This is a genomic window from Nocardia rhizosphaerae (genome assembly GCF_042650365.1).
Classification (GTDB): domain Bacteria; phylum Actinomycetota; class Actinomycetes; order Mycobacteriales; family Mycobacteriaceae; genus Nocardia; species Nocardia rhizosphaerae.
Map to the genome: position 1 here is coordinate 1,143,392 of NZ_JBHSBA010000003.1, position 115,343 is coordinate 1,258,734.

The 115,343-nt window shown below is 69.8% G+C and carries 78 protein-coding genes (2 of these 78 running past the window's edge); 58 read left to right on the forward strand and 20 right to left on the reverse strand.

All coding sequences use genetic code 11. The annotated features are described in order from the left end of the window. From ACFOW8_RS06930 to ACFOW8_RS06945, 4 genes are all read left to right on the forward strand, one after another. Window positions 1-1,984: the 3' end of an amino acid adenylation domain-containing protein gene (locus tag ACFOW8_RS06930; protein ID WP_449289755.1), read on the forward strand. The gene continues 5,369 nt to the left of window position 1, outside the view; only the last 1,984 of its 7,353 coding nucleotides appear in the window; its start codon lies beyond the left edge, outside the window; it ends in the stop codon at window positions 1,982-1,984. A gap of 72 nt (window positions 1,985-2,056) precedes the next feature. Further along, window positions 2,057-18,952, forward strand: a complete 16,896-nt coding sequence (locus tag ACFOW8_RS06935; RefSeq protein ID WP_378547100.1) for an amino acid adenylation domain-containing protein — start codon at window positions 2,057-2,059, stop codon at window positions 18,950-18,952. Between the two features lie 172 nt (window positions 18,953-19,124). Further along, window positions 19,125-20,147, forward strand: a complete 1,023-nt coding sequence (locus ACFOW8_RS06940) for an alpha/beta hydrolase (protein ID WP_378548553.1) — start codon at window positions 19,125-19,127, stop codon at window positions 20,145-20,147. 173 nt (window positions 20,148-20,320) lie between these two features. Then, entirely contained in the window at window positions 20,321-21,553 is a 1,233-nt protein-coding gene (locus tag ACFOW8_RS06945) for a TetR/AcrR family transcriptional regulator (protein WP_378547103.1), read from the forward strand. Window positions 21,554-21,660: 107 nt separating this feature from the next. Here the strand turns inward: ACFOW8_RS06945 and ACFOW8_RS06950 are convergent, their stop codons facing one another. Continuing rightward, entirely contained in the window at window positions 21,661-23,160 is a 1,500-nt protein-coding gene (locus ACFOW8_RS06950; RefSeq protein WP_378547106.1) for an aldehyde dehydrogenase family protein, read from the reverse strand. Window positions 23,161-23,464: 304 nt separating this feature from the next. Between ACFOW8_RS06950 and ACFOW8_RS06955 the strand changes: the two genes are divergently transcribed. The 3 genes from ACFOW8_RS06955 to ACFOW8_RS06965 are packed head-to-tail and all read left to right on the forward strand — an operon-like array spanning window position 23,465 to window position 26,126. Further along, window positions 23,465-24,466: an ATP-binding cassette domain-containing protein gene (locus ACFOW8_RS06955; RefSeq protein ID WP_378547109.1), complete on the forward strand. Its 1,002-nt coding sequence runs from the start codon at window positions 23,465-23,467 to the stop codon at window positions 24,464-24,466. Then, window positions 24,463-25,272 carry an ABC transporter permease gene (locus ACFOW8_RS06960; protein ID WP_378547112.1) on the forward strand — a complete coding sequence of 270 codons (810 nt, stop codon included), beginning with the start codon at window positions 24,463-24,465 and terminating at the stop codon, window positions 25,270-25,272. The genes ACFOW8_RS06955 and ACFOW8_RS06960 overlap by 4 nt, the downstream gene beginning before the upstream one ends. Next, window positions 25,269-26,126 carry an ABC transporter permease gene (locus tag ACFOW8_RS06965; RefSeq protein WP_378547115.1) on the forward strand — a complete coding sequence of 286 codons (858 nt, stop codon included), beginning with the start codon at window positions 25,269-25,271 and terminating at the stop codon, window positions 26,124-26,126. The genes ACFOW8_RS06960 and ACFOW8_RS06965 overlap by 4 nt, the downstream gene beginning before the upstream one ends. Before the next feature lie 30 nt (window positions 26,127-26,156). On the opposite strand, the gene ACFOW8_RS06970 is transcribed toward ACFOW8_RS06965, so the two are convergent. The 4 genes from ACFOW8_RS06970 to ACFOW8_RS06985 form a co-directional block, all read right to left on the reverse strand. Further along, entirely contained in the window at window positions 26,157-27,335 is a 1,179-nt protein-coding gene (locus ACFOW8_RS06970) for a lycopene cyclase family protein (protein WP_378547118.1), read from the reverse strand. Window positions 27,336-27,413: 78 nt separating this feature from the next. Then, the gene (locus tag ACFOW8_RS06975) at window positions 27,414-28,628 is read right to left on the reverse strand and encodes an ABC transporter permease (RefSeq protein ID WP_378547121.1); all 1,215 of its coding nucleotides are present in this window, start codon (window positions 28,626-28,628) and stop codon (window positions 27,414-27,416) included. Next, window positions 28,625-29,503 carry an ABC transporter ATP-binding protein gene (locus tag ACFOW8_RS06980; RefSeq protein ID WP_378547124.1) on the reverse strand — a complete coding sequence of 293 codons (879 nt, stop codon included), beginning with the start codon at window positions 29,501-29,503 and terminating at the stop codon, window positions 28,625-28,627. The genes ACFOW8_RS06975 and ACFOW8_RS06980 overlap by 4 nt, the downstream gene beginning before the upstream one ends. Before the next feature lie 39 nt (window positions 29,504-29,542). After that, a complete protein-coding gene (locus ACFOW8_RS06985; RefSeq protein ID WP_378547127.1) occupies window positions 29,543-30,019 on the reverse strand; it encodes a hotdog fold domain-containing protein in 477 nt (158 codons plus the stop codon). 536 nt (window positions 30,020-30,555) lie between these two features. Between ACFOW8_RS06985 and rpsJ the strand changes: the two genes are divergently transcribed. From rpsJ to ACFOW8_RS07045, 12 genes are all read left to right on the forward strand, one after another. Beyond that, complete coding sequence (gene rpsJ / locus ACFOW8_RS06990) at window positions 30,556-30,861, forward strand: 30S ribosomal protein S10 (protein WP_003938093.1); 306 nt, start codon at window positions 30,556-30,558, stop codon at window positions 30,859-30,861. Window positions 30,862-30,875: 14 nt separating this feature from the next. Next, window positions 30,876-31,541: a 50S ribosomal protein L3 gene (gene rplC, locus ACFOW8_RS06995; RefSeq protein WP_378547132.1), complete on the forward strand. Its 666-nt coding sequence runs from the start codon at window positions 30,876-30,878 to the stop codon at window positions 31,539-31,541. Continuing rightward, window positions 31,538-32,209 carry a 50S ribosomal protein L4 gene (gene rplD, locus ACFOW8_RS07000; protein ID WP_378547135.1) on the forward strand — a complete coding sequence of 224 codons (672 nt, stop codon included), beginning with the start codon at window positions 31,538-31,540 and terminating at the stop codon, window positions 32,207-32,209. Before rplC ends, rplD begins: the two co-directional genes overlap by 4 nt. After that, window positions 32,206-32,511: a 50S ribosomal protein L23 gene (gene rplW, locus ACFOW8_RS07005; RefSeq protein WP_019045018.1), complete on the forward strand. Its 306-nt coding sequence runs from the start codon at window positions 32,206-32,208 to the stop codon at window positions 32,509-32,511. The genes rplD and rplW overlap by 4 nt, the downstream gene beginning before the upstream one ends. 33 nt (window positions 32,512-32,544) lie before the next feature. Then, window positions 32,545-33,381, forward strand: a complete 837-nt coding sequence (rplB, locus tag ACFOW8_RS07010) for a 50S ribosomal protein L2 (protein ID WP_378547139.1) — start codon at window positions 32,545-32,547, stop codon at window positions 33,379-33,381. A gap of 14 nt (window positions 33,382-33,395) precedes the next feature. After that, on the forward strand, window positions 33,396-33,677 hold the full coding sequence (gene rpsS, locus ACFOW8_RS07015) for a 30S ribosomal protein S19 (RefSeq protein WP_019045020.1): 282 nt from the start codon (window positions 33,396-33,398) through the stop codon (window positions 33,675-33,677). After that, window positions 33,674-34,087 carry a 50S ribosomal protein L22 gene (gene rplV, locus ACFOW8_RS07020; RefSeq protein ID WP_378547142.1) on the forward strand — a complete coding sequence of 138 codons (414 nt, stop codon included), beginning with the start codon at window positions 33,674-33,676 and terminating at the stop codon, window positions 34,085-34,087. Before rpsS ends, rplV begins: the two co-directional genes overlap by 4 nt. Beyond that, entirely contained in the window at window positions 34,088-34,882 is a 795-nt protein-coding gene (gene rpsC, locus ACFOW8_RS07025) for a 30S ribosomal protein S3 (RefSeq protein WP_378547145.1), read from the forward strand. A gap of 3 nt (window positions 34,883-34,885) precedes the next feature. Continuing rightward, on the forward strand, window positions 34,886-35,302 hold the full coding sequence (rplP, locus tag ACFOW8_RS07030; RefSeq protein ID WP_378547149.1) for a 50S ribosomal protein L16: 417 nt from the start codon (window positions 34,886-34,888) through the stop codon (window positions 35,300-35,302). Continuing rightward, window positions 35,302-35,541 carry a 50S ribosomal protein L29 gene (gene rpmC / locus ACFOW8_RS07035; RefSeq protein WP_019045024.1) on the forward strand — a complete coding sequence of 80 codons (240 nt, stop codon included), beginning with the start codon at window positions 35,302-35,304 and terminating at the stop codon, window positions 35,539-35,541. Before rplP ends, rpmC begins: the two co-directional genes overlap by 1 nt. Further along, window positions 35,538-35,807, forward strand: coding sequence for a 30S ribosomal protein S17 (gene rpsQ, locus ACFOW8_RS07040; protein WP_278264580.1), 270 nt, complete (start codon window positions 35,538-35,540; stop codon window positions 35,805-35,807). The genes rpmC and rpsQ overlap by 4 nt, the downstream gene beginning before the upstream one ends. Before the next feature lie 286 nt (window positions 35,808-36,093). Continuing rightward, window positions 36,094-36,246 (forward strand): hypothetical protein, encoded by a 153-nt coding sequence (locus tag ACFOW8_RS07045; protein ID WP_378547152.1) that lies wholly within the window; start codon window positions 36,094-36,096, stop codon window positions 36,244-36,246. 65 nt (window positions 36,247-36,311) lie between these two features. Here the strand turns inward: ACFOW8_RS07045 and ACFOW8_RS07050 are convergent, their stop codons facing one another. Next, window positions 36,312-38,528, reverse strand: coding sequence for a helix-turn-helix domain-containing protein (locus tag ACFOW8_RS07050; RefSeq protein ID WP_378547155.1), 2,217 nt, complete (start codon window positions 38,526-38,528; stop codon window positions 36,312-36,314). Between the two features lie 225 nt (window positions 38,529-38,753). After that, the gene (locus ACFOW8_RS07055; protein WP_378547158.1) at window positions 38,754-39,590 is read right to left on the reverse strand and encodes an SDR family oxidoreductase; all 837 of its coding nucleotides are present in this window, start codon (window positions 39,588-39,590) and stop codon (window positions 38,754-38,756) included. Window positions 39,591-39,683: 93 nt separating this feature from the next. On the opposite strand from ACFOW8_RS07055, the gene ACFOW8_RS07060 reads away from it, so the two are divergent. Beyond that, window positions 39,684-40,337 carry a TetR/AcrR family transcriptional regulator gene (locus ACFOW8_RS07060; RefSeq protein WP_378547161.1) on the forward strand — a complete coding sequence of 218 codons (654 nt, stop codon included), beginning with the start codon at window positions 39,684-39,686 and terminating at the stop codon, window positions 40,335-40,337. Between the two features lie 28 nt (window positions 40,338-40,365). Here ACFOW8_RS07060 and ACFOW8_RS07065 read toward each other — a convergent pair whose 3' ends face one another. Next, window positions 40,366-41,124, reverse strand: coding sequence for a hypothetical protein (locus ACFOW8_RS07065; protein WP_378547164.1), 759 nt, complete (start codon window positions 41,122-41,124; stop codon window positions 40,366-40,368). 91 nt (window positions 41,125-41,215) lie between these two features. Between ACFOW8_RS07065 and ACFOW8_RS07070 the strand changes: the two genes are divergently transcribed. Continuing rightward, a complete protein-coding gene (locus tag ACFOW8_RS07070) occupies window positions 41,216-41,782 on the forward strand; it encodes a TetR/AcrR family transcriptional regulator (RefSeq protein ID WP_378547167.1) in 567 nt (188 codons plus the stop codon). Window position 41,783: 1 nt separating this feature from the next. On the opposite strand, the gene ACFOW8_RS07075 is transcribed toward ACFOW8_RS07070, so the two are convergent. The 3 genes from ACFOW8_RS07075 to ACFOW8_RS07085 form a co-directional block, all read right to left on the reverse strand. Beyond that, window positions 41,784-42,515, reverse strand: coding sequence for a CPBP family intramembrane glutamic endopeptidase (locus ACFOW8_RS07075; protein ID WP_378547170.1), 732 nt, complete (start codon window positions 42,513-42,515; stop codon window positions 41,784-41,786). Window positions 42,516-42,623: 108 nt separating this feature from the next. Beyond that, window positions 42,624-43,583, reverse strand: a complete 960-nt coding sequence (locus tag ACFOW8_RS07080) for an RluA family pseudouridine synthase (protein ID WP_378547174.1) — start codon at window positions 43,581-43,583, stop codon at window positions 42,624-42,626. Window positions 43,584-43,661: 78 nt separating this feature from the next. Further along, window positions 43,662-43,853 (reverse strand): hypothetical protein, encoded by a 192-nt coding sequence (locus ACFOW8_RS07085; RefSeq protein WP_378547177.1) that lies wholly within the window; start codon window positions 43,851-43,853, stop codon window positions 43,662-43,664. A gap of 172 nt (window positions 43,854-44,025) precedes the next feature. Here ACFOW8_RS07085 and ACFOW8_RS07090 point away from each other — a divergent pair, with 172 nt between their 5' ends. Both ACFOW8_RS07090 and ACFOW8_RS07095 read left to right on the forward strand, forming a co-directional pair. Then, on the forward strand, window positions 44,026-45,864 hold the full coding sequence (locus ACFOW8_RS07090; protein WP_378547180.1) for an ABC transporter ATP-binding protein: 1,839 nt from the start codon (window positions 44,026-44,028) through the stop codon (window positions 45,862-45,864). After that, window positions 45,861-47,597 (forward strand): ABC transporter ATP-binding protein, encoded by a 1,737-nt coding sequence (locus ACFOW8_RS07095; RefSeq protein ID WP_378547183.1) that lies wholly within the window; start codon window positions 45,861-45,863, stop codon window positions 47,595-47,597. Before ACFOW8_RS07090 ends, ACFOW8_RS07095 begins: the two co-directional genes overlap by 4 nt. A 164-nt stretch (window positions 47,598-47,761) precedes the next feature. Here ACFOW8_RS07095 and ACFOW8_RS07100 read toward each other — a convergent pair whose 3' ends face one another. After that, the gene (locus ACFOW8_RS07100) at window positions 47,762-48,469 is read right to left on the reverse strand and encodes a siderophore-interacting protein (RefSeq protein WP_378547186.1); all 708 of its coding nucleotides are present in this window, start codon (window positions 48,467-48,469) and stop codon (window positions 47,762-47,764) included. Window positions 48,470-48,538: 69 nt separating this feature from the next. On the opposite strand from ACFOW8_RS07100, the gene ACFOW8_RS07105 reads away from it, so the two are divergent. Further along, complete coding sequence (locus tag ACFOW8_RS07105; RefSeq protein WP_378547189.1) at window positions 48,539-49,888, forward strand: SidA/IucD/PvdA family monooxygenase; 1,350 nt, start codon at window positions 48,539-48,541, stop codon at window positions 49,886-49,888. 128 nt (window positions 49,889-50,016) lie between these two features. On the opposite strand, the gene ACFOW8_RS07110 is transcribed toward ACFOW8_RS07105, so the two are convergent. Beyond that, window positions 50,017-50,718 (reverse strand): GNAT family N-acetyltransferase, encoded by a 702-nt coding sequence (locus tag ACFOW8_RS07110; RefSeq protein WP_378547193.1) that lies wholly within the window; start codon window positions 50,716-50,718, stop codon window positions 50,017-50,019. Window positions 50,719-50,908: 190 nt separating this feature from the next. On the opposite strand from ACFOW8_RS07110, the gene ACFOW8_RS07115 reads away from it, so the two are divergent. The 6 genes from ACFOW8_RS07115 (at window position 50,909) to ACFOW8_RS07140 (ending at window position 67,709) form a co-directional block, all read left to right on the forward strand. Further along, window positions 50,909-51,661, forward strand: a complete 753-nt coding sequence (locus tag ACFOW8_RS07115) for a thioesterase II family protein (protein ID WP_378547196.1) — start codon at window positions 50,909-50,911, stop codon at window positions 51,659-51,661. After that, entirely contained in the window at window positions 51,658-52,965 is a 1,308-nt protein-coding gene (locus tag ACFOW8_RS07120; protein WP_378547199.1) for a beta-ketoacyl [acyl carrier protein] synthase domain-containing protein, read from the forward strand. The genes ACFOW8_RS07115 and ACFOW8_RS07120 overlap by 4 nt, the downstream gene beginning before the upstream one ends. Beyond that, window positions 52,958-56,212 carry a nocobactin polyketide synthase NbtC gene (nbtC, locus tag ACFOW8_RS07125; protein ID WP_378547202.1) on the forward strand — a complete coding sequence of 1,085 codons (3,255 nt, stop codon included), beginning with the start codon at window positions 52,958-52,960 and terminating at the stop codon, window positions 56,210-56,212. The genes ACFOW8_RS07120 and nbtC overlap by 8 nt, the downstream gene beginning before the upstream one ends. Window positions 56,213-56,226: 14 nt before the next feature. Continuing rightward, window positions 56,227-61,542 carry an amino acid adenylation domain-containing protein gene (locus ACFOW8_RS07130; protein WP_378547205.1) on the forward strand — a complete coding sequence of 1,772 codons (5,316 nt, stop codon included), beginning with the start codon at window positions 56,227-56,229 and terminating at the stop codon, window positions 61,540-61,542. Between the two features lie 37 nt (window positions 61,543-61,579). Beyond that, on the forward strand, window positions 61,580-66,196 hold the full coding sequence (locus ACFOW8_RS07135; RefSeq protein WP_378547208.1) for an amino acid adenylation domain-containing protein: 4,617 nt from the start codon (window positions 61,580-61,582) through the stop codon (window positions 66,194-66,196). Window positions 66,197-66,497: 301 nt separating this feature from the next. Then, a complete protein-coding gene (locus tag ACFOW8_RS07140) occupies window positions 66,498-67,709 on the forward strand; it encodes an esterase/lipase family protein (protein WP_378547211.1) in 1,212 nt (403 codons plus the stop codon). 114 nt (window positions 67,710-67,823) lie between these two features. Here ACFOW8_RS07140 and ACFOW8_RS07145 read toward each other — a convergent pair whose 3' ends face one another. Together ACFOW8_RS07145 and ACFOW8_RS07150 are read right to left on the reverse strand one after the other, a co-directional pair. Then, on the reverse strand, window positions 67,824-69,173 hold the full coding sequence (locus ACFOW8_RS07145) for a SagB family peptide dehydrogenase (protein WP_378547214.1): 1,350 nt from the start codon (window positions 69,171-69,173) through the stop codon (window positions 67,824-67,826). A gap of 39 nt (window positions 69,174-69,212) precedes the next feature. Further along, on the reverse strand, window positions 69,213-70,187 hold the full coding sequence (locus ACFOW8_RS07150) for an ABC transporter substrate-binding protein (RefSeq protein ID WP_378547217.1): 975 nt from the start codon (window positions 70,185-70,187) through the stop codon (window positions 69,213-69,215). 201 nt (window positions 70,188-70,388) lie between these two features. Between ACFOW8_RS07150 and ACFOW8_RS07155 the strand changes: the two genes are divergently transcribed. Beyond that, the gene (locus ACFOW8_RS07155; protein WP_378547220.1) at window positions 70,389-72,287 is read left to right on the forward strand and encodes an ABC transporter ATP-binding protein/permease; all 1,899 of its coding nucleotides are present in this window, start codon (window positions 70,389-70,391) and stop codon (window positions 72,285-72,287) included. A 78-nt stretch (window positions 72,288-72,365) separates the two neighbouring features. On the opposite strand, the gene ACFOW8_RS07160 is transcribed toward ACFOW8_RS07155, so the two are convergent. Then, complete coding sequence (locus ACFOW8_RS07160; RefSeq protein WP_378547223.1) at window positions 72,366-72,809, reverse strand: hypothetical protein; 444 nt, start codon at window positions 72,807-72,809, stop codon at window positions 72,366-72,368. Window positions 72,810-73,111: 302 nt separating this feature from the next. Here ACFOW8_RS07160 and rplN point away from each other — a divergent pair, with 302 nt between their 5' ends. The 5 genes from rplN to ACFOW8_RS07185 all read left to right on the forward strand — a co-directional run bounded on the left by rplN (window position 73,112) and on the right by ACFOW8_RS07185 (window position 74,993). After that, window positions 73,112-73,480, forward strand: coding sequence for a 50S ribosomal protein L14 (gene rplN / locus ACFOW8_RS07165; RefSeq protein WP_043647623.1), 369 nt, complete (start codon window positions 73,112-73,114; stop codon window positions 73,478-73,480). 1 nt (window position 73,481) lies between these two features. Beyond that, window positions 73,482-73,799 (forward strand): 50S ribosomal protein L24, encoded by a 318-nt coding sequence (gene rplX, locus ACFOW8_RS07170; RefSeq protein WP_378547226.1) that lies wholly within the window; start codon window positions 73,482-73,484, stop codon window positions 73,797-73,799. 1 nt (window position 73,800) lies between these two features. Next, window positions 73,801-74,364, forward strand: a complete 564-nt coding sequence (rplE, locus tag ACFOW8_RS07175; protein WP_150404096.1) for a 50S ribosomal protein L5 — start codon at window positions 73,801-73,803, stop codon at window positions 74,362-74,364. A 4-nt stretch (window positions 74,365-74,368) separates the two neighbouring features. Continuing rightward, on the forward strand, window positions 74,369-74,554 hold the full coding sequence (locus tag ACFOW8_RS07180; RefSeq protein ID WP_014981705.1) for a type Z 30S ribosomal protein S14: 186 nt from the start codon (window positions 74,369-74,371) through the stop codon (window positions 74,552-74,554). A 178-nt stretch (window positions 74,555-74,732) separates the two neighbouring features. Continuing rightward, a complete protein-coding gene (locus ACFOW8_RS07185; protein ID WP_378547232.1) occupies window positions 74,733-74,993 on the forward strand; it encodes a hypothetical protein in 261 nt (86 codons plus the stop codon). Between the two features lie 33 nt (window positions 74,994-75,026). Here the strand turns inward: ACFOW8_RS07185 and ACFOW8_RS07190 are convergent, their stop codons facing one another. After that, window positions 75,027-76,598 (reverse strand): alpha/beta hydrolase, encoded by a 1,572-nt coding sequence (locus ACFOW8_RS07190; protein WP_378547235.1) that lies wholly within the window; start codon window positions 76,596-76,598, stop codon window positions 75,027-75,029. A 144-nt stretch (window positions 76,599-76,742) separates the two neighbouring features. Further along, the gene (locus tag ACFOW8_RS07195; protein WP_378547237.1) at window positions 76,743-77,396 is read right to left on the reverse strand and encodes a Uma2 family endonuclease; all 654 of its coding nucleotides are present in this window, start codon (window positions 77,394-77,396) and stop codon (window positions 76,743-76,745) included. Between the two features lie 259 nt (window positions 77,397-77,655). Here ACFOW8_RS07195 and rpsH point away from each other — a divergent pair, with 259 nt between their 5' ends. The 10 genes from rpsH (at window position 77,656) to ACFOW8_RS07245 (ending at window position 83,438) form a co-directional block, all read left to right on the forward strand. Then, window positions 77,656-78,054 carry a 30S ribosomal protein S8 gene (rpsH, locus tag ACFOW8_RS07200; RefSeq protein WP_067491077.1) on the forward strand — a complete coding sequence of 133 codons (399 nt, stop codon included), beginning with the start codon at window positions 77,656-77,658 and terminating at the stop codon, window positions 78,052-78,054. 15 nt (window positions 78,055-78,069) lie between these two features. After that, window positions 78,070-78,609 carry a 50S ribosomal protein L6 gene (rplF, locus tag ACFOW8_RS07205; protein WP_378547240.1) on the forward strand — a complete coding sequence of 180 codons (540 nt, stop codon included), beginning with the start codon at window positions 78,070-78,072 and terminating at the stop codon, window positions 78,607-78,609. A 2-nt stretch (window positions 78,610-78,611) separates the two neighbouring features. Continuing rightward, window positions 78,612-79,019 (forward strand): 50S ribosomal protein L18, encoded by a 408-nt coding sequence (gene rplR / locus ACFOW8_RS07210; protein WP_378547243.1) that lies wholly within the window; start codon window positions 78,612-78,614, stop codon window positions 79,017-79,019. A gap of 31 nt (window positions 79,020-79,050) precedes the next feature. Continuing rightward, a complete protein-coding gene (rpsE, locus tag ACFOW8_RS07215; protein WP_378547246.1) occupies window positions 79,051-79,701 on the forward strand; it encodes a 30S ribosomal protein S5 in 651 nt (216 codons plus the stop codon). Between the two features lie 2 nt (window positions 79,702-79,703). Next, on the forward strand, window positions 79,704-79,883 hold the full coding sequence (rpmD, locus tag ACFOW8_RS07220) for a 50S ribosomal protein L30 (RefSeq protein WP_019045070.1): 180 nt from the start codon (window positions 79,704-79,706) through the stop codon (window positions 79,881-79,883). Window position 79,884: 1 nt separating this feature from the next. Next, window positions 79,885-80,328, forward strand: a complete 444-nt coding sequence (gene rplO, locus ACFOW8_RS07225; protein WP_358152465.1) for a 50S ribosomal protein L15 — start codon at window positions 79,885-79,887, stop codon at window positions 80,326-80,328. 160 nt (window positions 80,329-80,488) lie between these two features. Then, window positions 80,489-81,811, forward strand: coding sequence for a preprotein translocase subunit SecY (secY, locus tag ACFOW8_RS07230; RefSeq protein WP_378547251.1), 1,323 nt, complete (start codon window positions 80,489-80,491; stop codon window positions 81,809-81,811). After that, on the forward strand, window positions 81,808-82,353 hold the full coding sequence (locus ACFOW8_RS07235; RefSeq protein WP_378547254.1) for an adenylate kinase: 546 nt from the start codon (window positions 81,808-81,810) through the stop codon (window positions 82,351-82,353). The genes secY and ACFOW8_RS07235 overlap by 4 nt, the downstream gene beginning before the upstream one ends. Next, the gene (gene map, locus ACFOW8_RS07240) at window positions 82,353-83,150 is read left to right on the forward strand and encodes a type I methionyl aminopeptidase (RefSeq protein WP_378547257.1); all 798 of its coding nucleotides are present in this window, start codon (window positions 82,353-82,355) and stop codon (window positions 83,148-83,150) included. Before ACFOW8_RS07235 ends, map begins: the two co-directional genes overlap by 1 nt. Window positions 83,151-83,204: 54 nt before the next feature. Next, complete coding sequence (locus ACFOW8_RS07245; RefSeq protein WP_378547260.1) at window positions 83,205-83,438, forward strand: ribbon-helix-helix protein, CopG family; 234 nt, start codon at window positions 83,205-83,207, stop codon at window positions 83,436-83,438. Here ACFOW8_RS07245 and dtd read toward each other — a convergent pair. Both dtd and ACFOW8_RS07255 read right to left on the reverse strand, forming a co-directional pair. After that, entirely contained in the window at window positions 83,416-83,859 is a 444-nt protein-coding gene (gene dtd / locus ACFOW8_RS07250; RefSeq protein ID WP_378547263.1) for a D-aminoacyl-tRNA deacylase, read from the reverse strand. The genes ACFOW8_RS07245 and dtd overlap by 23 nt on opposite strands. Window positions 83,860-83,894: 35 nt before the next feature. Continuing rightward, a complete protein-coding gene (locus ACFOW8_RS07255; RefSeq protein WP_378547265.1) occupies window positions 83,895-85,394 on the reverse strand; it encodes a hypothetical protein in 1,500 nt (499 codons plus the stop codon). Between the two features lie 254 nt (window positions 85,395-85,648). On the opposite strand from ACFOW8_RS07255, the gene ACFOW8_RS07260 reads away from it, so the two are divergent. From ACFOW8_RS07260 to ACFOW8_RS07315, 12 genes are all read left to right on the forward strand, one after another. Then, complete coding sequence (locus tag ACFOW8_RS07260) at window positions 85,649-87,532, forward strand: hypothetical protein (protein ID WP_378547267.1); 1,884 nt, start codon at window positions 85,649-85,651, stop codon at window positions 87,530-87,532. Beyond that, the gene (locus tag ACFOW8_RS07265; protein ID WP_378547270.1) at window positions 87,529-88,323 is read left to right on the forward strand and encodes an ESX secretion-associated protein EspG; all 795 of its coding nucleotides are present in this window, start codon (window positions 87,529-87,531) and stop codon (window positions 88,321-88,323) included. Before ACFOW8_RS07260 ends, ACFOW8_RS07265 begins: the two co-directional genes overlap by 4 nt. A gap of 131 nt (window positions 88,324-88,454) precedes the next feature. Continuing rightward, window positions 88,455-88,775, forward strand: a complete 321-nt coding sequence (locus tag ACFOW8_RS07270; protein ID WP_378547273.1) for a hypothetical protein — start codon at window positions 88,455-88,457, stop codon at window positions 88,773-88,775. Between the two features lie 18 nt (window positions 88,776-88,793). Next, window positions 88,794-89,273 carry a YbaB/EbfC family nucleoid-associated protein gene (locus ACFOW8_RS07275; protein ID WP_378547276.1) on the forward strand — a complete coding sequence of 160 codons (480 nt, stop codon included), beginning with the start codon at window positions 88,794-88,796 and terminating at the stop codon, window positions 89,271-89,273. 13 nt (window positions 89,274-89,286) lie between these two features. Next, window positions 89,287-109,050, forward strand: coding sequence for a WXG100-like domain-containing protein (locus tag ACFOW8_RS07280; RefSeq protein ID WP_378547279.1), 19,764 nt, complete (start codon window positions 89,287-89,289; stop codon window positions 109,048-109,050). Window positions 109,051-109,068: 18 nt separating this feature from the next. Next, window positions 109,069-109,350 carry a hypothetical protein gene (locus tag ACFOW8_RS07285; RefSeq protein ID WP_378547282.1) on the forward strand — a complete coding sequence of 94 codons (282 nt, stop codon included), beginning with the start codon at window positions 109,069-109,071 and terminating at the stop codon, window positions 109,348-109,350. After that, window positions 109,347-109,838: a DUF6301 family protein gene (locus ACFOW8_RS07290; RefSeq protein ID WP_378547284.1), complete on the forward strand. Its 492-nt coding sequence runs from the start codon at window positions 109,347-109,349 to the stop codon at window positions 109,836-109,838. Before ACFOW8_RS07285 ends, ACFOW8_RS07290 begins: the two co-directional genes overlap by 4 nt. Continuing rightward, window positions 109,835-110,275, forward strand: coding sequence for a TY-Chap domain-containing protein (locus ACFOW8_RS07295; RefSeq protein ID WP_378547286.1), 441 nt, complete (start codon window positions 109,835-109,837; stop codon window positions 110,273-110,275). Before ACFOW8_RS07290 ends, ACFOW8_RS07295 begins: the two co-directional genes overlap by 4 nt. A 23-nt stretch (window positions 110,276-110,298) precedes the next feature. Beyond that, complete coding sequence (locus ACFOW8_RS07300; RefSeq protein WP_378547288.1) at window positions 110,299-111,942, forward strand: hypothetical protein; 1,644 nt, start codon at window positions 110,299-110,301, stop codon at window positions 111,940-111,942. Further along, window positions 111,935-113,062, forward strand: coding sequence for a hypothetical protein (locus tag ACFOW8_RS07305; protein WP_378547290.1), 1,128 nt, complete (start codon window positions 111,935-111,937; stop codon window positions 113,060-113,062). Before ACFOW8_RS07300 ends, ACFOW8_RS07305 begins: the two co-directional genes overlap by 8 nt. Next, window positions 113,059-113,826, forward strand: a complete 768-nt coding sequence (locus tag ACFOW8_RS07310) for a toxin-antitoxin system YwqK family antitoxin (protein ID WP_378547292.1) — start codon at window positions 113,059-113,061, stop codon at window positions 113,824-113,826. The genes ACFOW8_RS07305 and ACFOW8_RS07310 overlap by 4 nt, the downstream gene beginning before the upstream one ends. A 165-nt stretch (window positions 113,827-113,991) precedes the next feature. After that, window positions 113,992-115,343: the 5' portion of a hypothetical protein gene (locus ACFOW8_RS07315; protein WP_378547294.1), read on the forward strand. 457 nt of this gene lie beyond the right edge of the window; only the first 1,352 of its 1,809 coding nucleotides appear in the window; the start codon lies at window positions 113,992-113,994; the stop codon falls past the right edge of the window.

The window sequence follows — 115,343 nt, forward strand, 5'->3', positions numbered from 1 at the left end:
GGAGATCATGCCGGTCAGCGCGGTCCTGCCGACCGGGCTGCCGATGGAGGAGTGCGACGATCCGCACGACCGGGTGATGTGGCTGCTCGCGGGCGGTTTCGATGTCGCGGAACGGGTTCCGTTGCGCGCGGGGCTGTTCACCGTGCCCGACACCGACCCGCTGGCCGAGGAGGAGCATGTGCTCGCCGTGGTGGTGCAGCACATCATCGCCGACGGCGCCTCGCTCGCGCCGCTGGCCCGCGACCTGGTGATCGCCTATCGCGCCAGGGTGGAGGGCCGCTCGCCCAGCTGGGCGCCGCTGCCGGTGCAGTACGCCGACTACGCGCTGTGGCAGCGCACGGTCCTCGGCGACGAAGCGGACGAGAACTCCACCGCCGCAAGGCAACTGGACTATTGGCGGCGCACGTTGGCCGGCTACGCCGGCACTGTCGACCTGCCGCACGATCATCCGCGACCGCCGCACGCCTCGCTGCGCGGCGCCGACGTGCGGGCCACCTTGCCCGCCGACGTACACGCCAGGCTCGTCGAGCTGGCCCGCGCGCAGAACGCTTCGCTGTTCATGGTCGTGCACGCGGCGCTGGCCGTGCTGCTGGCGAGGGTCTCCGGCAGCACCGACATCGTCATCGGCACCCCGATCGCCGGACGGGGCGAACCGGAGCTCGACGATCTGGTCGGCATGTTCGTGAATACGCTGGCGCTGCGCACCGAGGTGGCGCCGACCCGCGGTTTCGCCGAGCTGGTCACGCTGGCTCGCGAGGTCGACCTGGCCGCCTTCGCCAATGCCGACCTGCCGTTCGAGCGGATCGTCGACGAGGTCGCGCCGAGCGGGACGGTCTCGCACAATCCGCTGTTCCAGGTGGTGCTGTCGTTCCACAACAACGAGACACCGGTGCTGCGGCTGCCCGGCCTCACCATCGAGGCGATGGATCTGGCCGCGCGGCCTGCCAAGTTCGACCTGCAGGTGAATGTGGAGCCGCGGCACAGCGCCACCGGCGAACCCGACGAGCTCGGCATCGTGTTCACCTACGCCACCGACCTGTTCGACGAGCACACGGTCGCGGCGTTCGCCCGCGGGCTCGGCGAGATCGTCGCGGCGGTCGCGGCCGACCCGGACGTGCGCGTCGGCGACATCGACCTGCGCGACGCGGGGGAACGCGAACGCGAACTCACCGCGGCGGCGTACGCACCCGCCCCGTCGGCCAACGGTGCCGCGCTGGCTCAAGAGCTGGCTGCCGCCGTGGAGGAGGACCCGGAAGCGCCCGCGGTCGACCTCGGTGACTCCGCGCTCACCTATCACGAGTTCGATGCCGCCTCATCGCGATTGGCCCGTTCGCTGATCGCCCGTGGTGCCGGGCCGGGAACCGGTGTCGCGATCCGGCTCGAACGCGATCGGCACGCGGCGATCGCGACCTGGGCGGTGCTCAAAGCGGGGGCGGCCGTCGTGCCGCTGATGGCCATGGACGCGGGCCTCACCGACCGGATCGAGGTGAAACTCGGCCTCTCCGTCGACATCACCGACCCGCCGGACGGCCTGGACTGGTACGACCTGAACGACCCGGCGCTGATCGCCGAACTCGCCGCGGAATCGCCACGCCCGATCGGCTACGCGCACCGCACCAGGGCGTTGCGCGGTGACGATGTGGCGTTCATCGGTGGCGGCCGCACGCTGAGCTACGACCAGCTGGCCGGTGCCGCCGAGCGGGTGGCCCAGCGCACCGGGCTCGACTTCGAGTCGCGGACGCGGGCCGCGGGCAGGCCGGATTCGGTGGCCGGGGTGCTGGAGATCGTCGCGACCGGGATCGCGGGCGCGACGCTGGTGATGGCGCCGGACGACGGCGAGGACGAGGTGAGCCACGTGTTCACCGAGGCGGCGGTCGCGGTGGCCGCACCGGGCGATGAAACCGGTGCGACGATCGTGGCGCTGAGTGAGATGATCGGCAACGCCGGGGTGCCGCCGCAGCGGCGAACGGCGGTCGAGAAGTGATGGATAGGTGTTAGGTAGCGTGCGCATGACCGGGCAGCGGTTAGTCGGCTCTGTGGAGCGGAGGGCCACGGCGTGACCCGGATCGGCAGGGCCGCCGGTGGCCGGACCAGGCAGCGCGGGAAGTCGCTGCCGCAACTGCTGTCCGTCGCGGTGGAATCCAATCCAGGTGGGCTGGCGCTGACCTGGGACGACGGCGTCTCCGCGCCGGTGCGGCTGACCTACGCCGAGCTCGATGAACGCGCCAATCGGCTGGCCAGGCTGCTGATCGCGCGCGGGGTCGGTCCCGAGGACGTGGTCGCCGTCGGCATTCCCCGCTCGCCGGAGTCGGTGCTCGCCATGTGGGCGATCGCCAAGGCGGGTGCCGCGTTCGCGCCCGTCGACCCGAACTATCCGGCGGCGCGGATCGCCCACATGCTGTCGGACTCCGAGGCCGTGCTCGGGCTCGCGGTCGGCGCCGCGGTCGACCGGCTGCCCGGCACCGTCGACTGGGTGTGTCTCGACGACCCGGCCGTGCGCCGCGCCGCCGACGAGCAGCCCGGCGACCCGGTGACCTTCGCCGACCGGGTGCGTCCGCTGCGGCTGACTCACCCTGCCTACCTCACCTACACCTCCGGCTCCACCGGGCTGCCGAAGGGCGTGGTGGTGACCCAGGCCGGCCTGGCCGGGTACTGCGCCGAACAGCGCGCCAACTACGGCATCGAACCGTCCGCGCGGACCCTGCACTTCGCCTCGCCCTCGTTCGACGGCGCCGTGCTCGAACTGCTGATGGCGGTCGGTGCGGCGGCGACCATGGTGATCGTGCCCGCCGGGATTCTCGGCGGTGCCGAGCTGGCCGAGGTGCTACGCCGCGAGTCGGTGACGCACATGTTCATCACCACCGCGGCGCTGGCCTCGCTCGACCCGGCCGGGCTCGACGAGCTGGCCGTGGTCACCACCGGCGGCGAAGCCTGCCCGCCGGACCTGATCCGCCGGTGGGCCACCGAATTGCCAACGGGCACCCGGCGATTCCACGACTGCTACGGGCCGACCGAGACGACCATCGTCACCAATATCAGCGCGCCGCTCGTGCCAGGTGACACCATGAACTTCGGTGCGCCGCTGCGCGGCGTCACCGAGTACGTGCTCGACGAACGCCTGGTCCGGGTGCCGGACGGGATGATCGGCGAGCTGTACATCGCGGGCAGCGGGCTGGCCCGCGGCTACCACCGGCAGCCTGGGCTCACGGCCTCGCGGTTCGTCACCGACCCGTTCGCCGCGGCGCCTGATGGCGGGACAGTCGAGGACGCTGCGTGGTCACGCTCCGCCACCGCCGCCGCGTCCGCCGGCAGTCCCGCGGCGGGCGGGCGCATGTACCGCACCGGCGACCTGGTCCGCCGACGCCCCGACGGCTCGCTGGAGTTCGTCGGCCGCAACGACTTCCAGGTGAAGGTGCGTGGTTTCCGGATCGAGCTGGGCGAGATCGACACCGTGCTCACCGCACACGACAGTGTCGATTTCGCGGTCACCGTCGGTCACGAACTCGACAACGGCACCACGATTCTGGCCGCCTACGTGCATGCCGCCGCAGGCGCGCGGATCGACACCGACGAACTGCTCGCGCACGCCAAGGCGGGTCTGCCCGCGCATATGGTGCCGACCGCGCTGACCGTATTGGACGCCATTCCGCTGACGCCGGTCGGCAAGCTGGACCGCGCGGCGCTGCCAGCACCGGCATTGCGGGCCAAGCAGTTCCGCGCGCCCTCGGGCGCGATGGAGGAGCTGGTCGCGCAGATCTTCACCGAACTGCTCGCGCCGGAGCGCCCGGTCGGCGCCGACGACGACTTCTTCGCCCTCGGCGGCAACTCCCTGCTGGCCACCCAGGCCGCGGCCCGTCTCGGCGCCGAACTGTCGGCGAGGGTGCCCGCCGGGCACATTTTCGAGAGCCCAACGGTCGCCGACCTCGCCACGCTGCTGGAGCCGCTCAAGGGCGCAGGCGGGCACGCCGCGCCGACGCGCAGGGAACGACCCGAGTTCCTCCCGCTCTCGCCCGCGCAGCAGCGGATGTGGTTCCTCAACCAGTTCGATCCAGGATCGACGGCGGAGACGATCCCGTTCGCGCTGCGGCTGGCAGGCCCGTTCGACCCGCGCGCGCTGCACGCCGCCCTCACCGATCTGGTGCACCGGCACGAATCGCTGCGCACCTACTATCCGGTGTTCGATGGCGGCGGGCTCGACTCCGGCGTCGGCCACCAGGTGGTGTTGCCGATCGCCGATGCCGTACCCGATGTGCTGGTCGACAACATCACCGAGGACCAATTGCCGTTGTGGCTGGGCGAATTCGCCGCCACCGGCTTCGATGTGGCCGCGGAGGTACCGCTGCGGGTGGCGCTGGCCGAACTCGGGCCGCGTGATCATGTGCTCGCGGTGGCGCTGCACCACATCACCGCCGACGGCGCCTCCATCGCCCCGCTGTTGCGCGATCTGCTCGGCGCCTACCTGGCCAGGCGCAACCGGTCGCGGCCGAGCTGGCGGCCGCTGCCGGTGCAGTACGCCGACTACACCATCTGGCACCGGGAACTGCTCGGCGCCGAGGACGATCCCGACTCGCTCGCCGCCGCCCAGCTCGCGCATTGGCGCCGCGAGCTGGCCGGACTGCCGGATCGGCTCGACCTGCCCACCGACCGGCCGCGGCCGCCCGTGTTCACCGGGCGCGGTGCCGAATTCGGCTTCCGGATCCCGGCCGATGTGCACACCGCGCTGGCCGCGCTCGCCCAGCGCAGCGGCGGCTCGGAGTTCATGGTCGTGCACGCCGCGTTCGCGGTGCTGCTCAGCAAGCTGGCGCACACCGACGACATCGCCATCGGCACCCCGGTGGCCGGGCGCGGCGCCCGCGAACTCGACGACCTGGTCGGCATGTTCGTCAACACCCTCGTGCTGCGCAGCCGGATCGAGGAGCGGGCCGGCTTCGCCGAGCTGCTGCGCGCCACCAAGCGCACCGACCTCGCCGCGTTCGCCAATGCCGATCTGCCGTTCGAGCGGCTGGTCGAGCTGCTCGATCCAGTTCGCTCACAGGCCCATCATCCGCTGTTCCAGGTGGCGCTGTTCTTCCAGAACCTGGACTTGCCGAACCTGCGGCTGCCGGGGCTCGACGCCACACCCGTCGATTTCGGCGGCACGGTGGCCAGGTTCGATCTGCAGCTGACCATCGTGCCAGGCACCGATCCGGCCGAACCGATGGCCGCGTCGTTCACCTACGCCACCGATCTGTTCGACGCCGAGTCGATCGAGCTCATGGCCGCCCGGTTCACCCGGCTGCTCGCCGCGGTCGCCGCTGACCCGGATCGGGAGATCGCGGCGCTCGACCTGATCACCGACGAGGAGCGCGAGCAGGTCCTGGCGCGCTGGAACGACACCGCACATCCGGTATCCGCCGAGCTGATGCTGGACGCGTACCGCCGCGCGGTGCAGACCCATCCTGACGCGACCGCCCTGGTCTACGCGGACCGTGAGTTCACCTACCGGCAGTTCGACGAGCGGGTGAACGCGCTGGCCCGGTTGCTGATCCGGTCCGGTGTCGGGCCGGAAGGACTCGTCGCACTGGCGATCCGGCGTTCGCCGGAGCTGGTGATCGCGATGTACGCGGTGCTCACCGCCGGTGGCGCCTACGTGCCGCTCGACCCGGATCATCCGGCCGAGCGCATCTCCTACATCCTCGACACCGCCCGACCCGCGGCGGTGCTCGCCGCCGAGCCGATCGCGGTGCCGGACGGCACCGAGCTGCTGGTGCTCGACGAGCTCGACACCACCGGTCTGGCCGTCGATCCGGTGCGTCCGGCGGAGCTGCGCGCGCCGCTGCTGCCCGATCATCCGGCCTATGTCATCTTCACCTCCGGTTCCACCGGTAAGCCCAAGGGCGTGGCGATCTCGCATGCCGCCATCCACAACCAGCTGGTGTGGATGCTGGCCAAGTACCCGCTCGCGCTCGGCGATGTGTACCTGCAGAAGACCGCGACGACGTTCGATGTGTCGCTGTGGGGCTACTTCATGCCGCTGCGGGTCGGCGCCGAGCTGGTGCTCGCCACCCCGGACGGGCACCGTGACCCGGCCTACCTGCTCGAGCTGATCGCCCGGCACCGGGTGACCGTCACCGATTTCGTGCCGTCGATGCTCACCGTCTTCGCGGCCCAGGCGGCGGCCGAGGACGGGGCAGCGGCACTGGCGACACTGCGCGAGGTGTTCGTGATCGGCGAGGCGCTGCCGCCGGAGACGGTGGACGCGATGGCCGCGGTGTGCCCGGCCCGGTTGCACAATCTGTACGGCCCCACCGAGGCCGCCGTCTCGGTCACCTACTGGCCTGCGCGAGCGGGTGAGCGCACCGTGCCGATCGGGCTGCCACAGTGGAATACCCGTGTCTACGTGCTGGATTCGCGGCTGCGTCCGGTGCCGCCCGGTGTCGCGGGTGAGCTCTGCCTCGCGGGCGATCAGCTCGCGCGCGGGTATGTCGCCAGGCCGGGACTCACCGCCGACCGGTTCGTCGCCGACCCGTTCGCCGGGGCGCCAGGGCAGCGCATGTACCGCACCGGTGATCTCGTGGTGTGGCGCCGGGCCACCGCGGCCGCACCGCAGCGCCTGGAATATCTGGGCCGCATCGACTTCCAGGTGAAGTTCCGTGGCCAGCGCATCGAGCTCGGCGAGATCGAGACCGCCCTGCTCGCCGACGAGTCCGTGAATCAGGCCGTGGCCGCGGTGGTCGCCACCGAGCTCGGCGATCAGCTGGTCGCCTATGTCGTCCCGGCGCCGGGACACAGCGCCGATCCCGATCGGCTGCGCGCGATCGCGGCGAAAACACTGCCCGCCTATATGGTCCCGGCCGCGGTCACCGTGCTCGACGCGCTTCCGCTCAATGCCAGTGGCAAACTCGACCGCAAGGCGCTGCCCGCACCGCATTTCCGGACCGGGGTGTTCCGTGCGCCCGCGACCGGAAGCGAGCGGCTCGTCGCCGGTTTGTTCGGGGAAGTGCTCGGCCGTACCGATATCGGCGCCGACGACGACTTCTTCGCCCTCGGCGGCAACTCCCTGGTCGCCACCAAGCTCGCCGCCCGCCTCGGTGCCGCCACCGGCAGCCGGGTGGCCGTGCGCAGCCTGTTCGAGACCCCGACCGTCGCCGGGCTCGCGGCGACCCTGGACCAGGGAATCGAACCCGAGGCAGGCACCGGACTCGGCGCGATCGCCCGCCCGGACGAGCTGCCCCTCTCGCCCGCCCAGCGGCGCATGTGGTTCCTCAACCGCTTCGACCAGGGCGTGCGCACCGATGGCGCCGCCGCCTACAACCTTCCCTTCGCGCTGCGGCTGCGCGGCACGCTCGATATCCCGGCGCTCGCCGCTGCCTTGCGTGATGTGCTCGCCCGGCACGAGGTGCTGCGCACGATCTACCCGGACACCGCCACCGGCCCGGTTCAGCGGATCCTCCCGGCGGACCAGGTCGACCTGGAGCCGGCGGTCCATCGGGTCGCCGCGAACGACGCATCGGCGGGCCCCGCCGCGAGTACCGGGCGACCCGGCGCCGCGGCGGTCGGCGGCGACGCTGTGGCCGAAGCACCCGGTGGACCTGCCGACGAACTCCTTGCCCAGGTGATGGCCCTGGCCGCCACTTCGTTCGATGTGACGGCCGAAGTGCCGTTGCGGGTCCGGCTCTTCGACGTCACCGGTGACGCCCCCGACGCGCCGCCGGAGTATGTGCTCGCCGTCGTGGTGCACCACATCGCGGCGGACGCGTCCTCGATGGCGCCACTGGTCCGCGATCTGACCGTGGCCTACCTGGCGCGCTCGGCGGGACGGGCACCGCAATGGGCACCGCTACCGGTGCAGTACGCCGATTACGCGCTGTGGCAGGTCGACCGGCTCGGGTCCGAACAGGATGCCGAGTCCGTTGCCGCACAGCAGATCTCGTTCTGGCGTGCGGAACTGGCCGGTCTGCCCGACCTGCTGGAACTGCCCGCCGACCGGCCGCGCCCCTCGGTCGCCTCGCTGGCCGGTGGCCGGGTGCCGGTGCGGATCGACGCCGCAACCCATGCCGGGATCGCCGGGATCGCCAAGGACAGCGGGTCGACGGTGTTCATGGTGCTGCACACCGCCTTCGCGGTGCTGCTGGCCCGGCTGGCGAGCGCCGCCGACGTGGCGGTCGGCACGCCGGTAGCCGGGCGCGGCGCGCGCGAACTCGACGATCTGATCGGCATGTTCGTCAATACCGTCGTCCTGCGCACCCGGTACGACGGTGGCGCCACCTTCGCCGATCTCCTCGCCGCGCAGCGGGCGAGCGACCTCGCCGCCTTCGCCGCCGCCGATGTGCCGTTCGAACGTCTCGTCGAAGTGCTCGATCCGCCGCGCTCCACCGCGCGGCATCCGCTGTTCCAGGTCGGTCTGTCGTTCCAGAACGTCGAAGGCGCCGTGCTGGAGCTGCCAGGCCTGCGGATCGCGCCGGTGTCGGCCGAACTCGCTGTGTCACAGTTCGATCTGCACCTGATCGTCGGTGACGGCTACGCCGCCGACGGCACGCCGACCGGGATCGAGGGCTTCTTCACCTACGCCACCGACCTGTTCGACGAACCGACCGTGCGCGGGTTCGCGGACCGGCTCGCCCTGCTGCTCGACGCGGTGATATCCGCGCCAGGGGTTGTCGTCGGCGATATCGACCTGCGAACCTCCGCCGAACGCGCCACCGAGGTCACCGCCGGTGCCGCCGATCTCGCGCTGCCCAGCGGTACACTCGCCGACCTGCCGACGCGGGCGCGACCGGACGCCGTCGCCCTCGTCGCCGACCTGCCAGAGGGCAGGCTGGAGCTCACCTACGCCGAGTTCGAGGCCAGGGTGAATCGCCTCGCCCGGTTCCTGATCTCGATGGGTGTCGGTCCCGAGTCACTGGTGGCGCTGGCCCTGCCGCGCTCGATCGATCTGGTCGTCGCCATGTTCGCGGTCGCCAGGTCCGGTGCCGCCTACGTGCCGATCGACCCGGATCAACCCGCCGCGCGCACGGACTACATCCTCGCGAGCGCAGCGCCGATCTGCGTGCTCAGCAAGGGTTTCCGCACCGATGTCGCGCCGGTCGTCCGGGTGGATCACCCCGCCGTCGCCGCGGCCGACGCCACGCCCGTCACCGACGCGGATCGCCGTGCGCCGCTGCGCCCGGAGAACACCGCGTACGTCATCTTCACCTCCGGGTCCACCGGCCGCCCGAAGGGTGTGGCCGTGCCGCACGCGGCGGTGGTCAACCAATTGCAGTGGCTGCACGGAGAATTCGGCACCGGTCCGACCGACAGCTTCCTGCTGAAGACACCGGCCACCTTCGATCTGTCGGTGTGGGAGTTCTGGTCAGCCGCCACCTGCGGCGGCCGCCTGGTGATCGCCGCTCCCGACGGCCACCGCGATCCCGCCTATCTGCGGGCGCTCATCGCCGACGCGGGCGTCACCACGCTCACCGCCGTCCCGTCGCTGCTCGACGCGCTGGTCGGGTACTGGGAGGCCGGAGACGGCGCGCACCAGCCCGCGCGAATCCTCGCGATCGGCGAAGCGCTGCCACCGCGGCTGGCGCAGCGGCTGCTCGCCGCGCTGCCCGAGACCAGGCTCGACAATCTGTACGGCCCCACCGAGGCCGCCGTGTCGATCACCGACCACCGGGTCACCCCGGCCGACGTGCTCACCGTGCCGATCGGCACACCCGAATGGAACTGCCGCTGCTACGTGCTCGACGAGCGGTTGCGCCCGGTTCCGCCGGGTGTGCGCGGTGAGCTGTACCTGTCCGGCGTCCAGCTGGCCCGCGGCTACCTGCGCAAGGCCGCGCTCACCGCCGAACGATTCGTCGCCGATCCGTTCGAACCGGGTACTCGCATGTACCGGACCGGCGATCTGGTGTCGCGCGCCGCCGACGGTTCGCTGAACTACCTGGGCCGCACCGATTTCCAGGTGAAGATCCGTGGTTTCCGGGTGGAACCGGGCGAGGTGGAGTCGGTGCTGCTCGCACTGCCGGGCATCGGTAAGGCCGCGGTACTGGCCCGCCACGATCAGCACTTCGGCGACCGGCTGGTCGGGTATGTCGCCGGAGCGGATATCGATGTGGCGCAGCTGAAGTCGGCGCTGCGCGAACGGCTGCCCGACTACCTGGTGCCCGAGGCGTTCGTGGTGCTCGACGACCTTCCCCTGACCGTCAACGGCAAGCTCGACCGCGCCGCGCTGCCCGCCCCGGTCTTCGAGGCCACGGCTTTCCGCGCGCCGGTCACCCCCACCGAACAGCTGGTGGCCGACGTCTACGCAGAGATCCTCGGGACCGACCGGGTCGGCGCCGACGACGACTTCTTCGCACTCGGCGGCAACTCCCTGCTCGCCACCAGGGCCGCCGCCCGGATCGGCGCCGCGCTCGGCCGCGAGGTCGGCGTCCGCCTGCTCTTCGAGGTGCCGACGGTCACCGACCTGGCCGTCCGGGTCAATCGCGCCGACGCGCTCGCCGCCAAGCCGCTCGTCGCCGGACCGCGCCCCGACCCGATCCCGCTCTCGCTGGCCCAGCAGCGGATGTGGCTGCTCAACCGCCTCGACCCCGAGGCCACCGTCTACAACATCCCCGCCGCCATCCGCCTCACCGGCGAGCTCGACCTGCCCGCCCTGCGCATCGCGGTCACCGACCTGTTCGCCCGCCACGAGATCCTGCGCACGTACTATCCGGTCGGCACCGAGCGGGACACCGACCCGTGGCAGCACGTGCTCGCCCCCGGTGCGATGCCGGTCGACCTGACCCCGGTCCAGGTCAGTGCCGACGACGTGGCCGAGCAGGTGCGCAGCACGGTGGCCGAAGCCTTCGACGTGACAGCCGCGCCGCCGGTGCGGCTGCGGTTGCTGCGCCTGTCCGTCGACGAGCACGTGCTGGTGTTCGTGATCCACCACATCGCCGCCGACGGGTTCTCGATGGGCCCACTCACCCGCGATCTGGCCACCGCCTACACCGCGCGCACCGCGGGCGCCGAGCCCAGCTGGACTCCGTTGCCGCTGCAGTACGCGGATTACGCGGTGTGGCAACGTGACTCGCTCGGTGACGAGGCCGATCCCGGATCCACCGCGGCCGCCCAGCTGGCCTACTGGACCGCAGAGCTGGCCGGGCTGCCAGAGGAGATCGCGCTGCCGACCGACCGGCCACGGCCGCCGGTGCAGTCCTTCGCCGGCGCCCTGAGCACCGTCGATCTCGACGCGCCGACCCACGCCGGGCTCGCCGCGCTGGCCCGCGCGGAGGGCGTCACCGTGTTCATGGTGGTGCAGGCCGCGCTGGCGGTGCTGCTCGCCCGCGTCAGCGGCACCGACGACGTCGCCATCGGCACCCCGATCGCCGGGCGCGGCGCCCGCGAACTCGACGACCTCGTCGGCATGTTCGTCAACACCCTGGTGCTGCGCAGCCGGATCACCGCCGACGAGCCGTTCACGGCACTGCTGCGCCGGACCCGCGAGACCGACCTGGCGGCCTTCGCCCACGCAGACGTCCCGTTCGAGCGGGTGGTCGACGCGGTCCAGCCGGTGCGCTCAGCGGGCAGGCATCCGCTTTTCGGAGTGGCGCTGTCGTTCGAGAACCTCGCCCCGGTGGCGTTCGAGCTGCCCGGCCTTGCGGTGCGCGGGCTCGACGCGCGCACCGCAGAAGCCAAATTCGATCTGCTGCTCACCGTGCGCGAACTGCCCGAGCTCGGCGGTATGCAGCTCGAATTCACCTACGCCACCGATCTATTCGACGAGCACACGGTGCGGGCGCTCGGTACCCGGTTCCGCCGGGTGCTCACCGGGCTGGTCGCCGAGCCGCGGCGTCGCGTCGGTGATGTCGCCCTGCTCGACGACGCCGAATTCAGCGCCCAGACCAGCTTCGCCGGTCCAGCCGCCGAACCGGCGCGCACGCTGTCGCAGCTGATGGACGCCGCGGTGCGCGCCGATCCGTCGGGTATCGCGGTGCGCGGCGACGGCCGCGACTTCACCTACCTCGCCATCGACGCGGCGGCCAACCAGCTGGCCCGCGGGCTCATCACCCGTGGCGCCGGACCAGAAGTCGCGGTGGCCGTTGCCATCCGGCGCTCGGTCGAGTCCGTGCTCGCGGTCTGGGCGATCGCGCGCACCGGCGCGGTGATCGTGCCGATCGACCCCGGCTACCCGGCCGAGCGGATCCGCCACATGGTCGCCGATTCCGGTGCCGTCTTCGGTCTCACCCTCGCCGCCGAACTGGCCGGACTGCCGTCCCTCGACGACGGCACCTGGATCGCGCTCGACGACCCCGATTTCACCGCCGAGATCGCGGGCAACGCCTCCATCGCGCTGCGTGAGATCGAGCTGCTCGCACCGCCGCGCACCGGCACCGCCGCGTACATGATCTACACCTCCGGCTCCACCGGCCTGCCCAAGGGCGTTGTGGTGACCCATGCCGGGCTCGCCAACTTCTGCGCCGAGCAGAAGGAGCGCTATGGACTCGACCGAGGCAGCCGCGCACTGGCTTTCGCCTCACCGTCGTTCGACGCGTCCATGCTCGAACTGCTGCTCGCACTCGGCGGGCCAGGCACGCTGGTGATCGCGCCGCCGGACACGGTCGGCGGTCCCGAATTGGCCGAGCTGATCGAATCCGAGGGCATCACCCACGCGTTCCTCACCCCGTCGGTACTGGCCACCGTCGACCCGGCGCGGATGCCGGGTCTGCGCGCGCTCGTCGTGGGTGGCGAGCATGTGCCGAGCGAGCTGGTCGACCGCTGGAACACCCTGTCACTGCGCAGGTTCCACAATGGCTACGGCCCCACCGAGACCACCATCATGGCCTGTATCAGCGCGCCGCTGACTCCGGGCGGTACCACCGACATGGGTGGGCCGATTCGCGGGATGCGCGCGCTCGTCCTCGACGACCGGCTGCGGCCGGTACCCGACGGAGTCACCGGCGAGCTGTACTTGGGCGGCATCCAGCTGGCCCGCGGTTACCACCGCAGGCCCGGCCTGACCGCAGCCCGGTTCGTCGCCGACCCGTACGCGACCGATGGTGGCGCCGACGACGGCGCTCGCCTCTACCGCACCGGCGACCTCGTCCGCCGTCGTGGCGACGTGCTGGAGTTCGTCGGCCGCAACGACTTCCAGGTGAAGATCCGCGGTCTGCGGATCGAGCTCGGCGAGATCGACGCCGTCCTCGCCGCCGCCCCCGGGGTGTCCTGGGTCAGCACGCTCGGCCGCGACACCGGCACCGGTGCCACCATGCTCGTCGCCTATGTGCTCGCCGAACCCGACATCCGGCTCGATCCGGCCGAACTCACCGCGCTGGCCGCGCGCACCCTGCCGGACTACATGGTGCCCGCGGCCGTCGTCGTCCTCGACGAACTGCCGCTCACCCCCGTCGGCAAACTCGACCGGGCGGCGCTGCCAGACCCGGCGACCACACGGGTGGCGCACCGCCCGCCGAACACCACCGCCGAGCGAGTCATCGCGCGGGTGATCGGCGAGGTCGTCGGCCACGACCGGGTCGGCCTCGACGACGACTTCTTCGCGCTCGGCGGCGACAGCATCACCGCCATCCAGGTGGTCTCCCGAGCCGCGGCCGCGGGCGTGGTGCTGCGTCCGCGTGACCTGTTCGACGCCCGCACCGTCGCCGCGCTCGCAGGCCGCGCCGAGGTCACCACCGAGGCAGGCACCCAGCCCGCAGCTCTCCCGCTCACCGCCACCGCGGCCCAGCTGATCGAGGCGGGGGAGCGGGCCGTCGAACCGCGGGCCGTGCTGCTCGATGTCCCCGCCGACTGCCCCGACGACGCGGTCGGCGAGGTGGCCGCCGCGGTGATGAACCAGCATCCGATGCTGTGGGCCGTCCTCGACCGCACCGGCGCCACCCCGGCGCTGCGGATCCCGTCACACCGGGAGCGCACCGGCGACGCGTTCCGCAGGCTCGACGCCACCGACGGCGAGTCCACGCTGCCCATCGACGATGTCGTCGCCGCGGCCGCCGCCGCCCTCGACCCCGACGAGGGGCGCAATATCCACTTCGTGCTCACCGGGGACGGCGACGGCCCGGCGACCCTGGTCGTGGTCGCCAATGCCCTCGTGCTGGACGAGATGTCGCTGCGCTCGGTCGTCGACCAGCTGACCACGGCGTGGAGCAGGGGCAGGCACGCCGCGCCGTTCGCACCAGACGCGGGCCTCGGCGATCTGGTGCGCAGGCTCGCCGACTATCCGGCCTCGGCCCGTGCCGTCGCCGAACGCGAGTACTGGCATCGCGCGATCCGGTCCAGGGCCGCCGAAGCCACCGACCTCGGCCACCGCAGCCGGGTCTCGCTGAGCATCACCGGCGAGGGCACGGCGGCAGTCGGCACCGTCGCCGAGGCTTACCGCGCGAGCGTCGATGAGGTCCTGCTCACCGCCGCCGCGCTGGCCATACACACCGCGGCGGACACGGCCGTGGCACGGGCGATCGGCACCGTTGTCCGGCTGCGCGCCGACCAGCGGGTGCTCGGCAGGGCCGACGCCGAGAACGTGGTCGGCGGGTTCACCACCGACTACCCGCTGGCGCTACGCCTGGACGGCGTCGACATCGCCGACGCCCTGATCGGCGGTCCCGCCGCGGGTACCGCGCTGGCCCAGATCAAGGAACTGCGCCGGAACGTGCCCGCCCACGGTGCGGGTTTCGGCCTGCTGCGCTACCTCGACGGTGCTGCCGCGGGCAGCGTGCGCTCGCTGGACCGCGGCCGGTTCGCGGTCCGCTTCCGCGACCTGCGCCCGGCCAGGGTGCACACCGACGGCGCCGCCGACGACCTGGCCCTCGTGCTCACCGTCGACGCCACCGACGACGGCATGATCGCCCGCTTCGACTACGCCGCCGCGGTGCTGTCGGCCGACGACGTCAAGGTCTTCGCCGAACACTGGATCCGCGCGCTCGGCGGGCTCGCCGAGCACGGATTGCGGCCGGGCGCGGGCGGATTCACCCCGTCGGACTTCCCGCTCGTGCGGCTCGGGCAGGCCGAGGTCGGCCGCCTGGTCCGGCGCTACCCGCTACTCGCCGACGTATGGCCGGTGACGCCGCTGCAGTCCGGCATGCTGTTCCACGCGCTGCTCGCGGAGAACTCCGTCGATCCCTACATCACCCAGTTCGTCCTCGATCTCGACCCTGCCGTCGATCACCGGCGGCTGCACCTGGCCGCGCAGACCGTGCTCGACCGGCACGACAACCTGCGGGTCGCCTTCGCCACCGACGCGGCGGGCACACCGCTGCAGGTGGTGCTCGACGACATCGACGTCCCATGGCGAGTGATCGATGGTGACGCGACGAGCTACCAGCGGATCAGGTCCGCCGACCTGGCCACCCACTTCGACATGGCGACCGCCCCGCTGCTGCGTTTCACCCTGGTGCGCACCGCCGATACCGCGCATCTGCTCGTCACCAGCCATCACATCCTGATCGACGGCTGGTCGATGCCGCTGCTGCTGCAGGAACTGCTCATCGCCTATGCCGTCGGCGGACGTACCAGGCGGCTGCCCAAGGTGGCGCCCTACCGCACCTACCTGGCCTGGCTGGCCGATCAGGATCTCGAGGCCGCGCGGCAGGCCTGGCGCACCGCGCTCACCGGCCTCGCCGAACCGACCCCGCTGGCACCGGTCGACCCAGGCCGGGAGATCGCCACCGGCACCGGCGAAACCGGCTTCACGCTGAGCGAAGCCGATACCGCCGCGCTCGGTGAGCTGGCGGGCGGCCTCGGCGTCACGCTGAACACCGTGGTGCAGGCGGCCTGGGCACTGCTCATCGCCCGCCTGGTCGACCGCGACGACGTGGTGTTCGGCGCCACCGTCTCCGGCCGTCCCGCCGCGCTCGACGGGGTGGAACGCATGGTCGGGTTGTTCCTCAACGCGATCCCCGTCCGGGTCCGGCTGCGCCCCGGCCACACCGTCGCCGAACTGCTGCGCACCCTGCAGGACGAACAGGCCGCCCTGCTCGAATACCACTATCTCGGGCTCGGTGAGATCCAGGAGATCGCCGGGCTCGATGCCCTGTTCGACTCGCTCGTCGTCTTCGAGTCCTTCCCGGTGGATCGGGCCGGTCTCGCCGATGCCGCGTCCGGCTCCGCCGGCGTATTCGGCCTCGACGCCGCCAACGGCACCCACTACCCGATCACCGTGCAGGTCGTCGCCGACACTCAGCTGCGGGTGTCGGTGAAGTACCTGCGTGACGTGTTCGGTGAGCCGACGGCGACCGCACTGGCCCAGCGACTTTCGATGCTGCTGGCCCGGTTCATCGCCGCACCTGGGGCGCGCCTCGCCGAGATCGACGTACTGCTCGCCGAGGAACGCGCGACCCTCACCGCGCTCGATGCCACCGACGCGCCGGAGCTGCTCGACGAGTCGACCCTGCTCGACCTGTTCGACGAGCAGGTGGCGCGGACGCCCGCTGCCATCGCGCTCATCGACGGCGACACCGCGCTCACCTACGCCGAATTCGACGCGAAGGTCAGCGCGCTCGCCGCCGTGCTGCGGGCCGAGGGCGCGGGGCCGGAGACCCTGGTCGCCGTCGCCATGCGCCGCGGGATCGATCTGGTGACCGCGATCTACGCCGTCCTGCGGACCGGTGCCGCCTATGTGCCGGTCGACCCGGATCACCCGGCCGAACGCACCGAAAGGGTGTTGCGGACGGCGGCGCCGATCCGAGTGCTCACCACCACCGGCACCGGGTTCACCAGCGCCGCGGACGTGCCGGTGCTCGCGGTCGACGCGCTCGACGCCGTGCCAGCGGCGGAGTTCGCGACGTCGCGACCCGACGGCCTCGCCTACGTCATCCACACCTCCGGCTCCACCGGCAAACCCAAGGGCGTCATGCTCTCCCACCGGCAGCTGGTGGCCCAGTTCCGCTGGGCCCAGCGCACCTATCCGCACGGGCCGGGTGATGTGGTGCTGCACAAGACCCCGGTCACCTTCGACATCTCCACCTGGGAACTGCTGTGGCCCTTGCAGACCGGGGCCACCGTGGTGCTCGCCGCGCCCGACGGGCACCGCGATCCCGGCTATCTCGCCGGGGTGCTCGCCGAACGGTCGGTCACCACGGTGCATTTCGTGCCGTCCATGCTCGACGCGTTCCTCGCCGACGGCGGTACCGGTGCCTTCCCGGCCCTGCGGCGGGTATTCGCGGCCGGTGAGGCGCTGTCGGCCGCGACGGCCCGTCGGTTCGCGCAGCGGCTGCCCGGCGCCGAGCTGATCAACTGGTACGGCCCAGCCGAAGCCGCGGTCGTCACCGCGACCGTCGCCGAAGCCGATGCCGCCGTTGGCATCCCGATCGGCGCGCCGGTGGCGAACACCCGCGTGCACGTGCTCGACCGGCAGTTGTGCGCGGTCCCGCCCGGCACGGCGGGCGAGCTGTATCTGGAAGGCGTGCAGCTCGCGCGCGGCTATCTCGGCGCGCCCGCGCTCACCGCCGAACGATTCGTCGCCCATCCCGGCGGTGGCAGGCTCTACCGCACCGGCGATGTGGTTCGCGTGCTCGACGGCACCCTGGAATACCTGGGGCGCAGTGACTTCCAGGTCAAGCTGCGCGGCCAGCGGATCGAGCTCGGTGAGGTCGAGGCAGTGCTGCGGGAACATCCCGAGGTCCGGCACGCGGCCGTCGCCCTCGTCAGCGGGTCGACCGGTGATCGCCTCGTCGGCTACGTGGTCCCGGCCCGGACGCCTGGCACCGCGCCGGTGTCACCGCCGCCCGCCGCGGGCTACTCGATCGAAAGTGGCTCGGGAACAGACGAGTTCGACACCGCGGCCGTGCTGGCCGCCGCGCGGACCGCGCTGCCTTCGTACATGGTGCCTGCCGCTCTGGTCGTCCTCGCGGCGCTGCCGCTCAACGCGAGCGGCAAACTCGACCGCAATGCCCTGCCCGCGCCCGCCGCGACCACCAGGCCCTACCGGCCGCCGGTGACCCCGCTGCAACGCGCGGTCGCCGAGGTGTACGCCGAGGTGCTCGGCGCGGGCAAGGTCGGCCTCGACGACGACTTCTTCGAACTCGGCGGCAACTCGCTGATCGCCACCAAGGCCATCAGCAGGCTGCGCACCAGAGCGGGCGCCGAGGTCAGGGTGCAGTGGTTCTTCACCGACGCCACTGTCGCCGCGCTCGCCGCCCGGATCGATGCCAGCCAGTCCGGCACCGGCGACTACGACCAGGAATCCGACGACGCCCTCGGCGTGTTGCTGCCCATCCGCAACCGGGTGCCGCACGGCACCGAGGCGGCCGGACCGCTGTTCTGCGTGCACCCCATGTACGGCCTGTCCTGGTGCTACGCCGGGCTCGCCAAGTACATCCCGGCGCGGCGGCCGATCTTCGGCCTGCAATCGCCCGCGCTGAGCGAGGCCGGGTATCTGCCCGGCACCCTCGCCGAGATGGCCCGCCGCTACGTCGCCGAGATCAGGGCCGAACAGCCACACGGGCCGTACCGGCTGCTCGGCTGGTCGCTGGGCGGTGTGCTCGCGCACGCGGTCGCCACCGAGCTGCAGGCGGCGGGGGAGCGGGTCGCGCTGCTGGCCATGCTCGACTCGCATCCCGACATCGACGTCCCCGATTTCCACACCGCGGTGCGCGACGCGCTCGCCGAACTCGGGGTCGACCTGGGCGCGGCGCTGCCGAGTTCGGGCGTTCGCGAGCTCAGCGAGGACGGGCTGGCCGCCCTGCACGCGATCATCCCCGCCAACATGGCCGTGCTGACCCCGGAACGAGTGCGCCGGATCTACCGCAGCGCCGTGCGCTCGGCTGAACTCATCGCCGAGCACCGGCCGGCGGTGTACCGGGGCAGGCTCGAATACTTCAGCGCGCTCGGCCACGAGACCGCCGCCCGGAATTGGGCACCGTATGTCGACGGCGAGGTCCGTGATCGGCCGGTCCCGGTGGTGCATGATCAGATGACCTCACCGCAGGCGCTGGCCGAGATCGGCCCGCGCGTGGCCGAGCTGCTCGACGCGTCGGACCGCGAAACCGGGGCGCGATGACATCGGTGTTGCCGGTGAGGCATGATGTGACCGCGCTGTTGTAACGGTTCCTACTGTTGTATCGCCTGGGTAACCCGTAGGGTTCTCGCGTGGTGCAACCCATTCGAAACGAAGCGAAGGTGCGAAATTGATTCGTCGGCACTCCCGGCGTCGTGGCTCCCGTGCCGCGGCGATGATCGCGGCGACCGCAGTGGCCGCCGGACTGCTGTCCGGCCTCGGCGCGAGCCCGGCCTCGGCTGATCCGATCATCGATTCCAAGAGCCTGCTCGCCAATCCCGTTTCCGACAACGGCTCCAAGATCGTCAAGGCCGAGGTCAAGGATTCGCGCAGCCTGCGGCTGCACGTGTACTCCGCGTCGATGGATCACAACATCATCGTCGACGTGCAGCGCCCGGCCGACGCCTCGGTGCCGCGACCGACCCTGTACCTGCTCAACGGAGCGGGCGGTGGCGAGGACTCCGCGTCCTGGGTCGCCAAGACCGACGCGCTGGAGTTCCTCGGCGACAAGAACGTCAACGTCATCCAGCCGATCGGCGGTGCGTGGAGCTACTACACCGATTGGATCGCCGACGACCCGGTCGTCGGCCGCAACAAGTGGAAGACCTTCTTCACCGAGGAACTGCCGCCGCTGGTCGACGGCGCGCTCGGTACCAACGGGGTCAACGCCATCGCGGGGCTGTCCACCTCGGGTACCACCGTGCTCGCGCTGCCGATCGCCAAGCCCGGCCTGTACAAGGCGGCCGCCGCCTACAGCGGGTGCGCGCAGACCAGTGACCCGGTCGGCTCGGAATTCGTCAAGCTCACCGTCGAGACCTGGGGCGGCGGCGACACCATGAACATGTGGGGTCCGCAGGGCTCGGAGGAATGGGTGAAGAACGATCCGTACGTCAATGCCGAGGGGCTGCGCGGGCTGGATCTCTACATCTCCACCGGCAACGGCCTGCCCGGTCCGTACGACACCCTCAACGGTGAGTACGCCCTGCCCGGCGCCTACGGTCTGGCCAATCAGATCGTCATCGGCGGCATCATCGAGGCGGGCACCAACTACTGCACGCACAACCTGGCCAACCGGCTTGGCGAGCTGGGCATCCCGGCCACCTTCAACTTCCGGCCGAGCGGCACCCACTCGTGGGGCTACTGGAAGGACGAGCTGAAGCTGTCGTGGCCGACCCTGGCCCGCGGCCTCGGCCTGTAGGAGGTCAGCCGATCGACGTCACCGCCCCGGCCCGTCCGGGGCGGTTTCCGTTTCGCTGGACTCGCTCTCGTCGTTTGCGAATTGTGGTTAACTTAGGTTGACTGGTCCGGCGCCGCCACCCGGCGGGCGCCAGGCTCGTCGACAGCCAGGTTCGTGGAACGGAAAGTGAGTGCATGGTCGCCGATCGCAGTGAGGCCGAACGCGCCTGCGAGCCGACCAGCAGCAAGCCGCGGGTCGTGCGCCGCAGACCGAAGGACCGCAAGATGCAGATCATGCGGGCGGCCGCCCGCGCGTTCAGCGCGCGCGGCTACTATCCGGTCGGCGTCGACGAGATCGCCGCCGAAGTCGGCATCTCCGGGCCCGCGCTCTACCGCCACTTCGCCAACAAGTACGCGCTGCTCGTCGCCGCCGCCGAGGAGGGCGCGCGCGGCCTGCGCGATGTCGCGAAAGCGGCCGACGACCCGTCGCTCGACCCGGAAGCCAGGCTCGACGCGCTGCTCACCGCGGTCGCCGAGCACAATATCGACATCCGCCGCGAGGCCGGGCTCTACCGCTGGGAACGCCGCTATCTCGAGCGCGAGGACCGGGTGCGGATCCGGGCGTTCTACCGCGAACTCGAGGCGATGGTCGCCGCGCCGATCGCGGAACTGCGGCCCGAAGCGAGCCACGAAGATGTCACCCTGCTCGCGGTCGGCGCGCTGAGTTCGCTGGCGAGTATCGCCGCGCACCGCACCACCCTCGCGCACGCGCGCATGCTCGCGCTCCAGCTCGACATGGCCTGGGCGATCGTGCGCGCCGAACTGCCGCCCGCACCGGGCGAGGCCGAACCGGACCGGCAGAATCGCGGCCTACCGGTGACCTCGAAACGCGAACAGCTGCTCACCGAGGCGATCAGGATCTTCGGCCGCAACGGCTATCACGAATCCGGGATCGAGGAGATCGGCGCCGCCGTCGGCATCAACGCCTCCAGCGTGTACCGGCACTTCGATTCCAAGGCCGACCTGCTCGCCGCCGCCTTCCATCGCACCGGTGACCGGCTGGCCGTCGCGATCGGCGAGGCACTGGCCGAGGCCGAGAACCGCGCCGATGCCGCCCGCCGGATCGCCGACCGCTACGCCAGGCTCACCTTCGCCACACCCGAGATCATGCCGGTCTACTACGCGGAGTTCAGCAATCTGCCGCAGGCCGAACAGCATCGGCTGCGCGCCATCCAGCGGCAGAACGTCCAGGAATGGGCCAACCTGCTCGACGGTGACCCGGTCGAGGCCCGCTTCCGGGTGCACGCGGCGATCGGCCAGATCATCGATGTCGGCAGGTTGCTCCGCTTCGACGCCAGGGATGAGCAGCTGGCTCGGCTTGCGGCGCTGACTGGTGCGGTACTGCTGGGCGAGCCGTCTGAGGGGTGAACGGCCCCCGCCCGCGCACAACGCACACTTTTTCGCCGATCGGTCGTATACGAGACCATTCGAGCGATGTGTGCACGCTCAGCGCGGGTTCGCGGCGGCGCAGGCCGCTAACGCCCGTGCCGGAGCCGGAAGATCGCCTTCGCCGTGCGGACATGGCGCGGATGGCGGTCGAAGGTCGAGAGCCGGACCGGCGCCCGATAGCGTCTGCGCGCGATCGACATGGTGCGACTGAACTCGTGCAGACCCTGCTCACCGTGGCTGTGGCCCTGCCCGTACTCGCCGACCCCGCCGAACGGCAAGGCCGGGATGCCGGTGAAGGCCGTCGACGAATTCACCGTCACCACACCGACTCTGAGCTGCTCGGCGATGAACTCGGCGCTGGGGATATCGCGGGTGAACACCGTCACCGCGATGCCGTTGCCCGCCGCGTTCACCCTGGTCACCGCGTCGGCGAGATCGGCGACCCGATTCACCACCAGGACCGGGCCGATGCCCTCGCCGGTGATCGCGATGCTCTCCTCCGGCACCTCGGCCAGCACGATCGGCTCCACATACGGATCGCGGAACGAATCGAGCCCACCGAGCACCGCGTGGCCGCCGCGCGCGATCGCGTCACGCACCTGCCTGCGCACCACGTCGATCTGGGCGGCGTTGATCATCGGACCGTAGGCGGCGCGATTGTCGGCGCCGGGTCGCAGCCGGGCCGCGCGGTCGGCCACCCTGGCCAAGAAGTCGTCGAACACCGAGTCGGCGACATAACAACGCTGGATGCCCGAGGCGTTCTGGCCCGCGTTGGCCATCGCGCCGAAGATCGCGGCCTCGGCGGCGGCGTCGAGGACCGCGTCGACGTGCACGATCATGCTGCCCTTACCGGTGTGCTCGACCACCACCGGCGTCAGCGTCTGCGCGCACAGCGCGATCACCTCGCGCCCGCCCGCTTCCGGGCCCGCGTAGGCGATCTTGTCGACCTTGGCCCTGCACAGCGCGGTCGCGGTGCGGGCGTCGCCGGTGACCGCCTGCAGCACCGGCTGATCCGGGGCGACGGCGGCCCAGCTGCGCGCCAGCCACTCCCCGACACCGGTGGTGATCTCGTGCGGTTTGAACACCACCGCGTTGCCCGCCGCCATGGCGTAGGCGATCGACCCCATCGGGGTGAACACCGGGTTGTTCCACGCGCCGAGCACCCCGATCACACCGAGCGGCAGATAGCCGACGGTGGCGTGCTGATTGCGGGTGAACCACCCGGTGGCCAGCCGCCTGCGGCCGAGCGCGCGTTCGGCGTTGCGGGCGGCCCAGTCCAGGTTCTCCACCGCCAGCATCACCTCCATGGCGGCGTCGGCCTCCGGTTTGCCGGTCTCGGCGCGCAGCACGTCGACCAATTCACCGGTGTTCCTGGCGATCTGGCCGCGCCAATCCAGCAGCAAGCGCCGACGTTCGGTGAATCTCAGTTCCCCCCACCAGTTCTGGGTGGCGCGGGCCGTGCGTATCGCGCGGGTGACCTCGGCCTGGCCGTCGACCGGATACTGTGCGAGCTGTTCGCCGGTGCGCGGGTCGAACGACGTGAGGACGTCGGATCGCCCGGTCTGCGCGGCCGCTGACTCGGTCATCGTCACCCCTGTGGAAGAGATCGAACGCGCCCGCGCGCGGGCCGGTGAGACGAGAGTGTTTCCCCGGACGCCAGCGTATGGGCGCCAGGGCGCGCCGACAAGGTCGGCATACTGCCCTTGCACTGCCCAGGTGAGCAAAGACACACCGGTCCGGGGAGTGGGACCGGTGGCCACAGAGCCGACCAGGAAAAGCGCTCGGCCGGTAACATCGCGCCGAACGGTATGGATGACTTACCGAGAAGACAATTCCCGCGTGCGCCCTGCCCGGATGAGCGGTGCGTGCCCGGCTGATGGTGGAGAGTTGATGCCGAGTTCGATCTCAGTGGATTCGCCCGTGGGTGACGTCGCGACAGGCGGTGAACCCGCGGTGCTCGTCTCCGACGTGCGCAAGTCCTTCGGCGATGTGCACGCCCTGCAGGGCATCAGCTTCCAGGCGGAACGGGCCAGCGTGCTCGGTATCCTCGGGCCCAACGGCGCGGGCAAGACCACAACGGTCAAGATCCTGTCGACGCTGCTCGCTCCCGATTCCGGCACCGCCGTCGTCGCGGGTCACGATGTGCGCACCGACCCGGCGGGAGTGCGCCGCGCGATCATGATGACCGGCCAGTACGCCGCGCTCGACGAGAACCTGACCGGCCGCGAGAACCTCGAGCTGTTCGGCAGGCTGATGGGGCTGTCCAAGTCGGCGGCCCGCAAGCGTGCCGAGGTGCTGCTCGAGGAGTTCGACCTGGTCAGCGCGGGCAAGCGGGCCGTTCGCAACTACTCGGGCGGCATGCGAAGGCGCGTCGACATCGCCTGCGGTCTGGTGGTGCGGCCCGAGGTGGTGTTCCTCGACGAGCCGACCACCGGCCTCGACCCGCGCAGCCGCCAGGGCGTGTGGGACCTGGTCACCGCGCTCAAGAACCAGGGCATCACGGTGCTGCTCACCACGCAGTACCTCGAAGAGGCCGACGTGCTCAGCGACAACATCATCGTGATCGACAAGGGCACCGTCATCGCCGAGGGCACCGCCGACCAGCTCAAGGCCAAGACCGGCGGCAGCTTCTGCGAGATCGTCCCGCTCGACCCGAGCAAGCTGGCCGCGACCGTGCGGGCACTCGGTGATCTGGTGCCCGTGGCCGTCGCCGCCGAGATCGCCGGCGCCGACAAGCTGTCCGTGCCCGCTCCCGACGGCGCCGCGACCCTGGCCGAGGCGCTGCGCAGGCTCGACACCGCCGGCATCGACCTGGCCGATATCGCGTTGCGCAGGCCCTCTCTCGACGACGTGTTCCTGTCGATCACCGGTCATTCGGGCGGGCACCAGTGACCGCTCCGACCGTCGCGGGCACCACCCTGTTCGACGACCTACCCCCGGCGCATCCGAGCAGCTTCGCGCAGTGGCGCGCGCTGACCGGGCGCATCGTGTACACCATGGTCACCAAGGGCGAGCTGATCGTCGCGCTCCTGTTCCCGCTGGTGATCACCGTGGCCTTCTACCTGCCGCTGCGGTACGTGATGAAGGTGCAGGGCATCGACTACGCGCAGTACGTCATGCCGATCATCGTGCTGCAGACCATGGCGATGACGATGATGTCGAACGCGCAGCTGGCCGCGTTCGAAGCACTCACCGGCCTGAGTACCCGGTTGCAGACCATGCCGATCGGGTCGCTGGTGCCGCTGCTTTCGCGGATCAGTGCGGGCCTGGTGCGGTCGGTGGTCTCGCTGATCGCCACCATCGGCTACGGCTATCTGATCGGATTCCGGTTCACCGGTGGATGGGTGCAGGCGCTGGCCTTCGTCGGGTTCGCCCTCGCGGTCGGCGTGGTGCTCACGCTCGGTGCCGACGCGCTCGGCAGCCTCACCAAGAACCCCGAGTCGCTGAGCCAGGCGCTCACCCTGCCGATCCTGATCTTCGGCATGCTGTCCACCGGGTTCGTGCCCGAACAGGCCTTCCCCAGCTGGGCGCGGGCGTTCGCGCGCAACCAGCCGATCTCCCAGGCCGCCCAGACCCTCAGCGATATGGCCGCGGGCCAGCTGAGCTGGGCCGGGACCTGGGTGTCGCTGGCCTGGCTCGGCGGCCTTGCCATCTTCTTCCTCCCACTGGCGGTGTGGGCGAGTGTGAGGCGATCATGACGACGACGACATCCGAGCAGCTCCGGCTGCCCGTCGAGGAGACCGCGGCGCAGCTGCCCGTGGTGCACGCCAAGCCGGAAGGCGCGGTGTCGATGTGGGTGAGTCACAGCCTCATCCAGTGCAAGCGGCTGCTGATGGTGTGGTTGCGCGATCCGGCCACGACCATCCAGACGATCGTCTATCCGGCCGTCACCCTGCTGATGTTCCGCATCGTGCTCGGTGACTACATCACCGCGTACGGCGGCATGCCCGCGATCTACGGGCAGGCCGCGCTGCTCACCCTGGTCGCGGCCATGACCGGTGCGGTGGTCAGCGCGCTCGGCTTCAAACGGGAGAAGGCGGCCGGGCTGCTCAGCCGCTTCTACACGATGCCGCTGAACAAGGCGTCGCTGCTGACCGGCCGCCTGCTGGCCGAAGTCGTGCGCATCCTGATCACCACGGTGATCGTGCTGCTCGTGGCGGTGCCGCTCGGGTTCCTGTTCATGGAGGATCCGCTCACCAATATCGCGCTGGTCTGCGTGCCGGTGCTGTTCGGCCTCGGCTTCGCGGTGATGGTGACGGCGCTGGCGACCATCACCGAGGGCGTCATGCTGATCAGCCTGATCGGCATCGTCAACACGCTGTTGATGTTCTTCAACACCGGCTTCGTCCCGATCATCGCCTACCCGACCTGGCTGCAGACCATCGTCGCCAACCAGCCGATGAGCTGCGCGATCAACGCGATGATCGGCCTGTCCTACGGTGGTCCGGTGGCCGAGCCGCTGCTCAAGACGCTGGCCTGGACGATCGGCATGATCGCGGTGTTCGCCTACCCGGCCATCGTCGGCTACAAGCGGGCGGCGCAGACCGCGTAGGCGTAGTGCGCGGCCGGGGCCGCCGGTCCATCAGCGGATCGGGGTCTCGGCCGGGGCGAAGGGGTAGTCGAGCCAGCGGTTGCGGTTGGTCCAGCCGACCAGGTCGTAGCGCCAGCGGAACGGCCAGGTGTGCGCCACCGTGTTGAACAGCACGGCGCCGAGCGCGGTGTAGTCCTCGTGGGCCGAGAGCAGGGCCCGCTGCCCGCGCTCGGACTCGGTGAAGAACGCCTCGAACATGGCGATCGACTGATCGGTGGTCAGGCGGCCGAGCCCCCACAGTCCACGCATCCGCATCCAGTACACCGCGCGCGCCCGCCACGGCCACAGCGCCTCGATCGGGTCTTCACCCCGCTGGACCGCTGACACCGCGGTGTCGATCAGGGCGAGGGAATCGCCGACGGAGTAGCCGGTGCACGGGTGCATCATCCCGCCGCGCGACCCGAACGGCACGGCCACCGCCTCGCCCTTCTTCGGCGGCGCCTGATCCAGCGGGTAGTGCGCCGCCTCGTGCGGTTCGTCGCCGGTGAGCCGGATGCCGTGCGCGGCCAGCCTGCTCAGCGTGCGCTTGCGCAGTTCGTGCTGGGGCATACCGCCGCGCAGCCCGAGGCTGGTCTCCTCGAAGATCACCGTGCCGTCGCCGAGCGGCACCGCGTACAGGAACGACGGCGGCTCGTCGGGGCCTGCACCGTTCTCCGGCCGCCAGTCCAGCAGCAGCCCTTCGCCGTCGGCCACCATCGGCGCCGCGGTCTCCGCGGCGACGAAGATGCCGTGCGCGGAAGCGGCTCTGCGCCTGCCGAGCGTCGGCAGGCCGCGCGTGTCGAAGACCGTCGCCGACCTGAGCACCGTGCCGTCGGCGAGTTCCACCTCGTGCTGGTCCACCCGGGTGGCCCGGTCGGCGAACACCGTCGCGTCGTCGAGCGCGAGCGCCGCGTGCAGCCCGGCCTTGGACAGCACGCAATACGGCCGTTCGATCCTGAGCTCACGCTTGGTCCACACCGTCGGCGCGGCGATCCGCTGCGCGATCGCACTCTCGGGCAACCACGCGGGCAGCTCGTCCACCCAGCAGGAGAAGGTCGGCGGGAACAGCCGATCCGGTCGCGGATCCACCGCGGCCACCCGCAACCCGGCTACCGCGGCGCGATGCGCCAGCCCCCGCCCGGTCGGCCCGAGCCCGACCACGCACACATCGAATTCCCGCGCACTGTCCACGCTCGCATTCAATCCGCTGCGCACTTCGGTGCGCAACCAGCCAGGCAGTCGGCCCCTCGGCGTACCGGCCCCGCGAGCTCACTCCTCCAGCGCCAGGGCTTGGCGCATGGTGAGCCTGCCCTGGGTCTGCATGAGGGAGCGGCGGTAGATGCGTTCGGCGACGACGACGATGCCGTAGGTGGCCACCGCCATCAGCGCCAGCGAAACGAACGGTTCCCACCACGCGGCCGTGCCGTCGGCCAACCGGCTCGGCATGGCGACGATCGAGGTGATCGGGATGTAGGAGGCGATCACCCGGCCGGTCCCGGTGAGGAAGATGCCGGCGAAGAGCACGATCATGATCAGCATCGACAGCGGAGTGGCGGTGGACTGTAGGTCCTCGCTGCGGGTCGCCAGTGAGCCCGCCACCGCCCACAGGCTGGCCAGCGCGAGGAAGCCGACCAGGAAGAAGACGATGAACCAGCCCGCCGCACCGGCGATCCGGCCGAGCTGCCCACCCTGCCCGGTCGCGGCGAGCCCGGCCAGGCCAGCGCCGACGAACAGCGCAAGCTGCGCGAACGCCAGCACCGTGTTGCCCGCGACCTTGCCGATCAGCAACTGCCGCAACGGCATCGCGCTGGCCAGGATCTCCACGATGCGGTTCTGCTTCTCCTCCACCACGCTCTGCGCGATGGACATGCCGAACAGCACCGAGGCCAGATAGAAGAGGAAGGCGAACACCAGCGCCACGATCTTGGCCAGGCCGGGATCGACGGCGCTTTCGTCCAGGATCACCGGTGTCACCGCACCACCGAGCGCGAGTTCGGTCAGCGAGACGCCCGCGGCTTCGGCGTTGCGTTGCAGGGCGAGCTGCTGTGCCGCGGCGGAGATGTAGGTGGTGGCCTCGGTGTTCTCGGAACCGTTCGCGATCAGCACCCAGCCACCGGGTTGGTCCGGCGCCAGTCCGGCCTCCACCTGATCGTCGCGGACTTGCCGGACGACTTCGGCGCGGTCGGCCACGGGCCGAGCCAGGAAGTCGACGTCGGCATCGGCCGCCGCGGCCAGCTCGTTGGCCAATGCGACGACCGCGGCGCCATCGGTGCCGGTGACGACGACGTCGATCTTGTCCGTCCGGCCGCTGACGATGCCGGCGATCAGCAGCGACGCGACAATGGCAACGACGGTCACCACCGTCGAGATGACGAAGTTGCGATCGCGCAGCTTCACCACGATCTCCCTGGCCGCCACGATCCGCCACACGCCACGTGACGATGCCAGCCCGCGAGTCACCGCCTCCGGCCGCTGACCTCTCACGCCGTCACCTCCCGGTAGATCTCCGCGACCGTCGGCCGCAGTTCCGCGAATTCCCGCACCGAGCCGCGGGCCAGTGCCTCGGTGAGCACCGCGTCGGTCGTCGCCCCGGTGAGCTCGAGCACGGCGGCCGACCCGTTGGTCTGCACCACCCGCACTCCGGCGAGCTCCCGTAACCATCCTGGATCGCCGTCGCCCACCAGCCGGTAGCGCGCCGCGCCGTTCGCACGCAGTGACTCCACCGAGCCCTGGCCGACCACCCGCCCGCCCGCGAGGATCACCAGCTGATCGCACAGCCGCTCAACCAGATCCAGCTGATGCGAGGAGAACAGCACCGGGACACCCTGCCCGGCGTACTCACGCAGCAGCTCGGCCATCGAGTCGACGGCGACCGGGTCGAGCCCGGAGAACGGCTCGTCGAGGATCAGCGCGGTCGGTTCGGCGATCACCGCCGCCGCGATCTGCACCCGCTGCTGATTGCCGAGCGACAGCGACTCGAGCTTGTCCTTGCTCCGGCTCCCGAGCCTGAAGCGGTCGAGCAAGCCCGCGGCCCGCGCCTTGGCCTCGGCCGCGCCGAGCCCGCGCAGCCGGGCCAGGTAGACGAGCTGATCGAGGACCGGTTGTTTGGGATAGAGTCCGCGTTCCTCCGGCATGTAGCCGAAGGCGCGGCGATCGAGCGCGGTGGCCGGGTGCCCGTCCCACCTGACCTCGCCGCCGTGCGCGGCGAGCACACCCATGATCATCCGCATGGTGGTGGTCTTACCCGCGCCGTTGCCGCCGACGAACCCGGTCAGCGCGCCGGGCGCCACGGTGAAGGACACTGCGTCGACGGCGACCTTGTCGCCGAACCGCCGGAGGAGCTGCGCGACTTCCAACATTTCACAACCGTACCCAGTCAAGGGCTTTCGGCGCGGTTGTCAGCGCGGGGTGACCCAGGTGGTGATGTCGGCGTGCACCACCTCGACACCGTCGCGGTCGTAGATCGACACCGGCACGGTGAGGTTCACCCCCTCGGTGATGGTGGTGAAGTCGGGGACCTCGGCCAGTCTGGCGACCGCGCGCAGCCCGGTCTCGGCCTTCGCCAGGTATTGCACATTCATCGCCTTGGGAATCCAGCGGTGCGTGGTCGGCACGGTGGCCTCGCTGAGCATGCCCATCGCGACCTCGGCGAGGTTGCACGCGGCGATCGCGTGAAAGGTGCCGAGATGGTTGTGGATGCCGAACCACTTGGGCGAGGTCACCTCGCAGATCCCGGGCTCGAGCCGGACCACCTGCGGCAGCACCGTGCCGAAGTAGGGGACCCTGGCGACCATGCCGAGCGAGAACAGGGCGTGCCCGAGACGGTTGTCGGGGAGCTTCTTCCAGCCGCGGTAGGTCGCGGTCTCTTGTGCCATGCGGTTATCTTACTCAAAAGTAAGATAACCGGGAACCCTCCGCCGGTCAGTCACCGCGGCGCCCCGGCTACCATGGCTCGGCACGGCCCGGCCGACGCGCGATCCAGGTGAACATCCCTGCTCCGGGCGTGATCGATACCGCACGACCCCCGATTTGAAGACCGTCGTCGGCATGGTGCATACTGTTCGGGTTGCCTTGCACAGGATCATGCCTTCTCTCCGGGAAAGCGGATCGCGCGCAGGCGAGCAGTAGTTTGCGTCCCGCCGGTCCGCCGGTGTGGATGCGTCCGGAACCACGTTCCAGGCCAAGGTGAGTAATCGACCAGGGCTGAGGAATGAGCGCTAGGGCGACACGCCCGACCGCGTGGGCCGGAGGACCATGACAGATGAACAGCGGCGAGGATCGGGCAGACATTTCTGCGGCCCGGTCGCGGTCTCCAGACTGAGATCTTCGTGTGTTCGGGCTGTGCAAATGAGGGTGGTGCAGGAGCCAGCTCCTGTGACCACGAAGGAAAGCGGAGAAAAGGACACTTAGCGTGGCGGGACAAAAGATCCGCATCAGGCTCAAGGCCTATGACCACGAGGCGATCGACGCGTCTGCGCGCAAGATCGTGGAGACGGTGACCCGCACCGGCGCCCGCGTGGTCGGGCCTGTGCCGTTGCCCACCGAAAAGAACGTGTACTGCGTCATCCGTTCGCCGCACAAGTACAAGGACTCGCGCGAACACTTCGAGATGCGTACGCACAAGCGCCTCATCGACATCCTCGACCCGACGCCGAAGACGGTCGACGCGCTCATGCGCATCGATCTGCCGGCCAGCGTCGACGTCAACATCCAGTGACGGGGACTCGAGAAATGACTGACAACAAGAACCGGCCCGCGGCCGGCATCCTGGGCACCAAGCTCGGCATGACCCAGGTCTTCGACGAGAAGAACCGCGTCGTCCCGGTCACCGTCATCAAGGCGGGCCCGAACGTGGTCACCCAGATCCGCACCGTGGAGCGCGACGGCTACTCGGCCGTGCAGCTCGCGTTCGGCGCCATCGACCCCCGCAAGGTGAACAAGCCGACCTCCGGCCAGTTCGCCAAGGCCGGTGTCACCCCGCGCCGCCACGTCACCGAGATCCGCGTCGCGGATGCCTCCACCTTCGAGGTCGGCCAGGAGATCTCCGCCGACGTCTTCGAAGAGGGCACCTACGTCGACGTGACCGGTATCAGCAAGGGCAAGGGCTTCGCCGGCACCATGAAGCGTCACGGCTTCGCCGGTCAGGGTGCCTCGCACGGTGCGCAGGCCGTGCATCGTCGCCCGGGTTCCATCGGTGGCTGCGCCACCCCCGGCCGCGTGTTCAAGGGCATGCGCATGTCGGGTCGCATGGGTAACGAGCGCGTCACCACGCAGAACCTGTCGGTTCACAAGGTCGACGCCGAAAACGGCCTGCTCCTGGTCAAGGGTGCCATCCCGGGCCGCAAGGGCAACGTCGTGATCGTCAAGAGCGCCGTGAAGGGTGGTGCGCACGCATGACCAGCCTCGAGAAGACCAACCTGACGCTGACCGTCAAGGCCGCAGGCGGCAAGACCGAGGGCACCGTCGAACTCCCCGCGGAGATCTTCGACGTGACAGCCAACGTCGCGCTGATGCACCAGGTCGTCGTGGCCCAGCTGGCCGCCGCTCGCCAGGGCACCCACGCCACGAAGACTCGTGGCGAGGTCCGTGGTGGTGGCAAGAAGCCGTACCGGCAGAAGGGCACCGGCCGCGCCCGTCAGGGCTCGACCCGCGCGCCGCAGTTCGCCGGTGGTGGCACCGTCCACGGCCCGCAGCCGCGTGACTACAGCCAGCGGACCCCCAAGAAGATGAAGGCCGCCGCCCTGCGTGGCGCCCTGTCCGACCGGGCCCGCAACGAGCGCATCCACGTGATCACCGAGCTGGTCGCCGGTCAGACCCCGTCGACCAAGGCCGCCAAGAGCTTCCTGTCCGAGCTGTCGGACCGCAAGAAGTTCCTTGTCGTCGTCGGTCGCGAGGACGTCGCCGCGTGGAAGAGCGTGGCGAACCTGCAGAACGTGCTGCCGATCGCCCCGGATCAGCTCAACACCTACGACGTCCTCAACAGCGACGAACTGGTGTTCAGCGTCGAGGCCCTGAACGCCTTCGTTCACGGTCCCGCCGAGGCGGCCCAGGAGGAGAGCAAGTGAGCACCATCGCCGACCCCCGCGACATCCTGCTCGCACCGGTCATCTCGGAGAAGTCCTACGGACTGATCGAGGAAGGCACCTACACCTTCCTGGTGCACCCGGATTCGAACAAGACGCAGATCAAGATCGCCGTCGAGAAGGTCTTCGGCGTCAAGGTCACCAGCGTCAACACCGCCAACCGTCAGGGCAAGCGCAAGCGGACCCGCTTCGGTTACGGCAAGCGCAAGGACACCAAGCGCGCGCTCGTGACCATCTCGGCCGACAGCAAGCCCATCGAGATCTTCGGAGGCCCGGTCGCGTAAGCGGCTGGTCATCCAGAAAGCAGAGAAGAACTCATGGCAATCCGTAAGTACAAGCCGACTACGCCGGGCCGTCGTGGCTCCAGCGTCTCGGACTTCGCCGAGATCACCCGGTCGACGCCGGAGAAGTCGCTGCTGCGCCCGCTCACCAAGTCCGGTGGTCGTAACGCGCACGGTCGCATCACCACGCGTCACCGCGGTGGCGGTCACAAGCGTGCCTACCGTCTGATCGACTTCCGTCGCCTGGACAAGGACGGCATCCCGGCCAAGGTCGCGCACATCGAGTACGACCCCAACCGCACCGCCAACATCGCACTGCTGCACTACGCCGACGGCGAGAAGCGCTACATCATCGCGCCGAAGGGCATCCAGCAGGGCAGCCCGATCGAGTCCGGCCCGACGGCCGACATCAAGCCGGGCAACAACCTGCCGCTGCGCAACATCCCGACCGGTACCACGGTGCACAACGTGGAGCTGCGTCCGGGTGGCGGCGCCAAGATGGCCCGTGCCGCAGGCATGAGCATCCAGCTGCTCGGCAAGGAGGGGCCGTACGCGACCCTGCGTATGCCCTCCGGTGAAATCCGCCGTGTCGACGTGCGCTGCCGCGCCACCGTCGGCGAGGTCGGCAACGCCGAGCAGTCGAACATCAACTGGGGCAAGGCCGGCCGTATGCGCTGGAAGGGCCGTCGTCCCACCGTCCGTGGTGTCGTCATGAACCCGGTCGACCACCCGCATGGTGGTGGTGAGGGCAAGACCTCCGGTGGTCGCCACCCGGTCAGCCCGTGGGGTCAGCCTGAGGGCCGCACCCGTAAGCCCAACCGTCCGAGCGACAAGCTCATCGTCCGCCGCCGCAAGACCGGCAAGAAGCGCTAAGGAGGAGGTAAGAAATGCCACGCAGCCTCAAGAAGGGCCCGTTCGTCGACGACCACCTCCTCGCGAAGGTGGACGTGCAGAACGAGAAGGGCACGAAGCAGGTCATCAAGACCTGGTCGCGTCGCTCGACCATCATCCCCGATTTCATCGGCCACACTTTCGCCGTCCACGACGGTCGCAAGCACGTGCCGGTGTTCGTCTCGGACAACATGGTCGGCCACAAGCTCGGTGAGTTCGCGCCGACCAGGACGTTCAAGAGCCACGTCAAGGACGACCGGAAGAGCAAGCGGCGATGACTGACACCAACACCGAAACGGTGCAGAATCCGACTGCCCGCGCTACCGCCAAGCACGTGCGGGTCACCCCGATGAAGGCGCGTCGCGTCGTGGACCTGGTCCGCGGCAAGCGCGTCGACGACGCCCTGGCGATCCTGAAGTTCGCGCCGCAGGCCGCGAGCGAACCGGTCGCCAAGGTCGTGGCCAGCGCCGCGGCCAACGCCGAGAACAACCTCGGCCTCAACCCGGCCACCCTGGTCATCTCGACCGCGTTCGTCGACGAGGGTGCCACCATGAAGCGTTTCCAGCCGCGGGCCCAGGGCCGCGCGTTCCGGATCCGCAAGCGCACCAGCCACATCACCATCGAGGTCGAGAGCGTGCCCACTGCCGGCGCTGCCACTCGTAGCCGCCGGAAGGGAGGGGCAAAGTAAATGGGACAGAAAATCAACCCCCATGGCTTCCGCCTCGGTATCACCACCGACTGGAAGTCGCGTTGGTACGCGGACAAGCAGTACGCGGAATACGTGAAGGAAGACGTTCAGATCCGCAAGCTCCTCGCCACCGGCATGGAGCGGGCTGGTATCTCGAAGGTCGAGATCGAGCGCACCCGTGACCGCGTGCGGGTGGACATCCACACCGCGCGTCCCGGCATCGTGATCGGTCGCCGTGGCGCCGAAGCCGACCGCATCCGCGCCGAGCTGGAGAAGCTCACCGGCAAGCAGGTCCAGCTGAACATCCTCGAGGTCAAGAACCCCGAGTCGGATGCGCAGCTGGTTGCCCAGGGTGTGGCCGAGCAGCTGTCCAACCGTGTGGCGTTCCGTCGCGCGATGCGCAAGGCCATCCAGTCGGCCATGCGTTCGCCGAACGTCAAGGGCATCCGGGTGCAGTGCTCGGGCCGCCTCGGCGGCGCCGAAATGTCGCGCTCGGAGTTCTACCGTGAGGGTCGCGTCCCGCTGCACACGCTGCGCGCGGACATCGACTACGGCCTCTACGAGGCCAAGACCACCTTCGGTCGCATCGGCGTGAAGGTCTGGATCTACAAGGGTGACATCGTCGGTGGTCGTCGTGAGCTGACCGCCGCCGCTGCCGCGCCGGAGCGCCCGCGTCGCGAGCGTCCCAGCCGCCCGCGTCGTTCCGGTTCCGCCGGCACCACCGCGACCTCGACCGAGGTCGGTCGCGCCGGCACCGCTGTGGCCGACGCACCGGCAGAGAACCAGGAGGGCTGACGCATGCTGATGCCCCGTCGCGTCAAGCACCGCAAGCAGCACCACCCGTCCCGCTCCGGCATGTCCAAGGGCGGCACTTCGGTGGCGTTCGGTGAGTACGGCATCCAGGCTCTCGAGCCCGCCTACGTCACCAACCGTCAGATCGAGTCGGCGCGTATCGCGATGACCCGCCACATCAAGCGTGGCGGCAAGATCTGGATCAACATCTACCCCGACCGCCCGCTCACCAAGAAGCCTGCCGAGACCCGCATGGGTTCCGGTAAGGGTTCGCCGGAGTGGTGGGTCGCGAACGTGAAGCCCGGTCGGGTCATGTTCGAGATGTCTTACCCGAACGAGGAGATCGCTCGCGAGGCCCTGCGCCGCGCGATGCACAAGCTCCCGATGAAGTGCAGGATCGTGACCAGGGAGGAGCAGTTCTGATGGCTACCGGAACACCGGCCGCAGAGCTCCGCGAGCTCAACGAAGAAGAGCTCGTGGCCAAACTGCGCGAGAGCAAGGAAGAGCTCTTCAACCTGCGCTTCCAGATGGCGACGGGTCAGCTCGACAACAACCGTCGTCTGCGCGTCGTCCGCCACGAGATCGCGCGCATTTACACGGTCATGCGTGAGCGCGAGCTCGGCCTGGCCACGGCGCCCGCTGGCAAGGGAGATGCGGCATGAGCGAGAACAAGGAAGAGCGCAACAGCCGCAAGGTTCGCAGCGGCTACGTTGTGTCGGACAAGATGAACAAGACGATCGTCGTCGAGCTGGAAGACCGTCACCGGCACCCGCTCTACGGCAAGATCATTCGCACCACCTCCAAGGTGAAGGCGCATGACGAGAACGAGATCGCCGGTGTCGGCGACCGCGTTCAGCTGATGGAGACCCGCCCGCTGTCGGCCACCAAGCGCTGGCGTCTGGTCGAGGTCCTGGAGAAGGCCAAGTAAGGTCCCTCCGCGATCCATCGCGATCGTTTGTCACGAAGGCCCGTTTCCCGCAGAGGGAGGCGGGCCTTCGTCGTTGGGTGCCGTCCGGCAATACGGACTATTCCACCTTTCAGAGGTCGCGAAGCGGATGCGGATTCGGCAGGAACGTGTGTCAGCGATCGAAAGAGCGGCGGTCGCTGCGGCCGAGTTGCGAACCCTCGCGTCCTACATCGAAGCACTCGGCGGCCGAATGGAGATCATCGCGGACTTCGGCGGTGAGCGCCTTGTGGTCGGGTGATCTCGGGCCATGGCGATGGCACCGCGGCTGAACGAGGACGATGATCGACGGCTGACTGAGCGAACTGGGCAGGGCAAACAGGACCTGGCCGCAGACGCGTTCGGGTCCATGATCGACTTGATCATGGACGAGCACACCGAGCTGATGCGACGGCTTGCGTGATCTACCTCGATCTCGCCGAGGTCGTTGCGGTTGCCTGAAGCATCGGTCGGAGCGGACCCGAGCCGTCAACCAGTGAAAGCGTAGGGCTGGCGGATCTTGCGGGCGAATTCGACGATGTTGGTGACGGTGCTGCCGGAGACGCCGACTTCGGCGCCGATGCTGCGGGCCGACCAGGATTGGTCGGTCAGTTCGAGGATTTCCTCGATCTGGTCGAGGGTCAGGCGCAGGGGGCTGCGGTGGGCGATCTGGCGGGCCAGGGCGCGGACCTCGTTGTCCTCGTCGAAGTAGTCGTCGGTGGGGTCGTCCTCGGTGCGGTCGGGCTCGATCGGGTCGGGGGACGGCGCCGGGTCGGGCGCTGGTGCCGCGTCTGATGTGTCGACCGGGATGGCCCGTGTGCGCGGCTTCGGTGCGGGTCCGGCATCGGTCGGTGCGGGACGCTCGGCGGCGGCAGCTGACGGCGCATCGGTCCGTGCTGGTGGCGGCGCAACGGCCGGTTCCGCCGGGCGGGTCGGCGAATCCGAGTGCGCGGTCCGCTGATTCGTATCGGATTTCGCCGGGTCGGTGCGGACGTGCTGCGTTCGACCCGATTCGAGCTCGGTGGCCAGTGTGAGCTGTTCGGGCTCGTCGGCCTGCGGCAGTGGATCGGTGTGGATCGCTGCGGCCGGGGCCGTGGTGTCGCCGTTGCGGTCACGGGCGACGGTGTCGGCGTGCGCCGTCGCCTCGGGAACCGGGTCGGTACCGGTGGTATCACCCGCAGTCGCCTGCGCGCCCGCGGTGACCGGTATTCGGCGCAGGGTCGGCGCGGCCCCACGCGCCCGGTCGCCAGTGCGCCGGTCCTCGGCAGCGGCCTTGTGGATCAGCTCCAGCGTGCCGGGCGCGGTCGACGGCCTGCGGGTGGTCAGCGGCCCGCGATCATCGGTCACGAGCCGCGCAGTGGCGGTTGCCGGGATCGGCTTGTCTGTTCGGGTCGCTTGCGGTACAGCCTGTTCCGGTGTCGCGGTGGCCGCCGGATCCGCCGCGACAGCGGTCGCGTGGATTCGGGCAGTGGCGGCTGTGCCGGTGGCACCTGGGGAGTTCGTGGTCGCCGCGATCTCGTCGGCGGTCCTGGCTACCTCGTCGCGATACGGGATTCGGGCGGACCCGATGCCTTCCGGCCGTTCGGTCACCGGCCGGATGTCTTCGCCGACCACGACGTCAGCGGAAGCCGACGGCTCCTCGGTGGTTCCGGGCATTGCGCCGGCTCGCTCGGCGGCGGCCACCTCGGGACGGGGTGTCCCCATCGCCGCGGGATTCCGCGCGGTGGTGTCTATTGCCGCTGGACTCGGCGTACTGGTTCCCACTGTGACGGGTGCGGTGTGCTCGGCATCGACGCCGGGCTTGTCGGCGGGGGTTGCTGACAGCTGCTCGCGGACCGCCTCGGTCGGTGCGGCCATGCGGGTGTCCGGGACATGCGAGGCGTCCGGAACTCGTTCCGACATTGCGTAATTCGGGCTGGTATCGCCAGGAAGCTCCACCGACGCACTCTCGATCAGCAGCGCGTATCGCGCGGAAACCCAGGCGTGCAGCCAGATAACCACGCCCACCATCACCGGCGCGATCGAGTATTCGGCGGCGCGGCCCCAGGCGCCGGCGGCCAGATGCGGGCCCGCGTTGAGCGCGACGGTGGTGCCGAGCAGGGCAAGTTCGAAGAACAGCACCTTTCCGCGTTCGAGTTCGCGACCCCATCGGGCGGCGGTGGTGGCGGCGACCATGATGACGATGATCGGGATGGAGATCATCGCCTCGATGCCGAAACTGAGCCAGTACAGCGGATCGCTCATGTCCCCGCTGGGTACCAGGTTGTGCTGCACGTTGATCCCGGCCCACACCATGCCGAGGACGACGACTCCGATCAGCGCCCTGGACGACCACTCCGCGCGGCGGTACAGCTGGGCGAGCCTGGCGTCGGCACTGGAGACCCGGCGCCGTGCGGCCAACGCTTTACGGTGCCAGCGCGCGTCGGCCTCGTCGGTCCGGCGGATGAGCGCGCCGGTGCGCCGGTCACGTTTCTCGGCCGCGAGTTCGTCGCCGACGGCGCGCCTGCGCTGTTCGCGCCGCTGCTTGCGAATCCATTCGGCGAGTTCACGTTCGGCCCGGATCTCGGCATCGGAGAGCGCGTCGTAGAGTGCCGTGTCGTGCTGCAGCGGCAGTATGCCGCGAGCCGTCGCGACCCGCTGCGCAAGCGCCGTGATCTCGGTGTTCGGCGAGCTGACGGCATCATCGGTCGACCGATCGTCGGACATCTGGCGCCTTCCGGTCACTCGAACATATGGACTATCGAACATATGTGTGATTGCCAGAGAGCGTAAACGCCGACCGGGCGTGGGTCAACGGCAGCGGCAGCGCGCCGGCGAAATCCGCGCTGAACGCGCACTATTGCGCCGGATGGTCGAAATCGGGGTCAGTATGGCGATTTGTGGTGGTGCAGCGCGGATGGATTCCACCGGAGTCCGGCTGCGGTCCGCAACCTACGGCCGCGCATCCGGCCCAAGTGCTCGCTTCTCGTACTCGCGGCGCGACGACGAGTTGCCGACGGCGGCCACCTGATTCGGCACCGTCCGGCGTAGCACCGCGTCGCGTGCCCACTGCGGAAGCAGGCCCGCCAACCGCAGCATCGGGTCGACCTGGGCGGGGAGCACCACTTCGAAGCGTGGCCGCGCGACAACGTCGAGGACGGCGGCGGCGACGTCGGCGGGCTGGAGCAGACGCGCGGCGCCGGTGGCGGTGCCTGCCGCGAGCTCGGTGTCGACGACGCCTGGCATGATCGCCGATAGTCGCACCCCGCTGCCGCGCAGTTCCGCACGCACTCCGGTGAGGTACCCGAGTACGCCGTGTTTGGTTGCGGCGTACGTTGATTCACCGGCGGGCGAGACCTTCGCGGCGATCGAGGCGATGGTGACGATATGTCCGCGCCCCCTGGTCCGCATCGCGGGTGCGGCAAGGCGCACACCCCGGATCACCCCGTGCAGGTTCACGGCGAGCATCCGGGTCGTCGCGGTATCCGGCTCGGTGTCGAACGAGCCGACCCACATCACCCCGGCATTGTTGACCAGCACGTCGATCGGTCCGAGTAGTGCCTCGGCGGTCGCCAGGAAATCGTGGAAGGACCGCTCGTCGGTGACGTCGAGCTCGCAGCCGTGCACGGTGCCGGGCAGCTCGCGCGCGGTCGCGCGGGCCGCGGTGGCGGACAGATCGCCGATGCACACCAGGGCGCCCGCCGCGGCGAACTGCCTGGCGATCTCCCGCCCGATCCCGGCGGCGCCGCCGGTGATCGCGACCACCAGCCCGGCATGGGTCCGTCTCATCGGCGAAACCTTTCGATCCACGCTTCTGACATGTCGTCATGTCAAAATTTCGCGCCTAGTATTCCACGCAGTCGCACAGAAGGACAGACTTCGATGGCAGAGCAATCGGCCGATCCGCCCTCGGGTCGGCGATACTCCGGGCGCACCACCGCGGAGCGGATCACGCAGCGCCGCGCCGCGCTGCTCGACGCCGCCCTGGACCTGTTCGGCACCGGGGGCTACGCGGCCGGATCGGTGAAGCAGCTGTGCGGCACCGCGGGTCTCACCGAGCGCTATTTCTACGAGTCGTTCCGTGACCGAGAGGACTGCCTCGCCGCGCTCTACGACGAGGTGACCACCGGTCTGCGGGACCGGACGCTCGCCGCCCTGCGCGTGGCGGGCCCCGGCCTCGACGACACGATCGCCGCCGGTCTCGCCGCCTTCATCGGCTATCTCACCGAGGACCCGCGGCGAGCCAGGGTGGTGCTGATCGAGGTGGTCGGCGTCTCCGCGCGGATGGAGGAGCGCAGACACGCCGAGCTGCGCGCTTACGCCGAACTGGTGGCAGACCTGTGGGCGTCGGCCCGCGCCGAGCCGCTCCCCGAACATCGCCGCCTGACCTGCGTCACCGTGGTCGGCGGTGTGAACCACCTGCTCGTGGACTGGCTGATGGACAATCGCACCACCGATCCCGCCGACCTGGTCGCCGTCTGCGCCGACGTCTTCGCCGCGGTCCGCGCCACCGACCCGGTCCTCGCCGAAGGCTGACCCGGCCGGGCGGGGTGCCGTTGGTGGCTCAGGACGAGGCGACCGACCCTGGCATCCGGCGGTAGATGATGGGCTGGGCGGCGATGTCGTTGGCGGCGAAGTTCCGCAGCACGAAGCTGCGGAAGGTGGGACGGAAAAGCAGGCTGGGCAGGAAGGCGCGCAGCGTGGGCCAGCTGGCGTGATTCACGAGGGTGTAGTCGCCGGATTCGGTCGGTAGCGGCTGCATCGGGACCGAGTTCGGCAGCGCGGTCTTGCGCTGGAACCAGCCCGCGGTGTAGTGCCAGACGTCGAAGACGGTCTGGTTGTCCTGGCAGTGGAAGTAGTTGAACAGGAACCACGCGTCGGGCCGGTGGTCGACGTCGGCGATGCGGGCCGGGCTGCTCGCCGCGATGTGGTGGATGTGTTCGGCGGCGCGCTCGAGCAGGGCGAGCAGTTCTCGGTAGGCGGGGTCGGTGCGCACCGCCTCCAGGTCGCCGACGGTGGTGGTGCGGATCAGGACCACGATGTCGTAGCGGGCGGGTCGCACGCCGGCCCGGCGCAGCAGACGGGCGCCTTCGCCGGGCGGTCGCAACGCGGCGCGGAACGCCGTCGCCTCGATGACGTCGGCGCGGTCGGCCAGCCGTGCGCACAGCGGCCCGGCGGCGGCCAGTGCCCGGTCCCTGGCCCGGCTCAGCAGTGGGAACGGGCCTGCCCAACCTCCGATCTCGGCCGCGACCAGTAGGAATCCGTTGTCGGTTTGGGTGGTGAGGTGGACGGTGGCGGCCTGGTGGCCGTTGACGATCTCCATGGTCTGTCCTTCATTGGTCAACGCTTGTTGGCATCAACGGTAGGCCCGGCTGCGCAGCGATGTCAACAGACGTTGGCCTACACTTGTTGTTATGAGAAGGTCCTCGACGGAAACGAAGGCGGTCATCCTGGCCGCCGCTCGCGAACGCTTCGCCGCCGACGGCTACGACCGGGCGACCATCCGCTCGATCGCCGCCGATGCCGCCATCGATCCGGCGATGGTCATGCGCTACTTCGGCAACAAGGAACGGCTGTTCGCGGCGGCGGCCGAGTTCGATCTGGAACTACCGGAGCTGGCGGCGGTGGAGCGTGGCCGGGTCGGTACCGCGTTGGTCGCGCACTTCCTCGAGCGCTGGGAGCGGGACGAGGCGCTGCTGATCCTGTTGCGGGCCGGGGTCACCAACGAGGCGGTCGCCGAACGGATGCGCGCGATCCTCGCCGCCCAGCTGATCCCGGTGATCGCCCGGGTCAGCGACGATCCGGCCGAAGGGCCCGCGCGGGCCGCGCTGGCGGCATCGCAGATCCTGGGTATGGCGCTGTGCCGGTACGTATTGGCCTTCCCGCCATTGGTCGAGATGCCGCGTGACCAGGTCGTGGAATGGCTCGGCCCGACCGTCCAGGCCTATCTCACCGGCCCGCGCCCCGGCGCGATGGGCTGACTCAGCCCAGGGCGGTGTGCCAGACCAGCGCGGCCGCCAGCGCGCCGGCGCCGTTGAGCGACCAGTGCAGCGCGATCGGTGCCAGCAGGCTGCCGCTGCGCCTGCGCAGCCAGGTGAACACGACACCGGCCGCGGCGGTGGCGGCGACAGCGAGGGCGATCCCGGCGATCCGGCCGACCAGGCCACCGCCGACGAGGCCGGCGAGGCCGGCGTTACCGCTGGTCAGGCCCATCGAGGAGGCGATGTGCCAGAGGCCGAACAGCAGTGACCCGGCCGCGAACAAGCCGCGCACGCCGAGCACCCGATCCAGCGTTCCGTGCAGCACGCCGCGGAAGGCGAGTTCCTCGGGGATCACGGTCTGCAGCGGGATGACGATCATCGACGCGATCAGCGCGCCGGAGATGGTGGCGTACCGGTCGGCCAGGAAGAACGGGCGCGTGATCGGCAGCAGCGCGCCGACGGCCACGGCGGCAAGCACGATGCCGACCGCGCCGAGCGCATAGATCGTCCCGCGTCGCCAATGCCGGGGGGAGAGCCCGAGTTCGGCCCAGCCGAGTCCGCGCTTGCGCATCAGGGCGAGCAGTGCGAACGCCGCGATCGGCACGGTAACGATATTTGCCCACGCGGTAGTGAAATGCGCGATCAGATTGGTCCCGGCGAGCACGACGACGACCACGGCGATATCGATATAGGCGTGCAGCTTGGGCCTCGGCGCGGCGACGGGAACGGACACCCGACCGAGTGTACGGACAGATCACGAAATGGAAACGACAGGGTGAATACCGGATCGGCCGTCGAATTCGGCCCGAAACCCGGCGCCGACCGGCGGCACCACCGGCGATCAAGATCGACCGATGCCGTCCGGCTGTGATGTACCCGACCATCCGGCCGGATCGGTCCAGGCCTGGAGTTCGCGCCGGGTCTCGAACCGGCGCGGCTGCCCGCTGATCGGATCGGTGAATTCCAGCGACGCCGCGAGCAGCTGGAGGGGACGGGTGTAGTCGTCGACGGATTTGTCGGTGAGCACCGGATAGAAGTCGTCGCCGAGGATCGGCACACCGAGTCCGTTCATGTGCAGCCGCAGCTGGTGGGTTCGTCCGGTGTGTGGTCGCAGCCGGTAGCGGCCGAGCCCGGCGCGGTGGTCGAGCAGTGCCACCTCGGTCTCGGCATTGGGCTCGCCGTCCACCTCGTACGCGGCCAGCACCTGCTTCTCCTTGACGATCCGGCTGCGCACCGTGCGCGGCAGCACCAGCGCGGGATCGTGGGCCGCGATGGCCTCGTACTCCTTGCGCACCGTCCGGCGATGGAACATCGTCTGGTACGCGCCGCGCGCCGCCGGGTTCACCACGAACAGCACCAACCCCGCGGTCACCCGGTCGAGCCGGTGGGCGGGGATCAGATCGGGCAGGTCCAGCTCGCGGCGCAACCGGACCAGTGCCGTCTGCAGAATGTGCTGACCGCGGGGAATCGTCGCGAGGAAATGCGGCTTGTCCACGACCAGGATGTCGTCGTCACGATGCACGATGCCGATCTCGAACGGCACCGCTCGTTCCACCGGCAGATCCCGGTGGAACCAGACCGCGCCACCGGGGACGAACGGTGCGTCCGGGGCCAGCGGCCCGTCCAGATCGACGATCTCACCGGCCCGCAGCATCTCGTCGATCCGGGCAGGCTCGACCCTGGGCAGTCGTTCGACCAGGTGGTCGCGCACCGTCGTCCAGTGCCCGTCCTCCGGGAGCCGGAGCCGGGCCGGGTCGAGGCCGTGCCGCTTGGGCAGCGGCGGCTGCTGCCTGCGTCGCATGCCCCCCAGTGTCGTCGCAGGACCGGTGGACGCCGACTCCGGCCCCGTGCCGGCGGCCGACGGGCCGCCGGAACGCGGTCAACCGGCGCGCTGATCCAGCACCATCAGTTTGGCCTCCACGAGCGTCTGCCTTGCCCTGCGCCGCACCCGGCACAGATCGACGCTGCATTCGAGATGAATCTGCATCGCGCGGTGCGCTTGTTCGGGCGTCAGCTTTCCTGGGTCGGCATGGCAGTCCGCAATTGTCGAAATTATTGATGTGACAAACATTTTCGCTCTCCCGCCACTATGAGGTAGGGAGAAAATTACGCCCGAGGTGCCCAATTGCCGAGGGGGTCTACGGGTAGTTCACACAAGGTTCCCCGGCACGCCACGACCGATCAACTTAGGCTAACCTACCTTTGGTGCATTGCCGTGGACCAGGGCGAGAGGCGAGAACGAGATGACGGTGCAGGTAGCGCCGCCGCCGGGGGCGGAGTCGGGGAACCGGCCACCCAAGGCGGCGGCCAAGGCGCGCAAACAGCAGGAAGCGCGCGCACGCAAGGAGATTCTGGCGCCCGTGTCAGGCATGCTGACGGTGGCGAGCCTATTGGTCGCCGTCGCCTCGGTCTGCTCCGTGGTGCCGTTCCTGCTCATCGTGCAGGCCTGCCGGGAACTGCTCGAATCCCCGGTCGACACCGATCGCGTGTGGTGGCTGTTCGGCGCGGCCGTCGTCGTCCTGGTCGTACGCGCACTGCTCCAGGCGGTGGCACTGACCTGGTCGCACGCGCTGGACGCCAACTACCAGCTCACCTTGCGTCGGCTGCTGGCCGACAAGCTCACCCGGGTGCCGCTCGGCTGGTTCGGTGAACGCAGTTCCGGTGCGGTGAAGGCCTACCTGCGCGACGACGTGGAGGCCCTGCACTACCTGGTGGCGCACGCCCGGCTGGAGTTCGTCGGCGCGCTTGTTGTCCCGCTGGTGACCCTCGGCTACCTGTTCACCGTCGACTGGCGCCTCGCGCTGGTGCTGCTGATCCCGCTGATCGCCTATTTCGTGCTCTTCGGCCGGATCATGGACCGCGACGGCCGCGACCGCCTCGCGGTGTACACCCGCTGGGAGCGCCGGACCGCCGAGGCGACCATCGAATTCGTCGACGGCATCCAGGTGGTGCGTGCCTTCGGTCAGGCGGGCAAGGCGCACACCGAGTTCCAGCACGCGGTCGACGGTCAGGTGAACGCGGCGCACCGGCTGAAGATGCCGATCCTGCGGGTGCAATCGGCCTCCGACATCGTGGTCATGCCGGTGTTCGTGATGCTGATCGTGGTCGTCGGCGGCCTCGGATTCGTCGGCCTCGGCTGGGTGGATCCGCTCGACCTGTTGCCGTTCCTGCTGGTCGGTTTGGGTATCGGTAGTTCGCTGCTCGGCCTCGGCTACGGTTCGCAGGCGCTGCGGGCAGGCGGCGCCGCGGCCCTGCGGCTGCACGAACTGCAGCAGACTCCCGAACTCGAGATCGCCGCGTCGAGCACTGAGCCGACCGAGCAGACCGGCGTCGTCCGGTTCGACGGCGTCGAGTTCTCCTACCGCACCGGCCATGACGTACTGCGCGGCATCGACCTCGAACTGAACCCCGGCACCATCACCGCGCTCGTCGGACCGAGTGGTTCCGGGAAATCCACCCTGGCCAAACTGCTTCCACGCTTCTACGACGTCGGCGCGGGCCGGATCACCATCGACGGCCGCGATATCGGTGAGTTCGGCAGCGAAGAGCTCTATCGCACCGTCGGCTTCGTCTTCCAGGACGTGCGGCTGATCCGCGGTTCGATCCGGGAGAACCTGCTCATCGCCAGGCCGGACGCCGACGACGCCGCGCTGGAGCGTGCGTGCCGGGCCGCGCAGATCCACGACCGGGTGCTGGCGCTGCCGCGCGGCTACGACTCCGAGCTCGGCGTGGACGCGTCGCTGTCCGGTGGTGAGGCGCAGCGACTCTCGATCGCCCGTGCCCTGCTGGCCGACACCCCGATCCTGGTGCTCGACGAGGCCACCGCCTTCGCCGATCCCGAATCGGAGGCGGCGGTGCAGGACGCGCTGGCCGCGCTGGTCACCGGGCGCACCGTACTGGTGATCGCGCACCGGCTGCACACCATCACCGGGGTCGACCGGATTCTGGTGCTGGAGAACGGAACCCTGGTCGAACAGGGCACCCACACCGAGTTGCGCGCCGCGGGCGGGCTGTATCAGCGGCTGTGGGAGATCAACGAGGCCGCGCTCGGCACCCTCGCCCCGGTGGAGGAGACACGATGATCCGCAAGGTTTTCCGCCTCGTCCCCGACGAGTTCGCCCCGCTGATCCCGCGCCTGCTCGCCGCGATCGTGGTGCAGGCGCTGTGCCAGGCCATCGCCTACCTGCTGCTCGTTCCCCTCCTGGAGGCCCTGTTCGGCGACGATCTCGGCGCGGCCTGGCTGTGGACGGCCGCGATGGCCGCTGCCGTGCTCGGCGTGATCGTGTTCGGCTATCTGCAGGCTGTGCTCGGCCTTCGCATCGGCCTCGGCATGCAGCGCAGCCTGCAGACCGGCCTCGGTGACAAGCTCAACGCGCTGCCACTCGGCTGGTTCGAGGGCCGTGACGCCGGTCCGCTGTCGCGGGTGATGGTCGAGCAGGTGCGCGAGCTGCAGGGCCTGATCGCCTACCTGCTCACCAAGGTGCTCACCGGCATCATCGTGCCGCTCGCGGTCGCGCTCGGCATGCTGTTCATCGACTGGCGGATCGGGCTCGCCATGCTGCTCGCCGCCCCGGTGCTCTACCTGGTGAACAACCTCGCCAACCGTGCCTATACCGGCGCCGATGCCCGGCTGCACGCCGCCGCGGCCGAGGCCGATTCGCGGGTGGTCGAGTTCGCGCAGGCACAGCCGGTGCTGCGCGCGTTCGGCGCGGTCGGTGCCGGGAACAAGGCGCTCGACGGTGCCCTGGTCGCCCAGCGCTCGGCGGTGCGCAAGATGATGGTCGCGACCGTGCCAGGACTGATCGTGTTCGCGCTGTTCGTGCAGGCGGTCTTTCTGGTGCTGGCCTATCTCGCGGTGGTCCAGGTGACCGGTGGCGAGATCTCGGCCGCCGCGGCGATCGCGCTGATCGCGGTGAGCTCGCGGTTCATCGAGCCGGTCAACCAGGCCGCGCAGCTGGGGACCGCGTTGCGCTCGGCCGCCGCGGCCGCCGACCGGATCAGCGACCTGCTGGCCGAGCCGACCTTGCCCGCGCCGACCGGCCCGGTGACGCCAGGTGCGCCCGCGGTGGTGTTCGATGCGGTGAGCTTCGGCTATCGTCCCGGCGAACCCGTGCTGTCGGACCTGTCGTTCACGGTTCCGCCGGGGACGACCACCGCGATCGTCGGCCCGAGTGGCGCGGGAAAGACCACCCTGCTGCGCCTGGCGGCGCGCTTCTACGACGTGGATTCCGGCGCGGTCTCGGTCGGCGAACACGATGTGCGCGACCAGCCTTCGGACACGCTGCTCGATCAGCTGTCGCTGGTGTTCCAGAACGTCTACCTGTTCAACCGTTCGGTGGCCGACAACATCCGCATCGGCAAGCCCGACGCCACCGACGCCGAACTCGAGCGCGCTGCCGTCGCCGCCAGGGTCGACGAGATCGTCGAACGCCTGCCGGACGGCTTCGACACCACTGTCGGCGAGGGCGGTGCGTCGCTGTCCGGCGGTGAGCGACAGCGGGTTTCGATCGCACGCGCGCTGCTCGAGGACGCGCCGATCGTGCTGCTCGACGAGGCGACCAGCGCACTCGACCCGCACAGCGAGGCGGTCGTCCTTCGCGGAATCCATGAACTGACCAGGGACAAAACGGTGCTGGTCGTCGCCCACCGGCTCGCCACCATCGCCCACGCCGACCAGATCCTGTTCCTCGACGGCGGCCGCATCGCCGAGCAGGGCACCCATGCCGAGCTGCTGGCCATGGGCGGGCGCTACGCCGCGTTCTGGAACGAACGCGAACGGGCCACCGGCTGGCGGCTCGAGCCTGCTCAGGTCTGAGGGGCGACCGCGATTACCGGACCGGCCCGCCGGTGATGCCGTCGTGCCCGGTCGCGGCGGTGTGCACCGCGTCGAGCCCGATCAGACTGCCGCAGCGGCGGCTACGCGCGCATCAGCCGCGCGGCGCACCGATGATCGGCCGTGGGGATGATTCCCCCCGAGCCTCACTTCCAGTACGCCTGCGACTTGATCGCGGTCTTGGGCAGCGCGTGCTGGCCTTTCATGGTTTTCACGATCGAGCGGGTGGTCTGCCCGCAGCACGCGATCCAGGCGAAGGCGTCGGCGGCGCAGCTCATCTCCTGCGCGGCCTCGCGCATCAGCCTGCCGTCGTCGATCCGCTGCAGCCAGGTGATCTCGTGATGCGGCTTGTTGCGCAGGGGGATGGTCTGGTCCGACTCGTACTGCCATTCCAGCCAGATCCGGGCCGGGGTGTCGCCGATGGCCTCGAGCAGGGTGTTGATGGCGGGCAGTGAGGCGGTGTCGCCGAAGATCACGTACTCGCTCGGGGTCTGCTCCGGCAGCTGGAAATCGGAGCCGAGGACGGTGGCGTCGAGTGGATCGCCCGGCTTCGCGCGCAGTGCCCAGTCGGCCGCGGGGCCGTTGTGCAGGGCGAAGTCGATGCTGAAGGTGTCGGCATCGGGGTTCTGTTCGACCAGTGTGTAGCCGCGGTGGTGCTGCTTGTCGCTGCTCGCGTCGGGAATCCAGAGACGGATCCACTGCGTGGGGTGCACCGGGTGATCGGCCAGCAGGCCGCCCGCGGTGAAGCTGACGCGCACGAACTTGTCGGTGATGTGCTCGGTGGAGGTGACCGTGAGCCGGTAGTCGGCGCCGCCCCAAGCCTTGACCATCAGGCCGTTGAATCCCTTACCCATGCCGTTAGGTTAGCCTAAGGTCACTTGTTTGTCTGCACGGTATGCGTTGAGAGAGCGGAGAACGAACCGGTGGAAACCCTCCTGGTAGTCGGTGCGGGGCCGAAAGCCCTTGCGGTGGCGGCGAAAGCACACGTCCTGCGTACTCTCGGCCTGTCCGCTCCGCGCGTGGTCGTCGTGGAGTCGCACGCCGTCGGTGGCAACTGGTTGCCCAGCGGTGGCTGGACCGACGGCCAGCACCGGCTCGGCACCAGCCCGGAGAAGGACATCGGCTTCCCGTACCACTCCACCTGGGCGCGCGGTCGCAATCGCGAGATCGACCAGGCGATGTCCGCGTTCAGCTGGACCTCCTTCCTGATCGAGCACGGCACCTACGCCGAATGGATCGACCGCGGCAGGCCGAGCCCCCAGCATCACGTCTGGGCCAAGTACCTGCAGTGGATCGCCAAGTCGATCGACCTCGAACTCGTGCTCGGCCGGGTCGAGTCGATCGGGCACGGCGGCGCGGGACAGCGCTGGCAGGTCGGTGTCGTCGACGCCGACGGCAACCGCACCGAGCTGGCCGCCGACGGTCTGATGATCACCGGGCCCGGCCGCAGCCGCCGCGCCATCGCCGAACACGCCAGGGTGCTCAGCATCGCCGAATTCTGGGACCTGGCAGGAAAGCGCAGCCTGCCCGTCGCCTCGCGCGCCGCGGTGATCGGCGGCGGGGAGACCGCAGGCTCGGCGCTGGATGAACTGGTTCGGCACGAAATGCTCACCATCTCGGTCATCTCGCCGATGGCCACCCTCTACACCCGTGGCGAGAGCTACTTCGAGAACTCGCTGTTCAGCGACCCGGTGAAGTGGAACGCGCTCAGCAGCCAGGAGCGCCGCGACGTCATCCGCCGGACCGACCGCGGCGTGTTCTCGGTCCGGGTGCAGGAGAGCCTGCTCGGCGACAACCGGGTGCACCACCTGCAGGGCCGGGTCACCAAGATCGTCCCGCAGGGCGAGGCGCTCGCGCTGACCCTCACCAACGAGCTGCGCGCCGATCAGGTACACAACTTCGACCTGGTCGTCGATGCCACCGGCGGTCAGCCGCTGTGGTTCCTCGAACTGTTCGACCAGCAGACCACCGACCAGATCGAACTCGCGGTGGGCGGCCCGCTCACCCAGCAGCGGATCGAGACCTCGATCGGCTACGACCTGGCCGTCACCGGCCTGCCGGGCAAGCTGTACCTGCCGAATATGGCCGCCATGGCGCAGGGGCCGGGGTTCCCGAATCTGAGCTGCCTCGGCGAACTCTCGGATCGCGTACTGCAAACCGAATCGGCTAGAGCCGCGTTTGCTGGAGCGCGGGCGCGCTCGAGTCGCGGCCCCCTTGGTCCCGTCGATCAGGCACCGTTGCTTGCTCCTTCGTCGCTTGCGCACGGCGCCTGATCGACGCCGGCGGGCCGCGACCGCCGCTGACGCGGCGGACTCTCCTCAGGGTCGGGTAGTGCGGGGCTGGGTTGGGTGGTGAGGCTGCGATGTTTGTCGGACCGCCACGCGTCAGCGGTCCGGCATCGTCAGACCAGGGCGACCGGTAGATCGTCGGGCGTGCGCGGAGCCGAATAGAGGGCGATGCGGCGGTCGGGCCGGATATCGAACTCGTCGATGCGGTGGAAGCCCGCCTTGGTGAGACTGCGGCGGATCGACTGGTTGCGGTGGTCCGGGTCGCCCATGATCCGGCGGCAGTCGGGGTTGGCGGCGAAGACCGCGGTGGTCATCGTGGCGATCCAGCCGGTCATGATGCCCTTGCCGATCACGGCGGTGTCGGCGGTGGCGATGTGGAAGCCGATATCGCCCGGCGCCGCGTCGTAGAGGCCGCCGATCTCGTCCTTGGCTGCGCGGTAGAACTCCACATAGGCGATGTCGCGGGTGCCGAGTTCGGGCTCACCGAGGACGGCGAAATCCAGGCTGAGCACGCACGGCCGCGAATAGGTGCCCGCCAGCTGGATCCGGAGATTGGCGCGGCGCCGCTCGGCGTCCCAGTCCTGCTCCCACGATTCGAGCAGGTGCGGTCGGGTCATCCACTCGGCGAGCAGGTCGGGATCCGACCCGTCCGGGTCGGCGACGCGCAGGCTGAACGGCGCCTCGAAAACCGGCAGGACCGGCGCCGGCGCGGCCGCGATCTCGGCGGGCGGATCGGTCCGCTCGCGGGGTAGCGCGGAGGGGGTGCCTGCGGGGTTCATCTGGGTGGAGCTCCATTCAATCGCAACCTTGGTCACCTTGACTGGTAAGGCTAGCCTATACTAATGCCGGGTGTTACTGTTGCCCGAGCGATCGCCCGGTGGTTGCCGGCGCGCATCTGGTCGGGTGACCTTCGGCGACAACGGTATTCGGCCCGGCCCCTGCGTCGGCAGGGTGGTGGACAGTGTTAACGGCCCGCGGGTGCGCGGGCCGGTGAGGGAGAGCGACATGGCAAGAGAACTCGGCTGGATCCGGCAATTCCAGGCCCCCAGGACCGATTCCCTACCGCCGCTGCTCGTCTTCCCGCACGCGGGCGCGGGCGCTTCCGCCTATCGGGTGTTCGCCAAGCGGATGAGCGAGGACTTCGATACCGGCATCGTGCAGTATCCCGGTCGCCAGGACCGGCTCGCCGAGCCCGCCGCGCAGACCCTGCCCGAACTCGCCGCCGGCGCGTTCGAGGCCTTCCACGGCTCCGCCCGCGACACCGGCGCCCCGCTGACCGTGTTCGGCCACAGCATGGGCTCGATCGCCGCGTTCGAATTCGTCCGGCTGGCCGAGGCCGCCGGGTTGTCCGTGCGTTTGCTGGTCGCCTCCGCGGCCGCCGCGCCGCACCGGATCGCCGAACTGCCGGGCCACCCCACCGAGGACGAGGAACTGCTCGACCACATGGCCGCGCTCAACGGCACCGGCGCCGACGTGATGGCCAGCCGCGAGGTGATGCGGATGGCGCTGCCGGTACTCAAGGCCGACTACCGTGCCTTCGACGCCTACTCCTGCGGCACCGAGGTGCGGATCGGCGCGCCGGTGCTCGTGCTCGGCGGCGACGACGATCCCTTCGTCGGACCGCGTGATCTGTACGGCTGGGAACAGAACACCAGCGGCGGGATCGAGGTGAACCTGTTCGCCGGCGGCCACTTCTACATCGACGAGAATCTCGACGGCATCGCCGAGGCGCTCGCCGGACAGGCGCTCGTCCGATGATCGACCCGATCGTCGTCGTCGGTATGGGTGTGGAGGCGCCGGGCGGTGTCGATACCCTGCCCGCGTTCTGGTCCGCGCTCGCCGCGGGCCGGGAACTGATCGGCCCGTTCCCGCGCGATCGGGACTGGCCGCTCGACGAACTGTTCGCCCTCGGCAGGCTCGACGGCTGGGCCCCGGTGCGCGACGCGGGCGGCTTCCTTTCCGGCGCCACCGAATTCGACGCGCAGTTCTTCGGCATCACTCCGCGCGAGGCGGTGGCGATGGACCCGCAGCAGCGGGTGGCCTTGCGGGTCGCCTGGCGGGCGCTCGAGCACGCGGGCATCAATCCCGGTGCACTGCACGGTGATCCGGCCGGTGTGTGGATGGGCGTTTCGGCGACCGAGTACGGGCCGCGGGTCGCCGGAGTCAACGAATACAGCGGATACCGCGCCACCGGAACCGCGCTCGGGGCGGCCGCGGGGCGGATCTCGCACGGGCTCGGGCTGATCGGGCCCTCGATCAGCGTCGACACCGCATGCGCGTCGTCGCTGACCGCCGTGCATCAGGCCGCCTCGGCCATCCGCGCCGGCGAATGCGACTGGGCACTCGCCGGTGGCGTGTGTGTGATGGGCTCACCGGGCGCCTTCTACGAATTCGCCAAGAACAACGCGCTCGCGACCGACGGGCACTGCCGCTCCTACGCCGCCGACCCCACCGGGACGCTGTGGGGCGAGGGCGCGGGCGTCATCGTGCTGGAACGGGAATCGCGGGCCGTGGCGCTCGGGCACCGGATCTACGGCAGGCTGCTCGGGTCGCGGGTCAACCACAACGGCGCGGGCGCGCCGCTCGCGGTGCCGAGTGCGGCCGCGCAGCGCCGCCTCATCGAGGCGACCGTCGCCGCGGCCGGGATCGACGCGAGCGAGATCGGACTGATCGAGGGCCACGGCACCGGCACCGCAGTCGGCGATCCGCTCGAGTTGACCGCGCTGGCCGACACCTACGGTGATCCGGCGCGCGAGGACAGCCCCCTGCTCGGTTCGGTGAAGTCCAACGCGGGTCACGCGCAGGCCGCCTCCGGCATGCTCGGGCTGATCAAGGTGCTGCTGTGCGGCGCGAACGGCGCTGTCGCGCCGAGCCTGTGGGCCGACGCCCCGACCACGGAGCTCGACTGGAGCGCCACCAGTCTGCGCCTCGCCGCCGAGCTCACCGACTGGGCGCCCCGCGCGGACGGCCTGCGCTATGCCGCGGTGTCCTCGTTCGGCGTCGCCGGAACCAACGCGCACGCCATCGTCGGCCTGCCGGTGCTGGAGGAGAACCATGGCTGAGTACCGCCTGCCCGACGGCAGCGTCCCCGTCATGCTGTCCTCCGACAGCGCCGACGGGCTGCGCGCCGAGGCCGACTCCGTGCGCACCTATCTGCTCGACCATCCCGAGGTGACCGCGGAACAGCTGGCGGACATGCTGTTCCGCACTCGGGTGCCCCGTCGCCGCCGTGCGCTGATCATGGCCGAGTGCGTGCGGCCGGGCCACCTCGATCCGGCCGCGGCCGACTCGTCGACCGATCAGGCGACGAAGGCGAGGACCGGCCTGCTCGACGCGCTGGCCGCGCTGGCCGCCGATGCCGACCACCCGTCCGTGGTGCGTGGCGACACGGCCGCGACCGCGCGCCGGGTCGGCTTCGTCTTCCCCGGCCAGGGCAGCCAGCGGCCCGGCATGGGCGCGCTGTTCTACGCGCGGTCGGCCGCCTACCGCGCCGTCGTCGACGAGTGCGCCGAGCTGCACGAGCAGCGATTCGGCCACTCCAAGCCGCTGCACTACCTGCTCGGTCACGAGGGCCGGTTCGAGGACGCGGTGTGGGAAGTGCAGCCCGCGTTGATGTTCCACATGACAGGCTTGGCTGCCGTGTGGCGTGCGGCCGGGGTCGAGCCGTACGCCACCATCGGCCACAGCCAGGGCGAGCTGGCCGCGGGCGCGGTCTCCGGGGTGATGACCCTGCGCGACTCGGTGCTCGCGGTGACCCACCGCGCCCTGCTCGCGGACCGGTTGTCCCCGCGCGGCTATTCGATGGCTGTCCTCGGGATGGACCGCGAGAGCGTGGAAGCGCTGTTGGCGCGGCATTCGGGCTGGGCCGAGCTGGCGGTGGTCAATTCGCCACACATCATCGCCATCTCCGGCGAACGCGGCGCCGTCGTGGACCTGGTCGCCACGGCCGCCGCGCGCGGCCAGTTCGCCAGGGAGATCCGCGTCGCGTTTCCCGCCCACACTTCGATGGTGGCCGAGGTGCGGACCGAGTTCGAGGGTTTCCTCGGCGGCGAAATGAGTTCCCGGAACTTCTCTGCCACCGAAATCCCCTGTTATGGAGCCACTCTCGGTGAGCCGATCACCCCGGATCTGGAGCACGAGCAGTACTGGTACTGGAATCTGCGCAACCGCGTGCGATTCGACCGCGCCGTCGTGCGCGCGGGCGGCGACGGTGTGGACCTGATGATCGAGGTGGCCGAACACCCGGTGCTGCAGCTGGCGATCCAGGAGAACCTGAGCACGGTCCCGAACCGGCCCGGCCTGCCGCCGCGCGACTTCCGCGTCCTCGGCACCTCCCTGCGCACCGCGCAAGACCTGTCCGAGTTCACCCGCAATCTCGCCCAGGTGGCCGTCCTCGACCTCGGCTACCGCTGGGACGCGCTGCGCGTCGACGACACCGTCACGCTGCCGCTGCGCGATTTCCCGCACACCATCACCGCGCCCAAACGGCTGTGGGCTCAGCTCGGCGCGCACGAGCCGCCCGCCGAGCTCGCGGTCGCCGCACCGAAACCGCAGCGGCTGGTCGAGCAGTGGGAACCGGTGCGGCGCCGGTCGCTCACCGCGCCCCGCGACCTGTTGATCGTCGATCACACCGGCGCCTGTGACGAGCTGGCAACCGCGCTGTCGGCGGCGGCCGACCGGCATGGCGCCACGGCGCGGATCGTCGGTCCCACCGAACTCGGCGCCTCGACACTCGCGGCTCGTGCCGACGACGTCGCAGGCATGGCGGCCCGCCCCTCCGCCGGCCCGTCGGCCGATCCCGCGTCCGCGCCGTCCGGTTCGGTGGCGGATGCTCCGGCACCGGCTGATTCGGTCGTCGTGCTGGTGCCGCCCACCGCCGACGACGAGGCCGCGCTGACCGCCTTCTTCGCGCAACGAGCGTGGTCGCCCGCGCTGTCCGCGCTGCGACCCGGTGGCGAATGCTGGCTGATCACCGCAGGTGGTGAGACCGTGCACGAGAGCGATCCGATTCCCGGCGGGTTCGCCGCCGGGGTGAGCGCCGGATTCCGCAGCGTCGGCGTGCAGCACCCTGGCGTGCGATTCCGGCACCTCGATCTCGCCGCGGGCGAGGACGCGCCACGACAGGCGGCCAAGATCGTCGGCGCGGTGCACTCCGACGGCGAGGCCGAGCTGGCATTGCGCGCGGGCAAGCTCTTCGCCAAGCGGCTGGTACTCGACAGCACCGGCGACACCGGCACGCTCGGTACCGAACTCGATCATGTGGTGATCGTCGGCGGCACCGGGCAGCTGGGTCTGCGCTTCGCCGATCATCTCGCCCGAGTCGGTTCGGGCCGGGTGACACTGCTCAGCCGTAGCGGCGAAACCGGCATGCCCGCAGGGGAATTGGCCCGGCTGCGGGCCATCGGCGGCACCGAGGTCGTGGTGCGCGCCTGCGACGTGAGTGATCGGGAAGCCGTGCAGGCCTTCGCCGCCGAGATCGCCGATCGTCCGATCGATCTGCTGATCCACGCAGCCGTCGGCTATGTCGACGCCGAACTCGACCAGATCACCGCCGCCGAGGTGCGCGGCGCCGTCGGCGCCAAACTGACCGGGCTTGCCAACGTCGTCGACACCGCTCCGCTTTCCGGCGACGCGCGAGTGCTGCTGTGCTCATCGATGTCGGCGACGCTCGGCGGCCGCGGGCAGATCCTCTACGCGGCCACCAACCGCATGCTCGATATCGCCGCCCGCCGCCTGCGGGCCCGTGGCATCGCCGCCGCGAGCCTGCAGTGGGGCCTGTGGAGCGTGGCAGGTCCACTCGACGACGCCGGATTCGCCAGGGTCGAGGAGGCGGGTGTGTTCCCTATGGCACCGGCGGACGCGATCGCGGCCGGGCTCGCCGAGCCGCTCCGCGACGGCGTGATCATCGCCGCCGACTGGGACTTCCTGCGCGAGGTACTCGGCGCGTTCGGCCAGGCGAGCCTGCTCACCGGCCTCGAAACCACGGCACCGGTGCGGCCCGCCACTGAACCCGACCCGCGACCCACCGAAGCCGCGGCACCGGTCGCGCCTGCCGCACCGGCCGACGGTGTCTCGCTCGAGCAGCGCATGCGGACCGAACTGCTGAAAGTGATCGGCGGCGACACCGTCGAATCCATCGACGCCACCATGCCGCTGGTAGCGCTCGGGCTCGACTCGTTGCAGGCCTTGGACTTCCGCAAGCGGGTCAAGGCGGAACTGGATCGCGACCTTCCGGTCGCGGCGATTCTCGGCGGCGCGTCGCTCGACGATGTGGTGCTGCTGATGGCACAGAACACCAACCAGGGCTGAGGGGCCGAAAGAATATGTCAGACACCGAAGCCACCCTGTCCGTCGCGGAACGTCGCAAGCAGCTGCTCCAGCAGAAGCTACGCGCGGCGGGCATGGCCGCGGCCGCGCCCGCACCGGTCGCCGTGCCACGGATCGCCACGGGGGAGCGGCGCCCGCTGACACCGGGCCAGCGCCGCATGTGGTTCCTGCAGACCCGCGACGCCGACGACACCGCCCTCAATATCTGTGTGGCCTACCGCCTCACCGGCCCCCTCGACGCCGAGCGGCTGCACGCCGCCTTCGACACCGTCGTCGCCCGCCACGACATCCTGCGCACCACCTACGGTGCCGACGCCGAGGGCGAACCCTTCCAGGTGTGCACCGCCGACGCGCGCGCCGAGTGGTCGACCCACGACCTCACCGATCTCGGCGAATCCGGCCGCGACTTGCGGGTGGAGGTGCTGGCCCGGCGCGATTTCGGCCGCCCGTTCGACCTCGGCACAGAGCTCCCCCTCCGGGCCACCCTGATCCGCACCGCGTCCGCAGGCGATGTGCCCGACGGCCTCGCGCGGTCCTGCTCGCCCGCCGGTGACGGCCCGGCCGACGAGCACGTCGTGCTGTTCACCATCCACCACATCTGCTGGGACGACGACTCGTGGGCGGTGTTCTTCGCCGAGCTCAACGCCGCCTACCGCGCGCCGGGCGGTGATCCGGCGCCGACGATCCAGTTCGCCGCGCTCGCACCGGTCGCCGAGCCCGCCGAGGCCGACATCGCCTACTGGCGCGAGGCCATGCGCCCGCTGCCAGAGCCGCTGGAACTGCCGGGATCGGCCGCGGCCGATCCCGGCCGCCAGGCCACGCGCCGTATCCACCGGCTGTCCGCCGACCTGGTCGCCCGCACCGAGCAGTTCGCCCGCGAGCAGGCCGCGACCCCGTTCATGGTGCTGCTCGCCGCGTTCGACGCCCTCGTGCACCGCTACACCGCGGCCGACGACTTCCTCGTGTCCATTCCGGTCACCGATCGCCCGGCGGGTACCGAACAGCTCATCGGCTACTTCGGCAACACCCTGCTGCTGCGCGCGAGTTTCGGCGACCATGAGGACTTCATGAGCCTGGTCGCGGCCGTGCGCGAGACCTGCGCCGCCGGTTTCGCCCGGCGCGGTGTCGGCATCGACCGGGTGGTGCGCGAGGCCAACCCGGACCGCGTCGCCGGGCGCGATGGGCTGGACCAGCTGGTCCGGCTCGGATTCAGTGTCCGCAAGAGCGCCGACGGTTTCGCCATCGACGGGGTGCGCTCCACTCCGCTCGAGCTCGGTGCCGTCAGCACCCAGGTGCCGCTGGCACTCGCGATCGTCCTCGACGACGACGGCACCGCGCTGGTCGAGGCCGAATACCAGACCGATGTACTGGCCGAGAGCCTGATCGACCAGCTGCTCGCGCATTTCGGTCAGTTGCTCGGCGCCGCGCTGCGCGAGCCGCGCCGCCGCATCGCCGATCTGGACATGCTCGGCGCCGCCGACCGCGCCGCTCTGCTCGAACGCTCGCACGGCCCGCTGTCCGACCAGCCCGCGACCACCCTGGTCGCCCTGCTCGAGGCCGCCGCGGCGGCGGCACCCGAGGCAGTCGCACTGGCCTCCGACGACATCGAGCTCAGCTACGCCGCCCTGCACGCGCGCGCGAATCGACTGGCGCACTGGCTGATCGGGCATGGTATCGGCACCGAAGACCTCGTCGGGCTACGCCTTGGAACCTCGGTGGAGTTCATCGTCGCGGTACTCGCCGTGCTGAAGGCCGGCGGTGCGTACCTGCCGATCGACCCCGCCTACCCCGCCGACCGGATCGACTACCTGGTCGCCGACGCCGCACCCCGATTGCTGCTCGGCGCAACCGAATTGGCGGCGGCCGAGGCAGCGGCCGCCGCACTGCCGGAGACCGCGCCTACCGATGCCGACCGCCTGCGCCCGCTGCTGCCTGCGAACCTCGCCTACGTCATCTACACTTCCGGCTCCACCGGCAAGCCCAAGGGTGTTCCGGTCCCGCACGCGGCGATCGCCGAGCACATCGCCTGCTTCACCGCGGACTGGAGCATGACCGCCGCCGACCGGCTGATGCAGTCGTCGTCGGTGAGTTTCGACGCCTCGCTCGTCGATATCGCGATCACCCTGACGGTCGGCGCCCAGCTGATCGTGCCCAAGCCCAACGCCTTCCGTGACATCCGCTACGTGGCCGAGCTGATCAGCCGCCGCCAGGTGACCGTGCTGCACATGGTGCCGTCGATGCTCAGCACCTTCCTGCTGCTGCCCGAGGTGAGCGAATGGCGCTCGCTGCGCCAGGTGCCGGTCGGTGGTGAGGCGCTGCCCGGCGAGGTCGCCGATCGCTTCGCCGCCACCCTCGACGCCGCGCTGAGCAACAACTACGGGCCGACCGAGGCCGTGGTGTGCTCGACCCACATGCCGGTGGACGGTCCGCAGGGCACCGGCATCGTGCCGATCGGCCTGCCCAACCGCAACGTCTACACCTATGTGCTCGACGAGGCGCTGCAACTGGTGCCCGACGGCGTCGTCGGCGAGCTGTACCTCGGTGGTGACCAGCTCGCCCGCGGCTACCTGCACCGCCCCGGATTGAGCGCGCAGCGTTTCGTCGCCGACCCCTTCGCTGTGTCTGATGGCGGCACTCCCGAGGGCGCTGGGTGGTCACGCTCCGCTACGGCCTCCGCGCCCGCCGGTCGTGCCGCGCCAGGAGCCCGCCTCTACCGCTCCGGTGACCTGGTGCGCCGCAACAGCTTCGGTGAGCTGGAGTTCGTCGGCCGGGCCGACGAGCAGGTGAAGGTGCGCGGTTTCCGCATCGAACTCGGCGAGGTCGAGGCCGCGATCGCCGCGCATCCCGCTGTCGCGCACTGTGTCGTCGTCGTCACCGAGGACCCGGCCATCGGTGCCGTGCTCGCCGCCTACGTGGTGCCCGCCGAGGAGCACATCGACCTCGAGCAGGTGCACGGGTTCGTCTCGTCGGGCCTGCCGGAATACATGGTGCCGAGCGCGTTCGCGGTGATCGAGGAGATCCCGCTGACGATCAACGGCAAGCTCGACAAGCGCGCGCTGCCCGCCGCGACCCCCGCGGTCGCGCGCGCGCACCGCGCGCCCGCCACCGCCACCGAACGCAAGATGTGCGCGCTGTTCGGTGCGCTGTTCTCGCTCGACGAGGTCGGCGCCGAGGACTCCTTCTTCGAGCTCGGCGGCCATTCGCTGCTCGCCGCCCGCCTCGTCGCCCAGATCCGGGCGGAATTCGGCATCGAGCTCGATGTGCGCGTCGTCTTCGACAGCCCGACCCCAGCCGCGCTGGCCGCGACGCTGGTCGCCCGCTTCCTCGCCGAGTTCGACATGGACCTCGACGCGGTCGACGCCGACCTCGCCGCGGAACCGGCCGCGACAGCGCAGGATTCGGCGGCAGGCGACCTTCGCGGCTCACCGGCAGCCGGACACGGCGACAGCGGTGCGCTGAGCGGGCAGGGGGCGGCTCGCCCCGCTGCGGCCACAGAGCCCGATCACACCCAGCAGCCCGCCGCCGGGGCGAAGGCCGCTCGCCCCGCCCTGGTCGCCAGGCCGCGCGGCGAGCGGATCCCGGTGTCGTACTCCCAGCTGGCCATGTGGTTCCAGTACCGCATGGAGGGCGCGGGCTCGGTCGGCAATCTGCCGCTGGCCATGCGCTTCGACGGCTCGCTCGATATCGCGGCACTGCGCTCCGCGCTCGACGACGTGGTCGCCAGGCACGAGTCGCTGCGCACCACCTTCCCCGAGCACGACGGCGCGCCCTACCAGCTGATCCACCCCGCCACCGAGGTTCCGCTGCCGATCCGCGAGATCGCACCGGAGCGGCTCGACGCGGAGCTCGCGACCATCGCGGACTATGCCTTCACCCTCGACGCCGAACCGCTGATCCGCGCCGAACTGCTTGTCCTGCGCCCCGACACCCACGTGCTGTCGTTGCTGGTGCACCACATCGTCGCCGACCACGCCTCCTTCGGCGTGCTGCTCGACGACCTCACCACCGCCTACCGGGCCCGCACCGAGCGGGGGACCGCGCCGGATTCGGCGCCGTTGCCGATCCAGTTCGCCGATTACGCCCAGTGGCAGCGTGAGCTCTACGACGCCGCGGCCCCGAGCGAATTCGCGCAGGCGCAGATCGAATACTGGCGTGCGGCGCTGGCCGATGTGCCCGAGGAGATCCGGGTCGCACACGACCGGCCACGCCCGCCGGTACTCGGCAAGCGCGGCGAGGTGGTCACCTTCACCCTGCCCGCCACCGTGCGCACGGGCCTGGAGTCGCTGGCAAGGAGCAGCGGCGCCACCGAGTTCATGGTGTGCCAGGCAGCCGTTGCCACCCTGCTGCACACCCTCGGCGGCGGCACCGACATCACGCTCGGCACGCCGGTGGCGGCCCGCACCGACCCGGCGACCACCGCCATGATCGGCCTGTTCGCCAATATGGTCGTGCTGCGCAACGACCTGTCGAACGCGCCGACCCTGCGCGAGACCGTGCTGCGGGCCCGCGATGTGGTGCTCGACGCCGACGCGCATCAGGAACTGCCGATCGAACGGCTGGTCGAGGCGCTCAACCCGCGCCGCTCCCGTTCACGGAACCCGTTGTTCCAGAGCATGATCCACTTCCGCGGCGCGGACTGGGCGCCGACCACCCTGCCGTTCGCGAGCTCGGGCGCCAGCACCGTCACCGTGCTGCCCGCCGACTTCGATGTCTCGTTCCTCGACCTGAACCTGAGCCTGAACGTGACCGCCGACGGTGGCATGGACGTACGGGTGGTCGTCAACGCCGACCTCTACGACCCCGCTACCGCCGCGCTCATCGCCGATGCGCTCGCCGCCACGCTGCGCGCGTACGCCGAGACCCCGGAGCTGGCGGTCGCCGACCTGCGGGTGCTCCCGCAGGCCGATCTCGACCGGCTGCGCGCCGCACCGGAACCCGCCGCCGTGGCCACGGTGGGGAGCGCGGGCGCTGCGGGCTCCGACACCGAGCGGACCCTGATCACCCTGATCGAGGAACTGCTCGAGATCGACGAGGTGACCGGGGCGGACAACTTCTTCGCCCTCGGCGGCGACAGCGTGATCTCCATCCAGTGGTCGAGCCGCGCCGAGGCGCTCGGCCTGCCGTTGAGTCCGCAGCTGGTGTTCGAGTGCGCCACCATCACCGAACTGGCCGCCGCGGTCGACGCCGCCGCGGCCGCGGGCCCGGCGAAAACCGAGGAACCCGAGCAGGTCTCGCACGCGCCGATGAGCGCGTCAGGCTTGGAGGCGGATGCGCTGTCGGCGCTGACCGCCGCCTGGAACGCCCAGGGATGACCAGCACCACCACGCAGTCCGGGAGGAACGCAGCGTCATGAGTACGCCACAGATCGAAGACGTGCTCGCGCTGAGCCCGCTGCAGGAGGGCCTGTTCTCCCTCTCGCGGCTGGCCGGGACCGAGATCGACCTGTACACGATGCAATTCGTGGTCGAAATCGACGGCCCGCTCGACGTCGACCTGTTGCGCCGCAGCGCACAGGCGATGCTCGACCGCCACCCGAACCTGCGCGCCGCCTTCTGGGACACCGACGTGCCGAAGCCGGTGCAGATCGTCCCGTCCCGCGCCGAGCTGCCGTGGACCGAACGCGACGCGCGCACCACGGAATTCGACGCCATCGCCGAATCCGAGCGCCGCGTGCCGTTCGCGCTGAGCCGTGGCCCCGCGCTGCGGGTGCTGCTGCTGAACGTGACCGACGCCGGGGTGCCGCGCAAGCGGATGATCCTCACCGCCCACCACATCCTGATGGACGGCTGGGCGGTCGCGGTGTTCTTCACCGAATTGCTCGCGGTGTACCGGGCAGGTGGGCGCCTCGACGGCCTGCCGTCCCCCCGGCCCTATCGCGACTACATCGGCTGGCTCGGCGCCCAGGACCACGAGTCCGCCGCCCGCCGGTGGGCCGACTACCTGGCTCAGGTCAGCGCGCCGCTCGTACTGGCCGACGGTGCGAGCGCGGGCGGTGCCACGGTGCCGGAGACCACCCGCCTGCGGCTGTCCACCAGCGAGACCGAAGAGCTGAAGAGCTGGGCGCGTGAGCACGGTATGACCCTCAATACCGCCGTGCAGTTCGCCTGGACGCTGCTGCTCGGCCGGATCACCGATCGCCGCGATGTCGTCTACGGCACCACCATCTCCGGCCGCCCGGAGAAGCTGGCGGGCGTGGAGGGCATGGTCGGGCTGTTCATCAACACCGTCCCGGTCGTGCACCGCCTCGATCCCGCGGAACCGGTTGCCGAGCAATGTCTTCGGCTGCAACGTGATTCGTCGGCCATGCGCGATATCGGCTACCTGAGCCTGTCGACCCTGCAGCGCAACGCGGGCCACGGTACCCTGTTCGACACCCTGTTCGTCTTCGAGAACGCCCCTATCGACGACGCCATCCAGACGGTCACCACCCCCGACGGCGCCCAGTTCCGGCCGATCGAGATGGAAAGTCTCGCGCACTACCCGCTCACGGTCGTCTCGCACCTGAGCGAGGGCGAGCTACTCGTGCTCGTCGAGGCGATCCCGGCCCTGCTCGGCCACCTCGACCCCGCCGACCTCGGCGAACGGCTGGTGCGAATCCTGCGCACCCTGCCCGGCCTCGACCCTGCCGCGACCCTCGACGCGATCGACCTGCTCACCCCCGACGAGCACACCGAACTCCACACGGCGGCCGCCGATCTCGCCCCCGCGCCGACCGAAACGCCGTGGGAACTGTTCGAGCGCCAGGCGGCCGCCACCCCGGATGCCATCGCGCTCACCACCACGGCGGGTGAGGTGTTCACCTATCGCGCGCTGCACGAGCGCGCCTGCCGGCTGGCAGCCGAATTCGCCGCGCACGGTGTCGGCCCGGAAACCGTTGTCGCCCTGATGTTGCCGAGGAGCACGGACTCGATCATCGCGATCCTCGCGACTTTCGCCGCGGGCGCCGCCTATGTGCCGGTGGATATCACCCTGCCCGCCGAGCGCATCGGTTCGATTCTGCGTCAAGCGAATCCGGTACTTGCCGTCGTGTACGACCGGGACCGGGCGTTGGTCGACGGTCTTTCGGGTGCCGGCACCGGCCCCGGTGCGTGGGTACTCGCCGTCGACGACCCCGCGGTCGTCGACCGAATCGCCGCGCGACCGGCCGAGGCGCCCGAGGTGCGCCGCGAACCCGAGCACAGCGCCTACATCATCTTCACCTCCGGCTCGACCGGCGAGCCGAAGGGCGTCGTCGGCACCAATGCCGCGCTGGCCGGATACTTCGCCGACCACATCGAGCGCTTCTACCGCCCCGCCATGGCGAAACTGGGCCGTCCACTGCGGATCGCGCACGCCTGGTCGCTCGGCTTCGACGCCTCCTGGCAGCCGATGGTCGGTTTCCTCGCCGGACAGGCTCTGCACCTGTTCGACGGTGACGAGATGCGCGATGCGCACCGGATCGTCGCGGGTATGGCCGAATTCGATATCGACATGATCGACACCACGCCGTCCATGCTGGCCCAGCTGGCCGTCGCGGGCCTGCTCGACCGTGAGCTGCCGGTGCTCGCGCTCGGCGGCGAAGCCATCGACACCGCGCTGTGGGCCCGGCTGCGCGCGCTGCCTGGCACGGCGGTGCACAACTGCTACGGCCCCACCGAGACCACCGTCGAAGCGGTGGTCGCGCAGGTCGCCACCTCGGAGATCCCGACCATCGGCACCGCCAACAACGGCATGGTCGGCTATGTCCTCGATTCCCGGTTGCGGCCGGTCCCGCCCGGCGTCGTCGGCGAGCTCTACCTGTCCGGTGTGCAGGTGACCCGCGGCTACCTCGGCAAGCCCGCCGTCACCGCCGACCGCTTCGTCGCTGACCCGCACCGCCCCGGTCAGCGCATGTATCGCACCGGTGACCTGGTGCGCAGGATGCCCGGCGGCCGGTTCGGCTATCTCGGCCGGGCCGACGCGCAGGTCAAGGTGCGCGGCTACCGGATCGAGGTCGGTGAGATCGAGACCGCGCTGCGTCGCTGCGCCGAGATCGACACCGCGGCCGTGACGGTGGTGCGCAGGGCCGGTGGCGCCTCGCTCGTCGGCTTCGTGGTCGGCAAACCCGATCGCGCCGTGGTGGTGAGCCGGGTCCGCGCCGACCTGGCCCAGCGCCTGCCCGCGTACATGATCCCGGCGAGGATCGTCGTCCTCGAGCAGCTGCCGGTGAATGTCAACGGCAAGCTCGACAGCCACGCCCTGCACGAAATGGCCGAGCGCGCCCTCGCCGCCGCCGACGGCAATGCCGTGGCGGTGACCCCGACCGAGATCGCGCTCAGCGAGATCTTCGCCGAACTGTTCGACGGCGACGCACCCGGTGTCGACGCCGACTTCTACGAGCTCGGCGTCGACAGCATCGTGGCGATCTCGCTGGTGAACAAGGCCCGCAGGCGCGGACTCGCGATGAATCCACGAATGGTGCTCGCCTGCCCCACTATTCGCGAACTCGCCGCCGCCGTCGACGAAACACCGGTCGCCGCGACGAAATCCGGGGACGACTACGGCCCGGTTCCGCCGCTGCCGGTCGTGTCCTGGATGTACGAGTACGGCAACTATCGGCGTTTCACCCAGAGCGCCCTGCTCCGCCTGCCCGCCGACATCGATAGGGCCGGGCTGGAATCCACGCTCCAGGCCCTGCTCGATGCGCACGACACCCTGCGCGCCGTGCTCGCCGACACACCCGATGGACCACGCCTGGTCACCCGCGCGCCCGGCGCGGTCGCCGCCGCCGATGTCCTGCTCGCCGCGCCGAGTGGTCTCACCGGCACCGAACTCGACGCGGCCATCACCGAATTCGCGCGGACCGCCAACGACGGTATCGATCCTCGGGTCGGGGCGATGGTCCGGGCGGTCTGGTTCGCCGGGGCCGAGCAGACGGTGGACGAGACGGCCGCCGGTGCCGGACCAGCCGGAGGTGATCGCGCCTTTGCCGAGCACACGAGCGGCATCCTGCTGCTGTCGATCCACCATCTCGCCGTCGACGTCGTCTCCTGGCACATCATGATCGACGGCCTCGCCGCCGCCTGGCAGCAGCTCCGGTCCGGCGTCACCCCGAAGATGCTGCCCGAGTTCACCTCCTATCGGCAGTGGTCCCAGGCGTTGTGGCAGCGCGCGAGCACACCCGAGGTCCTCGCCCAGCGTGACTACTGGGCAGCCCAGGTCGGCGCGCCCGATGCCGCCCTCGGCGCGCGACACCCCGCGCCCACCACCGACACCTGGTCGAGCCTGCGGGTGCGCACCGTGGCGACACCGGTCGCGCTCACCGAACGGCTGTTCGCCCGGCTCGGCAGGGACGAGGGCGTGCGTGAGCTGCTGCTCACCGCCCTCACCATGACCATGGCGTCGATGCACGCCGGGAACGGAAACGACCCGGCCGCGGGCGCCTTGATCGCACTGGAGGGGCATGGCCGCGCCGATGCCGAACTCGGCACCGACACCGCCAACACCCTCGGCTGGTTCACCAGTGTGTTCCCGGTCCGCCTCGGCGTCGGCGCCGAGGCGGTGGATGTGGCTGCGGCGCAGGCTGATCCGGCCGCGGCGCGCGCCCTGCTCGACAGTGTGACCGCACACCTGCGCGAGATCCCCAACCAGGGTCTCGACTACGGATTGCTCCGGTACGTCGATCGGGTGCCCGAGTTGCGCGCCGCCGCCGAGCCCCAGGTCGAATTCAACTACCTCGGCCGCGTCGACCTCGCCGGCGCCGAGCACAAGCCCTGGTCGCTACTGGTCGGTGAACACGACACCGCCCTGCCACTCGACCCGGAGCCTGATCTGCCGCTCCGCTACGCGGTCGATGTCATCGCCGGTATCGGCACCACCCCCGAAGGCCCGGCCTTGACCACCAACTTCCGCTGGAGCACGGCCCTGTTCACCCCGGACACGGCGAACCGCTTCGCCGAGCTGTGGGCTGCGGCCCTCACCGTCCTCGCCACCGCCGTCGACGGCTGACCCCGCCGGCATCGCCGACGCCACGCACACAATGGTGCAAGGAGAATTGCCGACGAATTGTTGTGCAACGCCACAGCGAAATGCGCCGCGCGGCTATTGCCGATAACTGCGGTGCTAATTTCCGGCGCGGTTGATCGGCCGGCGAACGCCAATATTCCTGTGTCCCGCCATGGGGCCTGACCAGGACCTTGGTGAGGTCTACAAGACTGCGCAGCAAGCCAATTCGATGCGGATTTCTGCGACTTATCGTCGGTGCGGCTCACGGGTCGATTCGTGACCGCATGCGAAAGGCAGAAACTGTATGACCATATCCCGTGGCCGCGCGCGCTCGACGTGTGCGGCGATAATCACGGGCGTCAGCGCTCTCGCTGTCGCCCTCACCGGGCCTGGGGCTGCGGCAGAGCCACAGCCCGCGCCATCCGAGCAGCAGCGCCTCGCGGAGATCATCGGCGTCGCCGATCCGGTCGCCTGGGGTACCGACGGCGGGCTCGGTGGCACCGGCTCGGCGTGCACCTCCGGCAGCGGCGCGGGCTCGGGCAACGGCTCGGGTGACTGCTACGGCGGTTCCGGGTCCAGCTCGGGTTCCTCCGGTGGCTATTCCTCCGACACCGGCGCCAACGGCCCCGCGTCCACCTCGTTCCTCGCCGCGTTCGGCTACGGCCTGCTCAACGGCGACGCGGCCCCTCCGGGAGCCAACGACTGGAACTGCAAGCCGACCGCCGAGCATCCGCGCCCGGTGGTGCTGCTGCACGGCACCTGGATGAACGCCTACAACGGCTACGCGTACTTCGGTCAGCCGATCAAGGACGCGGGTTTCTGCACCTTCGCGTTCAACTACGGCCGGTCCAACATCATCGAGGGCGGCGGGCTCGGTTCGTTCCTGCCCGGCGTGATGGGCACCGGCTACATCCAGGACTCGGCCAAGCAGACCGCTGCCTTCGTCGACCGCGTGCTCGCGGCGACCGGTGCCGAGGAGGTCGACATCGTCGCCCACTCGCAGGGTGGTTCGATGGCCAACTGGTACACCAAGTTCGAGGGTGGCGCGGACAAGGTGAAGAACCTCATCACCCTCGGTGCGACCCACCACGGCACCAGCCTCGACGGCATCGGTGCGCTCGGCCGCGCGATCAACAACCTCGGTGTCGACGTGCTCGGCCTGGTCGAGATCTTCGTCGGCCATGCCGGTATCCAGCAGACCGTCGGCTCCGATTTCGTCAAGACTCTCAACGCCAACGGTGACACCGTCCCCGGTGTCGACTACACCATCATCGGGACCAGATACGACGAGGTCACCAACCCCTACGAGCTGACCTTCCTCGACGCGGGCCCCGGCGCCACCGTCAACAACGTCACCCTGCAGAACGGCTGCGAGCAGGACCTCTCCGACCACCTGACGATGATGTACTCCCCGCGGTCGCTCTCGATCATCCTCAACGCCCTCGACCCCGTCCAGAACCCCAACCTCACCTGCACCTTCAACCCGTGGGTGATCGGCGGGGGTGGTTCGCTGTAAGCCGATAGCGGACGGCGGTGCACCTCGGAGTACCCGCCGGAACGAGCGGGTGAGGGGTAGTCGGTCGGCTACCCCTCACCCGCGTCCCCGACCTGCGGCTGTTGCCCAGGTCGATCAGGCTGGGCGGGACCCGATGATGATGCTGCCCACGTTGCACTCTTCCAGCTCGTCGATGCCGGTGGCGGTGGCGAAGGCGGAGGTGTCGCTGAAGCCCTGGGCGACGACGCCGAGTCCCATGGCGGTGGCGGCGAGGTAGACGGTCTGCATGAAGACGCCGACGTGTTTGAGGATATTGGCGTAGGCGACCTGCTCGTAGCTCCACATCACGCGGCCCGCGCGGGCCGAAACCAGCAGCACCACCTGGGGTTCCGCGCCACCGGCCAGGGTCGCCGAGGTGGGTTTGATCAGCTTCCGCACGGCGGGGGAATCGGCCGTTGCGACCAGCCGCAGGGCGTGGTCGGTCGAATCGTAGTGGTACAGGCCGTGGTCAAGGCCTGCCACATTGCGCACCAACGGGTACACCTCGAGCTCGTAGGCGCCGCCGCCGGAAGGGTAGGGGCGGGAGCCGTCGTCGCGGGTGCGGGCGGTGCGGAACAGCAGCTCGGCGAGCCGATCGACGGTGACCGGAGCCGCGTCGTCGAAGGCGCGGGTCGACACGCGGTCCTCGATGGTGGCGGTGAGGGTCGGGTCGGCGGCACGCAGCGCGGTCAGGTCGGGACGGACGAGGGCGATCGGGTCGGCCGCGAACGGCGCACGGCGGGCGGGCGGTTCGGGGAACCGGCCGTCGGCCCAGCGGGTCGGGCCGAAATCGTCCCAGGTCACGGTGCGCGCGCCGAGGGTGCTGCGGCGGTGGAACCACAGGTCGGGCGCGTTCCAGGACCGGGTGCTGAACTCGTGTTCCTCCTCGTCGCCATCGACGAGGAAACCGCACCACTGCAGATCGGCCATGAACTGCGACTTCACCGTGGCCGGCACCGGCGAGTCGGCCGCCATCGGGCCGTCGAGCAGGGCGAGCAGGCGCGGATCGTGGATCCGCAGATCACACCAGGCGCGCGGGTGCTCGAGCACGAAACCCTGGGAATCGCGGTGCAGCACCGCGAACTTCGACAGCGTCGCCGACCAGCTCGGCAGCGGCACCGCCGGACGCGGCGCAGGCTCGGCGAACGGGCGGATGCTGTAGAGGTCGCGGCCGCCGTCGCGCACCGTCACCGCCAGCCAGCCGTCGTCGGTGAGCTTGCGCATCAGGCCGGTGATGTCGTCACCGGCCGCCGCGGTCGCCATCTCCGCCGCCGTCGCCGGACCCTGATTGAGCGTCTTCAACGCCTGCAGGGCTCCGGCGCCGAGCCCGGTGAGCTTCACATTGTGCGGCGGATTCAGCAGCACCGCCCCGGCGGGCGTCGTCAGGCAGGTCACCCCGGCCCGGAGGGCGAATCGGGTCTGGGACGGGTATGCGCAGGCTTGCACAGCGGGTTCCTTGCGGGTCGAACGTGGTTGGAGCCGAGTCTATTTCGCCGCCGCGGCGAAGGCAGGCTCCAGTTTGTCGAGGATGTAGGGCACCGAGAGCGCGGACGGCTGGTTGACCGCGCTGATCTCCTGGGTCGTCAGGAACACCACCGAACCCTTCTGCACCGACGGCAGATCGTTGTAGCCGGGCAGCTGGCGGTACTTCTCGTCCAGGCCGGGGGAGTAGCCGGCCAGCAGCAGGTCGGCGGTGAGTTCGTCGAGCCGCTCCGGCGACAGCGCCAGGCGGCCCTGGGTGGCGGGCAGCGCGGTCAGATTCGCCGGAATCGACATGCCGAGCTGGGTGAACACCTTGGCCGAACCGTCATTGGGATCGGTCAGCACCATCAGCTGCGCTGGACTGGCCAGCCAGGTGCTGGCGAAGGTCTTGCCCTGCAGACCGGGATTGGCGGCGGTGATCGCGGCGATCTTGTCGTCGACGCTCGCGATCACCGCGCTCGCCTCGGACTCCTTGTCCAGCACCTTGCCGAGCGCGGTCACCTGGTCCTGCCACGGGGTGACCGCGTCGGCGGTGAGCGCGGGCAGGGTCGGTGCGATCTTGGACAGATCGTCATAGGTCTTCTGATCGGCGATGAACGGATCGGCCAGGATCAGGTCCGGCTCCAGCGCGGCGACCTGCTCGGAGATGCTGCCGGTGGTGTTGAGCGCGGTGGCCGAGGAGAGGCTGTCCGGCGTCCACGGCGGGGTGCTCTTGGAGACCGCGGCGACATTGTCGATGTAGCCGACGGGGACAACGCCGAGCGCCAGCGAGGTGTCGAGCCACTGGTTGCCGAGCGCGACGATCTTGGCGGGCGTGCCGTTGACGGTGGTCTCACCGCGGGCGTGGGTGATCGTCACCGGTTCGCCCGAGCCCGCGACGTCGTCGGTCGACCCGCAGGCCGCGATCCCGAAGGCGAGCGCACCCGTCAACGCGGCCACCGCCACACGCCGCCAGGCGCGCGTTGTCCGAACAGTCATCGTTGCGTTCCTCCATCGTCGAGAAGGGTCCCGACCGGCCGATACGGGCCGAATCCAGCATAGGTCAGCCAAGGCTAACCTACGTCGTTTCGGAGTGGGCAATCGAGCGCCGCGACCGTCGACGAGCGCATGCGCGGCGAACTGCGCCACGCCGGGTTAGACTTCGCCGAATTTCGGCACGTCGGCAGGGGATCGGACTCGGTGGAAACTTCAAGAGACTGGGGCAATGAGCTCTTCGAGACACTGAAATGGACCGCGATCGCCTTCCCGATCACGGTCGTCACATTCATTGTCGTCGTCGGGCTGTTGCTGCGCTTCACCCAGTGGGGACGGCAGTTCTGGCGGATCAGCGGCGGCTTCTTCCGCAGCCGTGCGGCCTGGCGTACGCAGCTGTTCCTGCTCTTCCTGATCCTGCTGACCGTGCTCCAGGTGCGGCTGTCGGTGCTGTTCACCTATTGGGGCAACGACATGTTCACGTCGTTGCAGCAGGGCGCGGGCGCGCTCGCCCAGGGCGACACCGCGGCGCTCGACGAGGCCGAGACCGCGTTCTGGGCCTCGATGCTGCTGTTCGCGATCCTCGCGATCATCCACGTCGTGCGGGCGTTGACCGACTACTTCGCGGGTCAATGGTTCGACATCCGCTGGCGGGTCTGGCTCACCGAGCGGGTCTCCACCGACTGGCTGAAGGATCGCTCCTACTACCGCAGCCGCTTCATCGACGAGTCGATCGACAACCCCGATCAGCGTATCGAGCAGGACATCCCCACCTTCACCGCGCAATCTCAGTCGCTGTCGATGGGTGCTGTGCACGCGGTCCTGTCGGTGGTCTCGTTCACCCAGGTGCTGTGGGAACTCTCGGGCCCGATGACGGTGGCCGGGGTCGAGATCCCGCGCGCGATGCTGGTGCTGGTGCTGGTGTACGTCCTGATCACCACGCTGGTCGCGTTCTGGATCGGCCATCCGCTGATCAAGCTCAACTTCCTGTACGAGCGGGTCAAGGCCAACTTCCGCTATGCGATGGTCCGGGTCCGTGACGGTGCTGAGAACGTGGCCTTCTACCGGGGCGAGCGCGTGGAGCGCATCGGCCTGCTGAGCCGATTCGCCTCGGTCATCAAGACCGCGTGGGCGATCGTGTTCCGGAAGCTGAAGTTCGACAGCTGGAACCTGTCGGTGAACCAGTCGGCGGTCATCTTCCCGTACCTGCTGCAGGCGCCGAGGTTCTTCGAGGGCAAGGTGACGCTCGGCGATCTGGACCAGACCGCACGCGCGTTCGGCGAAGTCCACGATTCGCTGTCGTTCTTCCGCGAGTCCTACGACGAGTTCGCCGGCTACCGCGCCTCGATCATCCGACTCGACGGGCTCGTCAAGGCCGACGTCGAGTCCCGCAAGCTCGACAAGCTCACCGTCGCAGACCTCGACGACGCCGTCTCGCTGGACAAGATCGACGTCAACCGGCCCACCGGCGAACCGCTCATCGACGGTCTCACGCTGCGGCTCACCCCGGGCGACGCGCTCGTGGTCAAGGGTGCCTCCGGGACGGGCAAGACCACCTTGCTGCGCGCGCTCGCCGAGATGTGGCCGTATGCCGACGGCGAGTTCGGCAGGCCGGCCGGGACCGAAACCCTGTTCCTGTCCCAGGTTCCCTACATCCCGCTCGGCGACCTGCGCACCGCCGTGTGCTATCCGGCGCTGCCCGCGAACGCGGACGACGATTCGCCGGTAGCACTGGACCATTCGGTCGAGCGGCCGCGCATCGACGACGTCACGCTGCGCGAAGTGCTCGGCAAGGTGCACCTGGGCCATCTGGTGGATCGGCTCGACGAAGACGCCGACTGGGCCAAGATCCTCTCGCCCGGTGAGCAGCAGCGGCTCGCGTTCGCGCGCATTCTGCTGATCCGTCCGAAGGTGGTGTTCCTGGACGAGGCGACGTCCTCGGTCGACGAAGGTCTGGAGCACAGCCTGTACTCGCTGATCCGCTCCGAGGTACCGGACACGATCCTGTTCAGTGTCGCCCACCGCAGCACGGTGGACCGGCATCACAACCGCCTGTTGGTTCTGGAAGGCAGCGGTGCCTGGGAGCTGTCCCCGGTGCCCGCCTGATCGATCGGGTGCCGTCACGGCCGGGCGAGGCCGCGTTCGCGGTCTCGCCCGGCCGTTCTCGCGCGTGTGGACCTTCGGTCAGGAGGCGCTGCCGGAGCTGCCCGTCGCCAGGTCGCAGGCCAAGCCGCTGCCCGCGTCGATGATGCCGACCACGGTGGGGACCCGCTCGGTGACCAGTGGGCTGCCGGTAGCGTGCAGGAGCAGCGAGAACTGCACGTCGACGGCGGTTTCGACGTGGTAGTAGGCGGTCGCCTTGGCGACGGTCGTGCCGCCGACGGTGACCTCGAGGTCGACGGTGTCGCTGGCGAAGAACTCGCCGTTGGCGACGAAGTCGACCTGGGCGCCGACGTAGTCGTCCAAGCCGACGACATCGATCTTGGACGTGCAGCCCACGGTGAGGGTGTCGGTGAGGATGTCGATGATCGGCCCCGCGGTGGCGTGTGGGGCGGCGACCATCAGGGCGGCGGTGAGCGCGCCCGCGGCGGTGGCGAGACGGCGGGCGGTCGGCAGGGTGATGGTCATGGTGGCTCCTCCTCCGCTCGTCCGTCGACGAGCAGGGCGACCGTAGCAACGGTGTGAGCCCGCTCACCCCATTTTGAAACATCTCTGCTTCAAAATTGTCGTGACAGCCCCCGATTTGGGCCGACCAGGGGGTTCGCTTACACTAGACCGGTTGCCCGCGGGTGTTGTGTGCCCGCAATCCGGCAGTGAACCCCCAGTGGAAGGTGTTTCCGCTGGCAGGCGCGCGTCCGGAGGGTGACTGACCATGTGCGTCGGGTCGGCAATCCGGCGTACGTATACATCCAGGTCCAGGAGGTGCTGAAGTGATTCAGCAGGAGTCGCGACTGCGCGTCGCCGACAACACCGGGGCGAAGGAAATCCTTTGCATCCGCGTGCTCGGTGGCTCGTCGCGTCGCTATGCCGGTATCGGCGACATCATCGTCGCCACCGTGAAGGACGCCATCCCCGGTGCGAACGTCAAGAAGGGCGACGTCGTCAAGGCTGTCGTCGTGCGCACCGTCAAGGAGCGCCGCCGTCCTGACGGTTCCTACATCAAGTTCGACGAGAACGCTGCCGTGCTGATCAAGCCGGACAACGATCCGCGTGGCACCCGCATCTTCGGCCCGGTCGGCCGCGAGCTGCGCGACAAGCGCTTCATGAAGATCGTTTCGCTGGCCCCGGAGGTGCTCTGACATGAAGGTGCACAAGGGTGACACCGTGCTCGTCGTCGCGGGCAAGGACAAGGGCGCCAAGGGCAAGGTCATCCAGGCCTACCCGGCGAACAACAAGGTCCTCGTCGAAGGCGTGAACCGGATCAAGAAGCACGTCGCGGATTCCGCGAACCAGCGTGGCGCCTCTTCGGGCGGCATCGTGACCCAGGAAGCCCCCATCCACGTGTCCAACGTGATGGTCGTCGATTCCGACGGTAACCCGACCCGCGTCGGCTACCGCACCGACGAAGAGACCGGCAAGCGGGTTCGGATCTCCCGTAAGAACGGGAAGGACATCTGACATGACCACCTCTGAGCAGACTCAGCCGCGCCTGAAGGCGCGCTACCGCGCCGAGATCAAGGACGCGCTGAACAGCGAGTTCGACTACGCCAACGTGATGCAGATCCCTGGCGTGGTGAAGGTCGTCGTCAACATGGGTGTCGGCGACGCCGCCCGTGACGCGAAGCTGATCAACGGTGCCGTCAAGGACCTCGAGCTGATCACCGGCCAGAAGCCGGAGATCCGCAAGGCCACCAAGTCGATCGCGCAGTTCAAGCTCCGTGAGGGCATGCCGATCGGCGCCAAGGTCACCCTCCGTGGCGACCGCATGTGGGAGTTCCTCGACCGCCTGGTCTCCATCGCGCTGCCCCGTATCCGCGACTTCCGCGGTCTGTCGCCGAAGCAGTTCGACGGCAACGGCAACTACACGTTCGGCCTGAGCGAGCAGTCGATGTTCCACGAGATCGACGTGGACTCCATCGACCGTCCGCGCGGTATGGACATCACCGTGGTGACCACTGCGACCAACAACGAAGAAGGCCGTGCGCTGCTCAAGCACCTCGGCTTCCCGTTCAAGGAGAACTGAGCACATGGCCAAGAAAGCACTGGTCAACAAGGCCAACGCCAAGCCGAAGTTCGCGGTCCGCGCCTACACCCGCTGCCAGCGTTGTGGCCGCCCCCACGCGGTGTACCGCAAGTTCGGGCTGTGCCGCGTGTGCCTGCGCGAGATGGCCCACCGTGGCGAGCTCCCCGGCGTGCACAAGAGCTCCTGGTGAGCCCGCGCTCCTCGGTGAGCGCTGCCCTCTAGGCGAATAACGAACGAAGGCACGGACTTCCGCGGGGAAGTCCGTGCCTTCGCGCGTTCTGGCGAGCGAAGGATACCGAGCCGTCTCGCGGGCGCGATACGGCGGCGCTAGGTGAAATATTTCGATTTCACTCTTATGGAGTGCTGGGGTGGTGTTCCCTGTGCTCATGAAGAAGATCGTCACCGCCACTGTGCTGTCCTGTGCGCTCTTCGGCGCGCCCGCTGTCGCCTCCGCCGCGCCGAGCGCGCCCGCGCCGGTCGCCGAGTCCGGTTCCGCGGGCAGCGGTTCGGGCGGTGGGTCCGGCTCCTCGGAAACCTCGCTGATCTGCTCGCCACTGGCGCAGCTGGCCTTCGCCACCGGCAGCGTCGAGAAGCCGCCGCTCTACGACCTGCTCTGCCTGATCAGCTGAGTCGACCGGCCGTCGGCCGCGATCGTCGAGCGATCAGCGGAAGGGTGAGCGGTCGATACCGCAGCGAAGACCTTCGGGCGGGAGCTGGGCGGTGAACAGGTAGTCGCGTTTGACGTGTTCGGCGCAGGTGCTCGCTACATACATGCTGCTGTGGCCCGCGCCTTCGACCACCACCACGCGAGCGTGCGCCAGTTGGCCCGCGCCCGCGTACGCGCCGTGCAGTGGGGTCGCGGGATCGTAGCGGCTGTTGAGCACGAGAATCGGGGCCGCCGTCGCGCGGTTCCACGGGCCGGTATAGCGGTCGGTGTCGTGTGCGGGCCAGAACGCGCACGGCATGGCGTTGAAGACGGCGATACGCCCGAAGTAGGGATTGCGCAGGTCCTCGGCGGCGGCGGCGCGGCTGTAGACGGCCGGGTCGGTGGGGACGGTGCTGTCGGCGCACTGGATGGTGTAGAAGGCTTCGACTCGATTGGCCGGGTAGGACTTGTCCACCTCGGCGTCCGGCGCGCGTCGGGGGAACGTGGCCGCCGCGTCGAACAAGTTCTGCAGTAGCGCTGCCAGCTCAGGGTAGAACTGGGGGCGCGACAAACTGCCCGCGGTGCTCACCACCCGCGAGAACGTCCACGCCACGCCGTCGAGCACGATCGGGGCGAGGCGGGCGCGTTCGGCCAGGGCGAGCCATTTCAGCTCCGGGTCGCCCGAGGCGAACGCGCAGCGCGGTCCGGCCGCCGAGCACTCTCGCAGGAAGGCGTCGAAGGTCTCGGCGATCCCCACCGCCACGCCCTGCCTGGTGTCGAGTGGGACCTCGGTGCCGTCGGTGTCGTGCCCGTTCGCATTGCCCGCGAAGTCCAGCGAACCGTCCAGCGCCATGGCCCGCACCCGGCCGGGAAACATGTTGGCGTAGACGGCGCCGACCTGGGTGCCGTAGGAGATACCGTGGTAGGTCAGCGCGGCGTCACCCACCGCGCGGCGCAGCAGGTCCAGGTCGCGGGCGGTGTTCGCGGTGGACGCGTGGCGCAGGATCGGGCCCGCCGTCGCTCCGCATCGGGCGGCGAGGTCGGCGGAGCGGGCGAAGAACTCCGGCTCGTCCTGTGGATCGGTGGGGATACCGGGGAAGCTCCCGAGATACTCCGCCTGCTCGTCGACACTGCCGAAACACTGGGCGCCCGCGCTGCGCGAGACGCCACGTGGATCCCAGGAGACCAGGTCGAAGCGGGCGCGTAGCTCCTCGGAGAACAACCACGGCCAGCGGGCCCGCGCACGCAGTCGGTCGACGCCGGACGGGCCTGGTCCGCCGAAGTTCACGAACAGGGTGCCGATCCGTAGGCCGGGGTCGGTCGCGGGCAGTTTGATCACCGCCAGCTCGAGCTGTTCGCCCTGCGGGCTGTGGTAGTCCAGCGGCACCCGCGCCATCGCGCACTGGAACCCGTCCTCGCAGTCCGCCCAGTTCAGCGCCGGTGTCGCGGCCGCTTCGGCGAGCGGGTCGAGATGGGAATCGGCGGCCGTCGCGGGCGCGGGCACGATGAGTGCGCCGATGCCGAGCATGACCGCCAGCGCTCTGGTCAGGCCTCGGCGAGTTCCCTGGCGCGCTGAGCGCGAAAACACCTGCCGAGCCTCCTGCGCAGATCCGACGAACCACGCGAAGCTACCACATCGATTGCTGTGCTAACGATCAGAAAGTGCTTGGCCTCGAAGGGATTCGGTGCGAAGGAAGCCGTCGACGCGGTTCGGCCCGCTGGTGAATTGTGATCAGAACGCCAACTCGGACCAGGGAATGGTGATCGGGAACGGGAAGTCGATGGTGATCTCGGTCGAGTCGGTGGGGGACCAGGTGCCGGCCAGGACGTAGTTCGCCTTGTGCAGTGGTGAAACGCCGGCAGGTAGCGGTGCGGTATCCGATGCCAGGCCGTATACGTGGACGAAGGCGATCTCGCTACGGTGCTGGTGCAAGCCGATCTCCCAGTACCAGGGAATTCCCGCCTTCGCGTAGCGGGCCTTCTTCTGCTCCATGTCCGCGTCGGAGTTCGACGGGGACAGGACCTCGCCGACCAGAACCACGCCGTCGGCCCTGATGTCTTGATACGGCCTGTCCAGACAGTGGTAGGCAATGAAGTCGGGCGTCACGAAATCGGACTTGCCAGTCGTTCCGAAAAACACATTCGTCTCGAGATCGACCCGATAGCGCCGCTCTGGATCAGTGCCGCGAGCCTCGCGTGCGCACCGCTTCAACGCGCTGGTAGCTGCGAATGTGAATGCTTGGTGCTCGGCTGGTCCGCGGCGCAACCACACGACGCGCCCATCCCATAGCTCGATGTGCGCGGCGATCTCGTTGGGCAGCTGCTCGAGCTCCTCCCAGGTCATGAACTCGGGGAGATCTTTGCGGGCGAGGTCGGGGCACGACATGAGCCAATGATAGGTCGGCTGACCCCCGATTTGGGCGTGACCACGGCATTGTCTACACTAGACCGGTTGCCTGGGCACCTCTGTGTCCGCTGGCGCCTCGCGTAGGCGGACGGGTCCGGGCACTGAGACTCGTCAGAGTACTCATCCGGTCGGCAAGTGCCGGCCGGACCAGCCGAATTGCTGTAGGCCCACGGTCGCCGCGCGCCAGCGCGGGGACGCTGCATGGGAACCGCAGCGAGAAAGGTGTCGAGGTCTAACCATGACCATGACTGATCCGATCGCAGACTTCTTGACGCGTCTGCGCAACGCCAACTCGGCGTACCACGATCAGGTGAAGGCGCCCCACTCCAAGCTCAAGGCGAACATCGCCGAGATCTTGAAGCGTGAGGGCTACATCGCCGATTACCGCACCGAAGACGCGCCGGTGGGCAAGGCCCTCGTCGTCGATCTGAAGTACGGCCCCAGCCGTGAGCGCAGCCTGCAGGGCCTGCGCCGCGTCTCGAAGCCGGGTCTGCGTGTGTACGCGAAGTCCACCAACCTGCCCAAGGTCCTCGGCGGCCTCGGCGTGGCGATCATCTCCACGTCGACTGGCCTGCTCACCGACCGTCAGGCGGCCAAGCAGGGCGTGGGCGGCGAAGTCCTCGCCTACGTCTGGTAAGGGAGGTCAGGACTAATGTCGCGTATTGGTAAGAAGCCCATCGAGATTCCGGCCGGCGTCGACGTCGCCATCGACGGCCAGACCGTCACGGTGAAGGGGCCCAAGGGCACCCTGTCGCACACCGTGGCCGAGCCGATCACCGTCACCAAGGGTGAGGGCAACGAGCTCGAGGTCGCCCGTCCCAACGACGAGCGCGCCAACCGTTCGCTGCACGGCCTTTCCCGCACCCTGATCGCCAACATGATCGAGGGTGTCACCAAGGGCTACGAGAAGAAGATGGAAATCTTCGGCGTCGGTTACCGTGTCGCCGCCAAGGGCTCGAACCTCGAGTTCGCCCTCGGCTACAGCCACCCGGTCCCGATCGAGGCCCCCGAGGGCATCACCTTCGCGGTGGAATCGCCCACCAAGTTCTCCGTGTCCGGCATCGACAAGCAGAAGGTCGGCCAGATCTCCGCTGTCATCCACGGACTGCGTAAGCCCGACCCGTACAAGGGCAAGGGCATCCGCTACGCCGGCGAGGTCGTTCGCCGCAAGGTCGGAAAGACGGGTAAGTGATCATGGCGCAAACCGAAAACCAGAAGGCCAAGCGGATCCCGCTGGGCAAGGACGTTTCCACGAAGCGTCGTCTGTCGAAGACCCGCCGTCACTTCCGTCTGCGCAAGAAGGTCGTCGGCACCACCGAGCGTCCGCGCCTGGTGGTCAACCGCTCCTCGCGGCACCTGCACGCCCAGCTCGTCGACGATTCGGTCGGCAAGACCATCGCCGCCGCGTCCTCGATCGAGGCCGACGTGCGCGCGCTGGAGGGCGACAAGTCCGCCAAGGGCGCCAAGGTCGGCCAGCTGCTGGCCGAGCGCGCCAAGGCTGCCGGTATCGAGGCGGTCGTGTTCGACCGTGGTGGTCACGACTACCACGGCCGCATCGCGGCGCTGGCCGATGCCGCTCGTGAAGGCGGGTTGAAGTTCTGATGACTGTTATTTCGAACGGAAGGAACGTCTGATGCCGGGACGTCAGCGGCGTGACGGCGGCAACGGACCCGCCGGACAGAACAGCAATGGCCCCGAGGGCGGCCGCGACAACCGTCGCGGCGGTGGCGATCGTCGCGGTGGCGGCGACCGTCGGGACAACGCTGCCGAGAAGAACCAGCTCGAGCGCGTAGTCGCGATCAACCGCGTCTCCAAGGTCGTGAAGGGTGGTCGTCGCTTCAGCTTCACCGCCCTCGTGATCGTCGGTGACGGCAACGGTCTGGTCGGCGTCGGCTACGGCAAGGCCAAGGAAGTTCCCGCGGCCATCCAGAAGGGTGTCGAGGAGGCTCGCAAGGGCTTCTTCCGCGTCCCGATGATCGGCTCGACCATCACTCACCCCGTCCAGGGTGAGGCGGCGGCCGGTGTGGTCATGCTGCGTCCGGCCTCGCCCGGTACCGGTGTGATCGCCGGTGGTGCGGCGCGTGCCGTGCTCGAATGCGCTGGCATTCACGACATTCTGGCCAAGTCGCTCGGTAGCGACAATGCGATCAACGTCGTTCACGCGACGGTTGCCGCGCTCAAGATGCTCCAGCGTCCCGAAGAGGTTGCCGCGCGTCGCGGTCTGCCGATCGAGGATGTCGCTCCGGCGGGCATGCTGCGTGCGCGTGCGGGACAGGGAGCCTGACCATGGCTGATCTCAAGGTGACCCAGATCAAGAGCACCATCGGCGCCAAGGCGAATCAGAAGGACTCCCTGCGTACGCTGGGCCTTCGCAAGATCCGTCAGAGTGTTGTCCGTGAGGACAACGCTCAGAACCGCGGTCTGATCAACGTCGTGCGCCACCTCGTAACTGTTGAGGAGGTCTGACATGACCATCAAATTGCACCACCTGCGTCCTGCGCCGGGTTCCAAGACCGAGAAGACCCGTGTGGGTCGCGGTGAGGGCTCCAAGGGCAAGACCGCCGGTCGCGGTACCAAGGGCACCAAGGCACGCAAGAACGTCTCCCCGGCGTTCGAGGGTGGCCAGATGCCGCTGCACATGCGGCTGCCGAAGCTCAAGGGCTTCAAGAACCAGTTCCGCACCGAGTACCAGGTCGTGAACGTGGGCCGGATCGCCGAGCTGTTCCCGCAGGGCGGCACGGTCGGCAAGGCCGAGCTGGTCGCGGCCGGCGCCGTTCGCAAGAACGAGTTGGTCAAGGTCCTCGGCGACGGTGAGATCGGCGTCGCGGTCCAGGTGACCGCCGACAAGGTGACCGGCTCCGCCAAGGAGAAGATCACCGCCGCCGGTGGCACTGTCACCGAACTGGCCTGACGGTACTGTTAGTCAGCAGTCGACACCGGACGAGTCGCGAGCTCGTCCGGTGTCACTGTTAGAGTCTCAATAAGTGTTGTCTGCCAAAGCTCGTCATCGGCTGACGTTTCCGTAGAACCGAAGTCGCATGGCATGACCATGTCGTTCGCCAGGAGGATCTGTGCTTTCCGCCTTCGTATCGGCCTTCCGGACTCCGGACTTACGGCGGAAGATTCTCTTCACGCTGGGGTTGATCGCGCTGTACCGGTTGGGTGCCGCGCTGCCGTCCCCCGGTGTCGACTACCGTGCGGTCCAGGACTGCGTGAAGCTGGTTTCCGGTGGTGAGAACGCCGGTATCTACCAGCTCATCAATCTCTTCTCCGGTGGTGCGCTGCTGCAGCTGTCGGTGTTCGCGATCGGCATCATGCCCTACATCACCGCGAGCATCATCATCCAGCTGCTGACCGTCGTCATCCCGCGCTTCGAGGAGCTGCGCAAGGAAGGCCAAGCCGGCCAGACAAAGATGACGCAGTACACCCGCTACCTGTCGATCGCGCTGGCGATCCTGCAGGCCACGGGTCTCGTCGCGCTGGCCGCGCGTGGTCAGCTGCTGCAGGGCTGTCAGGAGGACATCCTCGCCGATACCAGCATCTTCGGCATGATCATCATCGTCCTGGTGATGACCGCCGGTGCCGCGCTGGTCATGTGGTTCGGTGAGCAGATCACCGAACGTGGTGTCGGCAACGGCATGTCGCTGCTCATCTTCGCCGGTATCGCCGCGCGCATTCCGATCGACGGCAAGTCGATCCTGGACACCCGTGGCGGCCTGGTCTTCAGCATCGTGTGTGTCGCGGTGTTCGCGATCATCGTGGCCGTGATCTTCGTCGAGCAGGGCCAGCGCCGGATCCCGGTGCAATACGCCAAGCGCGTGGTCGGCCGCAAGATGTACGGCGGTTCCTCGACCTACCTGCCGCTGAAGGTCAACCAGGCCGGCGTCATCCCGGTGATCTTCGCGTCCTCGCTGCTGTACCTGCCGAACCTGATCTCGCAGCTCACCGGTTCGGCGACGGCGACCGAGCCTAGTTGGTGGCAGGAGATCATCCAGAAGTACCTGGTGAACCCGTCCAACCCGGTGTACATCGCCATCTACTTCGGCCTGATCGTCTTCTTCACCTACTTCTACGTCGCGATCACCTTCAACCCGGAGGAACGCGCCGACGAGATGAAGAAGTTCGGCGGCTTCATCCCGGGCTACCGGCCCGGCAAGCCGACCGCCGACTATCTCCAGTTCGTGCTGAGCCGGATCACCCTCCCCGGCTCGATCTACCTCGGCGCGGTCGCCGTCCTCCCGAACGTGTTCCTCGACATGGGTAACTCGGGTGCGGTGGCGAACCTGCCGTTCGGCGGTACCGCGGTGCTCATCATGGTCAGCGTGGGTCTCGATACGGTCAAGCAGATCGAGAGCCAGCTGATGAATCGAAATTACGAAGGGTTCCTCAAGTGAGAGTTGTTCTGCTCGGTCCGCCGGGTGCCGGCAAAGGTACTCAGGCCGTCCTGCTGTCGGAGAAGCTGGGCGTTCCGCACATCTCCACCGGAGACCTCTTCCGTGCGAACATCAGCCAGCAGACCGCGCTCGGCCGCGAAGCGCAGAAGTACATGGACGCGGGCGATCTGGTGCCGAGCGACGTCACCAACCGCATGGTCGAGGCGCGCGTCGCCGAGCCGGATGCCGCCAACGGCTTCGTGCTCGACGGCTACCCGCGCACGGTCGACCAGGCCGACGCGCTGAAGAAGATCCTCGAGCACAACGGCACCGCGCTCGACGCCGTGCTGTGCTTCGTCGTCGCCGAGGACACCGTGGTCGAGCGCATGCTCGCCCGTGGCCGCGCCGACGACACCGAGGACGTCATCCGCAACCGCCTGCGGGTCTACCGCGAGGAGACCGAGCCGCTGCTCGAGCACTACGACGGTCTGGTCGTGACCGTCGACGGCATCGGCGAGGTCGAGGAAGTCAACACCAGGGCGCTGAAGGCACTCGGCCACTGATGGTCTTCAGCCGCAAGAAGAAGGTCGTGCCGTTCCGGACGGCGGGCGAACTCGACGCCATGCAGGCGGCGGGCGCGGTCGTCGGCCGGGCGCTGGTCGCTGTCCGCGCGGCGGCCAAGCCGGGCGTGTCGACGCTGGAACTGGACGAGGTCGCCGAGGCGACGATCCGCGACGCGGGCGCCGTCCCGTCGTTCAAGGGCTATCACGGGTTCCCCGGCTCCATCTGTTCCTCGGTGAACGACCGGGTCGTGCACGGCATCCCCTCGGCGCGCGACATCCTGGCCGAGGGCGATCTGGTGTCGATCGACTGCGGGGCGATCCTCGACGGCTGGCACGGCGACTCGGCGTGGACCTTCGGCATCGGCGAGCTCATCGAGGCCGACCACCTGCTGAGCGAGGCGACCAGGCTGTCGATGGAGACAGGCATCGCCGCGATGCAGCCGGGTAACCGGCTCACCGATGTCTCACACGCGATCGAGCTGGGAACCCGAGCGGCCGAGCACGCGCACGGCCGCAAGTACGGCATCGTCGACGGCTACGGTGGTCACGCCATCGGCCGCGAGATGCACATGGACCCGTTCCTGCCGAACGAGGGCGCGCCGGGCAAGGGGCCGCGCCTTGTGGTCGGCTCGGTGCTGGCGATCGAGCCGATGCTCACCCTGGGTACCACCCAGACCGAGACGCTCGAGGACGACTGGACGGTGGTCACCACCGACGGTTCGCGCGCCGCGCACTGGGAACACAGCGTCGCCGTCACCGAGGACGGACCGCGCATTCTCACCTTGCGCCCCGAGTAGTCCTTCGGCACCAATCGATGTCACCAGGGTAGGAGCGCTCGTAGCATCGATCGTATGAAGCTGAGTGTGAGCCTCTCGGAAGAAGACCTGAAGGTCCTCGACCAGGAAGTATGCCGGGCAGGCCTGTCCGGTCGGTCGGCTGCTGTCCATCGAGCGATCCAATTGCTGCGAGAGCGGACGCTCGAGGACGAATATGCCGCTGCCTGGGATGAGTGGGAGTCGTCCGGCGAAGAGAAGATCTGGTCCCAGATCTCGGGTTGTGCGGTCAGCTCTCCAGCAGAATGGTGACGGGGCCGTCGTTGGTGAGTGCGATCCGCATGTGCGCGCCGAACTTTCCGGTGGCCACCGTCGCTCCCAGATCCCGTAGCGCCTGGGCGAAGGCGTCGACCAGTGGTTCGGCGTGGGTGCCCGGCGCGGCGGCGTTCCAGGACGGGCGCCTGCCCTTGGCGGTATTGGCGTAGAGGGTGAACTGGCTGACCACCAGGATCGGGGCGTTCAGGTCGGCCGCGGAGCGTTCGCCGTCGAGGATGCGCAGCCGCCAGGTCTTGTCGGCCATGGCCTTCGCGGTGGCCTCGGTGTCCTCGTGGGTGGCCCCGACCAGGGCGAGCAGGCCGTGTGGGCTGCCCGCCGCGGCCGGATCGATCCGGCCGACCACCTCGTCGTCGACGCTCACCTCGGCACCGGTCACTCGCTGCAGCAGTACTCGCACAGGGTCCGATCATGCCCGGTGGCGGCTGCGGCGGGTCAGTCGGTGCCGAAGAACAGGATATCGGGGCCGTATTCGGTGAGCGGCCTTCGCTCCGCCGCCTGCCGAATGCCGCTGCCGGGCAGCTCGGTCACCTTCGCGAACATCGGTGCGTTGCCGAAGGCCGCCCTGACCTGGGTTTCGGAGGCGTAGTCGGCGCCGTAGTCGGCGAGGGTGGCGAAGTCGAGCGGTGCCAGCGGGGTGTCGAGCGGAGCCTGCCCCGCCGGTCGGCCGAGCGCGGCGTACTGCGTGGCGACGCCGTTGTCGTAGAGGCACAGCTCGTAGGAGATGTTCTCGATGGTCGCGACGGTGAGCACCGGCCACTTCTCCGAAAGCCGGACAGCGAGGGGATGTTTGCCGAGCGCCCCGATCTCCCAGTTCAGGCTCTTCACCGAAATCCAGCTGCCGGAGGACTTCTCCACCAGCACCACGTCGGCGCCGAGCTCGGTCGCCGGATTCACCGCGGGCTCGCGCACACCCCAGTGCTTCTCGTGCACACCGGCGAACCGGCCCGCGTCCACCTGCGTGGCACCATCGGTGGCGAACGCCGCGATGATCGCCGCGCGCACCTGCGTCAGCGCGTCGGGTGCGGTGCAGCGGACCGCGATCGCGCCGTAGGTCGCCGAGATCTCCACCGGCCGCGACGGCGGCTCCGGCATCGCCCCCGCCGCCAGCGGCTTGAGCCCGACGAGCGCGAGGCGCCAGTTGATCTCGTCGATGGTGGCCAGATCGCCGCCCGATTGGTACAGGATCTGCTGCTGGGTCAGCCTGCCCGCGCGTTCGAGTGTCGGTGCGCCGAGCTTGTGCAGTGCCTGCGTGGTCTTGAGAGTGAGATCGAGGTCCTCGATCCTGGTCTCGCGAAGCTTCGCGGTGTTGGCGGCGGTGGTGACCTCCGAATACAGCGCGCGATAGCTCGCGATCGCCTGCTTGCGGGAGCGGCCGACCATCATCGTCCGCAGCAGCGTGCTCAGGCTCGCCAGGTACTTGCCGGGCTGCTCGGGTGTCCGCGCGTACATCGCCGCGCGGATCCGCACCGCCGATTCGGTCGCGGCGACCGCAGCCTCATGATCGAGCCGCATCAGCCACACGCCACATTTGGACAGCCCGTCGGCGCACATCGCCGACACATCCGGATAGTCCTGGGCCACTTGCCGATACGCCGAGCAGGCGCTGCGTATGGTATTGGTCGCGAGTTGACGGTGCCCGACCAGCCGGGTGGCCTGTTCGAACAACCGCAGCGCGTCCTGCAGTGCGCCCGCGTACTCGTAGGACACGTAACCGCCGACCAGCCAGTGCAGCCGGATCGCCACCGCTTCCTGCGCCGGTTCCAGCGCTTCGGCGGTGCGGTCGCGCCCGTCGGCCTTGTCGCGGGTGGCCAGCAGTCCCTGGGCGAGCTCGGTCAGCGACCCGGCCAGCCGCAGATAGTCCTCCGGCCGCTGACTCCGGGTGTTCGCGCGGTCGGCCGCAACGCGCCGTTCGAGGCCGCTCAGATCGGTCATGAGCAGTTCCATCGCGACGTCAATCCTGGCCCCATCGATCGTTCGAGCACGGCCGATACCCGGCCGCTGGTTGTCGTTCGAGTTTGGCACAGATCGGTGGGTGGTGCCCGCTCGTCCGGCGAACCCGGATGTTCACCCAGGAACCAATCGGTGTTTCATTGTGGCTGTGCATATTTCGCCTAGCTCACTAGAATGCGAGGCGATCGAGTCGGCTGCGATGGCCGTCGGTGGGGTGCTTCGAGGAGCGGGTTGGCGTGGGCGATTCTCCCTGGTCGGGACTGGCTGGTAGGGCGAAAGTCAAGGTAGAGACGGGTGTCGCACTCGAGGCAGCCAATGCGTGCAGCGCGGCCATCGAGATATTCAAGGGTTGTCAGAACCTGATCCGCGATCACGGACTCAACAACTACGGTGCGGACGCGCTCGGCGGCAGTGAGGTGGACGCCGGACCGCACCTGCGGACCAAGTTCATCACCGAGGGCACGCAGGCCAAGGATCTGCTCGGCCGCTATATCGATTCGCTGGAAGACCTGGTCACGATGTTCAAGGCGGCCGGTGAGTCCTACACCGCGGCCGACGGCGACTCAGCCGACTCCCTCGCCGGTCTCAAAGGCCAGCTCAAAGAGGTGAAGGTCGAGCCCGCCGCCCGTGATCTGCAGGGCCAGGTCGACAACGCGGGTGAGTACAAGCCGGAAAACTTCGACGACGGCAACCACAACTACGACATCGGTACCGCACAGGCGCCTGCACCCACCGGCGCGGCGGAGGCCGAACCGGTGGGGGTGCGGATGCCGGTCCGCGCCGCGGAGAACATGTCTTGGCGTGATCTCTACGATCTCGGGCAGCGGTTGTCCTGGGCGGAGGTCGCAGGTGACGCGCCGATCTGGGAGGCGATGGCGCAGGCCGTGCACGGCGCCGCCTACGACCTGCAGCACAAGCTCGGTGAGATCACCGCGGACCGGTGGCAGAGCGAGGGCGGCGACGCGGCGTTCGCGGCGATCGGCAAGTTCGGCACCCAGGCGATGACCGCGAGTGATTCCTTCACCCTGATGCAGTCGAACCTCGAGTACACCGCGAACTGGCTGTACGCGACCAAGGTGTGCATGCCGATCGAGACCGAGGACAAGTGCGACGACGACCTCGACGAGAACCGGGAGCGGTACCAGCGGCACTACGTCGACGGGGTGCGCAATACCGAGCAGCTGTTCCCCGCCGTGGCCGAGCCCGCCGCGCCGGAGGCGCCGGTGACCCCGCCGACCGATGAGAACACGAACAACAACGAGAACACCAACAACGGCAACGACAACACTGAAAACAACAACGGCGGCAGCAATGCCGGCGGCGGGAACTCCGGTGGTGGCGGTAACTCGGGTGGTGGCGGCAATTCCAGTGGTGGACAGCAGTCGGTGACTCCGGCGGGTCTCGGTGGGCAGAACGCCGAATCGGCGGCGGCCGCCATGGAGCAGCGGGCGGGCGCAGAGGGTGCTGGCTCGGGCGCGTCGACGGGTCAGACCGGGTCCACGGGCCAGACCGGTTCGACCGGCAGCGCGATCGGTTCGACCGGGTCGAGCAGTGGCGGTTCGAGCGACATGTCCAGCATGCTGTCGTCGGTGATGTCGGCGGTGAGCTCCGCGGTCTCCGGTCTCACCCAGGCGCTGCCGTCGCTGGCCACCGCACTGCAACAGGTATCGGCGACTGATGCCGGCACCGGCCTGCCCGACCTCACCCAGCTCGGCACCCTGTTCGAGCAGTATCCCGATCTCGCCGAGGTGCTGTCGGCGTCGCCGGAGGTCAGCGAGCTGATCGCGGCGAATCCGAGCCTCGCGCCGCTGGCCGAACTGCTCGGAATCGAGGTGGCGACCGATGCGGAGGCCGCCGAGCGCCCGGCCGGATCCGCGGCGGCTCAGACCACCGAAACGGCGGCGGGACAGGCCTTCCCGCGTGCCTCACTGCCCGATTTCTCGAACCTGCTCTCGGGGATCGAGGAGGTCATCGCCCCGGTCACCGGAATGGTAGCCGAATCGTTGGCCGCCGAAGCGCCGGCGGTCACCTTCCAGACCCCGGTGGCCACCTTCGAGGAGCCGGGCGAAGCCGTCGACGCCGGCTCGCTCGCGCACGCCCGTCCCGAGGCCGACGCATGACGCGGCAGTGGGACTTCACCGATATCGAATTCCGGGTGCTCTGGCAGCGTTTCGTCGGCACGGATATGCCACGCCCGCTCACCTTCCAGACCAGAACCCGCCTGCACGAGGACTACGAGGAGGAGAAGTACCAGACCTGGCAGCGGTTGCAGCACACCGTCGACCCGGTGCTGCGGACGGTCTTCGACGTGCTGGAACGGCCCGAAGCGTATGTGCGGCTGCGCGGCTGGAAGGACGACGAACGCGCCGACGCCGCGCACTGGATCAAGGCGAGGGCGGCGCGCCGTGGCGCCAACGGGTATCTCGTCTATCAGCATCCCGGTGAGACACCGACGCACAGCGGCGGATACACCATCGTCGACTGTGGCCCGCACGGCCTCGCCGGGGCGATCGTCGGGTTGATGCCGCAGACGGGCGCGGGGCGGGGCGGCATCGTCCCGTTGCTCGCGAGCCAGGCCGATGCCGAGGCCGAGCGAGCGGGATCGTCGATGTTCTTCGAGGACGCCGACACCTCGGTCGCCGCGCGCAATGCCGAGTTCTTCGCCGTCCCCGCCGACCGCACCGGCACGATCAACATCCTGCAGAACCAGTCGATGTTCGGCTCGCGCGGCATGCACCGCGACATCCTGGTCTGGCGTGACCTGCCCGACGACGGTCGGTATGTGATCGAACTGCCATCGGAGGAACCGAGCGCGACGCCGATGGCGCCGACCGCGCTGATCGAGGCGATCAACGCGGGCATCGACCGGATGATGAGCCGGGTCGAGTCGCACTGGGAGGCGTCGGTGTAGCGGCGGGCGCCCGCGGGTACCCACCATTCATGTTGTCGTAACGAGGGATTCGTTCGGCGCTGCCAATCTGTTGCAGAGGCGAACGAGTTGTGGTGTGCTCGGTGCACCGATGCTGAAGGGATGGGATCGCCATGGCGGAGAAGTTCCAGTACGAACCGTTGCTCTTCCGCAGGGCGGCCACCAAGACCGGCGCGGTGCGCGACCAGATCAACGATGTGATCAACCAGCTGGAGAACTCGGCGAGCGCGCGTGGCGCCTGCTGGGGCAGCGATACCTTCGGCAACAACTTCTACAACGGTGACGCCGACAACGGCTACGGCAGCTCGAAGAAGAACACCACCGACAACGCGCGGGCCATGGCCGACAACATGAATTCCTTCTCCAATGGGCAGCTGGAGAGCGCCCGCCTGCTCGAACAGATGGAAAAGGGCAACTATGACGGCATGCACTGATCCCGGTGTCGTTCCGGCATGACGAACGAACAGGCCAAGGAGCAGTTGGCCGAGATCCTCGACGGTGTGCAGTCGCAGATGCGCGCGATCGCGCAGGTGCAGCAGGAGCGCGCCAGAATCGTTGCCAGCGCGACGGTTCGCAAGCGGGTCACGGTGTCGGTGAACGCCGATTTCAAGGTCATCGAGACGAAGTTCAGCGCCGATATCGACGATCTCACCTATCCCGAGATCGCCAGGGCGGTGACCGAGGCGGCGCAGCAGGCGTGCGCCGAGATCGCACGGCGCACGGCGGTGATGATGGCGCCGATCCAGGAGGGCCACGCGCGATTGCCCAGGCTCAACGATCTGGTCGGCGACATGCCGGACCTGCGGGTTCCCGAGGCGGTCGAGGCCTCGCTCGCGCCACCGAACGACCCTGAACGGCTGATGGATTCGGCGTCCGAGCAGCGGTACCCGGCTGCCGAGCGGCCGGGCACCGCCACCGACTCGAGCTGGTAACTCAAAGCCACCGATGGCCGAACTACCCCCTGAGCTCGCCTGGCTGAAATACCCCGCGGGTATGGAGTGGCCCGAGGGCGAAGAAGAGCAGATGTGGGCGCTCGCCGGCGATTGGCACGACGCCGCCGACGCACTGCGCGAGATCCTCGACGACATCGACGCGGCCAAGGCGGCGTCGCTGGCCGCGTATCCGGTCGGCGAGGGTGTCGAGGAGATGATCAAGGGCTTCGACTCGATGCGGTCCGGCGACGGTTCCGACAAGGATCAGTCGCTGGAGAAGCTCGCCGAATACTTCGACGACGTCGGCACATCGGTCTACGAGGCCGGCACCGAGATCGAATACACCAAGATCATGTTCGTCTCGTCGCTGGCGCTGCTCGCGGCCGAGATCGCGCTGTGCTGGGTGCCGCCGACGCCGGCCTCACCCGCGTTGCAGGCCGCGGCGATCGGCCTGACCAGGATCGGCGTACGGATCCTCGGGCAGGCGCTGATGCGCACGCTCATCCGGATCGGGCGGCAGGCCTTCATCAGAACGATGATGCGGTTCCTGCTCCGGCACGTGGCCATCGACCTCACCCTCGGCACGCTGCAGGAGCTCGGGACCCAGGCCTGGCAGGTGAGCCAGGGGCACCGCGACGAGATCAACCACCGCCAGCTGCTGGTGACGATGGTGAGCTCGGCCGCGGGCGGCGCGGCGGCGGGGCCGTTCGCCGGTCTGCTCGGCGACCGGATCATCGGCAACCGGATGAACCAGTGGCTCAAGGCCGCGATCACCGGGCCGGCGTCCGGTCTCGTCGGCGCCGAGGCGGGGAACCTGGCCGCCATCGCCACCCAGTTCGGTATCGATCTGCACGACACCGGCAGCTTCGACAAGGCACTGGACAACGCGACCAAGGCGTTCATGAACCACGACCCGCTGATGTTCACCGCGGGCGCGTCCAACGGTTTGCTGTCGAGCCTGAGCGGCACCGGCGCGAGCATGTTCAAGAACCGCAACCTGTCGCTGTCCGGGATCGACACGATGAGCGCGCCGAGCCTGAGCGATCAGATCGACGCGCTGGTCGGGCTGAATCAGTCCGGTGGCACCGGCGATGGCGGCGGACTCGGCGACGGCGGCGCCGACCGCACCGGTGACGGAACCGGCGAGGGCGGCGCTACCAGAACCGATGACGAGTCGGGCGTCGGGGAGAACCGGGCCGGTGACGGGACGCGGGAGGGGGAGAGCACCGGGAACAACAGCGGTCACGGTCCAGTGCGGGCCGGCGGTGCGTCCGGGTTGGGTGGTGGCGGTGGCGACGGCTCGACGATGCGGCCCGCCTCGGCCGGCAGCGGCGGTGACGGCGAGTCCGGCGGTCGCGGCGAATCCGGTGGCCGTGGGGAATCGGGTGCGCGCGGGGAGTCCGGTGGCCGTGGTGAATCCGAGGGTGGCGCACGGAAATCCGAGAGCGACGACGCGGCCGCGCAGGGTGTCCGGGCCGGCGACGAGCAGGGGCGGCACACCGCGAACGACGCGCGGTCCGAGGAATCCGGTGCAGACGGCGGTCGGCTCGACGGCGAAGCGCGGTCGGGCTCTGATCATGCCGGGGCTCAACAGGATTCGACAGTCACGCGGGGGGTTGATACGAATGACGATGCGCGGGCAGGTGTCCCACTCGGCACCGATGTCCTGCAGGGCGGTGATCTAGGAGTCCGCGGTACGGCCGAGGCGGGCACGCCGGTCACCGATTCCACCGCGACGGATATGACCGATACAGTCGCCGGTGCGGCACCCGTCGCCGCGCAGGCCGCGCCCACGGCGGCAAGCGCCCCCGCGCCTGGCGCCCAGGCGGCAGCCGGTGGTGAGACGCGCGGAGCGCCGGCGGGTTCCACGCCGTCGCGTGGTCTCGGTGGTGATCTGCGCAGTGCGCCGACCGGAGAGCCGGGTCTGCGGGCGCGATCCGCGGACGGCATCTCCGACGCGCCAACCGATACCGCCGACACGACGGCTGATTCGGGTGTCGACACCACCGAGGACGCCGGTGCCGACTCGACCACGGATTCGACGACCGACCCGGCCGAATCGCCGCGTGCGGGCACGGTCGACGGCGAGCGGTCCGCCGCCACACCGGCAGAGAGCAGAGCAGGTCTCGCCGATGCGGGACTGTCCGGCGCCGGCAGTCAGCCTGCGGTGCGTGCCGAGCACGCCGACAGCGCCGTGGCCGACCGCTCCGAGGTCGCGCACGAGGGGGGAACCGGCAGCGCCACACCCGAAGCGGGAGTGGTCCCGATCGCGCCGATCGTTCCCGGCGAGGGTGCCCCGCAGCGTAGTCCGCGTCGGCGCGCCGGCATCCCGCTCAACGATCCGAGCCGGACCGCCGCCGATGCCGACCGCGACACCGCGCGACCCGGACGCAACACCGATCCGGGACTTGGAATCACCGACAGCACAGCTGATTCCGGCTATGCGTTGCCGAACGGTCAGCAGGTGGTGCACACCCCGACCGGCACGTCCATCGGCAACGACGACAGCACGAGCAGCGTGCGCGACAATCTGCGCAACGAGGGTGAGCACGATGTCGTGGTCCACGGCACCAAGTCGGGTCATCCGTCGCCGGGCCACGCGGGGCGGGTCGATCCGGCGCAGGTCGCGCAGGCGATCCTGAACAACCCGAACTACGTGCGTGGCACGCCGGTCCGGCTGATGTCGTGCCATGCGGGCGCGGATGGCAGCTGGGCGCAGCAGCTCGCCGACCTGATCGGCGCGCCGGTGACCGCGCCGACCGGCGAGGTCGGCACCTACGCGGTACCCGACCAGCCCGCGGTACTGGTCGGCGACGCCGAATGGCGGACCTTCCAGCCGGGTGCGGCCGCGGCCGCACCCGGCGACGGTGCGATCGCGCCCGGTGACTCCGCCCGGCCACCGTTCCACGATCTGTCCGATCTCGACCAGATGGGCGAGCAGGGCAGGTCGCGGGCAGAGCTGGAGGCCGCGCTCGGTGGCAGGCTGCACGACTATCCCGATCCCGGCGCCGGTCAGCCCCGGCATCAACGGATCGTGGACGAACTGCTGCGGATCGCCAGGGACGCCGACCCGAGCGACATCGCCCGCGGAGCGGGACCACGCGCGTTCGTCGTCGACCAATTCGTCAGTCCAGGACAGGGTTTGGTCGTCGGCGGAGCGCCCTATGCCATGGTCGTCGGTCTCGATCCGGCCACCGGGCTGCACCGGGTGGAGATCATCGATCCGAATACCGGTGCGCGGCAGCCCTATCCGGCGCCGACGCCACGCGACCTGCACACCGTGTCGGCGGTGCTGATGGACTCGCAGGGCAATCCGGTGCAGCCGCGCGGCACCGATCCCAGGCTGTCGTTCTCCGGCGACCGCAGCCAACCGGCGGTGCCGCAGAACCAGGCGCCGGCGGATCCGCTTGCTCCGCAGTCCGATCCGCGGGTCGGTGCCGTCGATCGCGACGGCGCCGGTGACCGGGACGGTGTTCGTCTCTACGATCCCGACGAGGCTTATGCGGCGGGCCGCGACCCGCGCCTGCCCCTGGACGCCCCGTTCGGCCCCGCCGTCACCGGCGACCGTGACGGTGTTCGCCTCTACGACCCGGACGAGGCCTACGAGGCGGGTCGCGATCCCGGCCTCGAGCGCGATGCGCCATTCGGTCCAGCTGTCGACGGCTCCGAGCCGGTGCGGCCGGACGGGCCGGCGCCGCGCACGCTGGCCGAACTGCACCGGGCGCACCCCGACCTGTCGTTCGACGATCTGGTCGACCTGCGTGACACCGCGTACCGGGACGCGGGCATGGAGCCGCCGCCGCGTTCGCGGGAGAGCCTGGATAGTTTCCTGTCGCGGGTATGGGACGCCGGTGACGCGATCCAGACCACCAGGGACGTCTACGACCTGTATTCGGCGGCGCACGAACCGAATACGGTCACCGACCCGGCCGGATACGTGCGCGACGTCTCCCACATCCTCGTGGACAACCCCGACCTCCGATTCCTGATGCTGCAGGGCCGCCACGGGCCCGGCATGGTGCTGCCCGAGACACTGGGCGACCTGGGGACCGATTTCCACTTCCTGCACTTCAACCGGCCCGGCGCCGATTTCTCGGTCGGGTACCGGGTGTATGTGAACCCGCGCATCGATGCCGCGCCGGAACTGATGCGGAACCTGGTGCAGGACGTGTTGCTGCGCCCGGACGAGTTCCCCGGCGTCAAGACGATGAAGATCACCGGACCGGAAGCGCAGCGGTCCGACGCGATCGTGGTCTACACCCGTGATCTCGACGCGGCGCAGCGGGTTTCGGACTGGCTCAGCGCCTACCGCGACCGCGCGGGTGATGTGTTCCTGTGGGACGCGCCCGCGATGACGCACCAGACGCTCGACGGTGTCGGTCTCGGCGAGCACATGAGCGGCGAGAGCTTCGGCGATGTGCGGTCGGTGGCGATTCGCCGCGCGCTGGACGTCATCCGGGCGAACGGCGGCGACTTCGCGGACTTCGTTGCCGAAGTGGATCGCCAATTGGCTACCGCTGGAGTGGATTCCGAAGCGCCGCACCGCAACGCCGCGCCCGACCGGCAGCAGGCTTGGCCCCCGCGCGACGGTTTCGACCGGATGAGCGGCCCCGACGACGGCGACGTCGCCGGGCGCGTGCCGCCCGGCGACGGCCGCGACCGCGGCGACGATGATCCTCGGCACGACGCCGCCCGCATCCGCGCCGAACTGGCCGATCTGCGCGCCGACGCCGAGGCGAACCGCGCCGAATTCCTGCACGACCTCGCCGATTCGATGGCCGACTCCGACCCGGCCACCCGCGAGAGCGAATCGCCCGACTCGGTCCGCGCCCGCGCCTACCAGGCGGATTGGAACGCCGGCCAGCTCAGGGCGGACGCGGACCTGCTGTGGACCACCGCGGGTGGCAGGCCGGAATCCGCCACCGATCCACGCGTCGGCTACATGATGGACGCGGATGCCGCGCGCCGGACCGCCGACGGCACGACACCGGACCCCCGTTCCGCGTACATGATGGATCCTGCCGACAGGCAGCCGGATGCGGATGCGCGCCGAACCACCGACGGCTCGGATGGGCTACCGGCCGATCCGCGCCGCGCGTACATGATGGATCCTGCGGAATCCGGGGTGAGCCGGACGCCCGACGCGACACCGGTCGACCCTCGCGTGAGTTACATGATGGACCCCGCGGGCGCGCGCGCCGATGGGGGCGTACGCCGGACGCCGGTCGATCCGCGTGTCGGGTACATGATGGAGCCCGATGGGGGGCAGCCGGATTCGGATCCGGGCGGCTCCGATCTCACCGCTGCCGACGAATGGGCCAAAGCCGAGTACGACCGGTTGATGGCCGAGCGCAACCGGCTCGCGCGGGAGATGGAGTTCCTGCGGGCCAAGCGGGACGACCGGGTGACCCGGTTGATGGGGATCACCGATATCGAGCAGGCGGTGGGCTCGCGCGACCAGCTCGCCGAGACGATGCGTCGCCTGGATTCCGAGGCGGCGACCAGGTCCACCCCGATCGCCCCGGTCGGCGAGGAGCCGGGTGGGCAGGTGAACCAGCCGCGCGCGGAAGCCGACGCGGCGAACCGGCGAACCACTGCGGCCAAGCTCGAGGACGCGGCGCGCCAGGTGATCGCCCTGCGGGAGGCACTGGCCGATATCGATCGCAGGATCGCCGAACTGGAAGCCAGCGGTGCTCTCGACAGCCGTCCGCCGAGCGCGGCGGCGCGGGCCGAACTGGACCGGTTGGCCCGGCAGCGGGCCGACGAGTTGCTGCGGATCAAGCCGCGTCGCGGCATGCGCGACGATCTGGCACACCGGTTCGGACTGGTCGACAGCGACGGCGCGATCAACGAATCGGTGCTCGACCCGACGCATCTCGCCGCCACGATCGACGGTCTGCGCGATACCCATCCCGGCCGCGCGCCCGAGATCGACGCGCTCGCCGACGCCGGCCGCGACGTGAACGAGGCGCACAACCGGATCGGTCGCCTGCAGGACGAGATGGCGCTGGTCGCCGGCACCGCCCGCACCGATATCGATGGTGCGGGCGGACGCATGCTGACCAGGGACATCGGCCTGATCGACGGCGATCCGCCGCGGCTGGTGGTGTACGGGCCGCGCGATCAGCTCGGATACCAGCCGCGCCACGACGGGCTCACCGACCACGAGCGGGTCCTGCGCGATGCGCTGGACGCGTCCGACGACGTGGTCCGCGCGCTGGTGCGCGACCACGCGACCGTGGAATTCCGCCGCATCACCGCCGACCGCGAGGGCAACGCGCGCGTCGACCCGATGCCCGGCGACGCGCCACAACTGCGACGCCACACCATCGACTACACGATTTCCGACCGGGCGGGCGGGGACGTGCGGCTCGACGTCACCCGGTGGCGTTCGGCCGACGGCACCTGGCACGACGTGAACCCGGACGGCGCCAACCGGGACAACCGGACCGGCTCGAGCGCCGATCGCAAACCCTACGAGGGCAGGATGCTGCCGGAGGGCGTGAGCAGCGTCGGGGTGACGCCGACGCAGGCCGCCGTGGTGGACATGATCGCGGGATCCTCCGGTCCCGGTGTCAACGAAGCGTTCCTGCCGAAACTCCCCGGCAGCCCGTCACCGGCGAGCAGTGGGCTGGACAGTCACGCCAACGATGTACCCGACGCGGCGTCGAACATCATGCGGATGATCCTGGAGACGGTGAAGGCCGCGGGCTGGTCGTGGTTCCAGGATTCGGACAACCCGGAGCGGATCAAGCCGGGCTTCAAGCGCAAACGTCTGGTCCGCCGGTTCACGGCCGAGGAGCAGCCGTTCGTGCCGCCGCCGTCGCCCGACCCCACCCTCGGCCGCGCCGGCCTGGACGAATCGTTGCGAGCCGCGAAGGCGCGGGCCGAACGGCAGGCCAGGTGGGCCGAGGTACAGCAGTGGGCCGATCAGCAGTACGAGGCCTTCCTGCGCGACGACAGCGATCTCGACGCCATCGCTCGCACGCTGCGCGACCAGCACTCCGACGCGCAGCGGCGGCAGGCCCGCGACATGGTCGACGCGATCCGCGATCTGCTCCGCGACACCGCGCTGACCCTGCGGATCGACGGTGACGCCGATTACCGCAGGCGCGTGCTGATCGACCACATCAACGCGCTGCTCGCGGACCCGGAGGTGCGGTACACGCTCGACGACGAGGCCGCCGGCACACGTCGTGATCAGGTCCGGCGGGTCCTGCAGTGGCTCCACGAGGGGCTCCCGACACACTTCATCGCCGACTCGATCGCCGGCGAGTTCACCAGTGACATCCCCCAGCTCACCCCGGACCAGGTCCGCCAGCTCAAACAGCTGCTCATGCGGGACTCGCTGCTGATGACCGACCCCCATTGGGGGGAGCGCACGTGGCGGCAGCTGGACCGGCTGCCGCACGTCGCCGAGGCATGGCACCGGCTGACGGCGGGCGAACCGGAGCCCGGCGACCTGCTACTGATCCGCGACGCCTGGGAGTGGACGCAGCGGATCCGAGACAGCTACGCCGCCAACGACTTCACCCGCTCCTGGGACGATTTCCAGCAATGGCTGGCCCGACCCGACGGTGCTGACCCGTCCGCCAACCAGCGCCGATTCACGATGCTCACCTGGGAAGAGGTGCACGACCAGGTGTCGCGGCTGCCCGGTGACCACTGGGACGGCAACCGGGAACCGCTGTCCGGCGACCGGGAAGGCGCCGAATACGAGCGGCTGCCCGAGCGCGACGAGGACGGACCGGACGAGGAAGGCCCGGAAGCTTCGGGGCGGTTCGCGATCGACCCACCCTCGCGTCCGCCGGGTGCCCCGGGCCGGGCGGGCCCGGATCCCGACGGCGGGTTGCCGTTCCATCGCATGGGCGACGACGACCCGGATCAGTCGGCGCCGCACCAACCGGATCCCGCGCCGCCGCAGCAGCACCCGGACCCGGTGCCACCGGGGATGTATCGCACCCCCGATGGGTTGCTGCACAAGCCAGGCGATCGGCCCGACTCGTACCGGTCACCCGACGGCAGGCTGCATCACGTCAACGATGCGCCGGACACCTACCGCGACAAGAACTTCGGCTACCACGACGCGAAGACGCACTGGTTCCTCGACGATCACCTGTCGGCGGACGAGTACGAGTACAAGGTGATGAAGGGCGACTCGCGCACCTACATCGTCACCGATGCCGACCTCGCCAGGCAGTTGCAGGAAGCCTCGACACTGCGGCTGGAACTGCAGAAGACGCGCGACCCGATCGCCGTGCAGGTCAAGAACCTGATGGCCGAGTTCAAGATCGAGAAGATCTCCGATCTGGCGACCGACCGCCTCAGCGCCGAGATCCAGCGTCAGCAGGCCAAGGTCGAAGCCGACCCGACACTCAGCGCCGACGACCTGGTGGACAAGCTCACCAAGCTCGCCGACCTCGAAGACCTGGCCACCGAGTACAACGATCTCGGCCCGGAGATGGTCGAGGCCTCCAAGCAACTCGGCGAGCTCGCCGGCCTCGCGTTCGGTCTCGACCCCCAGCTGCGGCCGGGTGCGGTGCTGCTCACTCCGTTCGTCGGTGCGTTCGACGGTGCCGGTGTCGTCGATATCGCCACCCTGGTACCCGGTGACGGCACTCGACCGCCGACCCTGGTCGTCATCGAGGCCAAGGGTGTCGGTTCCACGCTCGGTGGCTCCAAGGTCGCACGGGCGGAACAGGGTTCACCGGAGTATCTGCGGCGGACACTCGAAATGGACCGCAACCTCGCGCGATTGCTGAACGAGACACCGGCGCAGATGGCCGCCCGAGGTGTCGACCCGGACAGCCCGGCGGGCCGGGCGCTCATCGACGCGGTGCGCCAGCTGCGCGAATCCCAGCAGAACGGCACCCTGCAGGTGGAATACCACCTGGTGCACACCTCGGCGAAGGCGGAGGTGACCGTCACCGAACTGCTGCTCGAACGCGACGGGGTGAACGTTCTCGCCGACGTGCCACTGCCGCCGACCGCGCCGTTCCACACGATGAGCGCCGACGACGAGGTGATCCACCGGCTCGACGACGATCCCGGCGCCGAGGTCCCGCTCCCGCGCGACGGCCAGCCCTACGGCTGGTTGCTCACCCCGCCGGATCCGGTCACCGCCGAGGTACGGGATCTGCTCTCGCGCACCGAAACCGGCCGTAGCGCCCTTGCGGTGCTCGATTCCGTCGACGCGAGCGTGCGGTTCGGCGGGCTCGACGATCCCGCGCCGACCTCGTTCAACGGCCGCACCATGGAGGTGTTCGTCGCCGACGACGGGCACGGCCCGATGGCGCGGGCCGACGCGATGATCCGGGCCGCCGCGCTCGCCGACGCGGTTCTCGGTGGCCGGGTGGAGACCACACCGTCGCGCATCAGGGGACTCGACCGCGCCGAGCACATCGACGCCATGGTGCGCGCCGAGGCCGACGCTTTCGGCAGACAAGCCGAATTCCATCGTGAGGTCGGCGACGCCGGGCACGATCCGCTCAGCGGAACCACGCTTGGTCCGGTGGACGCCGCGCTGCGCCGGACCTTGGACGAGGCCTACCTCGCTGTCCATGACGCGGCGATCGACGCCGCCGCGACGCGGGACCCCGCCCTGAGCGGGGACGCGCTGCGCGTGATCGGCCGCGAGGCCGGTATCGGTCGGCTGCTCGGTCACGAATTGTTCGACAGCCGAGACGGTTTCAGCCGCCGCGACGAGGCGGCGGCGGACTGGGACGCGCACCGGGAGCCGCCGCAGCGGGACGGCCTCGACGAGTACGTGCCGTCGGATCGGGAGACCGCACGCGAGCTCGAGCGCCTGATGCGTGAGCAGGCCGCGGCCTCGCGCACCGTGCACCGGATCGAGGCCGACTGGGATCGGGTGTGTGAGCGTCTGCTGCGCGGATTCAATCTGCCCGCCGACGAATTACCGAGTACCCGCCGGGCCGTGAGCGAGACGCTGCTGCGCCGCGCGATGGACGTCGGCATCTGGCACGGTATGGACAACGCCCTGCTGTTGCACGACCTGTCCGCCCAGCACACCAGGGCCACGGTGGACCGGGCCAGGCTCGTCGACGAGATCACCGACCGGGTCAACGCCGACCTGGACCGGCAGGCCGACGGTGCGTCCGACCGGCGCCGGGTGCGGGTGCACGGCGACGAATCCGGGGTGCTGCACGTGCTCAGGGAGACGGCCCCGGCTCGCGGCGACGCGGCGCGGACGGACTCCTGGCTGTTCGACCAGGCCCTCGTCGACGCGGAGCTCGCACAGGCCCGTGTCGATCACGCCGGGCTGGTGAATCATGTCGACCAGCTGTATGTGGCTCAGTACAGCGATCTCAGCGATTGGGCGCGGGGTACCCGCAGGCACCGGATCGGGGAATGGGCGGCGGCGCAGCTGCGCGAGCGCCAAGTGACCGTGCGCTTCACCATCGAACCAGGGTTCCGCAGCACGCCGGGGTCGAGCACCGTGGCAGGCAGCCCGCCCGCCTTCGACCCCGTCACCAATACCCTTGTGCTCGACCGTGACGCGTCGCCGGAGCAGCGGACCGCGGAGATGATCTTCGCCGCCAGGATGGCCGACCTACTCGCCGCCACCGACGGTATGCCGCAGCGGTACACCCTCGGCCGCGACGAGTACGCCGACCGGATGGCCGATCACGTGGCCGACGCCCTCGCGCTGTCCTACCGCTTCGACATGGACCGGGCCTGGCGCATCGATCCCGCCGACGCGGCGCCACTGCGGCAGGCCTACGACGCCGCGTACGCCGACGCGTTGCAGACCGCGACCAAGGCCTACGCGAAGCTCGGCACCGTCACCACCGACGAGCTGTTCCACGCGGCGGCGCATCGGGCCGGAGTCCGCGCGGTGCGCGCCGTGCTCGCCGAGCTCGGACCCCGCGTCGACGGTCGCGACTACCGCGCGCATTTCGCCGCGGAATGGGACCGCGCCCACGGCATCCTGCCCCCGCCCGCCGACCCCGGCGTCCAGCCGGATCGCGGCCGGGGGCGGATCGACGCGCAGACGCGGGCGCCCTACCTCGCGCACGAGATCGAGACCATGCGCGCGCTGCGCGACATGGGCGACTACGTCCCGGTCAGTCCGGCCGAACGTGCCTACGCCACCGCGTACGACAAGGCGTACGCCAAGGCGGAGCGGGCCGCGCAGCGCGCTGTCGAGGCGCCACGGCCGGAGCGCGTCGCCGCCGACGCAGGCCGGGAAGCGTTGCGCCGGTACTTGAACCGGGTCGGTCCTGAGACCGCCGAGATCGTGCTCGACGTGGCGCGTTCCGCCGCCGACCGTGGCAATCCGCACTGGGGCGATCCCGCGATCGCGGACCGGGTGGTCGACGCGCCGACCCGCGATGATGTGGCGCGGCCCGCGGACTTCGCCGAGCGCGCCCTGCGCAACGCCATGTCGCGTGACCCCGACGGGACGCTGCTCACCGGCAACATCGCCGACTTCCGGCAGTACGGACTGTTCGTCGTCCGCAGCCTGCACGTCGTCGCCGAGCCGGGCGGGCACCTGGACGCGCTGCACGAACTGGCGGCGACACGGCCGGACTATTCGACCGTGGTGTGGAACAGCTTCGACTACCAGCTCCAGTTCGCCGTGGCCGAACCGGGACCCGGTGGGGAGCCGGTGCTGCGCTATCTCACCGAGGACGAGGCGCTCGGCCCGCTGCGCCGCCCCCAGCGCGACGAGAGCGCCGCGGTGCTGCTCGACCACTACCTGCGCTACCGGGCCGACGGCAGCACCGATCTCGGCTTCGGTGACTGGGCCGAACAGCTCGGCCCCGACTACCACGACTCGCCGGAAGCCACCGAGCGCAGGCGCCGCGGTGAGCTGCCCGAGTACCGCGACGGGGTCGCCCGGTTCCACGGTGGATACCACCAGGGCATCAGGGACGTGCTGGCCGACACCGGTCCGGCACCACGGCCACCGCACCCCGGCGAGGTGATGCGCCGCCTCGCGACCCGCGAGATCTCGCTGCTGCCGCCGGCCGCGCCGTACCCGCCGCATTTCCGCAAGGAGTCGTTCACGCTCGCCCAGTTCCGGGTCGACGCGTACCTGGAGCCCGACGGGCACGGCCGCTGGCGGGTGCCCGCACCGCGCGGTGACGCGTCCGTGTCGGATGTGATCGCCACCCGGTTCCACGGCATGACCGACGCCGACCCGGCACAGCTGGTACGGCGGATCGAACGGATGCTGGAGAATCCGGCCGCCGACCTGGCCGACCATCGCACCCCGCGCGGTCGTTTCGGCCGGTTCGTCGACCGGTTGCCGTTCGGTTCGGCACCGGACGCGCCGCCGGTGCTCGATCGGGCCACGGGGACCGAATCCGACTCGGAGCAGCCACGTTTCGATCGGATGGGCAGCGACGAGTTCCAGCTGCGTCCACCCGACGACGACACCGGCACCCTCGACGCCGAGAACGAACGTCTGCTCGGTGTGCCAGGCCGCGACGAATGGACCGGCCTGACCCCGGAGCAGGTCGGCACCCGCCTGCGCGACGAACTCGCCCGCATTCTCGGCAACCCCGACATCGCCACCGTCGGCTTCGACCTGCCCGGCCTCGATCCGCAGGTGGTGCAGGAATTCGCCAGGGGCGTGGTGGATATGGCGACGCTGCATCCCGATGTCGACCTGAACACCGTCTCGATCAAGCCGCTGCGACCGTCGACGGTGCTGGCCACCACCGAAAGCCGCAGGCTCGGTGACGGCAGCTACACCAGCGAGATCATGCTGAGCTACGACGACGCGACGAGCGCCTACGGATTCCGCCAGTCCGTGCTGGACGCGGCGGACGCCGGGCACTTCTATCCCGTCGCCGCGACCCGGCCGGTGTACTACATCGCGCTGCACGAGTTCGGCCACTTGCTCGACGCCGCAGGCAGATTCGGCGCGCGTGCGGCGGCCGAGGGGCAGCTGCTGCGCGCGGCCGGGCTCGATCCCGAACACAGCTACGCGGATCTGCTCGATCAGCTCAGCGGGTACAGCCTCGACGACGGCATGCTCGACCAGGGTGAGGCGCTGGGCGAGGCCTTCGCCCAGGTGCGGATGCTCGGTCGCGACGAGGTGAGCGCAGCGGTCCGGGTCCTGTACGACCTGCTCATGCAGTTCCGGGCGAACCCGGATCTCACCACCGCCGACCTCGCCGCCGCGGACCGGGACCGGGCCGAGGTGGGCGAGCGGGCGGAGGCGCCCGCGGTGCGCCGCGCCGACGCGGGGGTGCCGTTCGACCGAATGGGCGATCCCGACGATCCGTCCCGCACGCCTGCGGAGGAAGGCGACGATTCCGGACAGCCGATCGAGCCGACGTCGATCGGGAAGCCGCCCGAGGTGACGGTCGACGCCGACGGCGAGCAGATCCCGCTGACCGTGCGCCCGGACGGCGCGGATCGCTGGGCGGTGGTGCCCGAACCCGGCCCGCTGCCCGACGCGACACCACCGTCACGCTGGCGGCGCGGGTGGAAGTTCCTGCGCGAGTCGCTGCCCCAGCACGAGGCAGTGCCCAAGCATCCCTCCGGCTCGCCGAACGGCGACAGCAAGGGCCAAGCCGCCATCGCCGACGGCATCAGCGGCCTCGCCGACATCGTCGAGTCCGGCGGAATGCCGCCGGCCCCACCGAACCCGGCACCGCCGACACCGGATCATCCGGTCGTCTCGGCGCCCCCGGATTCGGGCGACGCCGACCCGACGTTCCTGCGGATCGCCCAGCAGCTGCCGATCTGGATCGACAACAGGGAGAAGATCCCGCTGCTCGGCAGGCTGTCCGCGCGCATGCGCGACGAAGCGGGCGACCACCTGCCGATGCGGCTGCCCGACGGCTCGGAGTACCAGCCCTGGTACACCGACATGAACGCCGACGCTGTGCGCGCCCAGATCACCGACGACCTCACCGTGCACCGCATCACCCCCGCCGAGGCCCGTGAAGCGCTGCTGCTGGCGTTCGGCACCGCCGATGCCGGACAGCGGACCAGAATCATCGACGCGCTGGTCGAGCACGGGCTGATCTCGCCGGACGACACGCAGCGGCTCGCCGACGAACCACCGGCCGCGCCGCCGCGGCCCGAACCCGTCGCGCCCGCACCCGAGAACGAATCGCTCACCGAGGCGGCCGAGCGGCTGCTCGGCATCGAGCTGCCCGACGAGTCACCTGCGACCGTCCAGCAGATCATCGACGAGCAGCAGTACCGTGCCGCGCGCATGGTCGGCTCGATCGAAGGGCTCGCCGCCGCCGTCCAGCGGGCGCGGGAAGAACAGACGCTGCCGTTCGGCAGGCAGGATCTCGCGGGCGAGCCGGGCGGCACCGGGTTGCCGGGTCGTCCCGAGCCCGCCGAGCTCGGCGAGGCGGGCCGCGACGACTTCCTCGATGACGACGACTACTACTACGACGACGAGGGCTACGCCGACGAGCCGCGCAGCAGGCCGCGTCGGTACGGCACCCCGGATCCGTCCGGTCGTCCCGTGCCGTTCGGCGGGTCGGTGAGCCTCACCGACCAGAATCCGATGGGGCGGTTCCGCGACGAAGTGCTCGCGGCATTCGGGCTCGATCCCGGTCTGCTCAACGCCACCCCGATCGGCAACGGCGCCGACCCCATCCCGGAATGGGGCGATGCCGACGAACTCGGCAGGGACGACGGCCTACGCGCGTTCTTCGAGCACGCGCTGCGCCGCGACCAGCTGCGCGACGAGCTGGCGACCTGGGCGGCCACCCGCGACGTCGGCATCGACCAGCTGTCCACCCAGGCCGACGCGGACGCACTGCTCGAGCGGTTGCGGGCCGAGAGCGTCGCGCGGTCGGCCAGGGTCGCCGAATTCGCCGCCGCGGCACAGCGATCACTGTTCCCGGATCAGGACGACAGCGCGCAGGTCGGGGATCGGCTCGGCGATCAGGCGGTTCTGGTGCCGATTGTGGGCGGGCCCGATCGGCTGGTCGTCGCAGACGGACTCGCCGAGCGCGACCACGTGCTCGCCGGCCTGCTCGCCGCCGATCCCGAGCTCGCCGGGCAGCTGGCGCGGCGCGAGATCGTGCTCGATTATCGTGCGGCACAGATGGATTGGACAGGAAAGACCCGGTTGGAGCCGGTCGACACGCCCGAGGTGCGACACATCAGGGACGTGGTCGACGGCCGCGAGCTGGTGGTGACACTGGTCCGCGAGGGCGATGGTCCGTGGCGGCCGGTATACACCGCTGACGAGGTCGCCCCGACCCCACCGATCGACCCCACCGCGCCCCCGCGCTCGCCGGCCGCGGTGCTCGCCGACCTGGTGCGGGTGACCAGCGAACTCGGGCTGCATCCGAGCCGGCTCGACCCGTCCGAGCTGCGCGACCTTGTTCCCGACCTGCGTCTCGACAACGCCGTGCGGGCTACCCAGATCGAGTCGCTGAGCGATTTCACCCGCTCCGCCAACGATATCCAGGCCTTCCACGACATCGGCGACGCTCGCAGCCACCTCGCGCGCCGGCTCGGGCTGAGCCAGATCGAGCTCACCCCCGACTCGATGGTCGACGCGCTCACCGACCCGTCGACGAAGCGCGCGCTGCGCACGCAGCAGATCGGTGACCTGGTCGACTACGTCAAACAGCTGCGCGAGATCGACCCGGCCGCGGTGGACGCCGCGCGGGACCAGCTCGCCCAGCGGCTGGTGACCGACGACATCGTCCGCAGGCTGGTGCCGAAACGGTTCATCGCCAGGGTCGACATCGATCCGAAGATCATGGCTCTGCTGCCGCCCGCGTACACCGACGGGCGCGACGGCAGCAGGGTCTACGCGGTCAAGCCGGACGGGTTCTCGCCGAAGAAGCTGCGCAAGCTGATGCGGATCCTCGAACGGGACGGGCGGCTCGAGCCATTGCGCGCGGCGCTCACCGAGTTCGCGAACACACTGCACGACATCGACGTGTACTCGGAGGTGCCGCGCGGTGACGACGCCGCGGATCCGCGGGTGGTCGACGGCAGGCTGCCGATGCACGATCCCGAGGCGATCTACGGACTGCGCGATGTGATCGCCGACGCGATGCGTGGCCGCGACGGCACCGATTTCGCGAGTGCGGTGGCCGAGGCGGCGGCGAGGCCGGACAGCGGTCCCATCCCGAGCACCGACCCGAGGAATCGTCCGACCCCGAACCGGGATTGGGCCAGGATCGTCGGTGTCGACATCACCGACGCCGACGACGCCACCTTCCGCAAGGTCTACGAGGCGTACCGCGACGGCAAGATCGAACGGCACGAGGGGCTGAGCCCGAAGCAGCTGGCGGCCGAAGTCGCCGCGCTGCGCGGCGAGGTCCGGCTGCGGGCCGACCAGATCGCCACACTGGAGCGGCTGCTCGACGAACTCGACCGTGCTGTGCGCACCGAGGGTGTGTCCGCAGCCGATCCGGGCGCACTGGCAGGTCCCGACAGCGGATCCACCGATGGTGGTGACGTTTCGCCCGGCGACCCGGCGCACGGCACGCCCGGTGATCCGGGTGCGCTGTCCGCTGGCCCGGACAGTGGATTCACCGACGGTGGTGAGGTTGCGCCCGGCGATCCGGGTCACCGTGATCCCGGTGACCCGGGTGGTGACCCGTCCGCGCGGATCGATGCGGCGTCGGAGCGGGAGTCGGCCGCGCTGGACGAGTCGTTCTCGCGTGCCGATGCGGAGTCGGCGGCCGCGCATGAGCGGGTCGGCGATGAGCTGGACCAGGTCGCGGGGGATCTGGATGCGCACACCGAATACGTGCGTGCGGTGAACGATCTGGAGCAGGTGCGGGAGGAGGCCCTGCAGGCCTTCGACGATGCGCAGAGCGCCCAGCCGGGACCGATCTCGCCACCGGCACAGCCAGGACGCCCCGATGCCACTCGCCCGAACCGCGCCACTGGCGAGGACCCGTCCGCGCGGATCGATGCGGTGTCGGAGCGGGAGTCGGCCGCGCTGGACGAGTCGTTCTCGCGTGCCGATGCGGAGTCGGCGGCCGCGCATGAGCGGGTCGGCGATGAGCTGGACCAGGTTGCGAGGGACATCGAGACGCACGCCGAATATGTGCGTGCGGTGAACGATGTGGAGCAGGCGCGGGAGGAATCGCGCCAGGCCTTCGAGGACATCACCCGTCCCGTCGACGACGAATCGGGTACGAACGGAGACACCGAATCCGCGGCCGATGCCCGCACCCGGCCGGTCGGTCCTGAGGGCCGGGTTGTGCCGAAACCGCCTGTGGGTGGGGGTGATCCCATTCACACGCCGCCCACCGGCGGTGACGATGATCCTGCCGTGCCGTCGTCTGGTGCGGGCGCGAATACTCCGTCGTCTGGCGATGGCGGGACTGCGCCGTCGTCGTCTGGCGGGGGTGCAACCCCCTCTCAGTCTTCGGATGACGGCGCGAATACCCCGCCGCCGCACGCTGACCCGGATGGGGAACCGCCCGCCGCAGCGCGCCCCAACTTGCCCACCTTCCGCTCGCATATCCCGCACCCCCCAAAGGAGTACGAGCCGGAGTTCCCCGACCTGTACACCTTCGAGCCAACCCCTTGGCCCGACCTCGACCTGACTCCCGACGACCCGAACCCGCCGGCGCCGCCGGTCCCACCGAACCCGCCGGTCCCACCGAACCCGCCGGTCCCGCCGGTGCCGCCGAACCCGCCGGTGCCGCCGGTGCCGCCGGTCCCGTCGAACCCGCCGGTGCCGCCGGTCCCGTCGAACCCGCCGGTGCCGCCGGTGCCGCCGGTCCCGCCGAACCCGCCGGAGCCGCCGGTGCCGCCGGTCCCGCCGAACCCGCCGGAGCCGCCGGAGCCGCCGGAGCCGCCGGAGCCGCCGGAGCCGCCGGTCCCGCCGAACCCGCCGGTGCCGCCGAACCCGCCGGTGCCGTCGAACCCGCCGGTGCCGTCGAACCCGCCGGTGCCGTCGAACCCGCCGGTGCCGCCGAATCCGCCGAATCCGCCCATGCCGCCTACCTCGGGGGATCTGCCCGGAATTCCGACGCCGGACCCGACATGGCTGCCGACCATGCCTGATCCACCCACCCTGCCGGACCTGCCGATCCCATCGGAACAGGCACCACAGTTGCCGTGGCCGCCTGGCTCGTTACCTGGACCGGCGGACCCCACGCCGTGGCCGACCCAACCCCCACAGGGCCGGCCGTTCCCCGGCAGCGGACAACCGGTACCGACGGATCCGCCGAACTCCTCGGGTCCGCCGCCACCTCGGCCGGGATCGTCGATGCCATCTGCACCCGGCCACTTCGGACCGCAGCCACCGTGGTCGCCGGATCCGTCGGGCGGTCCGGCCGCTGAGGGGCGGGCACAAGGCTGGCCGACACCTGGCGCCGGTGAAACCTCCGCAGACCAGTCGCCGCCATGGCATGCGCCGATGCCGCCTGTTCCCGGCTGGTCAGCGCCGGACCTCCCGTGGCCCACCGGTTCGTCGAACAGCTCAGCACCGGATCGGCCTGTACAGCCGCCGCAAGGTGGGCCGTCACCGTCTGCCCCCGGTGTACAGGCACATCCACCGCAGGGTTGGCCGGTGCCTGGCGTGGGTGATCCCGCCGCGGGCCCCTCGGACCAGTCGCCACCGTGGCAAGCAGCGATGCCGCCAGGTGCCGGCGGGTCGGGGCAGGACATTCGGTGTTCTCCGGGTGCGTCGCATGCTTCGGCGCCGGAGTGGCCGGTGTATCCGCCGCAGGGTGGGCCGACGTCGTCAGTTCCTGGCGGACCGACGCAGCCGCAAGGTTGGGTGCCTGGGATGGGTGATCCGACGGCAGGCCACTCGGGTCAGTTGCCACCGTCGCAAGGGCGGACGCCGCCAGTTGTCGGTGGGTCGGGGCCGGACATCCCGTGGCCTCCGCCGCCGCCCAGGTTCCCGGAGCAGTCGCCGCAGGGTGCGGCGTGGCCGTCGGTACCCGCGGAGCCCGGCTCGGGCTATTCGATGCCGGTGCAGCAGCCGTGGCCTGGGCAACCGGTGAGCCCGTCGGCTCCGCAGGGCGCCGCTCCGTCGGCGCCGGACCAGCCCGGATCGCCGAGCTGGTCGCAGGGTTCGGCAGGCCAGGTGAATACGCCGGCAGATACGCCGTCGTGGTCGGCACCGGGATCCGCGGCACCGTGGCCGGGGACAGCGCCAGGTACGGATCAGCCGTATCGGGTTGCGCCGCAGGCGGATCAGTGGAGTTCGCCGACACCGCCCGCCAGGGAGCTGCCGCCGCCACCGCCGTGGGGAACCGGCGAGACGCCGGGACCGCGAACCCTGCCGACGCCGCCGCCGTCACCGGAGGCGCCGTCGTCGAACGGACTCGGCACGGATCTGGGGACGCCGATGCCGATGGCGCCGATGGCGCCGATGGCACCGGGCGCGCCCGGCGGGCAGGCGGGGCAGGCGCGGCGGCCGATCGGCCACGGCTATCTGCCGCCGCGGCAGGGGAACAGCGGGGACATCAGTGTCCGCCCGTTCGCCGGGTACGGCGTGCGCGCGGAGTTCGATCCGGCGACGGGCGCGCTGCGGGCCGCATCGCCCGGTTCCGCCGGACTCGGCGGCGTCTACGGCGACCTCGGCGGTGTCCAGGTGGTGTTCTACCGGGACCGCGCCGGACTGACGCTGCGGGTCGGCGATCGTATGATCGAGCTCGACGACGGTCCGATCGCCGCCGAACACGGTCCCATCGATCCACGGCACAGCCGGTTCGCGGTCGTCGCCGACGGCACGACGCTCTGTGAGCTGTTCTATCGATCGCTACCGCGGGAGATGGATCTGGGTGCCCACGTCGCCGACGTGCTCGCCGACCCGCGCCTGCGGGCCGACATCTACGCCCACTGAGACCGACGAGGAGGCAGTATGCGCACGGACCATCCCGCCGAGGACGAGATCCGCGCCAACTTCGAGCAGATGCTCGCCGCGGTGTGCGCGGGCGGCGGGCTGCGCACCGACACCGGCCTCGACAACGAGACCGAGCAGGCGCTGTGGGCGATCGCGAGCGCGCACCCCGACATCACCGACGAGCTGGTGGCGACCGCGCGCGCCGAATTCGCCGCCCAGCTCGACGGTTCGCACCGGCGTGCCCGCCGTGAAGCGCTGGCCCGGCTCGACGCCGAACTCGACCGGAAGGCAGCAGAGTGAGCGAATGGCGCAGCCCCTCGGCCACCGAGCTGACCGAACTGGTCACCCGCCTGCGCGCTCTCGACTGGACCTGGATCCTGTCCGATGTGCCGGCGCTCGCCGAGCGATTCGGCTGGCGGGTGCTGGTGAGCAGGCCGAACTGGGTGCTGCTCGACACCGGCCTCGGCGCAGGCAGCGGCAAGGTGCACGGCGCGGACGGCGCGGCCACCCGGATCGAGACCAGGCTGACCGATTTCGTCGAGGAGAACGCCGATGGCGCACAGCGGATCCGCACCGCCTTCGCCGAGCTGGCCGGCGTGATCACGGCCGCGATCGGCGAGCCGACCACCCGGATTCCTGGACAGTGGCCGCAGGTTCGCTGGGTGGGCGAGGACAGCACACTCGTGCTCGCGCAATCGGCCGTGTCGGTGGTGTTGTCCCTGGTGACCAATGACCGCCTGGCCAGGGACGACCGCAATATCGAGGTCGAGCGGCAGGAGCGGGCGTGACCAGCTGGCCGTCGTTCACCGACGCGCTGGCCGGGCAGCTCGCCGTGCTGCCCGCGGGCGCGGTCGTGATCCTGCGCGAAACCCGCACGCAGTCACCGCGTTACGCGCAGTTCCGGCAGCTCGACCACGTACTGGCCGGTGAGCTGGTGTGTGACGACGCGCTCACGGAGCCGTTGCGGGCCGGCGCGGAGGGCGACCAGGTGATCATCGCGGCGGGCTGGCAGCCACCGGAGGACGGACTGGCCGGCAACTGGTGGCTCGAGCTGCCGTGGCCCGCGACCGCCTGGCGGTATCACGAGGTGGCGGCGATGGTCGTCACCGGACTGCGTGACGGTTACGGCGTCCGCGAACCCGACGAGCTGTCCTATCGCGCCTGGGACGAATCCGCGGGAAACCGCCCACTCGACCTGCCCCTGCTCGGCCTACCGCGCGCCTGACACCCGCTGAGGAGATCGCCGCCGTGACCACTCCCGCCGACGACCCGGCTCAGCCTGCGGATCCGGCTCAGCTTGCCGACTCGGCTCAGCCTGAGCCTGCCGACTCGGCTCAGCCTGCCGACTCGGCTCAGCCCGCGGACTCCGGCTCCGAGTTCTCCGCCGACGACATCGAAGTCACCGTCTCGACCGGCGACCCGGAAGTCTTCCACACACCGCCCGCCGCCGACTCCACGGACGAGGTCGATGTGGATGTCGGTTTCTCGCTCGGCCCGGAGCCGGTCGCGCCGAGTGTGGCGGAGCGAACCCGTGAGCTCGTGCACCGTGCCGCTCGCGCGCTGGCAGCGCAGGGCCCGGTCGGCTGGCAACGGCTGGACGCGGTGTTCACGATGACGGTGGCCGCCGAGATCGTGCTCGCCGTGTACTCCGACGCCGACCAGCACCTCACCCGGCTGCGCCCGTCGGATGAGGTGCTCGCGCTGATCAGGGAACATCGCGCACTGTCGGCCGAACTCGGTGACGGCCCGTGGTGGCGGCTGAAGCTCGGCCTGACGCCGGAGGGCCGCATCCAGGTCGACTACGACTACGGCGACGAGCCGTTCCCCGCCGACCACCTGTTCCCGCCGATGGTCTACCACGCCGACCTCAAGGCCTTTCCCCGTGGCGCGCTGCCGTTCTGGCTGGCCGCCTACCTCAACAACGCCGACCGTCAGGTGCGCGATCCGGCGGCCGCGGCCGTTGCCGCAAGGGCCGACGCGGCGAACGACGTGACGCCGGAACCGGTGACATGGCTGCCGCCGCTGCCGCTGCTGGTGGCGAGATGGGCGGTGCTCGCCGCCGTCGGCGTGGCGGTCGACGCCGAATGGGGTCCGCGCGTGCTGCCTTCGCTCGCCCGTTCCGATACCGCGCAGCGGCACGGGAGTTCGCTGTTCCTGCTCCCCGGCGAGCGCGCGATCCTCTCGGGCGGGGTGTGGCGGGCACCCGAACTGGACGCCGCCTACAACGGGGACGCGCCGCTGCCCGAGCTGTACGCGGGCGCGCCCGAGTGGGTCGCGACGCCGACCCTCGATCGTCGGGCGGTGGGTGGTTTGCTGTCGTTCTGCTACTGGTGGTCCGAGGGCGCGTGGTACCAGGGCGAATCGCCCGCGCCGGAGGCGGTGGCACCCGCGATGCCTGCCGTGTGGTCGGCGCAGGCCACCGCCGACGCGGCGGCGTCGCTGCTCGACGCTGAGCCGTCCGAGGCGTTGCGCGCGAAGGCCGCCACGCTGGTCGCCGCGGCCGAGATCGGCCTCGTCACCCGTGGCACGCTGGTCGAACTGCTCGGTGAGGACGGCCTTCTCGATCTCGACGGCGCGCTGTTCCAGCTGGTCGTCGCCGGGGTGGTGAGTACCGAGTCGGCGGAGCCGATGCCACGTGCCGAGGCAGTCGCCAGGGTCGTCCGGTACCTGACCGACGTCGGTGCGGCCGATTTCCCGGTCGACCGGCTGCGCGCCGACCGGCTCGCGGTGGGCTGGATGGTGTATCTCCCGGTCGGACCGGGGGAGATCGCGATCGGCAGGGCGATCTACTACGTCGCCGACGACGGTGTGCTGGAACGATCGTCCTCGGCCGTGGCGCCATCGATATTCATCGACGACTTCGAGCGTCGGTTCCGGGAGAGGCATGGTTGAGGAGAACGACGTCGCGGAGCGGATGTCCGCGCTCAGTTACCGGATCGGCCTCGAGCTCGCCGAGCTCGCCCCCGACGGATGGTGGCGTTTGACGGCATCGTTCGCGATGACGGTGACCGCCGAGACGGCGGTGGTGTTCTGCACCGACGAGCGTGGTCGCGCGGTGCGCGTGTTCCCCGCCGAGGGCGTGCTCGCGCTGATCCGCGAGCACCGGCGGCTCTCGGCGGAGCGCGACGACGAGGTGTGGTGGCGGTATCTGCTCGAACTCACCGGCGACGGCCGGATGGAAGTCGACTACGACTACGGCGCCGTTCCGTTCCCCGACGGCCAGCTCTTCGCGCCCGAGGCCTATCGCAGCGACCTCGCGGTCTTTCCGCGGAAAACGCTGCCGGTGTGGTTGGCCGCCTATCTCGGTCACGACGATCGCCAGGTGCGCACGCCGCGCCGTGCGGCCGAACAGCACCTTGCCGACCGCGTCGCGGGCCGGGAGCCGGTGCGCTCCGAGCCGGACCTGGACTTCCCCGCGTTTGCGCTGATGGCCCGCCGCTGGGCGGTGCTCGCGGCCGCGTTCGTCGCGGTGCGTTCACCGCTCGGCCCACGGATCACCCCAGGCTCCGGTGTCTTCGAGGGCACCTCGCGCAGTGGGTCGAGCCTGGTCTGGCTGCCAGGTGATCGGGCTGTGCTCTCCGGTGGGGTCTGGGACGCGCCCGGCCTGCGGGCGGCCTATCAGGAGGGCGCCGAGATGCCCGCGTTCTATCTCGGCGCGCCCGCCTGGGTGGCCGAGCCGGTGCTCAACGGCCGCGCGGCCGACGGCTTGCTCTCGTTCTGCTATTGGTGGGAAGACGGCGCCTGGCATCGCGGTGAGTCCCCGGTCTCCGACGACCTCGCGCCCGCGATACCGGGTATCTGGACCACGGATACGGTGGTCGAAGTGGTCGCCGACCTGATCGGCGCGACCGGCGAGCGGCGCGCCGCGGTGGCAGGCCTGGTGGCCGCGGCGGAGGCGGGCGTCCTCGAACGGGCCCACCTGGCCGCGGTGTTCGGCGCAGACGCCGATCTCGACAGCGCGTACTTCGAACTCTCGATGGCGGGCGCGACCGGAAAGGACACCAACCGATGACCGAGGGGCCCATCGTCGACGTCGACGACCCGGAGTTCGAGCTGAGCTCCGGCGACGGACCGACCCGCTACCGTGGCGTGCCCTATACCGGCGTCGCCGTGGAAACCAACCCCGATGGCACGGTAGTCGGACGCTGGTCCTTCGTCGACGGCTACGACGACGGCCCGAGCCAGGCTTGGTACGCCGACGGCTCACCCGCCTCGGACGGCACGATGCGGCGCGGTCTGGCCGTGGGGGAATGGCGCGAATGGCGACCCGACCACACCCTGGCCTCGCTCGAGGTCTACACCAGGCCGGGCTATCTGCGATTGCGCAAGCAGTGGGACGCCGACGGCGTACTGGTCGAACATCAGCTGCTGGCCTGTGCCCCCGGCGACGTGTTCGACCTGCGTCCGCTCGGCATGTTCCGGGAGATGTACGACGGCACCCGCGACGACCTGCCATCGATCCACGACGCGCGCGCCGGGGAACGGCCGGCGGGGCACGCCAGGGTGCTCGAGTATCTGCGCGCCGCGCCGACCGTCTTCGATGTGATGTCGGCCGTGCCCGACCTGTTCGACCCGGACCGGCTGATCCCCGGTGGCGCCTCGCTGCACTCGGACGGCGTATGGATCTGGCGCACCGATTTCATCGAGTACTACGCCGAACAGGCGCTGACGCTGCCGCCGGAGTTCCTCGACTACATTCGTGAGAACAGCTACCGCCCCGCGCGTTTCGATCTCGCTGACCAGAACCTGCACGAGGCCATCGCACGGCAGCGCTGACCACCCACGGCGACCGATTGTCGATGCCAGGCCACCGGTGAGATCCACGCTGTACATGCGGGATTCATTTCTCCGACATTAGAATCGTTGCTACGACGAAAGAATCGATCGCAGGCAGGTCTCGTCGCAGGGGCGCCCGTGTGGTGATGAGGAGGACGGTCGCGTATGGGTGAGACACCCAATCCGTGGAGTGGGTTGCGCACGGAGTCGCTCAATGGCGCACTGGAACTCCAGCCCGGTGTGATCGAGAGCCTGGTCACCGAGATCATCGAGGTCAGGACCCGGGTCAACTCGGTGAAAGCCGAGGTGGGCAAGGTGGATTCGCTCGACCCGTTCGCCGCGGTGATCCCCTCCGCTGCCGCGCTCGCCGAGCGCTTCTCGGCGAAAGGCCGCGACCTCGCGGGAATTCTGGAAGACCATCTCCAGATCCTCGACGATATGAGTGACACCTTCCTCGCCGCGGGCAGGAACTACTCCGCCGCCGATGCCGACGGGAGTGTCGACCTCGAGGCCCTGCGGGAACGGATCCAGTCCGGCAAGGGCAATACCGAAAGTCTCGGCTCCTCGGGGGAACCGTTCGTGCTCTGCATCGATAGCCGAATCCTCAGCGAGGAGGGCGGCGGTCTCCCCGACAGCCTGCTCATGCCGCCGGGCGAGCTGACCTTCGACCCGCTCCTCGTTCGTCCCGAAGACCCGTCGCAATTCACCTACGACCAGTACCAGGAGATCATCGCCTCGCTGTCGAGCCCGAACATGTCGACGACGGTCGCCCAGGCGGGTGTCGACTGGAGTTGGCTCGCGGGCAAGCTCGACGAGAAGTTCGTCGAACTCTCGAACGCGATGACCGCGACCGAGAGCAGCTGGCGCAGCCCGGGTAACGCGGGTGGCGCCGACCGTGCGCGCCGGGCCGTCGCGGCCTACGGGACAGGCAATACGAACCTGGTCGAAGGGATGAAGGCGCTCGGCACGGCGCTGCAATACGCGGCCGAGTGGCTCTACGTGACCAAGCTCGGACTGCAGGCCGTCAGCGCGACCGAGGTCCCACTGATGGTGCCGGAATCGGTGCGCGCGTGGGAAACCCGCAAGGAACTCGAGCACCAGCGCGGCTACGTCTCGGCAATGCGCAACACCTATGTCCCCGGTGTCGACCACACCGGCGGAGTGATCGCCGTGCTGCCCGATCCGATCCCCGCGACCACGGGGAACGGCTACGGCGATGGCAGTGGCAACGGCAATGGGAGCGGCAACGGGAGCGGAACCGGCTCGGGCTCGGGCTCGGGTTCCGGTAGCGGCGCGACAGGCCTGTCGTCCGGATTCCAGAACGGCATGTCGGCTTTGCAGCAGCAGGCGGCCCAGCGCGCCGCGCAGGACGCGCTGAAGGCGGCCGAGCAGGCGGCGGCGGACCAGGCGACGCGGGCCGCGGAGGAGGCGGCGCGGCAGGCGGCCGAGGAAGCCGCGCAACAGGCGGCCGGCGGTCTCGAACAGGCCGGATCGGCACTGTCGTCCGGGATGGAACA

What these genes read in the sequence shown, in the direction of transcription:
- ACFOW8_RS06940 (WP_378548553.1), top strand. Translation starts at nt 19,125, where the DNA reads ATGATCGCGGCGACCGCAGTGGCCGCCGGACTGCTGTCCGGCCTCGGC.
- ACFOW8_RS06945 (WP_378547103.1), top strand. Translation starts at nt 20,321, where the DNA reads ATGGTCGCCGATCGCAGTGAGGCCGAACGCGCCTGCGAGCCGACCAGC.
- ACFOW8_RS06950 (WP_378547106.1), bottom strand. Translation starts at nt 23,160, where the DNA reads ATGACCGAGTCAGCGGCCGCGCAGACCGGGCGATCCGACGTCCTCACG.
- ACFOW8_RS06955 (WP_378547109.1), top strand. Translation starts at nt 23,465, where the DNA reads ATGCCGAGTTCGATCTCAGTGGATTCGCCCGTGGGTGACGTCGCGACA.
- ACFOW8_RS06965 (WP_378547115.1), top strand. Translation starts at nt 25,269, where the DNA reads ATGACGACGACGACATCCGAGCAGCTCCGGCTGCCCGTCGAGGAGACC.
- ACFOW8_RS06980 (WP_378547124.1), bottom strand. Translation starts at nt 29,503, where the DNA reads ATGTTGGAAGTCGCGCAGCTCCTCCGGCGGTTCGGCGACAAGGTCGCC.
- ACFOW8_RS06985 (WP_378547127.1), bottom strand. Translation starts at nt 30,019, where the DNA reads ATGGCACAAGAGACCGCGACCTACCGCGGCTGGAAGAAGCTCCCCGAC.
- rplC (WP_378547132.1), top strand. Translation starts at nt 30,876, where the DNA reads ATGACTGACAACAAGAACCGGCCCGCGGCCGGCATCCTGGGCACCAAG.
- rplD (WP_378547135.1), top strand. Translation starts at nt 31,538, where the DNA reads ATGACCAGCCTCGAGAAGACCAACCTGACGCTGACCGTCAAGGCCGCA.
- rplB (WP_378547139.1), top strand. Translation starts at nt 32,545, where the DNA reads ATGGCAATCCGTAAGTACAAGCCGACTACGCCGGGCCGTCGTGGCTCC.
- rpsS (WP_019045020.1), top strand. Translation starts at nt 33,396, where the DNA reads ATGCCACGCAGCCTCAAGAAGGGCCCGTTCGTCGACGACCACCTCCTC.
- rplV (WP_378547142.1), top strand. Translation starts at nt 33,674, where the DNA reads ATGACTGACACCAACACCGAAACGGTGCAGAATCCGACTGCCCGCGCT.
- rpsC (WP_378547145.1), top strand. Translation starts at nt 34,088, where the DNA reads ATGGGACAGAAAATCAACCCCCATGGCTTCCGCCTCGGTATCACCACC.
- rplP (WP_378547149.1), top strand. Translation starts at nt 34,886, where the DNA reads ATGCTGATGCCCCGTCGCGTCAAGCACCGCAAGCAGCACCACCCGTCC.
- rpmC (WP_019045024.1), top strand. Translation starts at nt 35,302, where the DNA reads ATGGCTACCGGAACACCGGCCGCAGAGCTCCGCGAGCTCAACGAAGAA.
- rpsQ (WP_278264580.1), top strand. Translation starts at nt 35,538, where the DNA reads ATGAGCGAGAACAAGGAAGAGCGCAACAGCCGCAAGGTTCGCAGCGGC.
- ACFOW8_RS07045 (WP_378547152.1), top strand. Translation starts at nt 36,094, where the DNA reads ATGGCGATGGCACCGCGGCTGAACGAGGACGATGATCGACGGCTGACT.
- ACFOW8_RS07050 (WP_378547155.1), bottom strand. Translation starts at nt 38,528, where the DNA reads ATGTCCGACGATCGGTCGACCGATGATGCCGTCAGCTCGCCGAACACC.
- ACFOW8_RS07055 (WP_378547158.1), bottom strand. Translation starts at nt 39,590, where the DNA reads ATGAGACGGACCCATGCCGGGCTGGTGGTCGCGATCACCGGCGGCGCC.
- ACFOW8_RS07060 (WP_378547161.1), top strand. Translation starts at nt 39,684, where the DNA reads ATGGCAGAGCAATCGGCCGATCCGCCCTCGGGTCGGCGATACTCCGGG.
- ACFOW8_RS07065 (WP_378547164.1), bottom strand. Translation starts at nt 41,124, where the DNA reads ATGGAGATCGTCAACGGCCACCAGGCCGCCACCGTCCACCTCACCACC.
- ACFOW8_RS07070 (WP_378547167.1), top strand. Translation starts at nt 41,216, where the DNA reads ATGAGAAGGTCCTCGACGGAAACGAAGGCGGTCATCCTGGCCGCCGCT.
- ACFOW8_RS07080 (WP_378547174.1), bottom strand. Translation starts at nt 43,583, where the DNA reads ATGCGACGCAGGCAGCAGCCGCCGCTGCCCAAGCGGCACGGCCTCGAC.
- ACFOW8_RS07085 (WP_378547177.1), bottom strand. Translation starts at nt 43,853, where the DNA reads ATGTTTGTCACATCAATAATTTCGACAATTGCGGACTGCCATGCCGAC.
- ACFOW8_RS07090 (WP_378547180.1), top strand. Translation starts at nt 44,026, where the DNA reads ATGACGGTGCAGGTAGCGCCGCCGCCGGGGGCGGAGTCGGGGAACCGG.
- ACFOW8_RS07095 (WP_378547183.1), top strand. Translation starts at nt 45,861, where the DNA reads ATGATCCGCAAGGTTTTCCGCCTCGTCCCCGACGAGTTCGCCCCGCTG.
- ACFOW8_RS07100 (WP_378547186.1), bottom strand. Translation starts at nt 48,469, where the DNA reads ATGGGTAAGGGATTCAACGGCCTGATGGTCAAGGCTTGGGGCGGCGCC.
- ACFOW8_RS07115 (WP_378547196.1), top strand. Translation starts at nt 50,909, where the DNA reads ATGGCAAGAGAACTCGGCTGGATCCGGCAATTCCAGGCCCCCAGGACC.
- ACFOW8_RS07120 (WP_378547199.1), top strand. Translation starts at nt 51,658, where the DNA reads ATGATCGACCCGATCGTCGTCGTCGGTATGGGTGTGGAGGCGCCGGGC.
- nbtC (WP_378547202.1), top strand. Translation starts at nt 52,958, where the DNA reads ATGGCTGAGTACCGCCTGCCCGACGGCAGCGTCCCCGTCATGCTGTCC.
- ACFOW8_RS07130 (WP_378547205.1), top strand. Translation starts at nt 56,227, where the DNA reads ATGTCAGACACCGAAGCCACCCTGTCCGTCGCGGAACGTCGCAAGCAG.
- ACFOW8_RS07135 (WP_378547208.1), top strand. Translation starts at nt 61,580, where the DNA reads ATGAGTACGCCACAGATCGAAGACGTGCTCGCGCTGAGCCCGCTGCAG.
- ACFOW8_RS07140 (WP_378547211.1), top strand. Translation starts at nt 66,498, where the DNA reads ATGACCATATCCCGTGGCCGCGCGCGCTCGACGTGTGCGGCGATAATC.
- ACFOW8_RS07150 (WP_378547217.1), bottom strand. Translation starts at nt 70,187, where the DNA reads ATGACTGTTCGGACAACGCGCGCCTGGCGGCGTGTGGCGGTGGCCGCG.
- ACFOW8_RS07160 (WP_378547223.1), bottom strand. Translation starts at nt 72,809, where the DNA reads ATGACCATCACCCTGCCGACCGCCCGCCGTCTCGCCACCGCCGCGGGC.
- rplX (WP_378547226.1), top strand. Translation starts at nt 73,482, where the DNA reads ATGAAGGTGCACAAGGGTGACACCGTGCTCGTCGTCGCGGGCAAGGAC.
- rplE (WP_150404096.1), top strand. Translation starts at nt 73,801, where the DNA reads ATGACCACCTCTGAGCAGACTCAGCCGCGCCTGAAGGCGCGCTACCGC.
- ACFOW8_RS07180 (WP_014981705.1), top strand. Translation starts at nt 74,369, where the DNA reads ATGGCCAAGAAAGCACTGGTCAACAAGGCCAACGCCAAGCCGAAGTTC.
- ACFOW8_RS07195 (WP_378547237.1), bottom strand. Translation starts at nt 77,396, where the DNA reads ATGTCGTGCCCCGACCTCGCCCGCAAAGATCTCCCCGAGTTCATGACC.
- rpsH (WP_067491077.1), top strand. Translation starts at nt 77,656, where the DNA reads ATGACCATGACTGATCCGATCGCAGACTTCTTGACGCGTCTGCGCAAC.
- rplF (WP_378547240.1), top strand. Translation starts at nt 78,070, where the DNA reads ATGTCGCGTATTGGTAAGAAGCCCATCGAGATTCCGGCCGGCGTCGAC.
- rplR (WP_378547243.1), top strand. Translation starts at nt 78,612, where the DNA reads ATGGCGCAAACCGAAAACCAGAAGGCCAAGCGGATCCCGCTGGGCAAG.
- rpsE (WP_378547246.1), top strand. Translation starts at nt 79,051, where the DNA reads ATGCCGGGACGTCAGCGGCGTGACGGCGGCAACGGACCCGCCGGACAG.
- rpmD (WP_019045070.1), top strand. Translation starts at nt 79,704, where the DNA reads ATGGCTGATCTCAAGGTGACCCAGATCAAGAGCACCATCGGCGCCAAG.
- rplO (WP_358152465.1), top strand. Translation starts at nt 79,885, where the DNA reads ATGACCATCAAATTGCACCACCTGCGTCCTGCGCCGGGTTCCAAGACC.
- map (WP_378547257.1), top strand. Translation starts at nt 82,353, where the DNA reads ATGGTCTTCAGCCGCAAGAAGAAGGTCGTGCCGTTCCGGACGGCGGGC.
- ACFOW8_RS07245 (WP_378547260.1), top strand. Translation starts at nt 83,205, where the DNA reads ATGAAGCTGAGTGTGAGCCTCTCGGAAGAAGACCTGAAGGTCCTCGAC.
- ACFOW8_RS07255 (WP_378547265.1), bottom strand. Translation starts at nt 85,394, where the DNA reads ATGACCGATCTGAGCGGCCTCGAACGGCGCGTTGCGGCCGACCGCGCG.
- ACFOW8_RS07265 (WP_378547270.1), top strand. Translation starts at nt 87,529, where the DNA reads ATGACGCGGCAGTGGGACTTCACCGATATCGAATTCCGGGTGCTCTGG.
- ACFOW8_RS07270 (WP_378547273.1), top strand. Translation starts at nt 88,455, where the DNA reads ATGGCGGAGAAGTTCCAGTACGAACCGTTGCTCTTCCGCAGGGCGGCC.
- ACFOW8_RS07275 (WP_378547276.1), top strand. Translation starts at nt 88,794, where the DNA reads ATGACGAACGAACAGGCCAAGGAGCAGTTGGCCGAGATCCTCGACGGT.
- ACFOW8_RS07280 (WP_378547279.1), top strand. Translation starts at nt 89,287, where the DNA reads ATGGCCGAACTACCCCCTGAGCTCGCCTGGCTGAAATACCCCGCGGGT.
- ACFOW8_RS07285 (WP_378547282.1), top strand. Translation starts at nt 109,069, where the DNA reads ATGCGCACGGACCATCCCGCCGAGGACGAGATCCGCGCCAACTTCGAG.
- ACFOW8_RS07305 (WP_378547290.1), top strand. Translation starts at nt 111,935, where the DNA reads ATGGTTGAGGAGAACGACGTCGCGGAGCGGATGTCCGCGCTCAGTTAC.
- ACFOW8_RS07310 (WP_378547292.1), top strand. Translation starts at nt 113,059, where the DNA reads ATGACCGAGGGGCCCATCGTCGACGTCGACGACCCGGAGTTCGAGCTG.